The organism is Acinetobacter sp. YH12095 (assembly GCF_013419245.1).
GTDB classification, from domain to species: Bacteria; Pseudomonadota; Gammaproteobacteria; order Pseudomonadales; family Moraxellaceae; genus Acinetobacter; species Acinetobacter towneri.
This window is the reverse complement of sequence record NZ_VPAL01000002.1, coordinates 1-115,343: the sequence shown is the minus strand read 5'-3', so window position 1 is coordinate 115,343 and position 115,343 is coordinate 1. Positions and strand designations below refer to the sequence as shown.

The 115,343-nt window shown below is 41.5% G+C and carries 98 protein-coding genes, 8 tRNA genes, 1 other RNA gene and 5 pseudogenes (1 of these 112 running past the window's edge); 44 read left to right on the top strand and 68 right to left on the bottom strand.

Translation table 11 applies throughout. The features are described from left to right. Both FTU35_RS02240 and FTU35_RS02235 read left to right on the top strand, forming a co-directional pair. Nucleotides 1–2,265, top strand: partial view of a sulfite reductase flavoprotein subunit alpha gene (locus FTU35_RS02240; protein ID WP_180064486.1) — the 3' portion only. Its footprint begins 354 nt before the window's first position; the window shows 2,265 of its 2,619 coding nt (coding positions 355–2,619); the start codon falls outside the window, past its left edge; the stop codon is at nt 2,263–2,265. A gap of 167 nt (nt 2,266–2,432) precedes the next feature. Beyond that, on the top strand, nt 2,433–3,251 hold the full coding sequence (locus FTU35_RS02235) for a YdcF family protein (RefSeq protein ID WP_180064461.1): 819 nt from the start codon (nt 2,433–2,435) through the stop codon (nt 3,249–3,251). A gap of 25 nt (nt 3,252–3,276) precedes the next feature. Here FTU35_RS02235 and FTU35_RS02230 read toward each other — a convergent pair whose 3' ends face one another. The 11 genes from FTU35_RS02230 to FTU35_RS02180 all read right to left on the bottom strand — a co-directional run bounded on the left by FTU35_RS02230 (nt 3,277) and on the right by FTU35_RS02180 (nt 6,010). Then, entirely contained in the window at nt 3,277–3,738 is a 462-nt protein-coding gene (locus FTU35_RS02230; RefSeq protein ID WP_004977378.1) for a DUF2750 domain-containing protein, read from the bottom strand. Between the two features lie 94 nt (nt 3,739–3,832). After that, nucleotides 3,833–3,908: transfer RNA gene (locus FTU35_RS02225), tRNA-Val, on the bottom strand. A gap of 101 nt (nt 3,909–4,009) precedes the next feature. Further along, nucleotides 4,010–4,086 (bottom strand) — tRNA-Asp (locus FTU35_RS02220). 64 nt (nt 4,087–4,150) lie between these two features. Then, nucleotides 4,151–4,226, bottom strand: a tRNA-Val gene (locus FTU35_RS02215). A gap of 101 nt (nt 4,227–4,327) precedes the next feature. After that, a tRNA-Asp gene (locus tag FTU35_RS02210) sits at nt 4,328–4,404 on the bottom strand. A gap of 14 nt (nt 4,405–4,418) precedes the next feature. Continuing rightward, nucleotides 4,419–4,494, bottom strand: a tRNA-Val gene (locus tag FTU35_RS02205). Between the two features lie 21 nt (nt 4,495–4,515). Continuing rightward, nucleotides 4,516–4,592: transfer RNA gene (locus FTU35_RS02200), tRNA-Asp, on the bottom strand. 51 nt (nt 4,593–4,643) lie between these two features. Further along, nucleotides 4,644–4,720, bottom strand: a tRNA-Asp gene (locus FTU35_RS02195). Nucleotides 4,721–4,746: 26 nt separating this feature from the next. Next, nucleotides 4,747–4,822, bottom strand: a tRNA-Val gene (locus FTU35_RS02190). Between the two features lie 273 nt (nt 4,823–5,095). Further along, nucleotides 5,096–5,620 (bottom strand): cell wall-recycling L,D-carboxypeptidase ElsL, encoded by a 525-nt coding sequence (gene elsL / locus FTU35_RS02185; RefSeq protein ID WP_131261501.1) that lies wholly within the window; start codon nt 5,618–5,620, stop codon nt 5,096–5,098. 9 nt (nt 5,621–5,629) lie between these two features. Beyond that, the gene (locus FTU35_RS02180) at nt 5,630–6,010 is read right to left on the bottom strand and encodes a YbaN family protein (protein WP_004968265.1); all 381 of its coding nucleotides are present in this window, start codon (nt 6,008–6,010) and stop codon (nt 5,630–5,632) included. A gap of 87 nt (nt 6,011–6,097) precedes the next feature. Between FTU35_RS02180 and FTU35_RS02175 the strand changes: the two genes are divergently transcribed. From FTU35_RS02175 to dapE, 3 genes are all read left to right on the top strand, one after another. Next, nucleotides 6,098–6,982, top strand: coding sequence for a DUF1853 family protein (locus FTU35_RS02175; protein WP_180005966.1), 885 nt, complete (start codon nt 6,098–6,100; stop codon nt 6,980–6,982). Between the two features lie 120 nt (nt 6,983–7,102). After that, nucleotides 7,103–7,249 (top strand): entericidin A/B family lipoprotein, encoded by a 147-nt coding sequence (locus FTU35_RS02170; RefSeq protein WP_096901466.1) that lies wholly within the window; start codon nt 7,103–7,105, stop codon nt 7,247–7,249. Between the two features lie 142 nt (nt 7,250–7,391). Beyond that, complete coding sequence (dapE, locus tag FTU35_RS02165) at nt 7,392–8,525, top strand: succinyl-diaminopimelate desuccinylase (protein ID WP_004968259.1); 1,134 nt, start codon at nt 7,392–7,394, stop codon at nt 8,523–8,525. Between the two features lie 81 nt (nt 8,526–8,606). On the opposite strand, the gene FTU35_RS02160 is transcribed toward dapE, so the two are convergent. The 6 genes from FTU35_RS02160 to pilG form a co-directional block, all read right to left on the bottom strand. Beyond that, complete coding sequence (locus tag FTU35_RS02160; protein WP_004975530.1) at nt 8,607–9,065, bottom strand: hypothetical protein; 459 nt, start codon at nt 9,063–9,065, stop codon at nt 8,607–8,609. Between the two features lie 3 nt (nt 9,066–9,068). Next, on the bottom strand, nt 9,069–13,643 hold the full coding sequence (locus FTU35_RS02155) for an Hpt domain-containing protein (RefSeq protein ID WP_179996981.1): 4,575 nt from the start codon (nt 13,641–13,643) through the stop codon (nt 9,069–9,071). Between the two features lie 169 nt (nt 13,644–13,812). Then, nucleotides 13,813–15,888, bottom strand: a complete 2,076-nt coding sequence (locus tag FTU35_RS02150) for a methyl-accepting chemotaxis protein (RefSeq protein ID WP_004975528.1) — start codon at nt 15,886–15,888, stop codon at nt 13,813–13,815. 46 nt (nt 15,889–15,934) lie between these two features. Continuing rightward, nucleotides 15,935–16,471 (bottom strand): chemotaxis protein CheW, encoded by a 537-nt coding sequence (locus FTU35_RS02145; protein WP_004975527.1) that lies wholly within the window; start codon nt 16,469–16,471, stop codon nt 15,935–15,937. Between the two features lie 3 nt (nt 16,472–16,474). Then, a complete protein-coding gene (locus FTU35_RS02140; RefSeq protein ID WP_004975526.1) occupies nt 16,475–16,843 on the bottom strand; it encodes a PleD family two-component system response regulator in 369 nt (122 codons plus the stop codon). A 32-nt stretch (nt 16,844–16,875) separates the two neighbouring features. After that, the gene (gene pilG, locus FTU35_RS02135) at nt 16,876–17,259 is read right to left on the bottom strand and encodes a twitching motility response regulator PilG (protein ID WP_004975524.1); all 384 of its coding nucleotides are present in this window, start codon (nt 17,257–17,259) and stop codon (nt 16,876–16,878) included. A 275-nt stretch (nt 17,260–17,534) separates the two neighbouring features. Between pilG and FTU35_RS02130 the strand changes: the two genes are divergently transcribed. The 4 genes from FTU35_RS02130 to FTU35_RS02115 all read left to right on the top strand — a co-directional run bounded on the left by FTU35_RS02130 (nt 17,535) and on the right by FTU35_RS02115 (nt 24,369). Continuing rightward, the gene (locus FTU35_RS02130) at nt 17,535–18,179 is read left to right on the top strand and encodes a hypothetical protein (protein WP_180064460.1); all 645 of its coding nucleotides are present in this window, start codon (nt 17,535–17,537) and stop codon (nt 18,177–18,179) included. 49 nt (nt 18,180–18,228) lie between these two features. Then, complete coding sequence (locus FTU35_RS02125; RefSeq protein WP_004975519.1) at nt 18,229–19,362, top strand: efflux RND transporter periplasmic adaptor subunit; 1,134 nt, start codon at nt 18,229–18,231, stop codon at nt 19,360–19,362. A 63-nt stretch (nt 19,363–19,425) separates the two neighbouring features. Beyond that, a complete protein-coding gene (locus FTU35_RS02120; protein ID WP_180008765.1) occupies nt 19,426–22,530 on the top strand; it encodes an efflux RND transporter permease subunit in 3,105 nt (1,034 codons plus the stop codon). 123 nt (nt 22,531–22,653) lie between these two features. Then, nucleotides 22,654–24,369, top strand: coding sequence for a proline--tRNA ligase (locus FTU35_RS02115; protein ID WP_180064459.1), 1,716 nt, complete (start codon nt 22,654–22,656; stop codon nt 24,367–24,369). A gap of 58 nt (nt 24,370–24,427) precedes the next feature. On the opposite strand, the gene FTU35_RS02110 is transcribed toward FTU35_RS02115, so the two are convergent. The 6 genes from FTU35_RS02110 to apbC form a co-directional block, all read right to left on the bottom strand. Next, nucleotides 24,428–25,834 carry a hypothetical protein gene (locus FTU35_RS02110; RefSeq protein WP_167846168.1) on the bottom strand — a complete coding sequence of 469 codons (1,407 nt, stop codon included), beginning with the start codon at nt 25,832–25,834 and terminating at the stop codon, nt 24,428–24,430. Nucleotides 25,835–25,848: 14 nt separating this feature from the next. Next, a complete protein-coding gene (locus FTU35_RS02105) occupies nt 25,849–28,095 on the bottom strand; it encodes a DUF6160 family protein (RefSeq protein ID WP_180064458.1) in 2,247 nt (748 codons plus the stop codon). Nucleotides 28,096–28,128: 33 nt separating this feature from the next. Beyond that, nucleotides 28,129–28,848, bottom strand: coding sequence for a hypothetical protein (locus FTU35_RS02100; RefSeq protein ID WP_179989682.1), 720 nt, complete (start codon nt 28,846–28,848; stop codon nt 28,129–28,131). A 13-nt stretch (nt 28,849–28,861) separates the two neighbouring features. After that, nucleotides 28,862–30,955: a hypothetical protein gene (locus tag FTU35_RS02095; protein ID WP_180064457.1), complete on the bottom strand. Its 2,094-nt coding sequence runs from the start codon at nt 30,953–30,955 to the stop codon at nt 28,862–28,864. Between the two features lie 242 nt (nt 30,956–31,197). Then, a complete protein-coding gene (gene dcd / locus FTU35_RS02090) occupies nt 31,198–31,767 on the bottom strand; it encodes a dCTP deaminase (protein ID WP_004975507.1) in 570 nt (189 codons plus the stop codon). Nucleotides 31,768–31,967: 200 nt separating this feature from the next. After that, complete coding sequence (gene apbC, locus FTU35_RS02085) at nt 31,968–33,221, bottom strand: iron-sulfur cluster carrier protein ApbC (RefSeq protein ID WP_167846171.1); 1,254 nt, start codon at nt 33,219–33,221, stop codon at nt 31,968–31,970. A 278-nt stretch (nt 33,222–33,499) separates the two neighbouring features. Between apbC and metG the strand changes: the two genes are divergently transcribed. Continuing rightward, nucleotides 33,500–35,557: a methionine--tRNA ligase gene (gene metG / locus FTU35_RS02080; RefSeq protein ID WP_178867169.1), complete on the top strand. Its 2,058-nt coding sequence runs from the start codon at nt 33,500–33,502 to the stop codon at nt 35,555–35,557. A 127-nt stretch (nt 35,558–35,684) separates the two neighbouring features. After that, nucleotides 35,685–36,041 (top strand): hypothetical protein, encoded by a 357-nt coding sequence (locus tag FTU35_RS02075; protein WP_136144675.1) that lies wholly within the window; start codon nt 35,685–35,687, stop codon nt 36,039–36,041. Between the two features lie 49 nt (nt 36,042–36,090). Here FTU35_RS02075 and FTU35_RS02070 read toward each other — a convergent pair whose 3' ends face one another. Continuing rightward, entirely contained in the window at nt 36,091–36,714 is a 624-nt protein-coding gene (locus tag FTU35_RS02070; protein WP_180064456.1) for a LysE family translocator, read from the bottom strand. A 354-nt stretch (nt 36,715–37,068) separates the two neighbouring features. Here FTU35_RS02070 and FTU35_RS02065 point away from each other — a divergent pair, with 354 nt between their 5' ends. The 5 genes and pseudogenes from FTU35_RS02065 (at nt 37,069) to FTU35_RS02045 (ending at nt 41,590) form a co-directional block, all read left to right on the top strand. Next, complete coding sequence (locus FTU35_RS02065; RefSeq protein ID WP_180064455.1) at nt 37,069–38,691, top strand: oleate hydratase; 1,623 nt, start codon at nt 37,069–37,071, stop codon at nt 38,689–38,691. 134 nt (nt 38,692–38,825) lie between these two features. Continuing rightward, nucleotides 38,826–39,203 (top strand): annotated as a pseudogene (locus FTU35_RS02060) (IS4 family transposase); the annotation flags it as partial. A gap of 6 nt (nt 39,204–39,209) precedes the next feature. After that, nucleotides 39,210–39,400, top strand: a pseudogene (locus FTU35_RS02055) (HlyD family secretion protein); the annotation flags it as partial. Between the two features lie 67 nt (nt 39,401–39,467). Then, nucleotides 39,468–40,340: a 1-aminocyclopropane-1-carboxylate deaminase/D-cysteine desulfhydrase gene (locus tag FTU35_RS02050; protein WP_167846176.1), complete on the top strand. Its 873-nt coding sequence runs from the start codon at nt 39,468–39,470 to the stop codon at nt 40,338–40,340. Nucleotides 40,341–40,393: 53 nt separating this feature from the next. Continuing rightward, the gene (locus tag FTU35_RS02045; RefSeq protein ID WP_180064454.1) at nt 40,394–41,590 is read left to right on the top strand and encodes an NAD(P)/FAD-dependent oxidoreductase; all 1,197 of its coding nucleotides are present in this window, start codon (nt 40,394–40,396) and stop codon (nt 41,588–41,590) included. A 183-nt stretch (nt 41,591–41,773) separates the two neighbouring features. Here FTU35_RS02045 and FTU35_RS02040 read toward each other — a convergent pair whose 3' ends face one another. The 4 genes from FTU35_RS02040 to FTU35_RS02025 all read right to left on the bottom strand — a co-directional run bounded on the left by FTU35_RS02040 (nt 41,774) and on the right by FTU35_RS02025 (nt 44,631). Then, nucleotides 41,774–41,941 (bottom strand): hypothetical protein, encoded by a 168-nt coding sequence (locus tag FTU35_RS02040; protein ID WP_004975492.1) that lies wholly within the window; start codon nt 41,939–41,941, stop codon nt 41,774–41,776. A 169-nt stretch (nt 41,942–42,110) separates the two neighbouring features. Continuing rightward, on the bottom strand, nt 42,111–42,281 hold the full coding sequence (locus FTU35_RS02035; protein WP_171501094.1) for a hypothetical protein: 171 nt from the start codon (nt 42,279–42,281) through the stop codon (nt 42,111–42,113). 95 nt (nt 42,282–42,376) lie between these two features. Then, nucleotides 42,377–44,098, bottom strand: a complete 1,722-nt coding sequence (locus FTU35_RS02030) for a mechanosensitive ion channel (protein WP_004975489.1) — start codon at nt 44,096–44,098, stop codon at nt 42,377–42,379. Nucleotides 44,099–44,352: 254 nt separating this feature from the next. Beyond that, complete coding sequence (locus FTU35_RS02025; RefSeq protein ID WP_004975487.1) at nt 44,353–44,631, bottom strand: hypothetical protein; 279 nt, start codon at nt 44,629–44,631, stop codon at nt 44,353–44,355. A 201-nt stretch (nt 44,632–44,832) separates the two neighbouring features. Between FTU35_RS02025 and FTU35_RS02020 the strand changes: the two genes are divergently transcribed. Further along, nucleotides 44,833–45,255, top strand: a complete 423-nt coding sequence (locus tag FTU35_RS02020; RefSeq protein ID WP_004975486.1) for a hypothetical protein — start codon at nt 44,833–44,835, stop codon at nt 45,253–45,255. Between the two features lie 138 nt (nt 45,256–45,393). On the opposite strand, the gene FTU35_RS02015 is transcribed toward FTU35_RS02020, so the two are convergent. Next, nucleotides 45,394–46,068 (bottom strand): hypothetical protein, encoded by a 675-nt coding sequence (locus FTU35_RS02015; RefSeq protein ID WP_180064453.1) that lies wholly within the window; start codon nt 46,066–46,068, stop codon nt 45,394–45,396. Between the two features lie 4 nt (nt 46,069–46,072). Continuing rightward, the gene (locus FTU35_RS02010; protein WP_179994130.1) at nt 46,073–46,834 is read right to left on the bottom strand and encodes a ferredoxin--NADP reductase; all 762 of its coding nucleotides are present in this window, start codon (nt 46,832–46,834) and stop codon (nt 46,073–46,075) included. A gap of 85 nt (nt 46,835–46,919) precedes the next feature. Here FTU35_RS02010 and gigC point away from each other — a divergent pair, with 85 nt between their 5' ends. After that, complete coding sequence (gene gigC, locus FTU35_RS02005; RefSeq protein ID WP_180064452.1) at nt 46,920–47,801, top strand: LysR family transcriptional regulator GigC; 882 nt, start codon at nt 46,920–46,922, stop codon at nt 47,799–47,801. Between the two features lie 34 nt (nt 47,802–47,835). Here gigC and FTU35_RS02000 read toward each other — a convergent pair whose 3' ends face one another. From FTU35_RS02000 to ndhC, 16 genes are all read right to left on the bottom strand, one after another. After that, nucleotides 47,836–48,417, bottom strand: coding sequence for a cold shock domain-containing protein (locus FTU35_RS02000; protein WP_179994129.1), 582 nt, complete (start codon nt 48,415–48,417; stop codon nt 47,836–47,838). A gap of 86 nt (nt 48,418–48,503) precedes the next feature. Then, complete coding sequence (locus FTU35_RS01995) at nt 48,504–48,797, bottom strand: cold-shock protein (RefSeq protein WP_004975478.1); 294 nt, start codon at nt 48,795–48,797, stop codon at nt 48,504–48,506. Between the two features lie 81 nt (nt 48,798–48,878). Continuing rightward, nucleotides 48,879–49,514 (bottom strand): uracil phosphoribosyltransferase, encoded by a 636-nt coding sequence (gene upp / locus FTU35_RS01990; protein ID WP_004975475.1) that lies wholly within the window; start codon nt 49,512–49,514, stop codon nt 48,879–48,881. Between the two features lie 126 nt (nt 49,515–49,640). Further along, on the bottom strand, nt 49,641–51,134 hold the full coding sequence (nuoN, locus tag FTU35_RS01985) for an NADH-quinone oxidoreductase subunit NuoN (protein WP_179989664.1): 1,494 nt from the start codon (nt 51,132–51,134) through the stop codon (nt 49,641–49,643). 3 nt (nt 51,135–51,137) lie between these two features. Further along, nucleotides 51,138–52,751, bottom strand: a complete 1,614-nt coding sequence (nuoM, locus tag FTU35_RS01980; RefSeq protein WP_004975471.1) for an NADH-quinone oxidoreductase subunit M — start codon at nt 52,749–52,751, stop codon at nt 51,138–51,140. Between the two features lies 1 nt (nt 52,752). Beyond that, nucleotides 52,753–54,648, bottom strand: a complete 1,896-nt coding sequence (gene nuoL, locus FTU35_RS01975) for an NADH-quinone oxidoreductase subunit L (protein WP_180064451.1) — start codon at nt 54,646–54,648, stop codon at nt 52,753–52,755. Beyond that, nucleotides 54,645–54,953 (bottom strand): NADH-quinone oxidoreductase subunit NuoK, encoded by a 309-nt coding sequence (gene nuoK / locus FTU35_RS01970; RefSeq protein ID WP_004975463.1) that lies wholly within the window; start codon nt 54,951–54,953, stop codon nt 54,645–54,647. The genes nuoL and nuoK overlap by 4 nt, the downstream gene beginning before the upstream one ends. After that, nucleotides 54,953–55,471 (bottom strand): NADH-quinone oxidoreductase subunit J, encoded by a 519-nt coding sequence (gene nuoJ, locus FTU35_RS01965; protein ID WP_171062597.1) that lies wholly within the window; start codon nt 55,469–55,471, stop codon nt 54,953–54,955. The genes nuoK and nuoJ overlap by 1 nt, the downstream gene beginning before the upstream one ends. Then, nucleotides 55,471–56,013, bottom strand: coding sequence for an NADH-quinone oxidoreductase subunit NuoI (gene nuoI, locus FTU35_RS01960; RefSeq protein WP_004975460.1), 543 nt, complete (start codon nt 56,011–56,013; stop codon nt 55,471–55,473). The genes nuoJ and nuoI overlap by 1 nt, the downstream gene beginning before the upstream one ends. 18 nt (nt 56,014–56,031) lie before the next feature. Beyond that, on the bottom strand, nt 56,032–57,051 hold the full coding sequence (gene nuoH, locus FTU35_RS01955) for an NADH-quinone oxidoreductase subunit NuoH (RefSeq protein ID WP_004975457.1): 1,020 nt from the start codon (nt 57,049–57,051) through the stop codon (nt 56,032–56,034). A 3-nt stretch (nt 57,052–57,054) separates the two neighbouring features. Continuing rightward, a complete protein-coding gene (gene nuoG / locus FTU35_RS01950) occupies nt 57,055–59,739 on the bottom strand; it encodes an NADH-quinone oxidoreductase subunit NuoG (RefSeq protein WP_131261530.1) in 2,685 nt (894 codons plus the stop codon). Between the two features lie 11 nt (nt 59,740–59,750). Beyond that, a complete protein-coding gene (gene nuoF, locus FTU35_RS01945) occupies nt 59,751–61,088 on the bottom strand; it encodes an NADH-quinone oxidoreductase subunit NuoF (RefSeq protein ID WP_180064450.1) in 1,338 nt (445 codons plus the stop codon). Then, on the bottom strand, nt 61,085–61,594 hold the full coding sequence (gene nuoE, locus FTU35_RS01940) for an NADH-quinone oxidoreductase subunit NuoE (RefSeq protein ID WP_004975451.1): 510 nt from the start codon (nt 61,592–61,594) through the stop codon (nt 61,085–61,087). Before nuoE ends, nuoF begins: the two co-directional genes overlap by 4 nt. 14 nt (nt 61,595–61,608) lie before the next feature. Then, nucleotides 61,609–63,396 (bottom strand): NADH-quinone oxidoreductase subunit C/D, encoded by a 1,788-nt coding sequence (gene nuoC, locus FTU35_RS01935; RefSeq protein WP_070155070.1) that lies wholly within the window; start codon nt 63,394–63,396, stop codon nt 61,609–61,611. An 85-nt stretch (nt 63,397–63,481) separates the two neighbouring features. Then, nucleotides 63,482–64,159, bottom strand: coding sequence for an NADH-quinone oxidoreductase subunit B family protein (locus tag FTU35_RS01930; protein ID WP_004975447.1), 678 nt, complete (start codon nt 64,157–64,159; stop codon nt 63,482–63,484). A 6-nt stretch (nt 64,160–64,165) separates the two neighbouring features. Beyond that, the gene (gene ndhC / locus FTU35_RS01925) at nt 64,166–64,711 is read right to left on the bottom strand and encodes an NADH-quinone oxidoreductase subunit A (RefSeq protein ID WP_004975445.1); all 546 of its coding nucleotides are present in this window, start codon (nt 64,709–64,711) and stop codon (nt 64,166–64,168) included. Nucleotides 64,712–65,151: 440 nt separating this feature from the next. Here ndhC and FTU35_RS01920 point away from each other — a divergent pair, with 440 nt between their 5' ends. Next, the gene (locus FTU35_RS01920; protein WP_180064449.1) at nt 65,152–65,508 is read left to right on the top strand and encodes a hypothetical protein; all 357 of its coding nucleotides are present in this window, start codon (nt 65,152–65,154) and stop codon (nt 65,506–65,508) included. Nucleotides 65,509–65,632: 124 nt separating this feature from the next. Here the strand turns inward: FTU35_RS01920 and FTU35_RS01915 are convergent, their stop codons facing one another. Continuing rightward, a complete protein-coding gene (locus tag FTU35_RS01915) occupies nt 65,633–66,568 on the bottom strand; it encodes a polyprenyl synthetase family protein (protein WP_178866902.1) in 936 nt (311 codons plus the stop codon). 194 nt (nt 66,569–66,762) lie between these two features. After that, nucleotides 66,763–67,953 (bottom strand): 2-methylaconitate cis-trans isomerase PrpF, encoded by a 1,191-nt coding sequence (prpF, locus tag FTU35_RS01910; RefSeq protein ID WP_180064448.1) that lies wholly within the window; start codon nt 67,951–67,953, stop codon nt 66,763–66,765. 321 nt (nt 67,954–68,274) lie between these two features. Between prpF and FTU35_RS01905 the strand changes: the two genes are divergently transcribed. From FTU35_RS01905 to FTU35_RS01880, 6 genes are all read left to right on the top strand, one after another. Then, nucleotides 68,275–69,630 (top strand): amino acid permease, encoded by a 1,356-nt coding sequence (locus tag FTU35_RS01905; RefSeq protein WP_178867000.1) that lies wholly within the window; start codon nt 68,275–68,277, stop codon nt 69,628–69,630. Between the two features lie 268 nt (nt 69,631–69,898). Further along, nucleotides 69,899–71,017, top strand: a complete 1,119-nt coding sequence (locus FTU35_RS01900; protein ID WP_180064447.1) for an ABC transporter ATP-binding protein — start codon at nt 69,899–69,901, stop codon at nt 71,015–71,017. 21 nt (nt 71,018–71,038) lie between these two features. After that, nucleotides 71,039–72,055, top strand: coding sequence for an extracellular solute-binding protein (locus FTU35_RS01895; RefSeq protein WP_179996040.1), 1,017 nt, complete (start codon nt 71,039–71,041; stop codon nt 72,053–72,055). Nucleotides 72,056–72,142: 87 nt separating this feature from the next. Next, the gene (locus tag FTU35_RS01890) at nt 72,143–73,765 is read left to right on the top strand and encodes an iron ABC transporter permease (RefSeq protein ID WP_180064446.1); all 1,623 of its coding nucleotides are present in this window, start codon (nt 72,143–72,145) and stop codon (nt 73,763–73,765) included. Between the two features lie 356 nt (nt 73,766–74,121). After that, nucleotides 74,122–75,705, top strand: coding sequence for an outer membrane protein transport protein (locus tag FTU35_RS01885; protein WP_180064445.1), 1,584 nt, complete (start codon nt 74,122–74,124; stop codon nt 75,703–75,705). Between the two features lie 309 nt (nt 75,706–76,014). Next, on the top strand, nt 76,015–77,142 hold the full coding sequence (locus FTU35_RS01880; protein WP_179989365.1) for an OmpP1/FadL family transporter: 1,128 nt from the start codon (nt 76,015–76,017) through the stop codon (nt 77,140–77,142). 65 nt (nt 77,143–77,207) lie between these two features. On the opposite strand, the gene thrH is transcribed toward FTU35_RS01880, so the two are convergent. Then, nucleotides 77,208–77,825 carry a bifunctional phosphoserine phosphatase/homoserine phosphotransferase ThrH gene (gene thrH / locus FTU35_RS01875; RefSeq protein ID WP_180064444.1) on the bottom strand — a complete coding sequence of 206 codons (618 nt, stop codon included), beginning with the start codon at nt 77,823–77,825 and terminating at the stop codon, nt 77,208–77,210. Nucleotides 77,826–78,015: 190 nt separating this feature from the next. Between thrH and FTU35_RS01870 the strand changes: the two genes are divergently transcribed. After that, the gene (locus tag FTU35_RS01870) at nt 78,016–78,747 is read left to right on the top strand and encodes a phosphoadenylyl-sulfate reductase (protein ID WP_180051680.1); all 732 of its coding nucleotides are present in this window, start codon (nt 78,016–78,018) and stop codon (nt 78,745–78,747) included. A 178-nt stretch (nt 78,748–78,925) separates the two neighbouring features. After that, on the top strand, nt 78,926–80,305 hold the full coding sequence (locus tag FTU35_RS01865) for a wax ester/triacylglycerol synthase family O-acyltransferase (protein WP_096901778.1): 1,380 nt from the start codon (nt 78,926–78,928) through the stop codon (nt 80,303–80,305). A gap of 59 nt (nt 80,306–80,364) precedes the next feature. Here FTU35_RS01865 and FTU35_RS01860 read toward each other — a convergent pair whose 3' ends face one another. The 6 genes from FTU35_RS01860 to FTU35_RS01835 all read right to left on the bottom strand — a co-directional run bounded on the left by FTU35_RS01860 (nt 80,365) and on the right by FTU35_RS01835 (nt 85,126). Further along, on the bottom strand, nt 80,365–80,535 hold the full coding sequence (locus FTU35_RS01860) for a PA1571 family protein (protein WP_004975418.1): 171 nt from the start codon (nt 80,533–80,535) through the stop codon (nt 80,365–80,367). A 129-nt stretch (nt 80,536–80,664) separates the two neighbouring features. Continuing rightward, nucleotides 80,665–82,119: a ribonuclease G gene (gene rng / locus FTU35_RS01855; RefSeq protein WP_104852376.1), complete on the bottom strand. Its 1,455-nt coding sequence runs from the start codon at nt 82,117–82,119 to the stop codon at nt 80,665–80,667. A 39-nt stretch (nt 82,120–82,158) separates the two neighbouring features. Beyond that, complete coding sequence (locus tag FTU35_RS01850) at nt 82,159–82,725, bottom strand: Maf-like protein (RefSeq protein WP_004975413.1); 567 nt, start codon at nt 82,723–82,725, stop codon at nt 82,159–82,161. Then, on the bottom strand, nt 82,713–83,219 hold the full coding sequence (mreD, locus tag FTU35_RS01845; RefSeq protein ID WP_154320436.1) for a rod shape-determining protein MreD: 507 nt from the start codon (nt 83,217–83,219) through the stop codon (nt 82,713–82,715). Before mreD ends, FTU35_RS01850 begins: the two co-directional genes overlap by 13 nt. Beyond that, a complete protein-coding gene (gene mreC / locus FTU35_RS01840) occupies nt 83,206–84,063 on the bottom strand; it encodes a rod shape-determining protein MreC (protein ID WP_167846190.1) in 858 nt (285 codons plus the stop codon). The genes mreD and mreC overlap by 14 nt, the downstream gene beginning before the upstream one ends. Before the next feature lie 16 nt (nt 84,064–84,079). Then, the gene (locus FTU35_RS01835) at nt 84,080–85,126 is read right to left on the bottom strand and encodes a rod shape-determining protein (RefSeq protein WP_004975408.1); all 1,047 of its coding nucleotides are present in this window, start codon (nt 85,124–85,126) and stop codon (nt 84,080–84,082) included. Nucleotides 85,127–85,263: 137 nt separating this feature from the next. Here FTU35_RS01835 and gatC point away from each other — a divergent pair, with 137 nt between their 5' ends. From gatC to FTU35_RS01810, 5 genes are all read left to right on the top strand, one after another. Further along, nucleotides 85,264–85,578, top strand: coding sequence for an Asp-tRNA(Asn)/Glu-tRNA(Gln) amidotransferase subunit GatC (gene gatC / locus FTU35_RS01830; RefSeq protein ID WP_168419202.1), 315 nt, complete (start codon nt 85,264–85,266; stop codon nt 85,576–85,578). Nucleotides 85,579–85,630: 52 nt separating this feature from the next. Continuing rightward, on the top strand, nt 85,631–87,109 hold the full coding sequence (gatA, locus tag FTU35_RS01825) for an Asp-tRNA(Asn)/Glu-tRNA(Gln) amidotransferase subunit GatA (protein ID WP_180064443.1): 1,479 nt from the start codon (nt 85,631–85,633) through the stop codon (nt 87,107–87,109). Beyond that, nucleotides 87,109–88,584: an Asp-tRNA(Asn)/Glu-tRNA(Gln) amidotransferase subunit GatB gene (gatB, locus tag FTU35_RS01820; RefSeq protein ID WP_179988605.1), complete on the top strand. Its 1,476-nt coding sequence runs from the start codon at nt 87,109–87,111 to the stop codon at nt 88,582–88,584. Before gatA ends, gatB begins: the two co-directional genes overlap by 1 nt. A gap of 72 nt (nt 88,585–88,656) precedes the next feature. Further along, nucleotides 88,657–89,439 carry a hypothetical protein gene (locus FTU35_RS01815; RefSeq protein ID WP_019838362.1) on the top strand — a complete coding sequence of 261 codons (783 nt, stop codon included), beginning with the start codon at nt 88,657–88,659 and terminating at the stop codon, nt 89,437–89,439. A 129-nt stretch (nt 89,440–89,568) separates the two neighbouring features. Continuing rightward, on the top strand, nt 89,569–90,369 hold the full coding sequence (locus FTU35_RS01810) for an NYN domain-containing protein (protein WP_019838361.1): 801 nt from the start codon (nt 89,569–89,571) through the stop codon (nt 90,367–90,369). Nucleotides 90,370–90,403: 34 nt separating this feature from the next. Here FTU35_RS01810 and FTU35_RS01805 read toward each other — a convergent pair whose 3' ends face one another. Together FTU35_RS01805 and sbmA are read right to left on the bottom strand one after the other, a co-directional pair. After that, complete coding sequence (locus FTU35_RS01805) at nt 90,404–91,369, bottom strand: hypothetical protein (protein WP_154320431.1); 966 nt, start codon at nt 91,367–91,369, stop codon at nt 90,404–90,406. 279 nt (nt 91,370–91,648) lie between these two features. Continuing rightward, nucleotides 91,649–92,845, bottom strand: coding sequence for a peptide antibiotic transporter SbmA (gene sbmA / locus FTU35_RS01800; RefSeq protein ID WP_179996029.1), 1,197 nt, complete (start codon nt 92,843–92,845; stop codon nt 91,649–91,651). 395 nt (nt 92,846–93,240) lie between these two features. On the opposite strand from sbmA, the gene FTU35_RS01795 reads away from it, so the two are divergent. Together FTU35_RS01795 and FTU35_RS01790 are read left to right on the top strand one after the other, a co-directional pair. Beyond that, the gene (locus FTU35_RS01795; protein ID WP_004975391.1) at nt 93,241–93,447 is read left to right on the top strand and encodes a hypothetical protein; all 207 of its coding nucleotides are present in this window, start codon (nt 93,241–93,243) and stop codon (nt 93,445–93,447) included. A gap of 664 nt (nt 93,448–94,111) precedes the next feature. Next, complete coding sequence (locus FTU35_RS01790) at nt 94,112–95,470, top strand: NAD(P)-binding domain-containing protein (RefSeq protein WP_104852384.1); 1,359 nt, start codon at nt 94,112–94,114, stop codon at nt 95,468–95,470. Nucleotides 95,471–95,589: 119 nt separating this feature from the next. Here FTU35_RS01790 and glpK read toward each other — a convergent pair. After that, a pseudogene (gene glpK, locus FTU35_RS01785) lies at nt 95,590–97,073 on the bottom strand (glycerol kinase GlpK). Between the two features lie 130 nt (nt 97,074–97,203). Here glpK and ssrA point away from each other — a divergent pair. From ssrA to FTU35_RS01750, 7 genes and pseudogenes are all read left to right on the top strand, one after another. After that, nucleotides 97,204–97,563, top strand: a transfer-messenger RNA (tmRNA) gene (ssrA, locus tag FTU35_RS01780). Between the two features lie 179 nt (nt 97,564–97,742). Then, a pseudogene (locus tag FTU35_RS01775) lies at nt 97,743–98,054 on the top strand (Arm DNA-binding domain-containing protein); the annotation flags it as partial. Between the two features lie 212 nt (nt 98,055–98,266). After that, the gene (locus FTU35_RS01770) at nt 98,267–99,418 is read left to right on the top strand and encodes an efflux RND transporter periplasmic adaptor subunit (protein ID WP_004975381.1); all 1,152 of its coding nucleotides are present in this window, start codon (nt 98,267–98,269) and stop codon (nt 99,416–99,418) included. After that, complete coding sequence (locus tag FTU35_RS01765; protein WP_136144179.1) at nt 99,415–100,623, top strand: ABC transporter permease; 1,209 nt, start codon at nt 99,415–99,417, stop codon at nt 100,621–100,623. Before FTU35_RS01770 ends, FTU35_RS01765 begins: the two co-directional genes overlap by 4 nt. Nucleotide 100,624: 1 nt before the next feature. Next, nucleotides 100,625–101,332, top strand: coding sequence for an ABC transporter ATP-binding protein (locus tag FTU35_RS01760; protein WP_096902281.1), 708 nt, complete (start codon nt 100,625–100,627; stop codon nt 101,330–101,332). 274 nt (nt 101,333–101,606) lie between these two features. After that, complete coding sequence (locus FTU35_RS01755; RefSeq protein WP_004975373.1) at nt 101,607–101,864, top strand: hypothetical protein; 258 nt, start codon at nt 101,607–101,609, stop codon at nt 101,862–101,864. Between the two features lie 30 nt (nt 101,865–101,894). Next, nucleotides 101,895–102,650 (top strand): annotated as a pseudogene (locus tag FTU35_RS01750) (hypothetical protein). 94 nt (nt 102,651–102,744) lie between these two features. On the opposite strand, the gene FTU35_RS01745 reads toward FTU35_RS01750, so the two are convergent. The 3 genes from FTU35_RS01745 to FTU35_RS01735 all read right to left on the bottom strand — a co-directional run bounded on the left by FTU35_RS01745 (nt 102,745) and on the right by FTU35_RS01735 (nt 104,713). Then, nucleotides 102,745–103,062, bottom strand: a complete 318-nt coding sequence (locus FTU35_RS01745) for a hypothetical protein (RefSeq protein WP_004975369.1) — start codon at nt 103,060–103,062, stop codon at nt 102,745–102,747. A gap of 140 nt (nt 103,063–103,202) precedes the next feature. Next, on the bottom strand, nt 103,203–103,985 hold the full coding sequence (locus FTU35_RS01740; protein ID WP_104852390.1) for a sulfite exporter TauE/SafE family protein: 783 nt from the start codon (nt 103,983–103,985) through the stop codon (nt 103,203–103,205). Between the two features lie 44 nt (nt 103,986–104,029). After that, nucleotides 104,030–104,713 carry an MBL fold metallo-hydrolase gene (locus FTU35_RS01735; protein ID WP_004975362.1) on the bottom strand — a complete coding sequence of 228 codons (684 nt, stop codon included), beginning with the start codon at nt 104,711–104,713 and terminating at the stop codon, nt 104,030–104,032. Between the two features lie 193 nt (nt 104,714–104,906). On the opposite strand from FTU35_RS01735, the gene FTU35_RS01730 reads away from it, so the two are divergent. Continuing rightward, nucleotides 104,907–106,244, top strand: coding sequence for a sigma-54-dependent Fis family transcriptional regulator (locus FTU35_RS01730; RefSeq protein WP_096902278.1), 1,338 nt, complete (start codon nt 104,907–104,909; stop codon nt 106,242–106,244). Here FTU35_RS01730 and FTU35_RS01725 read toward each other — a convergent pair. The 5 genes from FTU35_RS01725 to FTU35_RS01705 all read right to left on the bottom strand — a co-directional run bounded on the left by FTU35_RS01725 (nt 106,239) and on the right by FTU35_RS01705 (nt 111,153). Then, the gene (locus FTU35_RS01725) at nt 106,239–107,072 is read right to left on the bottom strand and encodes an SDR family oxidoreductase (protein WP_180064442.1); all 834 of its coding nucleotides are present in this window, start codon (nt 107,070–107,072) and stop codon (nt 106,239–106,241) included. The two genes, FTU35_RS01730 and FTU35_RS01725, sit on opposite strands and share 6 nt — an antisense overlap. Nucleotides 107,073–107,112: 40 nt before the next feature. After that, a complete protein-coding gene (locus tag FTU35_RS01720) occupies nt 107,113–107,967 on the bottom strand; it encodes a TauD/TfdA family dioxygenase (RefSeq protein ID WP_180061206.1) in 855 nt (284 codons plus the stop codon). Nucleotides 107,968–108,157: 190 nt separating this feature from the next. Beyond that, entirely contained in the window at nt 108,158–109,612 is a 1,455-nt protein-coding gene (locus tag FTU35_RS01715) for an AMP-binding protein (protein WP_257224281.1), read from the bottom strand. Continuing rightward, a complete protein-coding gene (locus tag FTU35_RS01710; protein ID WP_180064441.1) occupies nt 109,605–110,435 on the bottom strand; it encodes a thermostable hemolysin in 831 nt (276 codons plus the stop codon). Before FTU35_RS01710 ends, FTU35_RS01715 begins: the two co-directional genes overlap by 8 nt. 220 nt (nt 110,436–110,655) lie before the next feature. Beyond that, nucleotides 110,656–111,153 carry a thioesterase family protein gene (locus FTU35_RS01705; RefSeq protein ID WP_096902274.1) on the bottom strand — a complete coding sequence of 166 codons (498 nt, stop codon included), beginning with the start codon at nt 111,151–111,153 and terminating at the stop codon, nt 110,656–110,658. Between the two features lie 120 nt (nt 111,154–111,273). Here FTU35_RS01705 and hemB point away from each other — a divergent pair, with 120 nt between their 5' ends. Together hemB and thiO are read left to right on the top strand one after the other, a co-directional pair. After that, nucleotides 111,274–112,287 carry a porphobilinogen synthase gene (gene hemB, locus FTU35_RS01700; RefSeq protein ID WP_004975342.1) on the top strand — a complete coding sequence of 338 codons (1,014 nt, stop codon included), beginning with the start codon at nt 111,274–111,276 and terminating at the stop codon, nt 112,285–112,287. Between the two features lie 13 nt (nt 112,288–112,300). Further along, a complete protein-coding gene (gene thiO / locus FTU35_RS01695; protein WP_004975341.1) occupies nt 112,301–113,419 on the top strand; it encodes a glycine oxidase ThiO in 1,119 nt (372 codons plus the stop codon). 20 nt (nt 113,420–113,439) lie between these two features. Here the strand turns inward: thiO and FTU35_RS01690 are convergent, their stop codons facing one another. Further along, nucleotides 113,440–114,357: a TIGR01777 family oxidoreductase gene (locus FTU35_RS01690; protein ID WP_179996021.1), complete on the bottom strand. Its 918-nt coding sequence runs from the start codon at nt 114,355–114,357 to the stop codon at nt 113,440–113,442. 136 nt (nt 114,358–114,493) lie between these two features. Continuing rightward, nucleotides 114,494–114,940 carry an ABZJ_00895 family protein gene (locus tag FTU35_RS01685; protein ID WP_004975337.1) on the bottom strand — a complete coding sequence of 149 codons (447 nt, stop codon included), beginning with the start codon at nt 114,938–114,940 and terminating at the stop codon, nt 114,494–114,496. Between the last annotated feature and the right edge of the window lie 403 nt (nt 114,941–115,343).

The window sequence follows — 115,343 nt, the reverse complement described above, 5'->3', positions numbered from 1 at the left end:
GAATTTTTCCAGTTTATTCAGCAATTACACCGCAACTTAACCGTAGGGCCTATTGGTAAACAAATTACAGCCGCATGTACCCTCATGTTGTTGTTCTTTGTGTTAAGTGGCATTTACCTACGCTGGCCGAAACGCCATTCATTTAAACAATGGTTTGCGCTCAAACCTCAATTAAAAGGACGTAATTTTATTTGGGACTTACATGCCGTAGTGGGCACGTGGGTCGTGATTTTCTATCTAGTTTTGGCATGCACAGGACTGTATTGGTCGTATGAGTGGTGGCGCAATGGCATGTTTAAAGTCATGGGTGTGGAAAGACCACAAGCGCAATTGCAAGCAGATGGACGCAACAAACCTGTAAATTCAAATGCTCAAGCACTTCATCAGGCTGCGCAAACACAAACTGCAGGACGCCGCGCAAACACTACAAAACCAGCCAAGCAGAATACGCTGGATCAGGCACAAATCAATCTGGCATTGACGAAGGCATGGCAACATTTCCCGCAGCAATTGGGGCAGGATTATTCCAGTATCACTTTTAATGTGCCTAAACACGCCAATAGTGAAATTGAAATTAACTTTGTCGATGTCATTCCACAACATGAACGTGCCCGCAATAACGCAACTTTTGATTATCAACAAGCACGTATTACTCAACTTGAATTATATGTAGACAAACGGCTTAATGAAAAAATCATGAGCAGTATGCTGCCTGTGCATCGCGGTAGTTTCTTTGGGCCTGTTTATCAATTTTTAGCCATGCTTTCTGCATTGATGATGCCGCTGTTTTTCGTCACAGGTTGGATGCTGTATTTAAAACGTCGTAAACAAAAGCGTTTGACTCTTGCTGCACGTCAAAACCAGACTCAATTTCAGATCGACCCAAATGCTGCACACTGGCTCATTGTCTATGCCAGCCAAACAGGTACTGCCGAACAATTGGCATGGCGCACCGCTACTAGTCTGCAAGAAGCACATCAATCTGTCATAGTCAAAGCTCTGCAACATCTCAGCCTTGAAGACCTTAAAAACACCACCCAACTGTTATGTATTGCTAGCACTTATGGCACAGGTGATGCACCCGATTTGACCTCAAGTTTTGTGAAAAAAATCCTACCGCAAACCTGTGACCTGAGTCATTTGCGTTATGCAGTACTGGCTTTAGGTTCACGTGAATATGCAGATCATTACTGCCGTTTTGGACATACGATTGCTGCATGGCTGCAACGTAATCAAGCACATGCCTTGTTCAATACCATTGAAGTAAATAATGCCAATCCTGCAGACATACAGCGTTGGAATCAGGCTTTGGTACAGGTCACACAACTTGACTTACCAAGTATGCATATCGAAAAAACTTTTGATACATGGACCTTACAGCAACGTGACTTGCTAAATCCCAACAGTTTAGGCGCACCCGCCTTCAATATTGAACTGTTAGCACAACATGATGTGCATTGGTCTGCAGGTGATATTGCAGAAATTCAGCCTGAAAACAGCACTGCACGGATTCACGCCTTTTTAAAACAGCATCAACTCGATGCCAATACAATTCTTGCTGATGGTCAGCAAACCTTAGTACAGGCTTTGGCAGATAAAGACCTCACCGCGCCAATTCAGACATTTAAAACTGCGGATGAATTATTGGCACAACTTTCACCCTTGCCTAGTCGTGAATATTCAATTGCCAGTATTCCTTCACAACAGGTTTTAAGACTTGTGGTGCGTCAAAAATTCGATGCTCAAGGCGAGCTTGGCTTAGGTTCAGGTTGGTTAACTGCACATGCTGCACTTGGGCAAAATATCGCATTACGCATTCGCAATAATCCATCTTTCCATTTAATTGATGATGACCGCCCAATTATTTGTATTGGCAACGGTACAGGGCTTGCAGGATTAATGAGCTTATTGCATGCACGTACCCGCCTGAATTACACCCAAAACTGGTTGTTTTTTGGTGAACGTCAGCAAGCGCACGATTACTTTTATCAGCACACCATCGAGGCTTGGCAAAGCACAGGTATGCTACAACGCCTTGATTTGGCCTTTTCCCGTGATCAAGCCGAAAAAGTCTATGTACACCATAAGTTACGCGAACAGGCTGAAGAATTAAAACGCTGGATTGAACAAAATGCCGTGATTTATGTCTGCGGTAGCATTCAAGGCATGGCCAGTGATGTCGACCAAGCCTTAAAAGATATTTTGGGTGAGACTCAACTGGAACAATTACGTCAGCAAGGACGTTATCGCCGAGATGTGTATTAGGATTTGTTGACACTTTTTAAATGGCTTGCGCTGTAGCTCTATAGCTAAAACTTGGCAATTCACCCAAGTTTTATCCATAGCCTCAGCCGAAACATAATTCAGTTGAGGCAAAATTTTTCAGCAGCTTCGGCTATACTGTTTGTACAGCATCACAGTGCAATAAAATTATGCAAGGCATGCAAGCAAGTCACGTACAAACACAATTTAGTCTATTTAAAAGAATATTGAGTAGCCTAATTGGATTAATTTTAGTATTGGATGGTGCCTATCTCATCAGCTTAAAGAAAATTCATTTCGGCACCGTTTTACCTGTTTTAATAGGCATGATGCTGCTGTGTTATGCCATTTTCTATACTTGGATTCAAAGCCACTTAAAACAACATACTCGCTTAGATGGGCTGTGGAAATTCGGTTGGGGCATATTTTGGCTGTGGTGCATCAGCCTGCTGATCTTTTTTACTTATATTCATTTCAGTACACAGCAGCAAAATACTGTAGACAACAATGCTAAAGTGGTGATTGTACTCGGCAGTGGCATTGAAAATGGACAACCATCGCCCACGCTTGCCAAACGACTGGATACCGCAGCCGCTTATGCCTTGGAGCATCCTCAAAGTTATTTCATTGTTAGTGGTGGCCCTGCATTTGCGGAACAACTCACCGAAGCACAGGTGATGTCTAATTATTTGCAACAACGTTATGCAATTGCAGCATCACACATTATCTTGGAAACCCAAAGCACCAGTACGGCACTTAATTTGAAAAACAGTCAGCCCTTGCTGCATACATTAGGCACAGATAAAACCCAACCGATTATAATTGTCACCAGCGACTTTCACACACCACGTGCAGCAGCCATTGCCAAACGACAAGGATACACACAGTTCAGCATGCTCAGTGCAACGACACCACTCTATACCCGCTATAACGCATGGTTACGCGAGTATTTTGCTTATATCAGTGGTTGGCTGCTGAATGAGTATTAAAAATAAAATCTAGCAAGCAGATCGCTTAATTCAAACGTATCGAGCGTGGTAAAGGAATTTGCATATCTTTAAAAAATTCAGGTTTTTGCATATACACCTGATACAAATAATTTTTTAGATCAAGCAATAACTTTTCAGGGGCAACCAATACATTCTGCCCTTCTGGGCTTAGATTCATCGAAATATTGGTGGCTTCCTGACGTAAAAATGGAATCACTTTTTCAATAAAATCTTTCAGTGAAATTTCTTCGACTTGATAATTGGCCCAATTGTCTTTAATTAACAGTTTTGCCAGACTTTTATTTTGCCACATTGCAAAAGCACGTTGCCCTGTAGGCGTGGCACAGAGCGCCCAGCCATCTTCATACAATGCAAAAACATGCCCCTGAGACACAATGGTCTCAATAAATTGCTTGTAAATATCTTGTGCATTATAAGTTTGCGTTGCTTGCTTAGATGCAGCTTTACGTTGATAAGGATTTCGCATAAGTCACGGATATTAGTATTATTATTAAATAAAAATTTTAGGCGAATTTATTGCAATACGCAAGTAATATAAGATAAATGAGGATGAAAGGATATGGTGGGCGCTGACGGGATCGAACCGCCGACATTCTGCTTGTAAGGCAGACGCTCTACCAACTGAGCTAAGCGCCCTGAAGATTAAAAAATAACATCGTTATTTTTTATGATGCAAGACAAGCAAAGAACGTCGTCTTGAACTTTGAAATACATTTTTCACATCAGGGAATGAAAAATGGCGCAGCGGACGGGGCTCGAACCCGCGACCCCCGGCGTGACAGGCCGGTATTCTAACCAACTGAACTACCGCTGCAACGGTAATTGCGTAAGCAATTAAGGTCTTTTTTGTATGTATGCCAAGCATAAATACTAAAATATGGTGGGCGCTGACGGGATCGAACCGCCGACATTCTGCTTGTAAGGCAGACGCTCTACCAACTGAGCTAAGCGCCCTGATAAGATCAAAACAATATTTTGTTCTGATTTTGCAAAACTGTCAAACTTTGCATCATTTCAGTTTAAGTCTATCAGGCAAACTAAACTTTTCTTTTGAATGGCGCAGCGGACGGGGCTCGAACCCGCGACCCCCGGCGTGACAGGCCGGTATTCTAACCAACTGAACTACCGCTGCATCGCAAAAGAATCTGGTGGGCGCTGACGGGATCGAACCGCCGACATTCTGCTTGTAAGGCAGACGCTCTACCAACTGAGCTAAGCGCCCTCAAAAGCAATTTTATGTAAATGGCGCAGCGGACGGGGCTCGAACCCGCGACCCCCGGCGTGACAGGCCGGTATTCTAACCAACTGAACTACCGCTGCACTTACACAAAGTCACTATTGTGGTACAAACAATGGTTAAAGAATCTTAAGTGGCGCAGCGGACGGGGCTCGAACCCGCGACCCCCGGCGTGACAGGCCGGTATTCTAACCAACTGAACTACCGCTGCACGTAAGAATCTATAACGTAAAGGCTTGGTGGGCGCTGACGGGATCGAACCGCCGACATTCTGCTTGTAAGGCAGACGCTCTACCAACTGAGCTAAGCGCCCTTAACGTCTTTATCGTTTGTGAGGTGCATTATAGAGAATCTTTACCGCCTGTCAAACGCTTTTCGGCTTGTTTTCAGTTTTTTGTGACTGAGTGATTAAAAAATAGGTGATCCGCTATAAAAACAAACAAATTCTGCAAGTTATTTTAGTTTTCAAGCAAAATTAATGTGCTTTTCAACTTGTTAGCGTTGCACTCTACCTGCTCAATGTATTGGTTTTTTATGTTGCGATGAATACAACTTTATTCAATTGACTCGCACCATCAACGCACCATCAACCAAGCAACCCTAAGCTATTTAAATCTAGCTTGTGTTCAGAAATATAAACCAAGGCTTTTTCTGGAATCAGTTCAAACAATTCTAAAATATCGTGGTTACGCATCCGAATACAGCCATGCGATGCAGGAATGCCCATCGGTTCTGTGTCTGGTGTGCCATGTATATAGATATAGCGCTGAAAAGTATCGCAGCCAATGCCTTGATTAAAACCTTCTTGCAAACCACTGAGCCATAAAATGCGGCTTAAAATCCAGTCCCGTTCAGGAAATTGTTCAGCTAAATCTAAATTGTAAATTTCACCTGTCGGTTGACGCGCAATAAATACTGCATTTTCAGGTTCATTTTCACCAAATTTTAAAGCGACTTCATGCCAGCCACGTGGTGTTTTACCACTATTTTCAGTTTCACCAATGCCATTCACACCACTCGAGATGACGTAGAGTTTCTGATGCTTCGGCAAATATAAAGTTTGCTCGGCTAAATCAATCAAAATATCTGCTTGTGTGTATAAAAAAGACATTGCGCTACCCTATTCTTCTTCTTTCGTGGGCGGCTGTGGTTCAGGACGTAACCACAACCAAATACACACCACCAACATGGTGGTATTGGTAAAAATTTTGACCGCAACGGGCGCAGTTGTGAACAGCATGATCACGGCACTAATACTCATCATGATCGTTGCAAACCATTTGGCTTTACGCGGTACAGTACCATTGGCGCGCCAATCTCTGAGTGTACTGCCATATTTAGGATGATTCAGTAACCAGTTGTCCATTTGCGGCCAACCGCGTGACGATGCCCAAGCTGCTAAAATCAAAAAAACTGTAGTAGGCATACCCGGCAACAATGCACCAATAAAGCCAAGGATGACAAAGATCACCACTAAACTTCGCCATAACAAGCTTTGCATACCACTGTCCTAAACTACGAATTGCGGTAGTATAAAGCGTTTTTTAATTTTCCGTTGTAATTCTGCATTTTTCAGCATGGATTCATAATGATTGAGTTGCATCAACCCGAGCTTCTGCCCGAAGTATGGCTGACCTACAAAACCCCGCTTATCCGTCAGTTGGCTTTTAGTGTGGCAAGTCCGAATATTTTATGTGCTGTGCCTGAGCAATTGCCCATTCAACATACTTTTGAATTCCATTCAGATACTTTTTGGCAACACCATTATCACGCTTATCAATCACGTTTAGCCTATTTAGATTCACATCCCGAAGCGGTTTACGATTTTTTAAATCAACTGAAAAGTACCCGTTTAGGCTTACGCTTTGAAATGTTGATGTGGTTTTGGCTGCGTGATCGTGACTATCATCCCTTCGAATTATTGGGGCACAGTATTCAAATTATTGATGGTGCTAAAACTGTGGGTGAACTGGATTTTTTACTGCACAACCATGACACGCAGCAGGTTGAACACTGGGAAGTCGCATTAAAATACTACTTAGCCGAAGCGGATTGCTCTTTGGCACACTGGTATGGTTTAAACCGCTCCGATACTTTAGCGCGTAAACTGAATCATTTTAGTCAAAAGCAATTTCAATTTAAGCAAGCCTTGGATGTGCCGATTCAACGCCGTTTTGCTGTACTCAAAGGACAATTGTATTTCGCCATACATCACTTGGCACAATCATCTACAACACTTGTGCCATACTGGGTTAATCGCGCTCGTCGTTTAGGTCTTTGGGGGAGTGATATTCCTGCACAAACAGAACAGTTTTATCGCCTGCAACGTCATGAATGGATTTGTCAAAATGCTCAAGCCAGTAGCCATCCTAATCAATGGTGGGGAGATGGCTTGTATTATCGGGCGGCACATTCACAATTTTATATGTATCGTGCTGCACCGCTGATTAGCTATCCACCATTAACACGCTGAATAACTGTTTCAACATTTTATTACGTAAGCACCATAAAAGTTGCCTATTTATTATTCTGTTTATTTCCTAAGCTAAAAAACACATCAAAATAATCTATCTAGAACATATTGGAGATGATCATGAAAAAAATTCTAGCGACTTCACTACTATTAGCCTTTGTTTTAACGGGTTGTAATACAATTAAAGGCGTGGGCGAAGACGTATCTTCTGCAGGTCATGCGGTGAGTAATACTGCTGAAAAAACCCAACAAGAAATTCGCAAATAATTCTGAGTATTTCAGGAATATCTTCACAAAAACCACAAAAAACCTTGTTCTCGGACAAGGTTTTTTTCACGCTAAAATTTCACTTTTGTTGCATTATTCCCCTATTATTAGCACTTACTCTTGATAAACGTCTGAAACTCTCATGACCTCTTCTGCTACTCTGGATTTAAGCCTTCAGCTTTTACGCCAACCGTCTGTCACTCCTGTCGATCACAACTGTCAAAACCTCATGGCAGAACGCTTAGAAAAAATTGGATTTAAGATTGAATCTATGCGTTTTGACGATGTAGATAACCTCTGGGCGCGTAAAGGTACAGAAGCACCTGTCTTTTGCTTTGCAGGTCATACAGATGTTGTACCGACAGGCAATTTAGACGCATGGAATACCGATCCATTCGTACCTGAAATTCGTGATGGCAAACTTTATGGTCGTGGCAGTGCCGACATGAAAACCGCATTGGCAGCCATGGTGGTTGCCTCTGAACGCTTTGTCGCCAAACATCCTGATCACAAAGGCTCAATTGCCTTTTTGATCACTTCTGATGAAGAAGGCCCCTCTATTAACGGCACCGTCAAAGTCGTTGAAACTTTAGAAGCACGTCAGGAAAAAATGACTTGGTGTTTGGTAGGTGAACCTTCAAGTACCCATAAATTAGGCGATATTATTAAAAATGGGCGTCGCGGTTCGCTCAATGGTGTCTTGACTGTAAAAGGCAAACAAGGTCATGTGGCTTATCCACACTTGGCAATTAACCCGATTCATACCGCGTCTAAAGCGATTTCGGAACTGTGTGAAACGGTGTGGGATCATGGCAATGAATACTTCCCTGCCACCTCATTTCAAATTTCAAATATTCAAGCAGGAACAGGTGCGACCAATGTTGTCCCAGGTAACATGACGGTGACCTTTAACTTCCGTTATTCGACTGAAGTGACTGCAGATGAGCTAAAAGCACGTGTCTTGGAAATTTTAGATCGCCATCAAGTGGATTATGAAATCGAGTGGACGCTTTCAGGTTTGCCATTTTTAACCCCTGTGGGCGAATTGGTTAATGCTGCACGTCAAGCCATTCGCAATGTCACAGGTGTTGAAACAGAATTATCGACCAGTGGCGGTACATCTGATGGTCGCTTTATTGCGCCGACAGGTGCACAAGTGTTGGAGTTAGGCGTACTCAATGCCACCATTCACCAAATTAACGAGCATGTTGATGTGGCTGATTTAGAGCCATTGGCAGAAATTTATGAACAGATTTTGGAAGGATTACTAACTTAAATCCAATAAGATTAGTTGCATGAAGCAGAAAAGGAACTCTATTTGAGTTCCTTTTCTATTTTACAACGGAGAAAATTGCGTTTAGATCGTCAAATTTTCTTGAATGTATTGCAAATTAGGCACATGAAAGACCTGCTCACCCATACGGACATATTGGAATACCGCAGGATCAGTCGTGGTTTGCTGGTCATCATCTACCACTTCAGAAATACGCAAGCGCAGGGTTTTAGGCATTTCATTGCACATCAAAGCAAAACGCTGCTCCATTTCATCGCCTTCAATAACCAGTGCCACGCCCATTTTTTTCTCTGGGTCATTGACCGCATAAACAGGCAATTGCGATTCGTGCCATTCCACAGTTTTAACTTGAGTGGCGTTATCCAGCGCTGACAACACAATATTTTGAGGTATCAGCATTGGTTGTTTACCATGACATTCAACAATATAAGCATCAATAAAACCGGTAGATACGGTAATTAAATGTTGCAGCTCTTGCTGACTGATTTGCCCGAGTAAATTTGGACTATTCGTCTGACTCATCGTTTACCCCTGACTAACTGCTAATAATTGTTCAATATTGGCAAGCAATTCTGCCTCTTGGAACGGTTTACCCATGTAGTGCGTCACACCCAAGCTAAACGCTCGTTCGCGGTGTTTTTCACCTGTACGTGACGTAATCATGATGATCGGCAGATTGCTATGCATGTCGTGGTGGCGTACAAGGTTAGTCACCTCAAAACCATCCATACGTGGCATTTCAATATCCAGTAACATCAAGTCAGGTTTGACGTTTTCAAGCTGCTCCATGGCATCGACACCATCTTTGGCAGTCACGATGTCATAACCTTGACGCTCAAGCATACGTGAAGTTACTTTACGTACGGTGACTGAGTCATCCACAATCATAATTAAGCGGCGTGTATCACGACGTTGGCTATCACGTTGATCGCTGGCTTGTTTAGTACGTTGCGTTGCAAGAATTTGACGGGCAATGTTCTGACCATCCAAAATCAAACAAACTTGACCATCACCCAAAATAGTTGCGCCTGCAATTGCACCAATGCTTGAGAACTGTTGTCCAATTGGTTTCACAACAATTTGACCACGCGAACCAATCAACTGATCGACTAGTAAAGCAATGGTTTGACCTGTGCTGCCTTTAATTAACAGAACAGGTAGTGAATGACCCACATGGCTTAAACGCGGTAATGGCTGATTGCCAACGAACTCAGATAAGTAACGTAACTTGTAGTTCTGGTTGTCAATTTGGAAGAAATCTTCATTGCTGTTGAAGTAAGATTCCAAAGTGGTTGGTGCAATACGTACAATACGGTCAATTTGCGCCAACGGTACAGCAAATTGTTGATCACCAACTTTAACCATTAAGGCATCGGATACCGCAACCGTCGTTGGTACACGAATACTAAAGGTTGTGCCTTGACCTAATGTTGAATCTACAGAAACGTGACCGCCGAGCGCCTTAATCTCACTTTGCACCACGTCTAAACCAACGCCACGACCTGAAATTTGTGTAACCGATTGTGCTGTTGTAAAGCCTGGGTGGAAAATGTATTGCAGAATTTCATTTTTATCTAAATTCTGATCGGCTTTGATTAAACCTAAGCTCAATGCTTTTTCTTTAATCTTAGCATCATCAATACCCTTACCATCATCCACAAAAGTCACCATAACATCTGTGCCTTGGCGAGTAATGTTCAGTTCAATTTTACCAACTTCAGGTTTATTGGCTGCAGCACGTTGTGCAGGGTCTTCAATACCATGGTCAACCGCGTTGCGCAGCATGTGTTCAAACGGTGTCACCAAACGCTCTAGAATGGTACGGTCTAATTCACCTTCAGTGTTATAAACCACCAATTCTGTTGGACGGTTTAAGGTCGATGAAGTCTGACGCACAATACGTTGTAAACGTGGCAATAAACGTGAGAATGGTACAAGGCGTGTGCGCATCAAGCTTTCTTGAATTTCGGCCTGAATACGTGATTGTTGTAATAACAAACCTTCAGCATCACGAATTTTTTCAGCCAAGGTGCTCTTAAAGTCCACCAAGTCCGATGCAGATTCCGCCAGAGATTTAGACAACTGATTCAACGATGAATATTGATCCATCTCTAATGGGTCAAAGTCTGCATAACGTGAGTTTTCAGAACCGTGCTTGGCAATAATTTGCGATTCCAGCTCGCCTTCCATTCGACGTAACTGATCGGCAAGACGTTTAATCGCCAATTCCATCTCATTCAACGTACCGCCCAGTTGCCCAAGCTCCATTTCAATACGTGAACGGTTAATCGAGTTCTCGCCTGACAAGTCAATCATCTTCTCGACTAAATCGGCCGAGATACGAATCATCTCATTGCTATTATCCAGCTGTGTGGTTTCGCCCCACTCACCCGACATTGCAGGCGGCTCTGTACCATCACCCTGAACAAACTCATAACTACGGCTTGGCGATAACAAGTCGGTATGCGTTAAACGCTCGGGCAATTGCGCAGATACATCTACAAACTGCATCGCCGACAAGCTAGATTTTAAGCTGTCATAATTGCTGTAATCTGCTTTGAAGATTGCATCACGCAACCACGCCAACGTGGTTTGCAATAAAGCATCATAAACATTTGAGTTAAATTGATGCACAGCAAACTGTTCAAAGGCACTTTCAAGTTGATAGGCGATTTGCGCAACAGACTCAATTTCAGCCATACGTGCACCGCCTTTTAAGCTGTGCGCCGCACGTTGTAATTGAAGCAAGATACTTCGGTCACTACGCTGTTCAAACCATTGTTTCAAGCGCTGATCTGCAGCATCCAAAATTTCTTCCGCTTCTTCTCTGAAAGTCTCAACCACAATTGAATGTAATTGCTCATCTTCAGATTCAGCACTTGCTTCAAGACTTACAGTTTCTGTGATCGGCTCAAATGCCGCAGCAGCAGCGTCTTCAAAATGTGCATCATCAGCAATAACTGCGTCATCTTCAGCTAAATCTGCAGTTGTATCTTGCAACGCTTCTACCGCCAACTCAGGCTGTGCATCAACCTCTTCTACTGCCTCAATAGTCTGTTCAGGCTGCGCTGCGGTTGTCGCACTTGCAACTGACACATCTGCATCGCCTTGTGCCAAGCTAACAATGTTGCCTAAAATTGCAATCGACTCTGGCGCAGCATAGTCCACACGCTCATCACGAATGGTCTGAATACGGTCTGCAATATCATCTTGCACCAAACGAATAATTTGAATTAACGCAGGTGAAACAACAATTTGGTTGTTAATGATACGCTCGTAAATCGACTCAAGGTTGTGTGCAATTAAACCAATATGCGTCGCAGAAATCATATTTGCACCACCTTTTAAAGTGTGCAAATAACGCATTAAGTTGTTTAAAGCCGAAGTATCGCTGGCGTCTTTTGACCAAGTATTGACATCTTCATCCATACCCACCAAAAGCTCTTCTGCTTCTTCCAAGAAGATATCCAGCAAGTCAGGATCGAAGTCTTTGTTGGCATCATCGGCATGCATGTTTTGTTGATCTGATGCAATACGTTGTGACAATTGCGCCAAATTCACTGTGCCCGAATTTTCGCTAGCAACTGCAGCAGGCACCGCTTCAGGTTCTGCAACAACTGTTGTTTCTACAGCATTGTCGCTCACTGATGTTTCAGCATCTTCAAGTGCAATTGCATCAATGTCTTGCTGCACAAATGCAGTTAAGTCATTTAAGGTTTTCTGAATGTCTTCTGTAACCGTAACACGCTGTCCCGCAGCCAAGGTATCGAATAAATGAATAAACTCTTGGTGTGCCTGTGCAAATAACTCATAACCATATTCAGAGTTAAGCAGAATTGGTTTGGCTAAAACACTGTCGTAAGCAGCTTTAAGTTCTTCAGTAAATTGATGAATACCCACAGACGCACGGTTATCGGTATGCTCTACCAACAATTGCGCTTGTGCGCTGAGTTCTTCTAAATAGCTTGGGAATTGCGCTTGCGCCAATTTATCAAATTCAAATTCGGCATCAAGTAAACGATCAATATTCAGTTCGATTAGCTTCGATACTAAACCTTGAGGATTAGAGTCTTCTGTATCGCTGGTGCTAAAGCCGTAGCTATCCCATGCTTTATTAAAAGTTGCATAGATTACATCTAAACCATCACAGTGACCTTGACGAAGTACATGCAGATAATCCCGGACAAATTCTGCATATTGCACCAACAGCGCAGTTTCTTTTGATGTAGATTCAATTTCATCTTGTACAAACGCTTTAAACAAGTTTTCAACTTTAGAACTGGCTTGAAAAACTTGATCAATTTGCGCCATAGACGAACTGCCGCGCAGTGTATGTAATGCACGGATTAAGCCATTATAGTCTTGTGAGTAAATCTGATCTTGTGCCAAGAACTGATCAATGGTCGCTAAATGCTCTTCAGCTTCTTCTACAAAAATAGCCAGAGTTTCAGCCAATAGACTCGCATCAGCAGCCTCTTCTTGTGCAACTTCTGTCTGCGGCATTTCTTCAGCAGTCATTACATCTTCAGATGATTCAACTGCTGCGACAGCTGCTGTTTCAACTGCAGCATCCGTCAATTCTAGTCCTGTCGGCATATCAGTGGCAGTCAGTTGATCTGCTAAAACCAGCAACTCTTCCAATGCAGGTTCAGGACTTTGGTTTTGCTGTAATTGTTGTCCTAAAAGCACCAATGGGCGTAAATCAAGATCAATTAAACCGACTTGCTTAAAAATTGGATAAAGCTTGTATTGATAAATATTTAAAACAGTTTTTGCGTATTTTTGAATATCAGTATTGAGTGTTACCGCACCCGAAAGCACACGGTTTAAAGTATCTTCAACCGTCCATGCCAATTCGCCCGCAGACTTCGCACCCACCATGCGACCCGAGCCTTTTAAAGTGTGAAAGTGACGACGAATAGTCACTAAAGTTTCTTGATCTGTTGGGTTCGCAAACCAAGTAGTAAATAATGGATTTAATTCTTCGAAGATTTCTTCAATTTCTTCGACAAAAATTTCAAGAATTTCCGCATCTTGCTCAAGATAACTATCTTCAGGAAGCGTCATTGTTTCGACTAAATTTTTTAATATTTCTTTCATAGCTAAGGCTTCTTACGTTTTCAGCACCAAAAGGCACTTCAACTTAATTGTAACCATCCTGAATGCCCCTAACCCAAAAGTTAAGTTCATCTTTGCGATGCTTTATCTCTGAATGATGGTGTACCCATAACTGTGTATAGGTACACCTTTCCCCAAGCTGGAATCCCGCTTATTCAGGTAGTTTAAAGTCAGTTACAGATTCACGTAATGATTCTGCCATGTTGGCCAACTCAGATACCGAACGTGCAGTATCGAAAGTTGCACTGGTCGTTTGCGAGGTAATTTCCTGTACAACGTTCATCGTGGTTGCAATGTGACCTGCAGAAGCAGACTGAAGTTTTGCAGCGTCCGAAATGTTAGAAATCAATTTCGCAAGGTTGGTTGATACCGTTTGAATTTCATCCAGTGCAACACCCGCATCCTTAGATAAGTTCGCACCACGTACAACTTCCGATGTGGTTTGTTCCATCGAAATTACGGCTTCGTTGGTATCAGTCTGAATGGTTTTAACCAGTGTTTCAATCTGTTTAGTTGCAGATGCTGAACGTTCCGCTAGACGCTGTACCTCGTCGGCTACGACTGCGAAACCACGACCTGCTTCACCCGCCATAGACGCCTGAATTGCTGCGTTTAATGCCAAAATGTTAGTTTGGTCGGCAATATCGTTAATCAAGGCAACGATGTTACCAATCTCTTGTGAAGATTCACCCAAACGCTTAATACGCTTAGAGGTTTCTTGAATCTGCTCACGAATGATATCCATACCTTCAATTGAACGGTTTACAACGTCTGCACCATTCGATGCAATATGTACTGAACGTTCTGCTACCGCTGCTGATTCTTCAGCGTTGGCAGATACTTGGTCAATTGACATTGCCATTTCGTTAATTGCGGCAGATGCACCTGCAATTTCTTGCGCCTGATGCTCAGATGCTTCAGCAAGCTGGTTGGTAATGTTCTGTGTGGTTGCCGTATATTGTGCAACTTCGTGCGATGTTTCGTGAATACGCGATACAAGGTCACGTAATTGGTCAATTGCGAAGTTAATCGAGTCGGCAATGGCACCCGTGAAGTCTTCCGATACTGTTGCGTATGAACGTAAGTCACCATCCGCAAGGTCGGCAATCTCATCAAGTAAACGTAAAATCGCGTTCTGGTTACGGTCATATTCATCTTGTAGACGAACCACGCGAGTTTTATCGGCTTCACCACGTAAGTTCAAGAGTTTGAATACACAGAATAAGAACGCAAGTAATGCTGCAATTAAGCCAATTGCAGGAATTGCAATAGACCAACCTGAACCGCTAGACAATTTATTTAAATTGGTTAAAAGCTTATCTGACTGATCAAAAATAGAAGATGATGCCTGACGTACTTTTACAATTTGTGTTGAGTTATTTAAAACTGTTGCAGCAGCAGATTTCAATACATCTTCATATTCTGCTTGAATACCTTCTAATGAACTACGTAAATCTTCTTGAGTAATACGTTGTACACCAAGTTCCACACTACCATTTAACTGTGCTGCCAAGTAAGCACCAAACGTTTCGGTATCGGCACTAAAGTCATCTGCAGATTCACGTGAACTGTCTGTACCTGTTAATACAGAACTGATTGAACGTAAAATACGTTCTGCAATGAATACTTGGTTCTTTGCAATAACCACCTGGCTACTTGGCATGTCTTGACGTGCCATTTGGTCAACCATCAAGTTATATTCAGCCTGAATACCCGGAATGGTTTCACCAATTGCAATGTTGGTGTCATAGAGTTGGTTAATGATTTTTTGTTGCGAAGCAATCAAATCAATATTTTCAGAAACCGATTTCCACTGTGTTTCCACTTCACGCAGTGTATCTGTGCTGGCATGAATATCCTTCACTGTTTCTAAGTGAGCAGCAAAGGCTTTTTGTGAATCTGTTAAGTTTTTAATAGATTCAGGCGTACCTGATGCAGTCGCTTCGGTTGCTTGACGTGAAATGGTTTGTGACAACAGACGTAAATCACCCAAACTACGGGTAAAATCGTTATTACGCGGCACGCTATAAAAAAGGTATAACAACAGGAAAAGCGATAAGATGATACAAAAAGCTGCGCCTAAAATAAGTGGCTTAGATTTTTCTGTTTCGCCAAATACACTCGCAAACTCTTCTGTTCGCGCCTGTAATTTTGCAAAAAAACCTGGACCACTTGCTTTACGGACGGTTTCTTCGCCTGAATTTTTCTTTTTAAGTTTAAAGCCCATGCAGCTTCTCCCCGATTGACGCCTTCATTTTTTAGGTGCGCGACAGTTAATTTATAAATTTTATAGATGCGTTCATGTATTTTGGGTTTTGCAATAAACGACTAAATAAGAAAACATGCCATTGTTGGTTATGTTGGTGAAAATACCCCTGACAATATTCTTGTAAATTACTATCTAAATCATTGTGTTTAGAAAAGAAACTTTTCTTATTAAAGTGCTGTATACCCAAAACTTGATCTACAACTAAACCGACATAATGGTCATTATGACTAATACACATTACTTTTTGAGTAGGTGAATATTGGCTACTTTGCCCAGAAACATAATGTGCCAAATCTGAAACTGAAAGTAATCTTCCGCGAATATTCGCTAAACCTACTACCCAAGGTTGGGTATTTGGCACTGGCGTATATTTCGGTGGATAAATAACCTCAGAAACTTCTCCTAATGGAGCAACGAAATATTGCCCCATCATCTCAAAAGCAATGCCTGACCAGCGGTTTACCTCATTTTCGGTACTAACGTAGTTTTTGTTTCCACGTTTAGATAACCGAAGCAATTCAATAAAACCATTTGCAGCCATAGCTTATCCTGCATTAAGATGTTGATTAATCACATCAATTAATTGTTTTTCGTCAACAGGCTTAGTTAAGTAATCGCTTGCACCTTGGCGTTTTCCCCAAACACGATCAGTTGCCTGATCTTTGGTACTCACAATTACAATTGGAATGTGTTTGGTGGTGTCACCACGCGAAATTTGACGTGTTGCCTGAAAGCCATTCACGCCTGGCATAACCACATCCATTAATACTAAATCTGGTAATTCAGCTTGCGCCATGGTCACGCCATCTGCACCATTCGCTGCTTCAATGACTTCAAAACCATGCTTGGTCAAGATTTCTCTAAAGCGGAATGTTTCTGTAGGTGAATCATCTACAATAAGAATACGAGCCATTATTTTCCCCAATAAATCTAACTAACTAATAATTATGCGGTCACGTGGTTACGAATGGCGTTTAATAATTCATCTTTACTAAATGGTTTAGTCAGATACTCATCAGAACCCACGACACGTCCTTTAGCTTGGTCAAATAAACCATCTTTACTTGATAGCATAATGACAGGAATGTTTTGGTAGTTTTGCGAGTTTTTAATTAAGGCACACGTTTGGTAACCATCTAGGCGTGGCATCATAATATCTACGAATACGATATCTGGATTTGATTCTGCAATTTTGGATAAAGCTTCAAATCCATCAACTGCGGTAACCACTTCACAACCTTCACGCTGCAGAAGTGTTTCAGCTGTACGGCGAATGGTTTTTGAATCATCAATCACCATGACTTTTAGATTTTGGAATTTATCGTCCATTCAATGACCCTTCCCATTTTTGTTTGTACAAGCAACTGAGTAGAAAAATCTTACACATTGATCGTATTTTTAACATATCTTTACTTGTAGTTTCAATGAACATATTTAGTGTAAATCTACACTTTTACACCATTATCACCAAACCGCTCACACTTTCTTGTGACCATTGATATTTTTTATCGGTTGTATTTTTTTAATTCCTAATTTTGATCTAATATAACACTATTATTACGTGTAATTTAAGTAATTTAGTCAACTTTATTGTGGGGGACAACGTGAGCACTTTTTTTGCAAAATCACTCGCTGTCAAATTAAAACAAAATAAGCAGTCACTTAAATTGGGCATGCTTGCTTTACTGCTCTTGTCCTCTGCCCCACTCATGGCTGACAGCCAGAACAAAGCGGTGTGGTATCGCTATTATGATCAACATGGCGTTGCAAATATTAGTAGTAATGTGACACCTAATCATATTCGTCATGGTTATGAAGCATTAGACCGTAACATGCAAGTAATTCAGCGCGCACGTCCATACAACACCGAAACGGATATTAAAAAAGCCCCACAACGTGCTGCTCAAGCGTATCAAATGGAATCTGATCAGCGTTTGAAAAACGCCTATACCAATAGTCAAACTGCAATCACCAAACGTAATAACGCTTTAGCGCATATTAAAAAGCAAATTATTTTCCAACAAGAACAACTCAAACAGTTGCAAAACGACCGTATTACTTTTAAACGTCAAGAAATGGAATATTTACGCAAGGTCAAACCTGTGCCTGCACAACTAAAAACCAATTTGGACAATAACTTAAAAAACATCGAGCTTAAAAAAGATATGATTCAATCTTTACAAACAAGCTATCGAAATACACAAGCAGAATACGACAGAATTATTACTCGCTTAAAAGCACTTGAATAGTTGATTTGAATTACCTTGTCATTTTGGCAATCAATAAGGACAAATATGCATGCACATTGCACAGCGTATCGCAGTTAGGTTTAATCGGCAGCATTTACCCATTTTTCGTATCGGTGCAATCGGTTTATGTATTTTGCTGAGTGCCTGCCAAAAAACAGAAACTGAAAATAAAACAACAGTATCAGAAAAAATTGAACTCATTCAGCAAGATTTAGTGACACCACAACAAGGCAGCGCAATCAGTAAAACTGCCTTTACAGGCACAGTGCGTGCTGTGAATCAAAGCAGTATTCAAGCACAGGTGACTGCCACAGCAACCTCAGTCTATGTCAAAGTGGGAGATAGCGTACAACGTGGTCAAACCTTGCTACGCTTAAATAATCAGGATAATGCTGCGCGTTTAGCACAAGCTCGCGCCAATTTAGCTGCAACGCAAGCGCAAGCCAACCAAGCCCGCAACATGATGCAACGAAAAAAACGTTTGCTCGATCAGGGTTTTATTTCACAAGTGGAATATGAGCAAAGTCAGTTAGATTATCGTGCGCAAATGGAAAATGTACGCGCCCAACAAGCCAATGTCGATATTGCACTAAAAGCCGATCAAGATGGCACGATTACCAGTCCAATTCATGGTGTCATTACCCAACGTCAAGTTGAGCCTGGGCAAACTGTGGCTGCAGGACAAACCTTATTTGAAGTCGTCGATCCGAACCAATTAGAAATTCAAGCGAAATTACCAAGCGACTTACAAGCCGCACTCAAAATTGGTCAAAAAATTGAATATCAACTCCAAGGACAAGCAAACACATTTAATGCACAAATTAGCCGTGTTTCTCCTGTTGCGGATTTAGCCAGTCGTCAAATTGAATTTTTTGCGACCCCGCTTGAGCGTCTTCCCTCTTTAAGTATTGGGGCATTTGTGGATGGTTATATTTTAGCGAACACGACAATTTCAGGGCAAATCATCCCACTCAATACCATTCACGATATCCAAAACAAACCTTATGTTTGGGTGATTCGAGATCAAAAAATTGCCCGCGTGGATATCACAGTTTTAGAACAGCGCTATAGTGACAATACTGCTGTGATTCAAGGCTTACAGAGCAGTGATCTAGTCAGTCGAGTGGTGTTCAACCCCGATCAAATTCAGCAGCAGGTGATCATTCAAAATAACCCTCAATAAATTGAATTTCATCTCAATGCAGTAGTGCAGATGTCCAATAAATAAAAAATCAGGATCGTTGTTATGTGGTTTACCCGAGTTAGCGTCAAGTATCCCGTTTTTACCATCATGATGATGTTTTGTCTAATGGTGCTTGGCTTGGCTTCATGGCAACGTATGGGCGTGGAAGAATTTCCTGACGTCGATTTTCCGTTTGTAGTGGTTTATACCAGTTATCCGGGTGCATCACCTGAAACAGTTGAATCTGAAATCACCAAGAAAATGGAAGATCAGATCAACACCATTTCTGGACTCAAACAACTGGTTTCACAATCCAGTGAAGGGTTATCTACTATTATTGCCGAGTTTAATTTAGATGTTCCTTCGGCAGTGGCGGCACAAGATGTACGCGATAAAATTTCGTCTGTCAGTGCAGGCTTTCGAGATGAAATTCAAGACCCTGTGGTGGAGCGCTACGACCCAACTGCCAATGCAGTCATGTCGATTGTGTTTGAATCCTCACAAATGTCTTTGCGTGATTTAAGTTCCTATTTAGATCAACAAGTTGTACCGCAACTGCGCACTGTGTCTGGTGTCGGAACTGTTAATTTATTGGGTGATGCACAGCGACAAATTCGTATTGAGGTAGATCCACAAAAGTTAATGAGTTTTGGACTGGGTGTGGATCAGGTCATCAACACGCTCAAAGCTGAAAATATTGAAGTACCTGGCGGCACACTCAAACAAGCCAATAGTGAATTGGTGGTCGAAATCCAATCCAAAGTCATTCATCCTCTGGCTTTTGGCGATTTAATTATTGCCAATAAAAATGGTGCGCCAATCTTTTTAAAACAAGTTGCCACAATTCAAGACAGTCAGGCAGAGCTGGAAACCAGTGCATTTTTAAATGGGCAAACTGCGGTTGCTGTCGATATCTTGCGTAGTTCAGACTCTAATGTCATTGAAGTGGTAGATAACACTTATAAAACCTTAGAACGTATTCAAACCCAACTGCCTGCTGGCATGACTGCAAAAGTCGTGGTGGATTCTTCTAAAGGGATTCGTGGCAGTATCCGTGATGTAGCACGTACCATTATTGAAGGTGCGATTCTGGCAGTCCTGATTGTACTGTTGTTTCTTGGTTCATTCCGTTCTACCGCCATTACAGGATTGACCCTGCCAATCGCCCTACTCGGCACACTCACCTTTATTTGGGCATTTGGCTTTACCATCAACATGATGACCTTACTGGCGCTCTCGCTCAGTATTGGCTTATTGATTGATGATGCAATTGTGGTACGTGAAAATATCGTGCGTCATGCAGATATGGGCAAAGACCATGTCACGGCTGCTTTGGATGGTACTAAAGAAATTGGCTTAGCAGTTTTAGCAACCACCTTAACCATTGTGGCGGTATTTTTACCTGTGGCATTTATGGGCGGCATTATCGGACGCTTTTTTTATCAATTTGGTGTCACCGTCAGTACTGCCGTACTGATTTCCATGTTTGTCAGTTTTACGCTGGATCCAATGCTTTCTGCACACTGGGCAGAAAAAGCAAATCCGAATAAAAAACCTGGACGGGTAAAACGCTTCTTAAACTGGATTTCTAACAAACTCGACAATTTAAGCCATCATTATGAAAAACTTTTAAAATTGGCACTACGATTTCGCGTTATCACCTTATTGATTGCCGTGGGTTCATTATTTGCTGCACTCGGATTATCCAAACTGATTGGCACAGAGTTTGTACCTGTACCTGACAAAGGTGAAATTCGGATTAAATTTGAAACACCTGTGGATGCATCGCTTGAATATTCACAAGCAAAATTAAAACAAGTAGATCAAATCATTCGTCAACACCCAGAAGTACGCGCGACTTACGGGGCCATTAACAGCGTGACAGATCGCGGGAAAAATCATGTTAATTTACGTGTAACTGTCAGCCCGCGTAATGAACGTCAACAAACGCTAACCGAACTCAATAACGAATTTCGCCAGCGTCTACAAAGTGTTGCGGGCATCACCATCACCTCTGTCGCCTCTGCCGATGAAACGGTTTCTGGTGGGCAAAAACCTGTGATGGTGTCTATTAAAGGCCCTGATTTAGCAGAATTACAAAAAATCTCTGACCGCTTTATGACCGAAATTGCTCAGGTGAATGGTATTGTCGATTTAGAAAGCTCGCTAAAAGCTCCTAAACCTACATTAGGTGTTCATATTAACCGTGTCCTTGCCAGCGATTTAGGGCTATCGGTAAATCAAATTGCCAATATTATCCGCCCACTGATTGCGGGGGATGATGTCACCACTTGGCAAGATGAACGTGGCGAAACCTACGATGTCAATGTTCGCCTTACAGAAAACCATCGTAGCTTGCCGAGCGATGTGCAAAATATGTATTTAACTTCACAAAAAACCGATGCCAATGGACAAAATATTTTAGTGCCTCTAGCAAGTGTGGCGAAGTTTGAAGAAAGTTTAGGTGCAGCGCAAATCAACCGCCGTGATTTGGCCCGTGAAGTTTTGGTCGAAGCTAACACTGCTGGACGTCCTGCAGGGGACATTGGTGCCGACATTCAAAAAATTCAGGATAACTTTAAATTACCCGCAGGTTATAGCTTCGACACTCAAGGCGCCAATGCTGACATGGCTGAATCTGCAGGTTATGCACTGACTGCAATTACCCTGTCTATTGTGTTTATTTATATTGTTTTAGGTTCGCAATTCAACAGTTTCATTCACCCCGCAGCAATTATGGCTTCCCTACCTTTATCGTTGATTGGAGTATTCTTGGCACTGTTTATTTTTAACTCGACCATGAACCTGTTTTCTATTATCGGTATTATTATGCTGATGGGATTGGTCACCAAAAATGCGATTTTACTAATTGATTTTATTAAAAAAGCCATGGATCAGGGCGATTCACGTTATGATGCAATTATAGCTGCAGGGAAAACCCGTTTACGCCCTATTTTAATGACCACCAGTGCAATGGTGATGGGGATGGTGCCACTCGCACTTGGCTTGGGTGAAGGCGGCGAACAAAGTGCGCCTATGGCACACGCAGTCATTGGCGGTGTAATTACATCCACCCTACTCACCTTGGTGGTCGTACCTGTCATTTTCACTTACTTAGATGATTTTAAGAATTTTATGTTACGCCAAACGCGTAAACTGATTTCTTAAAATCTCACGCAAAGTCACACAATCGTTCGGGCTAAATTTTAACGCAAGTTTAGCCCGATTTTTATTGTATAATCTGGCTTTGAAAAAACTCCATTTAACGCTTCACTTTTTAGGACAGTTTCCATGCGCGCGAGTCGCTTTTTATTTGCTACGTTAAGAGAAACCCCAAACGATGCCGAGGTGATTTCTCACCAGCTGATGTTACGTGCGGGTATGATTCGTAAATTGGCTTCAGGTTTATATACTTGGCTGCCAATGGGTGTACGTGTGCTAAATAAAGTTGAAGCCATTGTTCGTGAAGAAATGAATCGCGCAGGTGCTTTAGAAACATTTATGCCTGTCACTCAGCCTGCCTCACTTTGGGAAGAATCAGGTCGTTATGTGCAATACGGTCCTGAATTACTGCGCTTTAAAGACCGCCACGACAATCCTTTTGTACTTGGCCCAACACATGAAGAAGTCATTACCGATTTGGCGCGTAATGAATTAAAAAGCTATAAGCAATTACCAATCAACTTCTATCAAACTCAAACCAAATTCCGTGACGAAATTCGCCCACGTTTTGGGGTAATGCGTTCACGCGAATTTATTATGAAAGATGCTTATTCTTTCCATACCGATCAAGCTTCTTTACAAGAAACCTATGATGTAATGTACGACACCTACTGCCGTATTTTCTCGCGCTTAGGTTTAGACTTCCGCCCAGTACAAGCAGATACAGGTTCTATTGGTGGTTCTGGTTCACATGAATTCCACGTTCTGGCTTCAAGCGGTGAAGATGATATCGCCTTCTCTACCGAATCTGATTATGCAGCCAATATTGAAATGGCTGAAGCTATTTTGGTGGGTGAACGTGCTGCGGCAACGCAAGAACTCAAAATTGTGGATACACCAAACCAAAAAACCATTGCGGAAGTTTCTGCATTTTTAGGCACAAATAGTAACCAATCAGTCAAAGCGCTCTTGGTTCAAGGTGTTGCAGATGAAACAGGTCAAGTGCCTGTGATTGCATTATTCCTGCGCGGTGACCATGAACTCAACGAAATTAAAGCAGAAAAGCATCCACAGATTGCAGCACCACTTACTTTTGCAACCGATGCACAAATTGCAGCGTTAGGTTTAACTGCTGGCTTTGTTGGTCCACAAGGTTTGGTTGAAAAAGGCATAACTGTGATTGTAGACCGTGCTGCATCAGTACTGTCTGACTTCGTTGCAGGTGCAAACCAAGTTGATCAACACGCAACAGGTGTGAACTGGGAACGCGATGCACAATATACTGAAGTTTACGATTTACGTAACGTCGTTGAGGGCGATCCATCTCCAGATGGCAAAGGAACTCTACAAATTAAACGCGGTATTGAAGTCGGTCATATCTTCCAACTCGGTACTAAATACTCTGAAGCGCTGGGCTGCAAAGTATTAGGTGAAGATGGCAAACCGTTTACTGTTACCATGGGATGCTATGGGATTGGAGTCACACGTGTCGTTGCCTCTGCCATTGAACAAAATTTTGATGATAAAGGGATTATTTGGCCTGCAGCCATCGCACCATTTGAAATTGCGATTGTACCAATGAACGCACATAAATCACCTCGCACATTAGAAGCAGCAGAAGCACTTTATGCTGAACTTCAAGCTGCGGGTTATGATGTATTACTGGATGATCGTAATGAACGTCCTGGGGTGAAATTCTCTGACCTTGAGCTTACAGGTATTCCGCACCGTATTGTGATTGGTGAGAAAGGTTTAGATGCAGGTACTTTTGAATATAAAGGTCGTCGTGATGCTGAATCTAGCAACCTAACGAAAGAAGAATTACTCATCAAAATTGCCAAATAAGATTGAAGACTGAGTATAAAAAATCCCGCACAAGTTGCGGGATTTTTTTCATTTGGGATTAGCAGAATTTCATACCACCATAACAGTTAGGGGTAACATTTTGGTTTTGTAAAACCTGATTATTAAGTGTTAATCTGGCTGGTTGACCCGTGTAATATCCTGTGTAACTACCAACATCGATATTCATTTTACGCTCGATTGGTGTACCAGCCAATGAACCTAATGCTTCTAACAAACTTACATCTACATTATGCTTATCTTGCATTAACTCAGAAGTTAATGCTTTTGCGACCTGTGGTAGTACTGCAGAAACATCTACCAAATCCGCAGTTGCCAAATAACCTAATTGCACTGGTTCCTTAAACGACATCCACCAACCTTGTTGTGCAATATCTTTTTCATCTGCACCCATCCACTGCACTGGCTTGCTTTGTAAAGATAAATATCCACCTGTTCCTGTCAGAGGAATATTGTGAATCATATTTAGGGCTTGGACAAAAGTAATATCCATATTCAAATTTTCTAATGTAGAACCCTTACTCATTTTAAAGAATGAGTGATCACCAACAGAACCAAACAATAAAGGAGGAAATGTGACATATAACTGGTCTTTTGAAAAGTCAGGTGTTCCATTTACATCACCAGTATATGTCCCAGACTCTGTTGCCGCTAGCGGAATAGAAGCTAATGTTGAACGGATACCCGTAACTATAGCGGACTCCATACGCTGACCAGTCACTACTGTTTCAGGCATCGTAAAATCAGCTCGCATCGATGGAACGGTAATCCCAGTATGTCCTTCTGCGCCAGGTTTACTTGTATAGACACGATCCTGCCCCAACGCAGTCAGTATCCCACTAATTTTTTGGTCAGAGGCATTACCAAATTTAGCTTCTTTAGTAAATGAATGCCCTTGCGTTTGTGCCATTTTCATATAACCACTGAAACTTTTAATCCCGTCATTTGGGTTTTGCACGTTATCTGTACCCAAAGTCAGTAGACCTAAAATTTCTTCTGCACCTAAGCGAAAACCAACCACTTCACGTGTTGACGCACTATTTCCACTAATCGCAAATTCAATAAATGGATTGGTAATTTGTGCACTGGTACCCGCACGTTCACCATTAAACTTTGGGTTACCTGTTGAATCATAGGATTCATTCAAACCACTTAACGAAATATTAGAAATATCAATATCACATCCCGCTTTACCACCAATCGCGTTATTTACACCGCCACAACCTAATTGTAGCGTTTTAATGTTGGCATTAAGCTCCATGAGTGCATCAACACTTAGTTTATAAAAATTTAACCCTTGCGATTGATCTGTCGCAGTCATCAGGTTCAAAAGTGCCTGACCTTGTACATGAGATAACTGATCATCATTTAAAGCCTGCATCGCTTGAGCAGAATTGAATGAAAAAGCTGTACTTAAAATAGATGCAACTAAAATTGTTTTTTTCATTTTATTTCTATCCTTTAGCGTGGCGTAATGCCCAATGTGCTGCGCATGGTTCCACCTGTAAGTGCGACAGATGCGATTTTCTGCATATTGCCATTGGTAGACATTGCAAAGTTTGTTTTAAAGGGTTGAGCAATATCATTTTTATAATTAAATTTCACTTGATTGTCTAAAGTGACCGTATCTGCACTGACGACGACTTTTCCTTTGACACCTAAATGACCTTCCATACGATTCAAGTTAATAGAAGACGTTTGAACAGTTTCATTATTCACTTGATCTTCATTAATCAAACTAAAATAACTACCTAAATTCTTCGGATCAGCCTGTTCTGTGCTATCTAGACTTCTAAACTTAAAGTTCGCATCAAAAGACAAAAAGTTTGAGTTCGGATTAGTATCGGTTGGATCCATTCCAGGAATTACCAACAATTCACCATTGCCATCTAATTTAAAAGCAATTGTGGTCAACACATCATCTTTCTTAGAGAAATTATCGTAAGGTACAAAACCACCGCATTTAGTTGATCCTGTGACGCAGTTGTATTTCGAACCTGGTAATTGTCCAATCGCTAACTCTGCTTTTGCTGCAACTAATAAATGATCTGCACGAATATAAATCCCTTCATCTTCATAACCAATCACACCGTCGGACTGAATTAATGCATCAATATTTCTTAAACCAGCATAATAGTTGACAGCTTCACCAGCATGCAGGCTGTCTTGCCCGTCAATTAAGATAATAGAAGTGGTACTTGGTAAGCCTGTTTTTGAATCAATGCCATAACCTTCGGTAGAAACAATAGCGTTATAACCAATTCCAGTTTTGTTCGTTCCATCATAAGGTGACAGATATTGTTTACCCGACAAGGCCACATTGGCATTTACATTATAAATTGGAATCCCAATACCCCAAGAACCACCATCTCCTGTCAATTCATTTAAAGAGTTGTCAGAAATAATTCTAGCTTTGGCTGCAATAGACTGAAAGTCCATACCACGAACAGCGATCAGTGAGAACTGGTCACCTTCAAGCTTACTCGATAGCAACTGGTTTAAAATAGGACTGGTTGCACCAATAGTATTTTTAATATTTTCATTGACTAAAAAATTGAGGTTTTTCGCTTGTACGGTATTAATATAAATATCGCCAAAATCGATATAGGCATTTTTATTGTGTAAATTACCTTGTGCATCACGTGTGGTTAGCGGTCTTAAATTCGAAAATTCAACCGCATAACTGCCTTTTCCTGTGTGCCCAATTTCTAAAGTTGTTGGTAATTGCCCTGTGGCCAAACCTGTCGTATTTTGATTGGTAAAATCGGCAGATAAGCCCAAATGCAAACCACCTTGCCCCACCACAGTATCGTAGCCTGTAACTGCGGTATTTTTAGTTTCAATTACACCATTGACCTTATTCGAAACGTCAAAATTGGCAACATTTTTTTGATGCCCATTAAAAAACAATTTCGCATTGCTTACCGCACCTGATGCACCAAAGCGAATTAAATTTTTATCATCATAACGCAAGTCAATATTGACCCCAGGGTTAGTTGCATTTTGTCGGCTACTAGCAACATCACTCAGGTCTTTCACTCGTCCAAGATTCACAAAATGGTCGGTGGTGCCATTTTTAGTGGTAAAGACCAATCCCTCATCGGCATCAATGTACATATAGCCGTCAGTCGCAAAATTAAAGTTAAAATCATGCATAGATAATTCATGCTTACCTAAACCATGACTAATTTTGGCATTCTGTAACTGGAAGTTTAAATGTGCCGTTTCATTTTGATTGAATAAACCTGCTTTGGTTTCTAATAAAACTTTTAAAGGTGATTTAGTTTCTAAGCCGAACTGACCCAAGCTTTGTGTTTCTTTAGTACAACTATTTCCGACACAGTTTTTTTTGACCAAGTTTAAATCTGCAGTCGATTGAAAAGCATCAATGCTCGCATCGATACGCACACCTGCACCAACATCAGTTTTACCCACATCTAAAGCAAGCTTACTGATAATAGGCTGGTTATTCTGTCCTTTAATTTCTACATTATGTAAGCCTAGACCCAGTTGAGTTCCAGCCACTAAATCAGGATCATACCAATTGACTTGATTAATCGTGGCTTTAGACATTTCATGGGTGATTACAATACCATCTTGCCCACTTACATCAGACAAATGCTGGTCTGCAATCAGCTCTAAAGCATACACTTGTTGCGCACAAAGTACGCTCAATGTTAATAAATTTAACTGCATTATTTTTTTCATTTTTATTTCCCTATACTGTACTTAATCCTATATTCAACAACGGCTTGCTGCTGAACCTGTACAGTTGTAGCTAAATATTTTCACATTGCCAGACATGTGCATATTGCCGTGAATATTTAAGCCCATAAATCCTTTTTCAGCGCCCTGATCAAACAAAGGGACATCTTCTTGCTCAACTGGGCTATAACTACCATTTTGCTGATAATTTCTTCCTTGAAATTTGGTATATACCTCTGAATTTGCATAACCTTCATTTGCTCCCTGCCCTGTACCTGTTTCGATCGCCATGGTTGCAAAACCCAAATTTCTTATTTTTAATGGCTTATCATCATAAAACTTAAGCTGCATTGCCGTTTGTGGGTCATTTTTATGATTAATAATAGTCGTGCCATCTAAAGAAAATTTATCTATTTGTATGGTGCCCTGAATTTGTTTAAATACCAGCCATTTTTTATTGCCGTTATTATCTTCATGGTTATTGGGTGCAATCGCTAAACGACAAAGCACATTATTGTCAGCACAATTTTTACTATAGCGATAATAAACTTCTGTAGGTTTAGTCCCACCATTAAATTTAGAAATATTGCTGAGTTCTAAATTTTCGGCATATTCATGGTTTAACGATAACGTCCAACTGAGGTCTGCTCCACCTTGACCAGTAGCCTGCGTTAATTCATGATTTTCCAGTGCAATTAAATTGGCATGGGTCAAAGGACTACACATCAATGCAATACAAGACAGTTTTTTCAACATGATGATTCCCCTCTTATAGACCTGTCGTTTTAAATTTAAGGTGCTGAATCAGCACGCCATCAATTGCAACCGAACCTAGATTCTTAGTAGAACCATCTACACCTTTAAATACAACACCTGTGGCATCCGTATGATCTTTGGCACGTAACATATTATTTGGCAAGCGTTCTACAGTACCAATTGCAATACTACTATGCGTCGCATTACGTCCTTGATACATCGCAGCACTGTCATTGACATTGGCTTTTAGCGGTGTGCCACAACTCACCACATTACAGGTAGAACCTGTAAATGCTGTAGAACCTAAATACCCACCCTTTCCATCTTCATAATTTTGATAAATTTTATTGTAAATTTCAGGAACATTCGGAATACGTGTTACTTCTAGCACAATATTATTGCCCTCAGAACCAACCACAAAAGGCTGATACATATTCCCTAAAACTAAATTGATATTCGGACTGTATAAATACAAACCCTCTGTATCATGAAAAACTGGTGCCAATGAACCATCTATTGCTGGTGTGACCGCCGTTCCATCCAAAGTATCTGATTTTGCTGCTGTACTAATGCGGATTCCTTTACTATCTAAGTTTGAATCTGTGAAACTTAGATTCGCAGGATTATCATTGGTATTTAAACGCAATAAACTTGCCATACCCAATGTTTGATGATGATTTGGATTATCAGAGTCTAAAGTCTGAAATAGTCGCATTTGAGAACCATTTAGGCTTAAACCATTGGCAACAAACTGAGTACGTAAACGGTGCTCTTTATCTAAACCAGATTTTGGCGCCCCAGTGCTTGGATCCACCTCTGCACTTGAGTTCAACTGACGTGAAAAAATATCAGTCCAAAAGCCCAGTTTAATATTATTATCACTTTCAGTTGGCGTAGTAGTTGCGAGTGGTGCCTCTAGTGCTAAATAACCAACATCTTTTTCTACATTTTTAAATTGTTTAACTTTTTCTGTGCCTGCACGGAATAACCACGGGTTATCTGCTGAACCCCAGTTAAAGCCTTGATTGCTATAACGACTGCTTAATGAGTTATCACTTTTAGATAAGGCTAAACCATAAATAAAGACATCTGCTTTGGTTCTTAATGATTGCACAGGAGAACCCGATGCAGCAATTGCCGCTGCCTGTTCAGCCGATTGTATAATTTGAGCATAAATTTCTGCCACAGCAGACTTGGCTGTATCTTCTGCAAGTTGACTCGCATTATATTTAGCCCGAATATCAGCCGATGCTGTTTCTTTGGTTATTTCAGCCTGTATTAATGTGGCTACTTGTGAACCAACTTGGTCTGCTCGAGTGAAGTTGCTAAGCCCTTTATAAAAATCAGAATTCAATAAATCATTATTAGCTTCTGCCGACCGACTCCCATATAAAAGATCAAGCATTTCATAAGTGTTTGTAATAGCATATTTTTTTGCTTTTTTCTGATCTGTGCCAATATTACTCAAAGAGTACGCTGTAGTCCCATCTTTTGCTAGACCTTCACCATCAGTATATAACCATCCATCCTTCCATCCCCAAGTACCATTACTATAGTCTGCAAGACGCTGATTGTAATAATTCTTGAGCGTCTCATTATTAAAAAAACCTTCACGAACATCAAATGTAAATGTTTCTTTTTTCGCGTCAACATCAGCTTCAATATTTTTAGTATATTCTTGATACAAAGTTGAATATTGATTTGTATAGGTTTGTTCATAAGTTGAACGGTAAGTTTCGTTATATTTATGCTCAGCCTTACCTTTTAAAACACTTTGATTATAAGTATTGTTATAAACCGTATGGTATGCACTTTCTGCCAACTGCACATAATTCTCCCCCGTCGGGATAATACGAATAAAGCCCGTATCATATTGACTAGGGTTTTCTAAGCCACGTGTATAGCTCGACCCTGTAGATAGATCATTCGGTTGCTGAAACACCATTTTGAAGTCATCAAGGACTAAAGCAACCCCTTCGCCTGTGGTATTTGACAAAGAGTCATCGGAGAGTGCTTGTAAAGCATAACTCGGATTCGCCAAAAGTAAGCCTATCGCAGTGGCTAAGCAATGCTTACGAAAAGGGTAAGTAATTGCGTGTTCAGTCATCTCGACCTTCCTTTTATCTGATGCTCCGCATCTTTCTTTTATTTATCTATAGCTTGGCTATTTATTTGAGTGTTTTTATCCTTAAAAACGTGATTATGCCAAACCATTCTCATATTTAATTATGCTGAATATTTATGCAAATGCAAAACAAACTGGCTAAACAGCACAGCTTTCCGATGAATGAAAAAAAGCGAGCACATTGGCTCGCTTGTTCAACAGAAAAATTGTGATGGGTTAATCACTTATGCTTTAGGCAAGGTCACGCCTGTCTGCCCTTGATATTTACCACCACGGTCTTTGTACGAGGTTTCACAAACTTCATCTGATTCAAAGAACAGCATTTGTGCCACACCTTCACCCGCATAAATACGTGCAGGTAAGTTCGTGGTATTGGAAAACTCTAAAGTTACATGACCTTCCCACTCGGGTTCGAGTGGCGTGACATTCACAATAATACCGCAACGCGCATAGGTCGATTTACCTAAGCATACTGTCAATACATTGCGTGGAATACGGAAATATTCAACGGTACGCGCCAAGGCAAACGAGTTTGGCGGAATGATGCACACATCTGATTCAATATCGATAAAACTTTTTTCATCAAAGTTTTTTGGATCGACAATTGCTGAGTGAACATTGGTAAAGACTTTAAATTCACGTGCACAACGTACGTCATAACCATAGCTAGAAACACCATAAGAAATGAGTTTTTCGCCATTTTCATCAAAGCGAACTTGGTTTTCTGCATACGGTTCAATCATGCCGTGTTTTTCGCTCATTTCGCGAATCCAACGATCAGACTTAATTGCCATTTATTTTCTATCCAAAATATGAATGTTTAACTGTGCTGTACTTTAACTGAAAACCAGATTAATGAAAACTAGCTACTTTTAAAGCGCCAAGATAATTTAAATTTCCGCCATTTCCCATTTACAGGCACACTAATCCTAAGTAGCTTCTAGCTATTGAAATACTTATAAGGCAACAATAACTGTTATTTTTCAATTCGCACTTAAAAAATACGATTATGATCTTTTTCAGCTTTAGGCAGTTTTTTTGCTATCTGTTGGGCAATCGCAATATAACTGTCTGCAGCATCATCGCCAGCAATTACAGACGGTGTGCCTGCATCGACATTTTCACGAATACTGACATTCAATGGTAAACGCCCAAGTAACGGAATGTCATATTGTTCTGCCAGTTTATCGCCACCACCTTGACCAAAAATTTGTTCTTCGTAGCCGCAGTTTGAGCAGATATGCGTCGACATATTCTCAATTACGCCCATGACAGGGATTTGCACACGATTAAATAGTTCGATGCCTTTGACAGCATCCATTAAGGCAACATTTTGTGGTGTAGTCACAATCACCGCTCCCGTTACAGGAATACGCTGTGCAAGTGTCAATTGAATATCCCCCGTTCCTGGTGGCATATCAATCATCAACACATCTAAATCTGGCCATAAAGTTTGATTAAAGAGCTGCATTAATGCACCTGTGGCTTTTGGTCCACGCCACGCTACAGGTGTATTGTGGTCACCTGTTAAATGTCCGATGGATAACACAGGCATCCCAAAAGCATCCAATGGTACAAATTGCTCAGCTTCAATCATTGGAGTTTTGCCAGCATTGCCGAGCATGGTCGGAATACTTGGACCATAAATATCAGCATCTAATACGCCAACTTTTAAGCCTAGCTTTTGTAATGCCAAAGCCAAATTTACAGTAGTGGTAGATTTTCCAACCCCGCCTTTGCCCGAAGATACCAAAATTACGTTTTGAATACGCGGATGTTTCGGCACATCGCGCTGTTGTGGCGCAGCTTTTTGAATCGGTGGATTATTCGGATCGGCTTCTTGCATTGAACTTTGACCTGCAGCATCGACTACTGGCGGTAAATGAGATGCTACGGTCTGTGTGGTCGATGTTGAGCAGCTTTCACCTTCAGCATGTTGATGCCCACAACTTTCTTTTTTCTGTCCAGATTTCTGCTGAATCACATGCATATTCAGTTCTTTAATGCCGCATTTTTCTAAAGCATCTGCCAGTTCATCATGAATTTGTTGTAAATGTTGTTTTTCTTCAGGATAAGTATTGATGGTGATTTGCAGAATATCACCTTGCACATTCACTTGAGAAATACGATCTTTTAAAGCATGTTCAGATTCAGGCAATATATAACTTTGTAGCACGTGCTGAATAGCTTCCTCATTCACCGTATGCGAAGGTGAAAAAACTGATTTAAGTGAAGAAAGCCAAGACATAGATTTACTCCAAAGTTTGGAAATACCGCGATTTTGATAGTGTAACGATAATTCAGTATAAGGTTAAGTCGTGCTATCACTGAAATACTTAATTCTGAGTATATTGCTTGGTTTTTGACATGATTTATCTTCAAATGCAGACCAAGAGCTTGTTTCGATATTGTATTTAGCCTTCTAAGCGGATTTGAAAAGAATTCCTGGAATCCCTTGTGCATCTATGTGCTATCTAAGGTAAAATTGCCCGAATTGCATCGTCCCTATTTGAGAGAGTTATATCCGTGCGTCAAATTTTAGTCACTAACGCCCTACCATACGCCAATGGTCCGATCCATATGGGTCACTTACTCGGTTATATCCAGGCAGATATCTGGGTTCGCGCCATGCGTGCAATGGGACATGACGTGACTTATGTCTGTGCGGATGATGCGCATGGTACAGCAATCATGCTGCGTGCCGAAGCCAACGGGATTAGCCCTGAACAGCAAATTGCCAATGTGCAACAAGAACACATTCGCGATTTTGACGGTTTTGGTGTGCATTTTGATCATTATGATTCAACGCATAGCGACACCAACCGCGCACGTGCCAGCGAAATTTATGTCAAAAACCGTGATGCAGGCAATATTGCTGTTCGTCCCGTCACGCAATTATTTGACCCTGAAAAAGGCATGTTCTTATCGGATCGTTTTATTAAAGGCACTTGCCCAAAATGTAAAGCGGAAGATCAATACGGCGATTCTTGCGAAGTTTGCGGTACAACCTATAACGCGACTGAGCTGATTAATCCAAAATCGACTTTGAGCGGTGCGACGCCTGTAGAAAAATCATCAGATCATTACTTCTTTAAATTGCCTAATTTTGGTGAATACTTACAAAAATGGACACGCGATGAAGGTCGTTTGCCAGTTTCGATCGCCAACAAATTAGATGAATGGTTTGAAAATGGCTTGAATGACTGGGATATTTCACGTGATGCACCATATTTTGGTTTTGAAATTCCAGACGCACCAAATAAATATTTTTATGTATGGGTTGATGCACCAATTGGTTATATGTCGAGTTTTGAAAACTACGTAAAAACCAAACGCCCTGACCTAAATTTTGACGATTACTGGAAAAAAGATTCAGACAAAGAAGTCTATCACTTCATTGGTAAAGACATCGTATATTTCCACGCTTTATTCTGGCCTGCAATGTTAGATGGTGCGGGTTATCGCACGCCTACAGGTTTATTTGTAAATGGTTTCTTGACTGTAAATGGTCAAAAAATGTCGAAATCTCGCGGCACATTTATTAAAGCAGAAACGTATTTACAGCATTTAAATCCTGAATATTTACGCTATTACTTTGCATCAAAACTGTCTGATAAAGTTGAAGACTCTGACTTAAATCTGGATGATTTTGTGCAGAAAGTAAACTCTGATCTTGTAGGTAAAGTGGTGAATATTGCCAGTCGTTGTGCCAAATTCATCAACACTAAATTTGATAACAAATTAAGTGCAAACTGCGCTGAACCTGAGTTAGTACAAAGCTTTATTGCTGCAGGTGACTCGATTGCCAAAGCATACGAAGAGCGTGAATTCTCTGCGGCAATTCGTGAAATTATGGCGCTTGCTGACCGCGCCAACCAATATATTGATGAGAAAAAGCCTTGGGCTTTAGCCAAAATTGAAGGCGAAGAACAGCAAGTTCATGACGTATGTTCTGTAGGGATTAACCTATTCCGTCAATTGGCGATTTATCTTGCGCCTGTACTGCCAACCTTGGCTGAACAAGTTCAAGCCTTCTTACAGTTAGATAGCTTTAACTTTGAATCACGTAAAACTGTTTTAGTCGGTCATGAAATTGCGTTGTTCCAACCACTCATGCAACGTGTTGATCCGAAAGCGGTAGCTGCAATGGTAGATGCATCTAAAGATTCTTTAGCCGCACCTGCTGAAGCACCAAAAACGGAAAAGAAAAAAGAAAAAGCCAAAGAGAAAAAAGCAGAACCAAAAGTCGGTGAAGCGGAAATTATCACGATTGATGACTTTGTCAAAATTGATTTACGTGTTGCAGAAGTTTTAGAGGCTGCAACCGTTGAAGGTTCAGACAAACTGCTTCAATTAACTTTAAATGTAGGTGAAGCTGAGCCACGTAATGTGTTTAGTGGTATTCGTGAATTTTATCAACCAGAAGATTTAAAAGGCAAATTGGTGGTGATGGTGGCTAACCTTGCACCTCGTAAAATGCGTTTTGGTATTTCTAACGGTATGGTACTTGCAGCGGGTAATGGTGACGGCGTTTGGGTGGTTTCACCTGAAAGTGGTGCGAAACCGGGTGATAAAGTCAGCTAAGCTGTGAATTGAAAAATGCGCCGAAATGGCGCATTTTTCTTAAAAATATAATTATTTTATTGATTTCTAAATAATTCTAATTAAAATATCGCTGCTTTTATTTATTAAAATTATTTTAGGGGTATTTATGAAAAAAGTATTAGCAATCGCATTATCTTTATCGACACTTGCTTTCACTGGTTGTTCAGTACGTATGGCGGATATGACTGTCGCATCTACGAAAAACTATAACTTAAACTCAAATCAATTTGTAAAAGGTGAACGAGTTACAGGTGAAGATAAAGTACCTGTTGTATTATTTCCTTTAGGTATTCCAAACTTCAAAACAGCTGTAGATCGTGCAATTGAAAAAGATCGCTGTGCAGTTGCTTTATCTGATGTTGTTATTACTCAATTAAACCAAGCATTCATTGTAGGTCAAATTGGTTATCGCGTTGAAGGCACTCAAGTTATTGATCGCTCTCAACCAGAATGTAAAAAATAATATGTACTAAGTATAAATCCTCTCACCCTAGAGGGGATTTATACAAAAATCACTTCATCCCAAAAATTAATTTTAAGCCCAATACTGTCATGACCGCCCCTGCTGCACGGTCAAAAATAGCCTTAAACTTAATATAAGCCTGACGTGGTTTTTCTGCAGACAAAGCTACAGCAACCAATGAACACCAACCTGCATCAATAAAAAAACACAGAATTGGCAGCACCACATAAAAATAGTTCGGAATTTCTTTAGGCAACAAAGCTGTAAAAATACTCGCCAAGACAATTGCAATTTTAGGGTTAGATAACTGTGTAATTAAACCTGTGGTAAACGCACGGCGCAGTGACATTTGCTGTCCATCTGCAAGATTAGTTTGAATAGGCTCTTTGGCATGCTTCACAATTTTATAAGCCAAAAATAACAGATATAAACCACCGCAAATTTTAAGCAGCAAATATGCCGAAGGCACTGCCAATAAAATAGCCTGCAACCCCATCACCGCCAATAAACCAAAAATTGCGGCACCCGTACCCGTGCCTAAAGCCGTAAATAAACCATGCTTACGTGAAATGGCTATCGAATTTTTTGCCACATAAATAAAGGTAGGCCCAGGACTAATTGCCCCCAACATTAATGCCAAAGCAATAGAGCCTAAAATCAATAATGATTCCAAGATAGACCTCAAGATTAGAATAATTTTCAATTATTTATTTTACTTAAAAAACCATAATAGAATATATAATTTTTTTGATTTATGTTTATAAATTTAAGGATTTTTCAAGCAATTTGATATTTAGTAAAAACAAAAATAGAGTAAAAACTCAATTTAATTTCAATATCAAACAGTTAAAACATAGCATATGAACAGTAAAATTTTATTGTGCATCCATTTTTTCTATTAAAGTTTTTTTCTGATAATAATTTATCATCGATTTTTAGCAGAACTTTCATATATTTTTAAAACACATAATCCCATAATAAAATTATGGCTTTAATTTTCTTTAGAACAACAACCGAGGCACATCAGATGCAAAATAAAAGACTGAAAACATTAGACCACTCTAAATCACATCTTTGGATTGTAGGTGGAGGCATAGCTGGTATGGCTGCTGCTGCTTTTGCGATTCGTGATGCTAAAGTGCCAGCTGAACATATCCATATTTTAGAAGAATTGAATGTTTCTGGTGGTTCGATGGATGGTGGACATAATCCGCTTAATCCGAACCAAGCATGGGTCACACGTGGTGGACGTATGCTAACTGATGAAACTTATTTGTGTACTTGGGATTTATTTTCAAGCATCCCATCTTTAGAAAATCCAGACATTTCAGTTCGTGAAGAATGTCGTGAATTTAACGAACAAGTTAAAACCAATGCTCAAGCACGTTTGATCGACTCAAATCATATTATTGCAGAAGCTCAAAAATTGGGATTATCAACGCTCAACCGTGCTCAAATGTTACGTCTACTGGCATTAAAAGAAGATCGTATCGGTAGTCGCCGTATTGATGAATTTTTTGATGATGCATTTTTCCAAAGTAATTTTTGGCGGATGTGGCGAACCACGTTTGCCTTTCAAAAATGGCATAGCGCAGCGGAATTACGCCGTTATTTTCTACGTTTCATTCAAGAATTACCACGCATCCATACCTTAGCAGGTGTGAAACGAACTAAATACAATCAATATGATTCAATGATTCATCCTCTACAACGCTGGTTGGTGGAACAAGGCGTTGATGTTCGTTTCGGTAGTTATGTCACAGATGCAGACTTTGTCGAAGATGCCCAAACGAAGGAACGTAAGGCAACCCAACTTTATGTCAACATTCCAGAAGGCACTGAACAAATTCAACTGGGTGAGCATGATCTTGCGCTCTTTACTTTAGGTTCGATTACGGCTGATTCACGTTATGGCGATAAATTCGATGTTCCTGAGCTGATTCGTGATCGACAAGATCATGGCTGGCGTTTGTGGGAAACATTGGCTCAAAAAGCTCCTGATTTTGGTCGTCCAATGACCTTCTATGGCAACATTGATGAGCATAAATGGAAATCCTTTACGCTCACCATGCATGATGATGTGCTGCTAAAACGGATTATTGATTACACAGGAAATGAACAGGGTACAGGTGCACTCATGACTTGGTTTGAATCTGGTTGGCATCTATCTGTGGTCGTTCCAGCTCAACCGCATTTTGCTGACTTACCAGAAGGTAAATTCACCTTATGGGGTTATGGTTTTGAAATTGACCATATCGGCGATTACATTAAAAAACCGATGAGTGAAGCGACGGGTCAAGAAATTTTAATTGAGTTGATTCATCAACTTGGTTTCGATGACATTTTGGATCATGTGTTGGCACATACTGACATTACCACAGTAATGATGCCTTATGCCTCTGCCCTATTTGCATGTCGTAAAGCAGGTGATCGCCCATTGGTCATTCCAGAAAATGCAGTCAACTTTGCTTTCTTAGGTCAATTCGTAGAGCTTGAAGATGATGTGGTTTTCACTGTGGAATATTCCGTACGTTGTGCCATGATTGCCATTTATCAGCTCTTAGGTGTCGAACGTGAAATTCCAGAGATTTACAATGGTTTACTCGATCCTAAAGTTGGCTTAAATGCTTTGGAAGCAGTTTTTCATTAAATTTTAAAAAGCCATAGGGTAAATTGCTGCCCTATGGTTATTCAACTTATTTTGATAAAACGATCTTTGTACACGACAAAAAAGATAACTCATTGAAATAATGGCATAATACTTGTTTTCTGACGACGAATATGATCACACATTTCAATGAGTTACATCTCATATTAAACAAATATCTAAAGTGGAACAAGTCACATGTAAAATGTTTTACACTGATTATGCCTGCATTAATTGTAAAACAGACATGTAATCTTTCTTTTGTATCTAAAGCCTTACCCATCAAGTGCTTACCACAATCATTTTATCGACGTATACAACGCTTCTTTGCAGATCAGTATTTCGATTATCGTCAAATTTCTCAGTTAATTTTCAATATATTTTTATTCGATAAAGTCCAATTAACTTTGGATAGAACCAACTGGAAATGGGGAAAACGAGATATCAATATCTTGATGTTAGCTATCGTCTATCGTGGAATAGCGATACCTATTGTTTGGACATTGCTCAATAAACCAGACCATGTGGAGCAGATTTCCACTGCTGCGGGCTCATAGTTCAGTGTACTCAAACCTGATAATGCCACAGGCAACTCTTTACCAAAGTGGTGCAACGTATTGCGGTACGCATCGCCATTGATCCAGAACAAAAAGGCATGGAAAACCTACGTCCTGGTATGTCGGTAATCACGTCGGTGGATACCGACTCATAAACCAACACTGACATTCTCAATCAAATACATTTACAATGTGGTCAAATTCATTTCTCGTTCGCAAAAAATGTTTGATCACATTGCTTTTCCTACCCCTTATCAAACATTAGAACTTCCCCAGCCTGTTCAACTGACCATCAAACGCCTTGATCAGATTCATCCCCAGATTTCGGGCAACAAGTTTTTTAAACTCAAATACAACCTCTTGGCAGCACAACAGCAAGGTTTTTCTCAAGTCCTCACTTTTGGCGGTGCATTTTCCAATCATATTGCAGCAACAGCTTTTGCAGCACAGCATTTTGGTTTTCAAAGTATCGGCATCATTCGTGGTCAGGAACTTGCGACCCAAGACTTAAATCCTACCCTACAAACAGCGCAAGATTTTGGCATGCAACTGCATTTTGTCAGCCGAGCCGAATATCGTCTGCGCCATGAAGTAGAATATTTACAACAACTTCAACAGCAATATCCTCAAGCCTTTATTATTCCAGAGGGTGGAAGCAATTCCCTTGCCATTCAAGGGACACAGGAAATCCTCTCCCCTGATGATTTAGAAAATTATGACGTAATTTGTTGTGCCGTGGGTACAGGTGGAACTCTTGCAGGCATCATTGAAAGCAGTTCAGATCACCAGCACATTTTAGGCTTTTCAGCCTTGAAAGGTGATTTTCTCAAACAGGACATTCAACAATGGACTGATAAAAGCAATTGGTCTTTAACCGATGCTTATTGTGGTGGCGGCTATGCCAAAACTACAGCTGAATTATTGAAATTTATTCAAAATTTTGAGCAAAAATATCAAATTCCACTCGAACACATTTATACAGGTAAAATGATGATGGGAATTCTTGATTTAATCCAGCACAATCATTTCCCTGCCCACACTCGAATCCTGGCCATTCATACAGGTGGGTTGCAAGGAAAGCTTAAAGCATATTAAAACCCCCACAAATCTTTTATAATTGCTCGCTTTTCGTCTACCGAGTAATACTCATGGTTCATCAGGTTGATGTTGTTGTTTTAGGTGCGGGTGCATCAGGCTTGATGTTGGCTGCAGAGGCTGGTAAACGTGGGCGTTCGGTTGTGGTACTGGAAAAAGCCAATAAAGTGGGAAAAAAAATTCTGATGTCTGGTGGTGGTAAATGTAATTTCACCAATTTAGAAGTCGAGCCAAACCATTATATTTCACATAATCCACATTTTGTCATTTCTGCTCTCACCCGTTATACCAACTGGGATTTTATTGGTTTGGTCTGCGAATACGGCATTGAATATGAAGAACGTAAACACGGACAATTATTCACCTTAAACGGCGCTAAAGAAATTTTAGCCATGCTCTTGGCCGAATGTGAAAAAACCAATCTGGTCAATATTCAAACTAATTGTGAAGTCAAAGCTGTGAATGCCCTAGATGATCAAGGTTTCCAAATTGCAACGACTTTAGGGTATTTCCAAGCAAGCGCTGTGGTTGTAGCCACAGGTGGTTTATCTATTCCAACTTTAGGTGGCTCTGGAATTGGCTATGAAATTGCTAAACAGTTTGGTCATCGTGTTTACCCGACCCGTGCAGGTTTAGTGCCTTTTACCTTCTCAGACAGCTTTAAAGAAGTCACTACACGTTTAAGCGGTAATGCGGTGGATGCGACTTTATCAAATTCATTAAATAGTTTTACCGAAGCATTGCTATTTACCCATCGTGGTTTGAGTGGGCCGAGTGCCTTACAGCTTTCTAATTATTGGGATGTCGGACAAAGTTTTAAAATTAACTTTTTACCTTACTTAGAACTCTATGACTTTTTTAAAAATAAAAAGCAAAGCAGTCCTAAAGTTTTACTGCGCACCTTACTCAGCGAGCATCTGCCAAAAAGTGTAGTGGCTGAATTACAGCAACTGATTTGGCCTGCACTCTCTGAAACGGCAATTGGCAATATCAGTGATGAAAAGCTAGAACAGATTGCAGCACGTTTAAATGCCTTTGAAGTCAAACCATCAGGCACAGAAGGTTATCGTACTGCCGAAGTCACTTTAGGCGGAGTCGATACCCAAGAAGTTTCCTCTAAAACTATGGAAAGTAAAAAACAAAAAGGCTTGTATTTTGTTGGGGAAGTTTTAGATGTAACGGGACATTTGGGCGGCTATAATTTCCAATGGGCGTGGTCATCTGCACATGCAGCATCGGAGTATGTTTAAGTTTGCTTTTAGATGAAACATGCAAACAAATGAATGTGATAAAAATGATTCTAGTCTAAACAGAATAATATTGATCTTGCCGATCAAATTGCAAAATGACAAAAGCCAGTTTTTTCTAAACTGGCTTTTTCTTTAACACCGTCACGTACTATAAAGACTTAGCAATACGTGAATCCTGTTATTTTATTCTAAATAATCGGTACGAAATAATACCAATTTTGGCGTATTTGCCAAACGTGATTCAGTTTGCTGCATTTTAAGCACAGCATTTTGTTGATGCATAGGTAACGAATTTGCCACTTGAACTTTTAAACTGATACGTAATTTGTTTAGCATATTGATTTCTCTCATTATTGTCATCCTTGCGCGAATTTTAAGACTCAAATATTTCAGCTTGGTTAAAACCCAAGTTTTTTATTTTTCCCTTAAACCCTCATCAAGCTTTCCAAGTTATTGATCTGATTTATCCAAATCAGTCTTTGGCTCATTCCTGCCAAAGTTGATTAATTTTTAACATAATTTAAGAGCTTAGTCTATCCTCCTTTGGGTGATTTTTATCAACATTTTCAGTTGATTTTGCCGTTGCTTCTGGTTTAGCAAAGACAAACTTATAAGCGGCAACAAAAAAACCGATGGTGATGCCAGCAATCACTATTGGGGCAAAAAACTTATTGGGTACTGATTTGGACATTAGTCTTTCCTCTTTTTTAATAAATACCGAAAAGAAATCGACCAATACGGTGATTGGCCGATTATCTTAGCGATTCAAATCAAAATTTGAATAGGTTATTTCGGGTCATTTTTTGGATGTTCATCGACATCAGGTTCAGCCTCACCTGTCGAACCAAATGGGTTGTTGACTGGTGGATGTTCAGGATCAACCTTTAAGGTATCTGGCACTGCATGATCAGTTGCCGCTTCAGGTGTTGTAGTCACATCACTTACAGACGCTTGCGGCTGCTCAGATACAATAGGTGTCATCACACTTGATGCTGACGTTGCCGTTTCTGTCTTGTGCAAAGGATTCGGTTGATTTGCCTCACGTTTAGCTTTATCAATCAAATCAGTTAACACACGCTCTGCAGGTTGACGACCACCTAAACCAAAGGCAAGTGCGAAAGCCACTGCAACAGAACCGAGAGTTAAACCAAAGGCCAAGTTCACAATCGAGTCGGCAATACCCATCGCGCGTAAGCCCATGGCTACCACCAAACCCATAATTAAAATACGGACTAAGTTTGCCAACCAACGTGAGCTGTTATATTCACCGCGCTGTACCACTTTGGCGACCAAATTCGCGAGCCAGAAACCCACCACCAAAATGACAGCACCCAACAGGATATCTGCACCAAACTGGATAAACATGGCAATCAAGCCGCTGACTTGATCAAAGCCCAAACGGTTCGCCGCTTCAGATACCGCAAATAGCATGGTAAAGAATACAATCAGATAACCGACTACACATGAAATTTTAGTCGTACCTAAAAAGCGCTGTAAGTCGAGTTTGGCAGGAATATCATCGACTCCTGTACCTGCAACCACTTCCACCACAATATTGGCTACAAAACGCGACACCACATAAGCCAAAATAAGAATCAGACCTGCCGCAATAATATGCGGGATCGCATTCATAATTTCATACAGCATGGCTGTCGCAGGCTGCGAAATGGCTTCAATTCCAAGTGCCTCAAAACCAATAATCAAGGCGGTGATGATCACCAAGGCGAAAACAAACGAACCGAGTAATTTAGGTAAATTTGAATTTTTAAAAATGCCAACTTTTTCAGCATGCTGTTGAATATTCAGGCTGCCTAATAAACCTTCGACAATGCCACGAACAATTTTTGCCAGAATGTATCCGACAAAAACAATCACGCCTGCAATGAAGATGTTCGGTAAATACAGCACAACTTCATTCACCATGTTTTGCACAGGGAACAACAGACCGTTTAAGCCTAAAATTGACAGCACAATTGGCAAGAACAGCAATAAAATCAGCCAATAAACAATTTCACTGATATTTTGACTTAAGCCACTCACACCCACATCGGCACTGAGTTTTTCATCCAACTGGGTACGTGCCAACAGTTTTTGCATCCCCACTTTGACCAGATTTGCCAAAATCCACCCAATAAAAGCAACGGCTACAGCAGCCAGTAAAGAAGGAATAAACAGTAAGAACTGCTGAATCATATTACTGAATGGCCCACTGACACTGGTCAGATTCAACACATTCAGCGCACCAATGACCGCAATAATTAAAATCACCCAAAACACGACCCGCGACACAATCACTTCAATATTTGAACGATGCCCCGTTGCATTTGATAATTTTTGATCGGTACCTAATTTTTGTAGAACCTTTTTAATTCCACCCGCAACCAATAATGCAATCACCCACCCGACAAGTAAAATTGCGACTGCAGCTAAAATGGGTTGAAATTGCTCCCAATAATACATGGCATCAAAACCTCTGCCATGTAGGTTCCCATTAAAATAATCATTCATCTTGTTTAATCCTCATGGTGATTAGCTTCATTTTTAGGTTTGCACCACGGCGCAAAACTGCTTTTTATCGATTCAAATTATTGAGTAAAGCTCTATTCACCATAGAATTTGCATATTTTTTATTCAACCTTAGGATGCAGAATCGCAACAATTCTACAAAGGAGGGACAATAAACCTTGCGAAAATCCACAAAAAAGCCCTGCATCTAGGCAAGGCTGAATTTGTAAATATGAATTTTTGACGCTTAGGCTAAGCTACCGATCTGTTGCTGTTGCAGTATTACTGTCCTCTGCACGTGCTTCATCTCCAGCTGTGCCCGTTGTCGTGCTATTTGGCGTTGCTTGTTGTACGGTTGGATTAGGATGTCCAGGAGGTGCTTCGCTCGGACTCGGATTGCGATCCGCCATCATGTAAATCAGCAATGCCAATAAAAAGATTCCCACCAGTAGAAGCATATAGACTGGAATACGTTTTTTTCGCTTAATGTCTTCAGCTGAGTTTACATGAGGTGGTTTATTGAAATCATGTGGCATGTTCCCCTCACTTATGTATTTATCTGATGAATTTTTATACTAACAAGCTCCTCACGCTTATTGTGTGACAATACATAGCAAGATGGTGAAAAGATGTAATATACCTCAAGTACCACCTATGTTGCCCAATATCGACAAAGCTGCCTCTCACGGGGAAATGCGCTATAATCACGTACCGTTTTTTTGTGTACTTTGAACTTTATGGCGTATCGTCAACAAAGTGTATCGCTTGATCTTGACACTGACGTCACTCATCAATGTGCCTTGCACTATACCCGTGATGGGCATCTCATTGGTATTATTGAATTTAGCAAGCCCAGCTATCTGCTCAAATGGGGCGATTTGGAATATTTCCGTCGTCGTACCGAAGAATTTTCGGTCATGCCATTTCCAGATTGTGTGAATGCCATGATCATTGATATTCGCAACATTGCTGCATTTCTGGATAATGAAGTGCCAATTTTACCGTGGCGCTTACTTGAAGAAGAATGTCCTGTGCGTTTGGTGGTTCCTCAAGAGCGCTTAGAGCATTATGCAGGTTTTTTTGAACCGACTTGGCTAAGTAGCGATGTCGATAGCGCGATTCAGGAAATCCGCGAATATATGGATATGTTTGTGCACTAATTTCTTTGAAGAGTCACTTTCAAGCATTGCGTTCAAAAGTTGCTTTCAAAATTGAATCGCACCAAGCAAAAACCTCATCTGCAGCGTTGTAGATGAGGTTTTTATATGAATGGTGAAGATCACCTCAACAACCAATTTTTAGCGAATTGTGAAAATACATTTATTTTCAAAACTCGATTTAGGCAGCCACAAAACCTGCTTAAAACGCACCTGATCTATGCCAAAACTTCGCATTTTCTTAGATGTATAGCGCCAACCGACACAGTCTTGATATTTTTCATATTCAGGAGTCTGCCCTGCAATGGTTGAGCTTTGCTGAACTTTAATTTTCTGAAAAAAAGCGGTTTCCTTTGCACGGATTGGGCCAATATATTCATTATACATTTGTTCCATTTCGGCACTTTCAAATTGCATTTTTTGCAAACTGCCACCATGCCAACCCAACTGACTACGCAAGTTTAAATATTTTACTTTGCCCGCAGGAAACACATAATTGGCACAAGAAGAAAAGCAATACTGCGCAACTTCTACATTAAGTTGATGGTCAAAGACCAAATTGCCCAAATCAATACCTAAGCCGATCTCGCCACCCCGACTGTTGATTTTTAAGGTATCAATTTTATCTGACTGTTTAAGTAATTCCGCTGCACGTGCGTTGGCTTCAGGGCTAAGTGGCCCATCATAAATGAGTACGTGATCTTGCACAGCAACCTGAGTTTCCACCGTTTCAGCCTGTACGGTTTGTGCGACTATAAACATCAGCCCTGCGCTGGCTATATATTTGAACAGTTGATATTTGAATAGTTGTATCACATCCTCACCAATAATTTTCAACTGCAATATTACCTTCCCCGCGGCGATTCATGGTTAAACCACGTGCTTTTAAGGCTTCTTTGGTATCATCAACCATGGCAGGGTTACCGCATAACATCACATGGCTAGTTTCAGGGTTGAGTACACTGCCTGCAGCCTGTTCCAGTTCGCCATTCGCAATTAATACAGGCAAACGATCATGCAAAGCAGCTTGAGGGTCGCGAGTGATAATTGGGATAAACTCAAAGCCTGTATGCCCTTCGCCAAAAGTTTCGGCAATTTCGTGAATTTTATCGACATAAGCTAATTCGGCTTCGGTGCGCACACTATAAACCAAATAGATATATTGATATTTTGTCCACGTTTCAAAATCTTGCAGCATGGATAAAAACGGTGCAAGACCTGTACCTGTGGCCAACAACCATAAATCGTGTGGCGCAGGCAACTGATAACGCGCCAAGGTCAAAAAACCATAAGGGATTTTTTCCAAGTACAGCTCATCCCCCACTTGAAGGTGCTGCAAGTTAGAAGTAAATGCACCATCTGGCACGACAATCGAGAAAAACTCTAAAGTTTCATCAAAGGGTGATGACACCACCGAATAAGCACGTACTACCAATTCATCGCCCACTTTTAACCCGATACGTGCAAACTGCCCTGCGGTAAATTTAAAATGCGCAGGTCGGGTCATGGTGAAGCTAAACAAGGTGTTGGTCCAACGATGAACCGAAAGCACTTTTTCTAAAGTAAATTTTTCAATTGACATGATTTGAGCGTGGCATGAAAGACTGTGCTCATGTTAGCATGTCGGGGTAATTTATGAATATTTTTTAAATGTTAAGGCTTGATTCATGCGCATGACTTTACGCCAGTTGGCGGTTTTTGTAGCAGTTGCCCAAGAAGGGACAGTAACCAAAGCCAGTGATGCCGTTAAACTCACCCAAAGTGCTGCAAGCATGGCCTTAGCAGATTTGGAAGATGGCTTAGGCGCTCCACTGTTTGACCGTTTGGGTAAGCGCCTACAGCTGAACGATTTAGGTCGTTTTTTATTGCCACAAGCCTTAGAAATTTTGGGTCGTTGTGAAGCATTTGAGCAAGCCGCTAAAGGCGAGCTACAAAGTATTGATTTGCGTTTAGGTGCAACTCTTACCATTAGTGACTATTTGATGCCTGATTTAATGGCAGACTTTTTGCAAATTCAGCCGCAGGCGCATTTACAGTTACAAGTGGGCAATACCCGCCAAATGATTGAAGCTGTAAACCAATTTCAGCTAGATTTAGCACTGATTGAAGGTTCTTGTCACTTACCCCAACTCCAATGTATTCATTGGCGTGATGATGAACTTGCAGTGTGCTGTGCGCCAAGTCATCCTCTAGCGCAGTTAAACCGTGCTTTAAGCATTGCAGATTTTGAAGATGCCGAGTGGATTTTACGTGAAGAAGGTTCAGGTACCCGTGAAGTGTTTGACAATGCAATTTTAAAAGACCTGCCTGATGCCAATATTCGTTTAACTTTGGGTCATAACGAAGCGATTTTAAAAATTGTCGCAGGTGGGATTGGTATGTCGTGTATTTCACGATTGGCGATTGAACCTTTACTAGAAAAAGGTCAATTGGTGATTTTAGATACACCTTTCTGGCAACTGACGCGCCCGTTATTCATGTTGGTGCATCGTCAGAAATACCAAGGGCCTGGCTTAATGGCATTTATGAAGTTTTGCGACGCGAAATAGTTTATAAAAGAGTACCGATGATGGTACTCTTTTTTTAGCGATTAAACTGACTCTCACACGGTATGCCGTCACCATCACCGTCCATTTTAGTATTTGGACAATTTCGTATAAAGAATAATGCTTCTTCGTAAGACGTCATTTGACTACAGTGCTCACGCCCATCACAAGTAAAGTTCTGTTCAACAACAGGAACTTCTACTACTTTTTGTACTGATAAAGCTTCAGGCTGACTATTTTGCCAAGCTTGGTACTTATTAAATACTGCATAAGCCAAGCCGAATATAATCAATATACCCATATAAGTCACAAAATTGGATGAGTTATTTTCAGACTTCTGCTGTCTTTTATGATTCTGCTTTGTCGTATGAATTGCCCTTGATTGAGGTGTATGCCTTTCGACTGCAACCTTAATATCTAGACGGACAATATTATCTGCTTTGAACTTGCCATTTTCTTCTACTTTACGAAATTTTAGATTTTCTCCCACTTTTAGTGGAATATTTTTATTGGGAAAATCTTTAATATGAAAAAATAAATCTTTAGGCTCTCCTTCTATTTGAATAAAACCAAAGCCTCGTTCTTCGTTATAAGTTTTTATTTTCCCTTCTAAAAACATAAATTACTCTTTTCACGTTAATTTTTGATTATTGTACAAAAAAAGAGGCGAAAATGCCTCTTTTCTGTGCATGAAAACATTTAAAACTAACGCTTTAAGTTTGATAACAATGCAGACGTAATCGACGTATTCGCAGCAACCGCTTTGGCTTTTTTTGCTTTTTTGGATTTATCTTCTACAGGTTCAATATTAATGGCTTTATAACGATCACCATTTTGAACCACATTAAATTTAACGCGATCATTGCGCTTTGGCTCGCCTTCAGCCGCAGGAAAATCCGAGATATGGAAAAACACTTCACCTTCAGGTGCGGCAATAAATCCATAGCCTTTTTCGGCATTATATTGTTTGATTTTCCCTTGATATTGTTCAGATTTCATGGCTTAACCTTTTACGAGCTGCACTTTATATGAGTATATAAAAAAGAGGCAGTTAATGCCTCTTTTTCACCGACATTCGGCTTAATCTTTTTGCACTGAACCAAAAATTTTATCGCCTGCATCACCCAAGCCAGGCACAATATAACCATCTTGGTTTAAACCTTCATCTACCGATGCAGTAAAGATCACCACATCTGGATGCGCGGCTTCTACACGTTGAATGCCTTCTGGCGCTGCAACCAAAACCATCACACGAATGTCTTTACAACCACTGGCTTTGAGCAAATCAATCGCTGCCACTAAAGATGAACCTGTGGCAAGCATAGGGTCAATAATCATCGCAATACGGTTTTGTACATCTGGTACTAATTTTTTGTAGTACGTACGCGCTTCTAAAGTTTCTTCATCACGTTCCAAGCCAAGTACAGACACTTTGGCACTTGGAATCAAGTTTAAGAAACCATCTAACATGCCAATACCTGCACGTAAAATAGGCACAACCGTAATTTTTTTACCCGCAATACGGTCTACAGTGACTGCACCATTCCAACCCGCAATTTCGTGCTCGACCATAGGCAAATCTTTGGTCGCTTCATAAGTCAGCAACATGGTGACTTCTTGTGCCAATTCACGGAAGTTTTTGGTGCTGATATCAGCACGACGTAATAGCCCTAATTTATGACGAATAAGCGGATGTCGGATTTCATGAATAGCCACGGGAGAACACCTAAAAGGAAAGAAAAGCAAATATCATTTTATTATATGCTGTTTTTATTGTGTATATAAACCAAAAAGCCCTCAATTTATGAAGGCTTTTTGACTGAAAGTTAAACTTCTTTCAAATTATTGCTGTGACAGCATGAAATGGATTGGTGACAAAATTTCAGCTTCAAGTGCAATTTTGATAATTGGGTCTGGATAAACACCAATCACCAATACCGCTAAAGCTGCAGCCAATACCATAATACCGCCCACTTTTTGACCCCAATGATCAACAGCGTCCATTTTTGGTTCATCTGGCGGTGTCATATACATCACCACCATAACGCGCAAGTAGTAGTACAAACCAATACCTGAACCTACGATGATCATCGCAGCTAAGAACCAGTGCTGAGTCGTGACCGCAGCCATCACTACCAAGAACTTACCAATGAAGCCTGCAGTGAGTGGAATACCCGCAAGAGAAAGCATCATCACGGTTAATACAGCAGTCAATACTGGACGACGCCAGAACAAACCACGGTAGTCAGCCAAACTTTCAGCTTCTGCTACGTTGTTGTATGGGCTAGACATTAATGCCACTGCACCAAACGCGCCAATAGTCGTCAAGACATAGGTAATCACATAAACGCTGACATTACCCAAGCTTGCATAAGTCATGCTGATCAAACCAATCAACAAATAACCAAAGTGTGCAATTGATGAGTAAGCCAAAATACGTTTCAAGTTCACTTGACGTACAGCAAGGAAGTTACCCACCAAAATTGAAAGCACGGCAATAATGGTCATGATAGTTACAATCGAGTCGATCAGGATTGCCCCTGAACCCAAAATGTAACGCACGAACAAACCAATGGTTGCTACTTTCGCTGCAGTCGCAAGGAAGGTTGCGATTGGTGCAGGCGCACCGTCATAAACGTCTGGTGTCCATTTGTGGAATGGCGCCAAAGACAGTTTAAATGCCACAGCAAAGACAATTAAGCCTAAACCTAAAATTACCAAAGGTTGCTGGATGTTTTGCATTAATGCTTGAACAGAGTCATAGAACGACAATGAACCTGTGTACGCATAAATGTACGCCATACCCATAAGCAACATTGCTGATGCAGTTGCAGACAATACTAAGTACTTCACACCCGCTTCTAAAGATTTAGAACGCTGGTGGGTATATGCCAATAAGCCATAAACAGGAATTGACATTAACTCAAGGCTAATGAAGAACGATGCATAGTGCGAACTTGACACCATCAACATAGCGCCCGCCACTGAACACAACATTAAGATATAGAGTTCTTCGCGGTTGTCTTTATACGTTTCAATATACGCATGTGACAAAGTAGAACATGCCAATGCAGCGATCAGAATCACCAGTTGATATAACAAGGTGAACGGATCAATCATAAACATGCCCATCACGCTGGCAGGAGCAAAATTCCCGCCAAACATCATGAGTAAAAGGTAAGCAGCAGCGAGGTTCAAGCCCACCACTGATGCTGTAGCAATTAAGTTATGGTTACGCTTAATTGCAGTAAGGATCATCACGATAATCGCAGTTAAAGCCACGATCATCACAGGAGCTAAAGGCATAAGCTCAGAAAATGACATTGTGAAGTTCATGGCTTATTGGATCTCCACATTTTCGAGTTGAGCTGTTACTTCTTGCGTAACTTCAACTACTTCTTGAACTGGGATGTAGCTATTTGCTAACCACGCCATACTTGAATTTGAAATATCAAGGAAGGTTTGTGGATACAGACCAAGCCATACTAGACCCAGCGCACAAATTGAAAGAATCACAACTTCACGTGCATTTAAATCTTTTAACGGATTTGCATAGTGCTGTTTTTGCTCTTCATTTGGTACACCAAACAAAGCTTTGTGAATCAGGATTAAACCGTAAACACCTGCAAAAACTAAGCTGATTGCCGCAATAATTGTGAAGGCTGGGAACTGTTCAAATGAACCCATCAAAATCAGGAATTCACCAATAAAGTTACCTAAACCAGGAATACCGACTAACGCAGCCACAAAGAACATCAGGAAGAATGAAAGGTATTGGAATTGACCACGAATACCGCCCATTAAACGCATGTCACGTGTATGTACGCGCTCGTAAATTTGACCACACATAATGAACAATGCAGCAGATGACAAGCCATGTGCCAACATCATGATCATTAAGCCTTGGTAAGTCAGGATATTACCTGCATAAATTGCAAGTAATACGAAGCCCATGTGCGAAATTGAGGTATAGGCAAGTAAACGCTTCATATCGGTTTGCTGGAAAGCACACCACGCGCCGTAGAACACACCAATTAAACCCAAAATAATGGCGATGTCTGCAAACTGAGCAGAAGCCGCTGGGAAGAATGGAATCACGAAACGTAATAAACCGTATGCCGCAGTTTTAATCAAAATACCTGCAAGGTCGACAGAACCCGCTGTAGGCGCTTGTGCGTGTGCATCTGGTAACCAACCGTGTAATGGGAAAACTGGAAGTTTTACCGCAAAACCGATGAATAAACAGATCATGAAGGCATAAGCGACTGCTGGTAATTGTGCGTCAAGTGTATTCGCTACAGCCAATAAATAGTTGTAGTTGAATGAAATAGTACCTGACATCATGTATCCATAGATCACTAGACCTAAGATACCAATCAACATGATTAAACCAGCAACTTGCGTGTAGATAAAGAATTTGGTTGCAGCGTAAACACGTGAACGACCATTTGAACCTTTATGACCCCATAACGCAATCAGGAAGTAGATTGGTACAAGCATCATCTCCCAGAAGAAGAAGAACAGGAACAAGTCAATCGCAAGGAATACGCCAATTACCCCACCCAAAGACCATAAAAGGTTAAGGTGGAAGAAACCGACGTTCTTTTGAATCTCACCAAATGAACAGCCTACCGCTAAAATACCCAGTAATGCAGTTAAACCCACCATGAGTAAAGATAAGCCATCCACCGCTAAGTGAATGTTGATGCCTAGGGTTTGAATCCAAGGCAGCATAAATTCAGCCGACCAAGTCGGAACTTGAGCGCCTAATTCATAGTTATAGCTAGCACCTTGCCACAATGCGACAGTTAAGCCCAAAGTAACAAGCATGCCCACTAAAGCAATGTAACGCGGTAATTTATCGTCGAGTTTATCGACCAACCAGCAAATAAAACCTGCAATGAACGGAACAAGGATCAGCGCGGGTAGAATTAAATTGTTTGGAGTATCCATCTTATTTCCCCACGACCTGAATCACGATCAAGATCATTAGTAAGACCACTACACCAAGTGCCATACTTGATGCGTACTCACGCAATGAACCTGTTTGACGTGAACTTGTGAAGCTATGACCACCTTTCACCAGTGCAGGCAGTACCAACCACATACCATCAACTGGATCACGACCTAATAGTTTGGCAATCAGCAAGAATGGTTTTACAAATACGATGTCATACAACGCATCGAAACCAAGTGCATTACGGCAAATGTTGGCAAGACCCGCACCCAATGAAGTTTGCGCGAAACCTTTTACAGCGTTGTAAGCAAAGGCAAATAACACCACGCCTACAGCTAAACCAGCCAAAGCCACACCAATTGCAACATACTCTGCACCATGTGCATCTGCTTCTAATGCTTCAGGAATCACAAATGCTGGGATTTTTGCAGCATCAAGAATGCTCATCACTGGTGCTTTTAATACAATCGCTAAACCAGTTGAAAGTACTGCAAGCACTGCCAATGGGAACCAGTAAGTTGCGCCTTTGATCTCGTGATACGGTGTGTTTTCTTTACCAAAGAATACAACCCAAATTAAGCGGAATGTATAAATTGACGTTAAGAATGCACCTGCTACACCCACCCAATATAAGGTGTTATATAGCGGAATACCTGCGATATGACTTTGCGTCCAAACTGCTGCCAAAATAGCGTCTTTTGAGAAGAAACCAATGGTCAAGAATGGAATCGCTGCCAATGCACCGCCACCAATTGCGAAACATGCAAATAGGAATTTGTTCTTGTAGAACAAGCCGCCCATTTTGAAAATGTTTTGTTCGTGATGGTAAGCCAAAATCACAGCACCAGAAGACAAGAATAATAATGCCTTGAAGAATGCGTGAGTTAGCATGTGGAATAGACCTGCCTGATACGCTTCAGCACCTACCGCCATAAACATATAACCGAGCTGACTCATAGTTGAGTAAGCCAAAATACGTTTGATGTCGGTTTGAACCAATGCAGCAAAACCAGCAACTAGTAAGGTCACCGCACCTGTAATAGAAATGAACAACATCACTTCTGGTGCTAGTTCAAATACGCTGAACATACGACAGCATAAGTAAACACCTGCAGTTACCATGGTTGCAGCGTGGATCAATGCAGATACAGGTGTTGGACCTGCCATCGCGTCAGCTAACCAAGTTTGCAATGGAATTTGTGCAGATTTACCCGCAGCACCTAAGAACAACATTAACGCTGTCCAAATGGTGATAGATGAGCTTTGAGTCATCACATTGGCTGCATTTTCTACGATGTATTGTGTATTCAAGGTACCGAATTGTTGATACAACAAGAACAATGCTATCAATAAGAAAACGTCACCCACACGTGTTACGGTAAATGCTTTGATTGCTGCAAAACCATTTGCAGGGTTTTGGTAGTAATAACCAATCAGCAAGTAAGAGCACAGACCTACACCTTCCCAACCTAAGAACAATAACGCTAAGTTATCGCCTAAAACCAACAGCAACATGCTCGCAACGAACAAGTTGAAGTAAGAGAAGAAACGTGCAAAGTCTTCTTCACCACGCATATACCATGATGCAAAGATGTGAATTAAGAAACCCACGCCTGTAATCATGCCCAGCATGAGCAAAGATAAACCGTCTAAGTGCAAGCTAAACGCAGGTGCAAAACCACCCACATTGAACCAAGTCCATAAATGTTGAGTCGTTGCAACCGAACCGTTGTTCACAAAGTCCATGCCTGCAATTAGCGCAAATAATGCAGACAGACCCACTGAACCTACGCCAATAATCGCAGCAACTTTTTCAGGTAAGTTGTTACGCCCTGCCGCTAAAAGGATAAAACCAATGAGCGGAAACAATACTGTTAGATATAAATAACTCATCCGCGCATCTCACTAGCAGCATCCACATCCAAATGATGGAAGCGATGATAGAACTGAAGGACGATCGCAAGACCGATACACGCCTCTGCCGCAGCAAGTGTCAAGATCAAGATAAACATGATCTGACCATCTGGTTGTACCCATGCACTACCAGCCAAGACAAACGCCAATGCCGCAGCGTTCATCATGATTTCAAGGCCCATTAAAATAAATAGTAGGTTGCGTCGCACCATCACACCGTAAAAACCGAGTGCAAAAAGAATGGTCGCGACAATCAAACCATGTTCTAAAGGGATGTTGCCCATTATTCTTTTTCCTCTTCTGCACTTGGTTCACGTTTACCGATGTGGAAGCCTGCAACCAAAGCTGCAAGTAATAACATTGCGGCAACTTCAACCAACAATAAGTACTGAGTAAAGAGTGCTTGACCCACTGCTTTTGGACCCACCATTTCGGTGCCCATAAGCGCGCTTGGTGCAGTGTAGTCTGAGCTTAATGACCACACTAAAACCAAACCAATTAGGAAGCTCATCAAAGCTGGGTATGCCCAAGTTGATGAAGTCAACCATTTACGCTCTTGCTCAACAGTTTGCTGACCAAGGTTGAGCATCATCACCACGAATACGAACAAGACCATGATCGCACCCGCATAAACAATGATTTCCAAGGCACCAGCAAATGGTGCACCCACGATCATGAACATGCCTGCAACCGCAAGTAATGACACGATCAAGCTTAATAAAGCATGTACTGGGTTCGCGTTAGTCACTACACGAACCGTAGAAACAATGGCCACGAGTGCCATCAAGTAAAACGGCCACATCATGGTAATAGACTCCGTACATCAATAGGTGCGCTTTCACGTTGCGCTTGACCTTTGTCTTTACCTGTAACAGCCATACCCGTTACACGGTAGAAGTTGTAGTCAGGATATTTACCAGGACCTGAAATGAGTAAGTGTTCTTTCTCATACACCAAGTCTTGACGCACATATTCACCTAACTCGAAGTCAGGTGTTAACTGAATTGCAGTCGTTGGGCATGCTTCTTCACACATACCGCAGAAAATACAGCGTGAGAAGTTGATACGGAAAAACTCTGGGTACCAACGACCATCTTCCTGTTCTGCTTTTTGCAGTGAAATACAACCAACTGGACAAGCAACTGCACAGAGGTTACATGCTACACAACGCTCTTCGCCATCTGGATCGCGTGTTAACACAATACGACCACGGAAGCGTGGAGGTACAATTTCTTCGGCTGGTACTTCCGGATACAAAATGGTGTCACGTTTACGTGTCACGTGCGAGAAAACCATCCACAGTGAACGTACAATTGACCCAAACCCAGCTAGAAACTTAAACATATTGTTCTCCCTGCTGTCTTAGGCCGAATGATTCATAAGAATCACAGCACCAGTTACCAAAAGGTTAACAAGCGCCAATGGCAAGCAAATTTTCCAACCAAAGTTCATCACTTGGTCATAACGCGGACGCATTAAAGAACCACGAGCCAAGACAAACATCATCACAAAGAATGCTGTTTTGATAATGAACCAGAAAGCTGCTGGAATGAATGGAATTTCAAGGTTAAACGGCGCTAGCCATCCACCGAAGAATAGAGTCACGATAAGCGCAGAGATCAGTACCACGTTGACATATTCTGCAACGAAGAACATCCCCCACTTCATACCGCCATATTCGACGTGATAACCTTCAGCCAATTCTTGTTCTGCTTCTGGTTGGTCAAATGGGTGACGGTGAGTTACCGCAACGCCTGCAACCACGAAAATCAAGAAACCTAAGAATTGTGGAATCACAAACCAAACATCACGTTGCGCTTCAACAATTTCACGCATGTTGAATGAGCCTGCAATAGCAACCACACCCATGAGTGAAATACCCAAGAACACTTCATAAGAAATGGTTTGAGCGGCTGAACGTAAACCACCAAGCAATGCGTATTTGTTATTTGATGACCAACCACCAAATAACACCGCATACACTGCGATACCTGCCATTGCCATAAAGAACAACAGGCCAATGCTCATGTCTGCCACACCTAAATAAGGTGATACAGGAATAACCATGAACGACAGTACCGCAGTTGCCATTGCAACTGCTGGTGCCATACGGAACGTAAGTTTGTCGGCAAATTTTGGTGTCCAGTCTTCTTTGAACATGATTTTCAGCATGTCGGCAACAATCTGGAACATACCGCCTGGACCTACACGGTTCGGACCATAACGGTCTTGCCATAAGCCCAGTAAACGACGCTCAATAAAAGACATGAGTGCAGCAATCAATACCACAACCAGTAAGATGACAATCGCTTGAATGACTGAATAGGCAATTGGCCAGTTCTCAGCCCACAGCGGCGTCTGACGGATTAATTCTTGTTGCATGAATTACACTCCTACCGCGACTGAAACAGGCTCTGCAAGAGATACCGTTGGTGCAAGACCAATTGGGTAGCCAATATAACCTGTAGGTAAATATTCAATCACTTGTACTGGCAACACGATAGATGTTTCGCCTGCTTGTACAGTAATTGTTTGACCATCTTGTAGATTCAAACGCTGCGCATCCTGCGTACCTACAGCAAATACTGCTTCAGGAATACGTGATTCCATTGCAGGAGTTTTCACCGTAAATTCCCCCGATGCAAAAATGTGATGCATTGGAATTAAACGGAAGCTGTCTGGATTTGCAAGTACTGGTGCAGGTGCAACATAGCTACGTGCAGGACGTTTCGCCAAACGGTCGAATAAACGAATACCTGCGTCACCACCTTTTAAGTGACCACCCACGTTGTCTTGGAATTTGTTCCAAGCTTGTGGCGAGTTCCAACCTGCAGACCAAGCAAATGGTACAAGTGCCGCTGGCGTTTGATTACCCACATAACCTTCCATAGAGAATGTTAATGCTGAATCTACATCGACAGGTTGTTTTGGTTCGTGAATGGATAACGGTGCACGCATAGCGGTACGACCTGAGTAACGACGTGGTTCACGCGCAACTTTTAAGCCATGTACACGGAAACCTGCATCTGGTGCAACATCTTGAATTGCTTCAAGTGCTGGAACATTCTTCACTACAGATTCAATCACGTCATCTAAAACAGTCCAAGCAATTGCTTTGCCTTTTAAGCCTGTTTCAAGTGCGTGTAACCAGCGCCAAGATTCTTTAATCGCCAATTCAGGTTTGTAGTAGCTTGGGTCATAAACTTGGAAGAAGCGTTGTGCACGACCTTCCTGACTCACCACCGTACCATCACCTTCCGCGAAGCTTGCTGCAGAAAGTACGATATTGGCTTTTTGCACAGTTGCGGTTTCAGCATGATCTAGCACGATGACATCTTGTGCTTTCGCTAAAGCTGCATCGACTTGTACTGCAGGTAAACGACGATATAAGTCATTTTCAACCACAATCACAGCATCGTAATCTTGCGCAAATGCTTGCTCTAAGCTTTGACCACCAAAAATAGCCAAGCCCATTGAGTTCACTTCTGGCACAGTTAAGCTTAAACCTGCGTTTTCACCCAAGTTTTGTGCCACTTGTGCAGCCGCTTCCATAATGGCAGCGTCTAGTAAGCTTGTACCTGAAATCACCAATGGTTTTTTCGCAGCTTTTAACGTGTCAGCAATGGTTTGTGCAAATGCTTTCGCATCGTCATCTAAACCTGTGATCACGTCACCTGCAACCGCAGCAGCAATGGCAAAACCTAAACGTGCGATATCATTTGGAGAAGCAACCACTTCACCTGTTGCGACATCAGCTAAACGAGTTTGCGTTGCAGCCAAAATGTAAATTGGTGATTTTGCATCTTGCGCAATACGTTGCACAGGTTCAGCCAACCAATCTGGCGTACGACGCTCTGCCGCCATTTCTTTGGCTTTGTTTTTCGCCGCTTGACGAACAGACAACGCCATACGTGGTGCAGTTTGGGTTAAATCTTCACCCAAAATTAACACAGCATCGTAGTCTTCAATTTCACGCATACCCGGGTTGTAAATCCCTTCGGTTTGCATGATTGAAGCTGCAAGTTCAACCAAGTTTTGCTCTTTTTGCGATAAACCTGTTGAGTAGTTGTCTTGGCCAACCAACTCACGCAAAGCAAAGTTTGATTCAAGCGATGCACGCGGTGAACCAATACCCAAAACTTTTTTGCCTTGAACTTTGGCAATAATCGTATCAAGTGCAGCATCTACAGAAACGGTTTCTACGCTCGCACCGTTACGGAACTGAGGCTGACGTGGACGATCTTCACGGTTCACATAACCTGTACCGAATCGACCTTTATCGCATAGGAAGTATTGGTTGACTTCACCGTTAAAGCGGTTTTCTACACGACGCAATTCGCCATAACGCTCACCCGGAGAGATGTTACAACCTGAAGAACAGCCTTGGCATACGCTAGGCGCATACTGCATGTCCCACTTACGGTTATAACGCGCAGAGTGAGTTTTGTCGGTGAATACACCTGTTGGACAGACTTCAGTCAAGTTACCTGAGAATTCAGATTCCAAAGTACCCGATTCAGGACGACCAAAGTAAACACGTGATGCGTTGGCATAGACACCAAAGTCTGTACCGCCTGCATAGTCTTTGTAGTAACGCACGCAACGATAACACGCGATACAACGGTTCATTTCATGCGCGATGAACGAACCAAGCTCTTGGTTATAGTGAGTACGTTTAGTAAAGCGGTAACGACGACGATCGTGCTGTGTCATTACAGTCATATCTTGTAAATGACAGTGACCACCTTCTTCACAGACTGGACAGTCGTGTGGGTGGTTGGTCATCAAGAACTCTACAATTGAAGCACGGAACTCAGTTGCTTCCTTGTCTTCAATCGAGATATAGGTATTGTCAGCAGCAGGTGTCATACATGACATCACCAAGCGACCACGAGTATCTTCAGGGTTCGCATATTGGGTCACGGCACATTGACGGCAAGAACCGACAGAACCTAAGGATGGATGCCAACAAAAGTACGGAATGTCGATCCCAAGGCTCAAACATGCTTGCAGCAAGTTTTCCGAGCCATTGACTTCGTACGATTTTCCATCGACATGAATTGTAGCCATAGTCGAATTCCTTAAGCTTGTTCTACGTTGCTAGCTTGAGCAGCAGGACGGCTATTTGCCACTTTTGCTTCAAACTCGCCACGGAAATATTTGAGTGCGCCCATTAATGGCTCCATCGCACCTGGTGCGTGAGCACAGAAGGTCTTACCAATCCACAATTTTTTGGTGAGTTCTTGAAGATGTTGAATGTCTTCTTCTTTCCCTTCGCCATTTTCAATTGCTTTGAGTGCTTTTACAGCCCACGGTAAACCATCACGACATGGGGTACAGAAACCACATGATTCGCGCGCAAAGAATTCTTCTAAGTTACGGGTTGCAGAAACCATACACTGGGTTTCATCGACCACCATAAGCAAACACGTGCCTAAACGTGAACCTGCCTTCATGATGCTTTCTGCATCCATAGGCAAGTCAATGTGTTCTGCTGCCAAGAAGTCGGTAGATGCACCACCCGGTAACCATGCTTTTAGCTTCAAGCCATCACGCATGCCACCCGCATAGTCTTCAATTACTTCACGTGCAGTCGTACCAAATGGAAGCTCCCATAGACCTGGGAATTTCACCTTACCAGAAGCACCGTAAATTTTTGTGCCAGGGTCTTTCGATTTACCTGCAGATAAACCGATATACCACTCTGCACCACGTAACATGATTGCAGGTAAGTTGTTATAGGTTTCTACGTTGTTGACAATCGTTGGACGACCCCATGCCCCTGCAACTTGCGGGAATGGTGGTTTAGTACGAGGGTTTGCACGACGACCTTCAAGCGAGTTAATCAATGCAGTTTCTTCACCACATATATAACGACCTGCGCCTGTGTGCACGTATAACTCAAAGCCCCAACCTGTACCTAAAATGTTTTCGCCCAAATAACCTTTGGCACGAATTTGCTCAATTGCTTCATTTAAGTACTGTGCAGCTTCGATGTATTCGCCACGAATAAAGATATAACCGTGTGTAGCTTCAAGCGTATAAGCTGCAATCAACATACCTTCAATCAGTTGGTGAGGAAGTTTTTCCATCAACAAACGGTCTTTGAAAGTACCCGGCTCCATCTCATCGGCATTACAAATCAGGTAACGTGGACCTGAATTGTCGTTTGGCGCCATCAGTGACCATTTGATCCCTGCTGGGAAGCCTGCACCACCACGACCTTTTACTGTCGCAGCTTTAATGACTTCAAGCACATCTTTAGGCGGCATAGAAATCGCTTTCTTAAAGCCCGCATAACCTTCTAGCGCTTCGTAATCATCTGCATTACGCACGTGCTCTTGCTTGCTTAAACGCCAAGTTAATGGATGCGTTTCTGGGTTACCGTCACCATAAATTGGTCTTGGTTCGGTATTCATACATACTTCTCCAATAACTGTTGCACCGATGTCACCTCAACTAAACCGTGAGTATCTTCATCAATCATCAAGGTTGGTCCCTTGTCGCAATTTCCTAAACAGCAAATTGGCAATAACGTGAAACGACCATCTGCAGTCGTTTGACCAAACTGAATGCCTAATTCACGCTGGAATGCTTCTGCCAGTGTTTCTGCACCCATCAAGAAGCATGCAATTGAGTCACACAATAAAATCACGTGACGACCTACAGGCTGGCGATAAATACGGTTATAGAATGTTGCAACACCTTCTAAATCAGCAACGCTGATGGTGAGAAGTTGTGCAATTGCATTTAACTGCGCGTCATCTACCCAGCCATTACGGCGCTGTACACACTTCAAGGCATCTAAAGATGCTGCACGTGGGTACGGATAATGACCAATGTGATGTTCAATTTCATGGATTTCTTCCGCAGTTAAAATCCCTTCAACATTCACACGTGGCTTTTTATCAGTCAAAATCATCATAATGCGTTTACCCCTTAGCGATCCACGTCTGCCATTACGACGTCAATGGTCGCTAAATAAATGATTAAGTCAGATACCAGACTGCCGTTAATCACAGAAGGCATTTGCTGTAAATGCGTGAAAGTTGGTGTACGAATACGGGTACGGTAACTCATCGTTGACTTATCTGAAGTCAAGTAGTAGTTAGATGCACCTTTCACCACTTCTGCCATTACAGATGCTTCACCAGCAGGCATTACAGGACCCCAAGACACGCTTAAGAAGTGCGTAATCAAGGTTTCAATATCTTGTAATGTCTTGTCTTTTGGTGGTGGAACAGCCAATGGATGATCCGCTTTATATGGACCAGAAGGCATGTTATCTAGACATTGTTTGATGATTTTCAATGACTCTTCAATTTCACGGAAGTGAACCAATACACGTGCGTAAGCATCGCCTTCGTACTCTACTGGCACGTCAAAGTCATAGTTTTCATAACCACTGTATGGACGGTATTTACGCACGTCAAAGTCGATACCTGTTGCACGTAAACCAGTACCTGTCACACCCCAAGCCAAGGCAGATTTCGCATCATACTGCGCTACGCCTTGCGTACGACCCATGAATACCGAGTTGCGTAATGCCGCAGTGTAGTATTCGTTCATACGTTTTGGCATCCACTCTAAGATTTCACGAATCAGGTGTTGCCAATTGTTTGGTAAGTCGTGTGCGGTACCACCGATACGGAACCATGCTGGGTGCATACGGTAACCGGTAATAGCTTCAATCGCATCGTAGATTTTTTGACGGTCTGCGAACATATAGAATACAGGGGTCATACCGCCCGCATCCTGAATTGCAGTACCAATGAACAATAAGTGGTTATTGATACGGAACAATTCCGACATCATGACACGGATACATTGTGCGCGGTCTGGCACAGTAATGCCTGCCAGTTGTTCCACACCCATGACATACGGCATGTTTTGCGCACAACCACCCAAGTAGTCCACACGGTCTGTATAAGGAATGAATGAATGCCAAGTTTGACGCTCAGCCATCTTTTCCACACCACGGTGGTGATAGCCGATATCTGGCACACAGTCTTTCACTTCTTCACCATCCAACTGCAAAATTACACGGAACGCACCGTGCGCAGATGGGTGGTTAGGACCCAAGTTCAGGAACATGAAGTCTTCGTCTTTATTACCGCGCTTTAAGCCCCAATCTTCAGGCACAAAGCGAAGGTGTTCTTGCTCGAAGTCTTGTTTGGCTTGGTTCTGCATATACGGTGTATATTCCGTTGCACGTGCAGAATACTCTTTGCGTAACGGATGACCTTCCCAATATGTTGGCAACAAGATACGACGAAGCATTGGATGCCCTTCGAAGTTGATACCAAACATATCGTAAGCTTCACGCTCGTACCAGTTGGCATTTGGCCAAATGTTGGTTGCTGTTGGAATGTTGAGATCACTCTCATTCAACGCAACTTTAATACGAATGTCCGTGTTACGCTCAAGCGATAACAAGTGATAGAACACAGTAAAGTCAGACGCAGGTAGACCATCGCGGTGAGTACGCAAACGCTCATCTACCGCAGACAAGTCGAACAACATCACGTATGGACGTGACACTGTACGCAAGAACATTAAAACTTCTTGTACACGTGCGCGCTCAACCCAGACTGTTGGAAAATCTTCAAAAGTCGTTTGCACGTAGAAGTTCTCACCAAATTTGGTTTTGAGCTCTTCTACAATTGCAAATGCTGGGCGTGAATCAACTGCAGTTGATTCTGGCATAGCAATGTCAGTTTCAGCCATTGGCTTGGCTTCCTATTTAATACAAATTCAGTCAACCTAAACGACAACTACACCCGTCGGGTGCATCAATATTTGTACGTTTAAATTATTTAATTTCATCCATAGAGCGTAAGTTTTTCACCGCAATACGCTGCGCATTCTTACGGTCACGTTCTGGCATCATCTTCGGCTTATATACTGGCTTAAGATCATCACCAATCACCGCAGACAACGGACGACGCTCTAATTGAATTTGGTCTTGTAATAACATCAATGCTTGGATTAATGCTTCAGGACGTGGTGGGCAACCCGGAATGTACACATCCACAGGAATGATTTTATCCACACCTTGCACAACTGAATAAATGTCGTACATACCACCTGAGTTTGCACATGCGCCCATTGAGATTACCCACTTAGGCTCAAGCATTTGCTCGTACAAACGTTGAATTACAGGTGCCATTTTCACAAAACACGTACCTGCAACAATCATCAAGTCTGCCTGACGCGGTGAAGCACGAATAACTTCTGCACCAAAACGTGACAAGTCATGCACACCTGTTAAGGTAGTTGCATACTCTACGTAGCAGCACGATGTACCAAAGTTAAACGGCCAAACTGAGTTCTTACGTCCCCAGTTTACTGCTGTATGTGCCAAGTCCTCTAAACGAGTCATGAACACATTTTTATTCACTTCTTCTTCAAGCGGATCGGTTACGATCTGACGCTCTTGAAGTGGATATTGATCAGCATCGGGATTCGCACGGGTTAAGGTATATTTCATCCCGAGTTACTCCTTGTCAGATGAGGTAGTCGCAGATTTTTTTACACGACCAGAGGATTGAGCTGGAATTTGACCGGTAGGGTCCGTTACCAATTCTTCAATTGAGTTAAAGCGTGTGATTTCTGCAAGATCCATATTTGGCGAACCAATTTTAGGTTTAATCCCTGCTGCTTTACGCTTATCAGATGGAGCCCAGTTCAGCGCACCAGTTGATAATTCATAAATTAAGCCAACGAGTAAAACTAAAATAAATACAGCAGCCGTTGCAAAGCCCACCCAACCTACTTCACGAACAGAAGCTGCCCATGCGTATAGATAAAGTGCTTCTAAGTCGAAAACAACGAAGAAAATTGCAACCAAATAGAACTTTGCAGATAAGCGGATACGTGCTCCACCAGCACCTACAACACCCGACTCAAACTGCTCTTGCTTCGCACGCCCCCATGATTTACCCCCAAGGAGTAAAGGAACGGTCAGCATAAAGACGCATAAAAATGTAACGCCGATCACGAAGGCAATAATTGCCCATTCGTATGGAGTAATGGCACTCATGCGGGGATAACTCCTGGCAGGCCTATTTATTAACAAAGAATGTATGTATTGGCCTTCAAATACACCAAACACAAAATTAATCACGCCAATTGTACCTGATTTATGATTTCACTTGCTAGTTCATAAGTCTTAGTCTTTCGGATGATTTTTTATTCAAATACTTGATATTTTAGAATTCCACTACTCCGTAGGGCTCTTAATCGCTTTAACAAATAGATAAGTCAGTTGTGATTATTTTTTCCAAAACACCAATTGAGCGGTTCGTTGCAAAGTTTTTAAATTTATAGAGAGATCATCGCAACTTCAGGTTTCAGCTTAGTTTAAGCCGCACAAAATTTTGTGTAGTTTTTGCAACTTAGACCCTGAGTTTCTTTAATTTTTCACCCAGAGTGTGCTATTCCTAGTAAGCATTAAAAATTTGAATAATAAGGAGTAAACACATGAGCTTAGACTATACCCACAAACCAAATTACTTTATGTTTGCGCAATTATTTATTCGTCATTTGCAAAATTATTTTGAAAAACATCCTGACGCACAAAATGCAATTTTTGACCTGCGTGATATTTACGAGTTATTTCGCCAAGACAAAGCATCTGCCACCATTAATTTAGACGGCATTATGAATATTACAGATGAATACCGCCTTGAAACCTTACAAGGCGATCAAAAATTAATTAGCCGTTATGCGATTGATCCACAAAATAATTCTTTGTTGGTAGATTTTAACCGCGAGGCTTTAGACAGCTTAAAACAAGGCAAAGCAATTTTACCACCTGATGCAACGCTACAAGAATAAAGCCGTATAGAATCTGCATTAAAGTGTGTTGCTTAAAACAGCCAACACTTTCATAAAGCACAAAAAAGCGAGCATCTGCTCGCTTTTGAGTATTGAGAGCCACAAGCCCTCCATCTAGAATAATTTAGCTTTTACGTGACAATAAAAACTCTGAAATCTGCTGTAACTCTAAGACGGTATCAGTTTTAAAATATGCCAATGCAGCAAAGGCTTGATCGTGCAATTCTTGTGCATAAGCCTGTGCTTTTTCCAAGCCCATGAGTGCAGGATAGGTCGACTTTTCAACTTGTTCATCTTTCCCCGCAGTTTTACCTAACACTTCAGTATCCGAAATAATATCTAAAATATCGTCTTGTACCTGAAAGGCTAAACCAATCGCCTGCGCATATTCACGCAATTGTGGAATCGCTTTATCTCGCCCATCAAACACGGTCACAGCTGCCATCATCACCGCTGCAGAAATTAAAGCCCCTGTTTTATTGCGGTGGATATTCTCCAAAGTCGCCTGATCAACCTGTTTACCTTCAGACTGCAAATCTAAAACCTGTCCACAGACCATTTTTGAAGAAGCAGTGGCTAAAATTTGCATCTGTTTGAGCACAATGCCTTGATCTACTGCAACAGCCTGATCAAACAAACGACTGCCTAAAATTTCAAATGCCATCGACTGTAAAATGTCGCCTGCCAACAATGCTGTATCTTCACCATACGCTGCATGGCACGTCGGTTGCCCACGACGCAACAAGTCATTGTCCATACACGGCAAGTCATCATGTGCCAATGAATAGCAATGAATCAGCTCAATCGCAACTGCAGCACGGCGTACCGCAGCAGAGTTTTGATTCGGTCTTAATGCTGCGGTGGCATAACACAAGGCAGGGCGAACACGTTTTCCACCCAACATGACGGCATGATGCACGGCAGACTTTAACGGTTCTGGCAATGCAAAAGCCTCTAAAGCGGTAAGCAAGTCTTGCTGAATACGTTGTTGGGCTGCGGTTAATGCATGCGCCTGTAAATCGTGAAGTGATGACACATTCGCCTCGAGTGGTTGGTTCATGTCTAATAAGCAGTAAGCTGCCTGTGTTGCAGCATTGTACCTGTAATTCAAAGTTTTTTAAGCCTTAACTGAACTGATATAACATTTCAGCCATAAGAAAGCCCCTATCGAAATAGAGGCTGTATTTAGTTAACTAGAGTCTATGACACTTCGTCTATCCTATCCTTCACTGCGCCTTGCACTGCAAACAAAACTTATTCTAATGTTTCCGCAGGTACACGCACCCAACCTTCCATTAATACACGTGCACTACGGCTCATCACAGCTTTTTTGACTTGCCATTGTCCATTTTCCTGCACGGCTTGCGCACCCACACGAAGCGTACCTGATGGATGTCCAAAACGTACAGCTTCACGCGCACCCCCACCTGCAGCCAAGTTGACCAATGTTCCCGGAATAGCTGCGGCTGTACCAATCGCGACTGCTGCTGTGCCCATCATGGCATGGTGTAATTTACCCATCGACAATGCACGTACCAATAAATCGGTATCTTCAGCCTGAATTTGTTTACCACTTGAAGATACATAACTTTTTGGCGCAGAAACAAAGGCAATTTTTGGCGTATGTTGGCGTTTTTCAGCTTCAGCAATTTCCTGAATCAAACCCATTTGTTTAGCACCATAAGCGCGAATGGTTTCAAAACGTGCCAAAGCTTGTGCATCGCCATTGATTGCATCTTGCAGTTCTGTGCCTGTATAACCAATTTCTTTTGCATTTAGGAAAATTGTTGGAATACCCGCATTAATAAAGGTCGCTTGAAATGTTCCTATATCTGGCACATGCAAAGTATCCACCACATTTCCAGTGGGGAACATTGCCCCACCTTCTTCGCCATCATCGGCAGGGTCTAAGAATTCAATTTGTACTTCTGCGGCAGGAAAAGTCACGCCATCCAACTCAAAATCACCCGTTTCTTGCACCTGACCATTTATCATTGGCACATGCGCGATTATGGTTTTTTCAATATTTTTTTGCCAAATGTGTACGGTACAAATGCCGTTTTGTGGAATTTTACTGGCATCAACCAAGCCATTGCTGATCGCAAATGCACCGACTGCAGCTGTTAAGTTACCGCAGTTGCCACTCCAATCGACAAATGGCTGATCAATCGAAACTTGCCCAAACAAATAATCGACATCGTGATCGGGTTGAGTGCTTTTGGCTAAAATTACGGTTTTACTGGTACTTGAGCTTGCACCGCCCATTCCATCAATTTGCTTGGCATAAGGGTCTGGACTGCCAATCACACGCAATAAAATTTGATCTCGAATTTTGCCTGGCAGCTGGGCTGCTGCAGGTAAATCATCAAGTTTAAAAAATACACCTTTACTGGTACCGCCACGCATATATGTTGCTGGAATTTTAACTTGTGGTGCAAAACGCATGAATTTTATTCCCTTGTTTTTTGATTGTTATGGCCATATAAAAAGACCCTTTTGCATCATAACGGTTTTTATTCAAAAGGTATCGCGGTCTTGACTTAAGTATAAAAAAACAACATTTGGTAAATTTCACCCTAACCAGTCATCTTGATTTATAAGGCAAAAATAAAATTAATATATTGATTCACTTATCTTTTATACAAATAAAAACCATAAAATATTTTAATATTTATCATAAATTTATTTCATTATTGCCTAGCTACTAGGCTAATGAAATTTGATCTATTACAATCTTGTCACTTTTTCCTTGTCGGGCTGAATACTTTGAACAACGAGTCTTCACAACTTCAGCGTGGCTTAAAGAACCGCCATATTCAATTGATTGCCATGGGTGGCGCAATTGGTACAGGCTTATTCTTAGGTTCCGCGCAGGTCATCCAATCTGCTGGCCCTTCTATTATTTTGGGTTACGCCATTGGTGGTCTTATTGCATTTTTAATTATGCGCCAATTGGGGGAAATGATTGTTCATGAGCCCGTTGCAGGATCATTCAGTCACTTTGCCTATAAATATGCAGGTAAATTCCCCGGCTTTTTAGCAGGTTGGAACTATTGGATTTTGTATATTTTGGTGGCAATGGCAGAACTCACCGCAGTTGCCAAATACATTAACTATTGGTGGCCGCATATTCCTGCTTGGACATCGGCACTGTTCTTTTTCATTGTGATTACCATTATTAACTTGGGCAATGTAAAGTTCTACGGTGAATCAGAGTTCTGGCTAGCAATCATTAAAGTCGCTGCTGTGGTTTCGATGATTGTGTTTGGTTTATATCTCTTACTTTCTGCAGATGCCAATTCAACCGCATCATTCAGCAACCTTTGGGCGCATGGGGGGTTCTTCCCGAATGGCTTTGAAGGTCTGTTCTTCATGCTTGCATTCCTCATGTTTGCCTTTGGCGGCATTGAGTTGATTGGTATGGCTGCCGCAGAAGCGCAAGATCCTGAAAAAACCATTCCTAAAGCCATTAACCAAGTGGTGTTCCGTATTCTAATTTTCTATATCGGTTCACTCACCATTCTATTGTCTTTAGTGCCTTGGAATCAGTTAGATTTAGGTGGTTTAGATAAAAGTCCATTCGTAATGATTTTTAGTCAAATGGGCATTGAATGGGCAGCGCACTTACTGAATTTCGTGATTTTGACTGCGGCACTTTCTGTGTATAACAGTGGGATGTATGCCAACAGCCGTATGCTGTTTGGTTTGGCCAAACAAGGTAACGCACCAAAAATTTTCCTAAAAGTGAATAAACAAGGTGTGCCAATTCCAGCAGTATTATTCTCTGCGGTATTAATTTTCGGCTGTGTATTGTTGAACTACTTTGTACCCGAAGAAGCTTTAAGCCACCTCATGTATATTGTTGTGGGTGCATTGGTTTTAAACTGGGCGATGATCAGTTTGACTCACCTTAAATTTACCAGCACACTGAAAAAATTAGCGATTCCAACTAAGTTCCCTGCGCTATGGTCACCATTTAGCAACTATTTGGTTTTAGCGTTTATTGCAGTGGTACTTTATATTATGTGGACACAAGGCTTTAAAGAATCAGTCATTATGATTCCTCTATGGGTGGTCTTGATGTACATTTTATTTAGAGTGCTTAATGCGAAAAAACCTTAATTTGCATAGTACGCATAGTACAGATTTCTAAAAATTAAAAAGTTATTGCTTCGGCAGTAACTTTTTGCTTTTAAGCCCCCCTTTTAATAGCCCATAAATAAAGTGCTGCACTTAAAATAATTTAAATTCCAACCCATTCTTTTCAGTTGATATTTCAACTTTTTTGTAGCAAAAGCTACATCATTTACATTCTAAATGATAAAAAGACTCTACATGAGAAGAGTTCTTAGTTATCATTTGAGCACAAAATTTGTCGTGTGAATAAACTATGAATGCGTACGCTGCTCAACCTGCCAATGTCTTGACGATCCAACAGCTCAGTAAAAAGTTTGGTTCGCGTTTTGCAGTGCAACAAGCAACATGGTCAGCGATGAGTGGACAAATTGTGTGTTTATTAGGTCATTCAGGCTGCGGCAAAACCACAATGCTACGTCTGATTGCAGGCTTGGAAACACCAAGCAGCGGCACAATCCAACTGGAACAAAATACCTTGTGGAGTGAGCAAGCACAGATTCCTACGGAAGCACGCAATATTGGTTTAGTGTTTCAGGATTATGCACTTTTCCCACATTTAAGTGTGTTAGACAATGTTATGTTTGGCTTAAAGAAATTTCCCAAAGCGCAGCGGGAAACCATTGCCAAACAAGCTTTAGCGCATGTTTCCATGTTGCATCATCAAGACAGCTATCCATATACACTTTCGGGCGGCGAACAACAACGCGTTGCCTTAGCACGTGCCTTAGCACCAGAACCGCAAGTTTTGTTGATGGATGAACCTTTTTCAAATTTGGATCATCGTCTGCGTGATCAAATTCGTCAAAATACCATTCAACTCCTCAAACAAACTGCAACGACTACGGTTATCGTGACACATGACCCAGAAGAAGCATTGCAAATTGCCGATCAAATTATTTTGATGCATCAAGGGCAAATTATTCAAATTGGTTCACCGAAACAACTTTATTTACAGCCGAAAACGTTGTTTGCTGCACGATATTTTTCTTCGTTGAATGAAATTCCAACGCGCATCAAGCAGCAAGAAATTCACACTGTATTTGGCAAGATTGATTTACCAGAACATGTAAACGCTCAAGATTCACTGGTCTGCTGCTTCCGCCCGCATCAATTGCGTGTCAGCCAAACACCAAGTGAAAATGCGTTGCCCGCAAGCGTTGTGTCATCAAGTTTTATGGGACATGCGCAACAACTGCGTCTAAAACTACGCGATCACGATCTCACTCTTTTGGCGCAAGTCAGTCATCTTCAAGATATTCAGCCCGCTGAACAAGTCTATGTTTCTGTCAATTTAAACAGCTGTTATTTCTTGGCGTCTGATGAACAATCACCCACTGCTTCATCTTCTACTCAAGCTGCTGTTCAGGTTTAAATTTTTAATTAGGAATACTGCATGAAACCACTGTCTAATTTATCATTGCTTGTTACAGGTTTACTTGCATTTGGTGCAAGTGTCGCACAAGCAGCGGAAGTCAATTTATACACCACGCGCGAACCTGTGCTGATTCAAACCTTATTAACCGAATTTACCCAAAAAACTGAGGTAAAAGTCAATACGGTTTTTATTAAAGATGGTTTATTGGAACGTGTAAAAGCAGAAGGTCGTCGTTCTCCTGCCGATGTGATGCTGACTGTAGATTTTGGCAATTTGGTTGATTTAGTAGAAAGTGGTTTAACCCAGCGCGTAAGTTCTAAAACCTTAAATAGCGCAATTCCTGCCAATTTACGAGCTGCCAATGGTCATTGGTATGCTTTGTCGATGCGTGCACGTGCAGTCTACGCCTCTAAAGACCGTACACCGCTTAATGCGATTACTTATGAAGATTTAGCCAATCCAAAATGGAAAAATAAAATCTGTATTCGCTCAGGCAACCATCCATATAACACTGCTTTAATTGCGGCTTATATTGCCCATCATGGTGAAAAACAAGCCGAAACTTGGTTGCGTGGTGTGAAAGCCAATTTAGCTCGCCCAGCCAGCGGTGGTGACCGTGATGTGGCACGTGATATTTTAGGTAAAATTTGTGATATTGGCGTTGCCAACACCTATTATGTCGGCACGATGCGTACAGGTGATGCGGAACAAAAGCGCTGGGGCAATGGGATTAATGTTGTGTTACCACGTTTTAAAAATGGTGGAACGCATGTAAACGTATCGGGTGCAGTGGTTTCTAAACATGCACCAAACCGTAAAGAAGCTGTACAACTGCTCGAGTTTTTAGCTTCTGATCACGCACAAGCCATCTACGCACAAAACGGCTTTGAATACCCTGTCAAACCTGGGGTAAAAATTGACCCGATTATCGCTAGTTTTGGCAAACTGAATATTGATTCAATTCGTTTAAGCGATATTGCACGTCACCGTAAAGCCGCCAACTTATTGGTCGATAAAGTCCAGTTTAACCGCTAAAATTTCCTGCTTTTGTCTTACAGTGCAGCGCTTTGCACTGTAAGATGCTCTGCTGCTCCCTCCCCCTTATTTAGTACCTCTATCGCAATGCTTAAAAATAAATTTAATTTTTTATTTTCGCTCAGTGGGTTATTGACACTACTCGCCTGTTTACCTGTGCTCGCTTTAATTTGGACAGCATTACAAGGCGATAGTGAAATTTGGGGACATCTGCTGCGTTATGTAATTCCACACACGTTGGCAGAAACAGGGATTTTATTGTTGGGTGTGGGGATTCTCACCATCCTGATTGGTACAGGCAGCGCATGGATTGTAACAGCGTATCAATTCCGAGGTCGTGCATTTTTAGATTGGGCCTTACTGCTGCCTTTAGCCGTACCAACTTATATTATTGCATATAGTTATATCGACATTTTGCACCCCATTGGCCCTGTGCAAAGTATCCTGCGGGATGGGTTTAATTTAGAATTACAACAGTTTTGGTTTCCTAATATTCGTACAGTTTGGGGCGGCATCTTCTTGCTTAGCTTTGTGCTGTATCCCTATGTGTATTTAAGCACCCGTGCGATGTTTCTAATGCAATCTGCGAGTTTAATTGAGGTTGCACGTACATTAGGATTAAAACCCGATCAAGTGTTTTTACGTGTTGCAATTCCACTGGCACGTCCTGCAATTGCTGTGGGTACTAGTCTGGTTTTAATGGAAACCATTAATGATATTGGTGCAACAGAATTTTTAGGCATTAAAACCTTAACTTTGTCGATTTATTCAACCTGGACCAATCAGTCCGATTTAGCCAGTGCCGCACAAATTGCCATTTTCATGTTGATGATTATTACCTTATTGGTGTTAGTAGAGCGTTTAGGACGACGTAAACAGCGCTATATGAACTCGGCTCAACGCAGCCGTTTAATGCCTGCACAATCGGTCAAAGGGCTTAAAGCACTTGTGTTACTAGGCTTGGGCTTAATTCCTGTTTGTATTGGCTTTTTAATTCCCACCAGTCACTTACTTGTAGAATCTTACAAACGCATTCAATATGCAGGCTTTTCAGATTTCCTAATCCAAGCCTCAATCAACACACTAATCCTTGCCAGCCTTGCCACCATCGTCACCATTTTGATTGGTTTCTTTATTGTCAGTGCGGCACGTTTTAGCAAACACAACTGGTTTAGCCGCATTTCGAGCTTAGGCTATGCCATTCCAGGAACTGTTTTAGCCATTGGTCTCATGTTGGCTTTGGGCAAAATTGATCATGCCATTGCCGACTTTTTAGAATTTAAACTAGGCATTCATACAGGTTTATTATTTCTCGGTACTAGTTTTACCCTCATTTATGCTTACGCTGTGCGTTTTTTAGCTATTTCGGTGGGCGGCATTGAGTCTGGTTATAACCGTATTCATGGTGTTTTTGATGATGCTGCACGTAATTTAGGGCAAAACAGCTTTGCGATTTTATGGCGTGTGCATTTGCCATTATTGCGTCCTGCCATTATTTCTGCAGCTTTATTAATTTTTGTAGATTGTATGAAAGAGCTACCCGCAACTTTATTGCTCCGCCCTTTAAATATGGAAACACTCGCCACCCAATTGTATGCAGAAGCTTCTAGAGGAACCTATGAAGATGGTGCTGTGGCTGCCCTGCTAATTGTATTGGTCGGCCTTATTCCTGTTATTTTATTGGCAAAGCTTGGAAAAACCACACGTTAATATGTGCCATTGTTACTCAATGCGCAGAGTAACAATGGGTTTTAGAATAAAAAATAGTATTTTTTTTAACCAATCAAAAACACTCTATCAATAGCGAATTTATTAATTTTATTTCTTATTTATCAAGCACTAATAGATATAAATCACCTATTTATTAGAACAAATACTCTATTTGGTTTAATTTTTATACTGAATAGTTTTTTCTAGAGCATTTACTCTTATTTTAATTGTGATATTTTTGTCACATGGAGTAACAAATGGTCTCGGTGGATACAAGCCGAAATCATCCTAGATGAAAGCTTAAAGCATCAACAAAAACTGTCATAAAAGACTTTATAGCCCAAGGGAAATGTATAATGAAATTAAAAGCACTTAGCACAGCAATGATTTTAGCAACTGTACCAATGACAGGTGCTTTTGCTGCAGCAATGGATCGTTCTGGTCAATCTATGGCTGCATTCTTACAACCGGGTAACTATTTTGAAGCAGGGATTTCTGTATTAGACCCAAGTGTTTCGGGTAAAGAGGCAGGTGAAACACCAACACGCCGAGATATTGGGGATATGGCAGGCGATTATTATTTTCCTAGCGCAGCCCTAAAACTTCAACCAACCAAAAACTTCTCATTTGGTATTTTATATGACCAACCATTTGGTGCTGAAGCCGAATATACTGGCAATAATGCATTTGTTTCACAAGCATCAAATACAATATTACCTCAACCTGTACTTGATGGATTAATTCAATCTAAAGTTGAAACAGCCATTGCTCAAGGCAGTAAACAAATTAGTGATGCACTAACAGGTCAGGATACACCTCTACAAAATTTCAGTGATTTAACAGATACACAAATCATTACTGCAGGTGTTGCAAGCCAACTAATTAAAGCTGGTATTACACCAAGCGACCCTACATTTGGACCAACTTTACAAGCACAAGTAGAAGGTCTAATTACACAATCTGGCGGTACTGAAACTGCTAAAGGTATTATTCTTGATGGAGCAATACAAGAAGGTAAGCAACAAGTTGATGCTGTATCAGCTACAGCACCACTTGGTACAGGTAACACTAAAGTTGATGTTGATACACAAAGCCTATCTTTTGTATTTGGCTTCCAACCAAATGAAAATTGGAACTTTTACGCTGGTCCAGTATATCAAACAGTAAAAGGAAATTTAAGTTTGCGTGGTCAAGCTTATAGTATTTTTAATGGTTATGATGCAACGATTAAAGAAACAGGTGATATTGGTTGGTTAGCTGGTTTTGCTTACCAAATTCCTGAAATTGCATTAAAAGCATCCTTAACTTATCGTTCAGAAATCGATCACGATGTCCAAGTTAAAGAAAATCTATCTGCTGCCAATGCATTAACTTTAATTGATGTTAACCCAGCAGATATCACAGAAGCTACTGGTAATACACGTATTACCACGCCTCAATCTGTAAACTTAGACTTCCAAACTGGAATCATGGCAAATACTGTTGCCTTCGCAAATGTACGTTGGGTAGAATGGTCAAAATTTGCAATCCGCCCTTATCAATTTGGCTTAGCCTCAGAGGCAGTTGGTAAATTGGATGCCGTAAATCGCCCAACGGGATTCGATTTAGTCTCTTATGATGAAGATCAAATTTCTGCAACTGTTGGTGTTGGTCGCAAACTAAATGACCAATGGGCAGGTAATGTCTCTGTAGGTTGGGACTCAGGTGCAGGCAACCCTGTAACAACTCTTGGTCCAACTGAAGGTTATTGGAACGTAGGCCTTGGCGTTCAGTACTCACCTGCACCAAACTACTTCATTGCAGGTGGTGTAAAATACTTCATGCTCGGTGATGCTAAATCTCAAACAGCTGCACAGGTAGGCGAAAGTAATCGTATAGTTGGTGAGTTTGAAGACAACGATGCATGGGCATACGGTTTAAAAATCGGTTACCGCTTCTAATCTCTTGTTTTTCAAAGGAGCCACCCTTCAGGGTGGCTTTTTTTGCACTTAAAACCTCCAGTTTTTATACAAGTGTTAACCAAATGTTCAAATTTAAAACAATCAAACTTATACTTACTCGAACATCCGTCCAAAAAATTATTCAATAAAATTCAATGAATTAAAATTAATTAATAGTACATTTACTCTAATCAAGTACAATTTATAACTTATTCAGTTCATTTATTCTGCAAAGTTGAGCATTTACTCTTTTTTTAAATATGTTACTTTTCCTGCACTTTTTGTTACATAAAGCATCAGGGAACGACCATGAAGCTCAATAAAATCTATTCGGCTATTTTACTTAGCACTCTCCCACTTACATCTGCGCTTGCTGCTGGTTTAGACCGTTCTGGTCAATCTATTGCTGCATTTTTACAACCGGGTAATTATGCAGAAGCAGGTATTTCGGTTCTTGATCCGACTGTTAAAGGTAAAGATATCAGCGGTAATAAAGTTGAAGATATGGGAGATGACTACTATTTCCCTTCTGCAGCCATTAAAGTTCAAGCAACGGATAAAATTTCCCTAGGTCTGTTATATGACCAACCTTATGGTGCTGATGCAACCTATCAAGTTGATGGTTCAGATTTCTCTGACGGTACTGAAGGAACAAAAGTTGAAGTCCGTACGCATAATTTAACTGCATTAATTGGTTATCAACCTACTGAAAACTGGAATATTTATGCAGGCCCAGTATGGCAAACTGTAGAAGCTGAAATTAAACTATATGGTGCAGCTTATAAAGCATTAAGTGGATATAATATTAAAATTGAACAGGAAGAAGCTTTTGGCTGGCTGGCAGGATTTGCTTATCAAATTCCTGAAATTGCTTTAAAAGCTTCGATTACATATCGATCAGAAATCAAACATAATGCATCTTCTACTGAAACCTCTAAACTTCCATTTGGTAAAATTGTTAATAGTCCAGTAGAAGCAATTACCCCTCAATCAGTTAACCTTGATTTACAAACTGGTATTGCAAAAAATACATTAGCATTCGCGAACTTACGTTGGGTGCATTGGGATAATTTTGTAGTTAGCCCAGAATTATTATCACATCCATTAATTAGTCAAAACCTAATTGACTATTCTGATGATCAATATTCAGCAACTGTGGGTTTAGGTCACAAATTCAGTAGCAAATGGTCAGGTTCTGCATCTGTAGGTTGGGATTCTGGTGCAGGTAACCCTGTAACTACTTTAGGCCCTGTTGAAGGCTTCTGGAGCGTAGGTTTAGGTGGTCAATACAGCCCTGCTGAAAACTATTTTATTCAAGCTGGCGTAAAATATTTCTGGTTAGGTGATGCCAAAGCAAAACGTGGTACAGATATCGTGGGCGATTTTGAAGATAACCATGCACTCGGTTATGGCATGAAAATAGGTTACCGTTTCTAATTTTTTGATAGATTCCATAAAAGAAAGGGCACTTATTAAAGTGCCCTTTCTTTTAGCTTAAAAACTTAAGCGGGAATATCACGCACTGAAGCATTACGAATAGCTTCTTTTAACGCATCATAACCACGAATTGGCGGGAATTGTGGGAATTCTGCAATCACATTTTCAGGTGCATCAAATAAGAAACCATGATCCGCTTCACCTAGCATCGTGGTGTCGTTATATGAATCACCTGCAGCAATTACACGGAAATTTAAACCGTGTAAGGCTTTAACAGCCTGACGTTTTTGATCAGGTTGACGCAATTTATAAGCGGTAATCATGCCATTTTCATCTGTTTCTAATTTGTGACAGAAAATTGTTGGCCAGCCCAATTGCTGCATCAACGGATGTGCAAACTCATAGAACGTGTCTGAAAGAATAATCAATTGGAAGTGTGTGCTCACCCACTCTACAAACTCTTTCGCGCCCGGGAATGGCCCCATGTCTGCAATCACGGCCTGAATATCATTTAAGCCCAAGCCATGCTGCTTTAAAATATTTAAACGCTGAGTCATCAACACATCGTAGTCTGGAATATCACGTGTAGTTGCTTCTAGTTCTTTAATTCCAGTTTTTTTAGCAAAGTTGATCCAAATTTCTGGAACTAACACACCTTCAAGATCAAGACATACGATTTCCATGGGTTCTCCCAAAATACCTGTAAAAGTTTTTCCCTATCATAGCCGAAGATTTGCTATTTGCCTTGTTCTTTTTTAAATCTATTTCATTCATAAGCATTTATTTTTTAGTGATAAGACCTTTTTAGGAATTCCATTAAAATAATTCGCTCAAGAACAAAGATTAGCCCTCAAGCCGACTGCAGGAAGACTTATGCACACCATTCCCACCATAGATATTGTTGATGCACTCGCGACTGAATATGCCGATAAATCACCGAGCGACATTTTAAAACTTGCCTTAAGTCAGCAAGGCGAAGTCGCGATTTCATTTTCAGGTGCAGAGGATGTGGTGCTGATTGATATGGCATCCAATTTAGGTTTGCCATTTCGTGTATTTAGTTTAGATACAGGACGTTTGCATCCTGAAACCTATCAATTTTTAGAAACTGTACGCAAATATTATAATATTGAGATCGAAATTTGCTTTCCTGAAACCGAAGCAGTGCAACAGTTGGTACAAGAAAAAGGCTTATTTAGCTTTTTTGAAGATGGTCATCAGGAATGTTGTGGGATTCGTAAAGTTCAGCCTTTACGTAAAAAACTGGCAACACTAGACGGCTGGATTACAGGACAACGTAAAGACCAAAGTCCGGGTACACGCCAAGATATTCCTGTCGTACAAGCAGATGCAGGATTTTCAGGCCCTAACAAGCAATTAATCAAATACAATCCACTGGCAAACTGGTCAAGCAGTGACGTATGGAATTACATTCGCATGATGGAAATTCCATACAATCGTTTGCATGAAGAAGGTTTTATTTCAATTGGCTGTGAACCTTGCACCCGCCCTGTGTTGCCAAATCAACATGAACGCGAAGGTCGTTGGTGGTGGGAAGAAGCAACGCACAAAGAATGCGGTCTACATGCTGGAAATTTAAAATAACAAATCTGTTACTACAATAAAAATCACAGTTTTACTGTGATTTTTATTGACTTGCGATGGCGCAAAAATCACTATATTTGTTTGATAAAAAAGATATACTGAATTAAATCTTATATAACTCTAAAAACCTTGTTCAGATAAGAACAAGCGTAGAAATTGCAGTGAGGCAATCCACAATATGCGTCCATTACACCCTATTGATTTTATTTTCCTATCACTCGAAAAACGTCAACAGCCCATGCATGTGGGCGGATTATTCTTATTCCAAATTCCAGAACATGCACCAGCCACTTTTATTCAAGACTTGGTTGCCGATATTCGCAATTCAAAGTCGATGCCTATTGCACCATTTAACAATAAGCTCAATGGTCTGTTTTGGGATGAAGATGAAGAGTTCGATCTCGATCATCACTTCCGTCATATTGCCTTGCCAAAACCAGGCCGTATTCGTGAATTATTAACTTATATTTCACAAGAACACAGTTCACTGATTGATCGTGCCAAACCTTTATGGACTTGCCATATTATTGAAGGCATTGAAGATAATCGTTTTGCAATGTTCTTTAAAATTCATCATGCCATGGTAGATGGCATTGCAGGCATGCGTTTGGTGGAAAAATCCCTTTCGCATGACGAAAATGCAAAAAGAATTGTACCCCCTTGGTGTGTAGAAGGCCCACGTGCTAAACGTCTGAAAGAACCGAAAGTCAGCCGTTTAAAGAAAATTTTTGGTGGGGTCAAAGGTCAGTTTGAAGCAACCCCTCGCGCAGTTTATGAAGTATCACAAACTGTTGCCAAAGATATGGGACGTAACCCTGATTATGTCTCCAGCTTCCAAGCACCAAGCACCATCTTAAACCAACGTGTGAGCGCCTCACGTCGTTTTGCCGCTCAATCTTTTGAGTTTGCACGTTTGCACCGTATTGCCAAAGCTTTAGGCGTAACCATTAATGATGTGGTGCTGGCAATTTGCTCAGGCGCATTGCGTGAGTACTTACTCAGCCAATATGCATTACCTAAAAAACCTCTTATTGCAATGGTGCCTGCCTCTATTCGTGATGACGATTCTGAAGTATCCAATCGAATCACCATGATTTTAGCCAACTTGGGTACGCACAAAGAAGATCCGCTTGAGCGTTTAAAAATTGTGCGCCGCAGTGTACAAAATGCCAAGCAGCGTTTTAAGCGCATGAATGCCAATCAAATTATGAACTATAGTGCTTTTGTTTACGGCGCTGCTGGTTTAAATATTTTGTCAGGCATTATGCCAAAGCGTCAGGCCTTTAACTTGGTTATTTCCAATGTACCTGGCCCACGTGAACCTTTGTATTGGAATGGTGCAAAGCTAGATGCACTATACCCTGCTTCAATCGTGTTAGATGGACAAGCTTTAAACATTACCATGACCAGCTATTTAGACAAATTAGAAGTTGGTTTAACTGCTTGTCGTCATGCCTTACCGAAAATGCAAAACTTATTGCAACACTTAGAAGATGAAATTCAGCGCTTTGAACAGATTATTGATGCACCTGAAGGGGTCAATAAAATCGTGGATTGATACGTCAATCCATCAGAAAAATAATTCAATAGAATCAATTAAGGGGCAATTGCTGCCCCTTATTTTTGAATAGTACGACACTGTTTTAATAATTGCTGACAAACTGCGCTAACCATTGCAGTGGTAATTTGAGTTTCTTTACCTTGCTCATCCACAATATAACCGTTATGTGTCACTTTACGATCTAATACTTTTAAACTCTTTTGAATCACAACTTTACTCATACCCATGGCATACCTCATTTGCTAAACCGAGGGAGATGTTCGGCTTTGGCTACTCTGTATGCTTAGTATTGAGAATTCGCTCAAAAAAGTAAAATTTCAGATGTAACAACTGTTTAGCGATATCCTGTTACAATTTCAGCTCAGAATGATATCGTATTGCTCTTGCGTATATAAATTTTCCACCTGGAATTTAATCACACGGCTGACAAAGTGCTCTAAATCCGCCACTGCTGGCGCTTCGGCAGTTAACAATCGGTCAATCACCGATGGGTGTGCAACGACAGTAAAGCCACGTTGTGATTCAAATGCGCGTGCATATCTTAAAATTTCTCGAAAAATTTCGTAACACACTGACTCTGCTGTTTTGACATATCCCCGCCCCTGACAAGTTGGACAGGCTTCACAAAGTAAATGTTCTAATGATTCACGGGTGCGTTTACGGGTCATCTCGACCAAGCCCAGTTCAGACACTTGGGTAATTTTGGTCTTGGCATGATCTCGTTCAAGCATACGCTCAAACTGACTCAAGACTTCATCACGATGCTGTACTTCTTGCATATCAATGAAGTCGATAATGATGATGCCACCCAAATTACGCAAACGTAACTGGCGGGCAATGACCTGTGTCGCTTCCATATTGGTTTTAAAAACAGTGTCTTCTAAAGTCCGACCACCGACATAAGAACCCGTATTCACATCAATGGTGGTCATGGCTTCGGTCTGATCAATCATCAGATAACCGCCTGACTTTAATGCCACACGGGTTTGCAACGCTTTTTGAATATCTTCTTCGACATTGTATAAATCGAACAGTGGGCGCTCGCCTGGGTAATGAATCAGGCGATTGTGCATATTGGGCACAAACTCATCCACAAATTCTTTTAATTTGGCGTGAATTTCACGAGAATCGACATAAATTTTGGCGGTGTTATCATTCGCCAAATCACGAATTACGCGTTGCGGTAACGGCAACTCTTCAAAAATCAAAGAAGGCACAGCAATGCTTTTTTGTTTACGCTGAATGTATTCCCACAATTTTGCCAAGTAACACATATCTTGCACTAAGGCCGCTTCATCGACGCCTTCGGCTGCTGTGCGTACAATCACTGAGCCTGGCAGTTTATGCTCAGCCTGAATGGTTTCAATGATCCCGCGTAGACGCTCACGTTCTTCACTCGATTCAATACGTTGTGATACGCCAATATGACTACCGTACGGCATTAACACTAAATAACGCGAAGGAATGGAAAGATCAGTACTCAGTCGTGCACCTTTAGTACCGAGCATATCTTTCATAACTTGCACGGTCAGAATTTGCCCAGGCTGCAATAATTCAAAGACATTCGGTGTAGGTTGGCTGCGCGGCCAAATCATGTCATTGATATGTAAAAAAGCAGTACGCGATAAGCCAATATCGACAAAAGCGGCTTGCATGCCTGGCAGCACGCGCACCACTTTGCCTTTATAAATATTGCCCACCAAACCACGCTTGGCTGTACGCTCAACGAATAGTTCATTGACCGTGCCGTTTTGAATTAACGCCACCCGACACTCCATCGGTGTGACGTTAATCAACAACTCGTCAGACATAATAAAACTCAAAACATTATAAAAATTTTTGTGCAGCAGTTAATTTAGTGCCTTAACTGTCTGTAATAACTGTACGGTTTCATAGAGTGGCAGGCCGACAACATTGCTATAACTGCCCTCAATACGCGGAATATAACGTGCTGCGATGCCCTGAATCGCATAAGCACCCGCTTTTCCAATCGGCTCACCTGTTGCCCAGTAGCTTTCCATATCATCTAGGCTAAGCGATTGAAATTCAACCTGTGTACGTACCACTATACTGGATTTTTTCTGTTTTGTACGCACACAAACCCCTGAAAAAACATCATGTTTTCGACCAGAAAGTTGTGACCAAATGGCAAAGGCATGTGCTTTGGATTCTGGCTTGCCCAAAATCTGCCCATCTACGCCTAGACTGGTATCGGCAGCAATCACAATAGCATCAGGAAATAGCCGTAAAACCGCATCGGCTTTGGCACATGCCAACCGCTCAACATACGCGGCAACATCTTCGCCCGCTAAAATAGATTCATCGATGTCTGGACTGTAAATTTCAAATTCCAGCCCAAGCTGTTGCAGGAGTTCCCGACGGCGCGGTGAACTTGAGGCAAGAATTAAATGCGCCATTTTCGCAAGAAATAATACAGCACAGGCCAGAGCAAAATACTACTCAGCAAAGGTTGCCAATGACGAGCAAATGGGAACTGAATCCCACCCATGACTTGCATCACCCAAATCAGGGCGAGGTGAGCCAAAATTGCGATTACACTAATGACCCATAAATTCGCAAACGTCATAATACGGCGCTCACGAGTCAGGAAACGCGCCACAAAAGTAATCACCACAAAACTCAAGGCATTCATGCCCAAAGGTGCATCGAGGAGCAAGTCTGCAAACAAGCCTGTACCAAAGGCAAACCAAATACCACACCAAGTTGGTTGCCCAAGCACCCAAAACAAGGTCACCATCAACATAAACAATGGTCGCCAACCCGAGCCTGTATAAGACAGCGGATACACCATGAGTACAGATGCAGCAATTACAGAAAAAATAATCGGAAATAGTGGATCTTTATTCTTGTTTTGTCCGAGTCGGGTTTGTCCAATTTTAGCGATTGGCATTTGGCTGCTCCTTCGCTAAAGATTCTGAGAACAGCACCACCACATGATGACCACCCGCCAATTGTGCTGCAGGCATCACATCAATTTGTGCAAACTCACCAGAATTATGTCGGCTGATTTTGGCAATGCTTCCAACCAAATATCCTGCAGGGAAATGCTCGCCCAAGCCTGAGCTATAGACTTTCTCTCCAACCTGAATATTGGCACTGGTCGGTACATATTCCATTTTCAAACGCCCTAAATCGCCCGTACCCGACACAATGGCTCGCATGCCTGTATGTTCCAAACGCACTGAAAGTGAGTGTTCTTTGTCAGAAAGCAACATGACACGGCTACTGTGTGGATACACAGCAATGATCTGCCCCATAATGCCTTTATCATCCAAAACGGTTTGCCCGACTTTGAGCTGATTTTGTGAACCACGGTTAATCACAATAATGTGGCGCAAAGGATCGGCATCGGTACCAATTACTTCAGCAATTTCCATGCGTCCATCAATGATTAGAGGCGTATCGAGTAGACCACGCAGGCGGGTATTTTCTGCAGAGAGTTCAGACAATTTTTGCAAACGGACTTGAGCCTGTAATAGCTCTGCCTGCATCGCGGTATTTTCACGACGCAATTGAGCCTCAGACTTACTTTGTTGACTTAGCCATTCTCGCGACAATACAGGATAGCTTGCAAGGGCATAAATTGGATTATATGCCGCATACAAAACATCACGTGCAGGTTGAATTACATGCGGGACACGCCAGTTAAAGAACAGGATGACCAAGCAAGTAATGACCGCAATTATAAAAGAGCGAAAAGATGGCGGTTGTCTGGAAAACAGATTTGTTTGCACCGCCGAATCCTATGTATTAGCCAACAAATAACATATCGTGGTTTGGATTATCAAAGAATTCCAAAACCTTGCCGCCACCGCGGGTAACGCAAGTTAATGGTTCTTCTGCGACTACCACAGGCAAGCCTGTTTCTTGTGCCAAAAGCTTGTCTAGGTTACGCAATAACGCACCTCCACCGGTGAGCACAATTCCACGCTCTGCAATATCGGAAGAAAGTTCTGGTGGAGTTTGTTCCAGTGCAGATTTTACTGCCGATACAATGCTTTGTAACGGATCAGAAATGGCTTGGGTAATTTCATCAGAAGTTACAGTAATGGCACGTGGCACACCTTCTGCCAAGTTACGACCACGTACTTCAATTTCCAGTGGTTTAGCACCTTCATCTGGCAATGCCATGCCAACTTCTTTCTTAATAGTTTCTGCTGTGGTTTCACCAATCACACAACCATGTGCCTTGCGCACGTAGTTAATGATTTGCTCATCAAACACATCGCCACCAATACGCAATGAATCTGAATAAACACAACCTTGTAATGAAATAATCGCGATTTCTGTCGTGCCACCACCAACATCTACCACCATTGAGCCACAAGCTTGCTCGACAGGCATACCTGCACCAATTGCCGCAGCCATGGGTTCTTCAATTAAACGTACATCTCGCGCACCCGCATTAAACACGGCTTCACGAATGGCACGGCGTTCTACCAAGGTAGATTTACATGGCACACACACCACTACACGTGGTGCAGGTGGGAATAAGCGCTTTTCATGCACTTTACCAATAAATTGGTTAAGCATGGTTTCAGTCACTTCAAAATCAGCGATGACACCATCTTTCATAGGGCGAATTGCAGAAATATTTGCAGGGGTACGACCCAACATTTGTTTGGCATCAAGACCGACTGCGGCAACAATTTTCTGTGAACCGCTGTGACGAATTGCCACAACCGTCGGTTCATTTAATATAATGCCTCGTCCTGGCGCATAAATAAGTGTATTTGCTGTACCTAAATCAATGGCTAGGTCTGGCGAAAACAAGCCAATTAGTCGTTTTAGAATCACGGAGTCGTTCTCGATTAAACTTTATGTGGACGCAAGTTGGCAACTTTAACTAAATGTGGTGCGTTGAACAAGTCAATCGCTTATTATAACGCACGATATTTTGAAATTTTTTATTAATACTGATTTTAGGTGATGTTATGTCTACCTCGGATGCTCAGCATTCTGCAGATTTAAATGCACAAACAGTTTCAGCAATTGCCAATCTTGCCCGTCTTAAACTCAATGATACGCAATCTGCTGAATATGCTCAAAGTCTAAATAAAATTTTAGGCATGATGGAAAGCTTAAAAGGCATTAATACTGATGACGTAGAGCCTTTAAAAAGCCCATTTGACCACCCTCAACCATTACGTGAAGACGTCGTAACCGAACAGAATCATCGTGAGCAATATCAAGCTGTTGCCCCTGCAGTTCAGGATGGCTTGTACCTTGTTCCACGTGTGATTGAATAATTTATTCGGCTGTTACATTTTGACTTCATAAAAAGGTAAAAGAATTTTTCTCATGACAGATTTACATCGCTTATCGATTCGTGAAATCTCTGAGGGTTTAGCGGCAGCCAAATTCTCCTCTCGCGAACTAACAGAACATTATTTAAAACGTATTGCCAAAATTGATCCGCAAGTGCGCTCTTATGTCACCGTGACCAATGACGTAGCATTGGCACAGGCAGATTCAGCCGATGCGTTGCGTCAGGCAGGTCAAGCGACAGCACTGACAGGTATTCCTGTTGCACATAAAGATATTTTTTGTACCCAAGGCATTAAAACCTCTGCGGGTTCAAAAATGCTGGACAATTTTATCTCGCCTTATGACGCAACTGTGGTGGCACAAGGTAAAAATGCAGGTTTGGTCACTTTGGGTAAAGTGAACATGGACGAATTCGCAATGGGTTCAACCTCTGAAAGTTCGTTCTATGGCGCGACCAAAAACCCATGGGCACTTGACCATGTACCGGGTGGTTCGTCAGGTGGTTCTGCTGCTGTCGTGGCGGCTGACCTTGCACCATTTGCTACAGGTACAGATACAGGTGGTTCAATCCGTCAGCCTGCGTCTTTCTGTGGTTTGACTGGTCTCAAACCAACTTACGGACGTGTTTCACGTTACGGCATCATCGCTTATGCATCATCTTTAGATCAGGCAGGCCCAATGGCACGCTCTGCAGAAGACTGCGCATATTTAATGAATGTAATGGCTGGTCATGACGCCAAAGACTCAACCTCTATGGATAAAGCGGTTGAAGATTATGTGGCGAACCTGAATGCAACAACGCTCAAAGGCTTACGCATTGGTATTCCGAAACAATACTTCAATGTGGCTGGTTTAGATGCTGCGGTGAAAGCACGTGTTGAAGAATCACTAAAAAAATTAGAAGAATTGGGCGCAGTATTGGTTGAGATTGATCTCAACATGACTGAAAGCTACGTGCCAACTTACTATCTGATTGCCCCTGCAGAAGCATCATCTAACCTTTCTCGTTACGATGGTGTGCGTTATGGCTACCGTGCAGAAAATCCTCAAGATATTTTAGATCTTTACAAACGCTCACGTTCTGAAGGTTTTGGCGCAGAAGTGCAACGTCGTATCTTGATTGGTACTTATGCTCTTTCTGCGGGTTATTACGATGCTTACTACGTGAAAGCACAAAAAGTCCGTCGTTTAATTCAGCAAGACTTCTTAAAAGCCTTTGAACAGGTCGATGTGATTGCAGCACCAACTGCACCAACAACTGCCTACAAAATTGGCGCGTCTTTAGACCCTGTTGAAATGTATTTGGGTGATATTTACACCATCGCAGTGAACTTAGCGGGCTTACCAGCAATTAGTGCGCCTGTTGGTTTTGACCAAGATCACTTGCCTGTGGGTTTACAATTGATTGGCAATTACTGGTCTGAATCACAACTGTTATCTGTGGTACATCAGTATCAACAAGCGACCGATTGGCATACTCAACGCGCTGCAATTGCTGAGGAGAACGCATAATGGCGAAGAATACTGCTAAACCAAAATCAAACCTGATTGATGGTTGGGAAGTCGTGATTGGTATTGAGATTCATACTCAGCTTGCAACCAATTCTAAAATTTTCTCAGGTTCATCAACCGAATTTGGTCAAGACCCAAATACGCAAGCCAGCCTTGTTGATTTAGCTATGCCGGGCGTCTTGCCTGTGCTGAATAAAGAAGTGGTGGATTTGGCAATCCGTTTTGGTTTGGGTATTGATGCCTACATCGACCAAGCGTCTGTGTTTGCGCGTAAAAACTACTTCTACCCTGACTCGCCTAAAGGCTACCAAATTAGCCAGATGGACAACCCCATTGTCGGTTTGGGTCATATCGACATCCAACTTGAAGATGGCACGACCAAACGCATTGGCGTAACCCGTGCACACCTTGAAGAAGATGCGGGTAAGTCGATTCATGATCAATTTGAAGGCATGTCAGGTATTGACCTCAACCGTGCAGGTACGCCTTTGCTTGAAATTGTATCTGAACCCGATATGCGTTCGGTTGAAGAAGCCGTAGCTTATATTAAAGCGATTCATACACTGGTACGTTGGTTAGGTATTTCTGACGGTAACATGGCTGAAGGTTCATTCCGTGCCGACTGTAACGTGTCATTACGCCGTCCGGGACAACCTTTCGGTACACGTTGTGAATTGAAAAACCTGAACTCATTCCGTTTCATTGAACAGGCAATCAATGTTGAAATTGAACGTCAAATGGAAATCTTGGAATGGGATGGCACCATTGATCAGGAAACACGTTTGTTTGACCCTGTGAAGATGGAAACGCGTTCAATGCGTTCGAAGGAAGAAGCGAACGATTACCGCTACTTCCCTGATCCAGATTTGTTGCCTGTGGTTATTCCAGATGCGCAAATTGAAGCAATTAAAGCCACTATGCCTGAATTGCCTGCGGCACGTCGTGCACGTTTTGTAGCAGACTTTGCTGTGACTGAATACGATGCTCACGTTTTAACGCTTACTCGTGAAATGTCTGAATTTTACGAAGCTGTGGTTGCTGCAGCAGGTGGTGCGGCACACGGTAAAATTGCAGCAAACTGGGTAATGGGTGAATTCTCAGGTGCTTTGAACAAAGCAGGCTTAGATTTGGCTGATTCTCCTGTATCTGCGGAAAAACTTGGCGGTATGATCGCGCGTATTGTGGACAACACAATTAACGGTAAGATCGCGAAGCAAGTATTCGGCTTTATGTGGGAAGAAGGCAAATCTGCGGACGAAATCATTGCTGAAAAAGGCTTAAAGCAGGAAACAGATACAGGCGCAATTGAAGCAATTATTAAAGACGTACTTGCTGCGAACGAGAAGATGGTTGAAGAGTATAAATCTGGTAAAGAGAAAGCCTTTAACGGTCTTGTTGGTCAGGTAATGAAAGCTGCGAAAGGCAAAGCCAACCCTGCACAAGTAAATGAGTTGATGAAGAAATTGATTGGTTGATTAATTGACTAATTCGTTGTTTTTATGAGATAAAAACCCTACATTATGTAGGGTTTTTTTACGGTTAATAAAATGAAAATAGAAAAATTCAGTCCAGAAGTCTGTGAAAATCTTAAATGGTATGTTTATCGATTAGTCGATCCAAGAGATGGTTCGACCTTTTACATCGGTCGTGGACTTAACAATCGTATATTTGATCATGTAAATGGGCTACTAACTGATAAAGATGCAGAAGAAGATCTTCTTAGTTTAAAAATGAAACAGATCAGAGATATTCAATTATCGGGTTTAGATGTTATCCATATTATTCATCGCCATGCTTTAGAAAGCAAAAATATGGCTGAAGTTGTTGAGGCTTCATTAATTGATGCTTATTCAGGTCTAACAAATATTATGAATGGCAAAGGTAGTAATGAATATGGAGTAGCTAATATTCATGAAATTGTTACAGCATATCAAACTGAAACCGTAGAAATTACAGATGATGCTCTATTGATTTCAATTAATAGAACTGCTTTAGAACGTGGCGTATATGATGCAGTTAGATTTGCATGGAAACTTACTCCTTCAGAAGCCAATAAAGCAAAAATAATTTTAGCCACGGTACAAGGTGTGATCAAAGGCGTATTTGTGGCTGAACAATGGTTAGAAGCCACACAAGAAAACTTCCCGAACTTTATGCTGTTGGGTGAGGATGTCTATAATCACGAAACACGCTCAAAAAGATATGGGTTCACTGGGAAAAATGCACCTCCAGAATTTCAGACCAAGTATTTAGGCAAAAGAATTCCTGAAAAGTTCAGAAAAAAAGGGGCTAGTAACCCTATAAAGTACTCATGGAAAGCCAAAGATTAAGTTTGTCGGATTCCCCTACACAGGTGAATAAATTGATGAAGAATATGATTGGTTGATTAATTGACTAATTCTTTGTTTTTATGAGATAAAGACCCTACCTTGTGTAGGGTTTTATTTTTAGAGAAAATAATGGTTTTAAAAACGATCTTTAATGTTTCAGAAGAAAAAACAGCAAAATTAGCAGTATTAATTGATGCAGATAATGCTTCTGCAAAAGATATTGAAAATATTTTAAATGAGATCACTCAATACGGTGAGGCAACGGTAAAACGTATTTATGGTAACTTTGTCAGTCAAAATGGTAGTTGGAAGCAAGCTATTAATAATTTAGCGATTAAACCTATGCAGCAATTTGCTTATACAACAGGTAAAAATGCAACCGATGGTTTTATGATTATTGATGCAATGGATTTACTTTATACAGACCGTTTTGATGGCTTCTGCCTTGTATCAAGTGACAGTGACTTTACAGCCTTAGCAATACGCATTAAAGAGCAAGGGGCCACCGTTTATGGATTTGGCAAGAAACAAACGCCCGAAGCCTTCCGAAATGCTTGTTCTCACTTCACCTATGTCGAGAACCTAAGTGGATATGAAGAACCTCAAATTAAAGAACTCCCTTTGATTGAAACGAAGAAAGAACAGCATCCTCAACCCTCTAGTAAAACTGAAGTCTTAAACAACACCACTTCAGCGCAGAAACTACCACTACATATTATTAAACAAATTTTTGACAATCATGATACTGAATGGATTCCCGCTTCTTCATTCACATCGCAATGGAAACTTTTACAAAATGACTTTGATCCCAGAAACTATGGCTTTAAAAAAGTTGTTGATTTGATTAAAAGTCATACAAATATTTTTGACTATGACGAACGTATTTTTGATAGTGGACATAAACAAATTTACATAAAATTAAAAATTTAAAATTAAAAGTTGGCTTTGCAAGTGAGAGTTACCCTCACTTCATGCCTCTTAACATATTCTTAGCCCCTGCATGATTATAATTATTGGCTAAATTCTGCAAAATACGTTTTGCCTGTGCATCTGAATTTGGAAAACGACTCCGATAACTCGAAACACCCGTTAAACAACGTGCCACCAACATACCAGATTCTGTATAAATACGTGTACCCTCTGCGCCCTGTAACTTGCCATAGTTATAAGCACGTTGTGCATTATTACAGGCATTAATCTGATTACGCCCACTATTTAAATCACGACGCGCAGCGACATATAAACGTGTCTGTTGCTGTTGTGGTGTTTCAACCACACGTGGTGGAGCTGTTTTTAATGATGCAACTACAGGCTCTTTTTTCTCTTCAGGTTTTTCTTTCACTTCAGCAACTTTAGTTGCATTTGTTGTTTTTGGATTACTTGGAGCTGCTTTAGGTGCAGTCTTTGCAGATGTAGAAACCGCTCGGTAAAAACGTCGCGCTTCATCTTCAGACATTATTTTAGTGACCAAACTCACCACTCGCGCTTCACCACGCTGTTCCGACTGGCGCTCTGCCACAGGCTCAATTGAGACAATCCAACTATCACCCTGACTACCTACACAGCGGTATGCCCCAATCCCCTGTTTTACATCTCGATAAGTATTGAGTAGTTTTTTAGACCATGCATTTTTGACTAAACTCATTGAGCTTTTATAGGCCAGCGTTAAGCGTCCATTTTGTGACTGACAATAGCTGCCCATATATTTACGTGGAATCATAGATTCAGCAGGCTGATCTTTGCGCTGTGGCCCCCAATAATAGACATATTCTTTAGCAGCACCACTGGGCTGATTTAAGTTTTTTTGAACAATCAGTTCTTGTGCAGATGCAAAATGCTTCACCGAATTTGGGCTAAATTGATCAACTGTTGCACAACCAAATAATAGGCTGCCAATTCCCCCAATCAAGAGTAATTTTTTGCAGGTCACGTCTCAATTCTCAATTGTTTTTATATCAATGAAAATATATGAATTGGGGCAAAATAACAAATACAACACCTTGATTTTATAGTTAATTAATCATAATTTTATTTGAATCAAGTTTGATATTTTTATAAAACAATCCAATTCATCACAGTTTTTTATGATTTTGAACACTAGCACCAGTATTATTTTTATACAACTGTTCAGATCAATTTATATTTGGCAGTCACCACTCTAAACATTCGAACGCGACATCCACAACACTTATGAATGTCGCCATCAAAACTATTGATCCAAGGTCGATTCAAATGCTTTTAAACGCTTATGAATAGACAAGAGCTCAATAATGGTTGGCCAAGATGCAATCAGATACTGAAAAGATTCACGGACTTTGCCAAATACGTTGGCAATTTGCATCATCAAACCCAATGTAATAGCCCCTGCGGCAATACTTGGGAACAACACAAATAAACCATAAATATTGTCCAATTGCATGTACCAAATGCGTACCAAGTTAAAATAGGCATAGTGGAAATATAAACGGAAATAGTTCAAACGCACTTTGCTAAACAGTTCTTTTAAACTCAGCGGATCAGCACGTTCAGCGTGATCTTCACCATAAACCAATTCTTTACGATAAGCCGCCTCAACTTTTTGGTTATTAAATTCCAGACCTGGTAACTTCGCACCCACCACAATTAACACCACTGTACCAAATACTGCCCAACCCACTGCAGCCCAAACTAAGGCATACGAAATTTCCCCCACTATAGGCAGGGCTTTGACATGCACAGACAAACTAAACAGCACAGGTAAAAATGCCAACAAAGTCATTAGGGCTTCGACTAAATTTACCCCTAAAGTTTCCATGGTTCTGGCAAAGCGCATGGTATCTTCTTGAATACGCTGTGAAGCCCCTTCAATATGTCTGAGTTTTTCCCAATGTGCGGTGTAATAATTATTCATTGCCGTACGCCAACGAAAAACATAGTGACTAACAAAAAATAAATTCAAAACCATTAAGGTCACTGCCACCATGGCGATGTATAAAAAGGTCAGCACACCTGCATAGAGTTCATTGACATCTCCACCGCCACTACTGAGCATTTTTTGAATCAGGTCATAAAATGGGTTGTACCAAGCATTCACCACAACATTGACTTGTACCCCAAACCAAATATTAAACAGGATGAATGCCGATCCCCATACCGACCAGCGCTGCCATGGGTGATTTGCTTTAAGTTTCCAGAAAATGGCAAACAGCGTCGTTGCCACAAAAAACCACAGATAAAACCATAAAAATGCAGGTGACCAAAAACGGCTGACATCGATGGGTAATGTTGCTTCGGCATAGCCTTGCGGGAAGCCAATCCAACTACCCCATGCGCTACCGCCCGAGTACCATAAAGCCAGATTAATGGCGAACCAAACAAGCAATGAAATAAAAAACCACTTTGGATTTGGAAAAAATGACTTAAACATGCAGACAAAAAGCCTTTATTTTTTAAATTGGAATGTAAAACCCAGTGCCTTCACCACTTAAAAAAGCGTGAATGGATACTTTAACTTTTATACTTTATACGCTGTTTTTTCAGCAATAATTTTATTTTTATACTGAAAACTGTAAATTTCATCAATCGGCTATATTTTACTGCGCTGTTCATTTGCCATTCATCTAAGAAATTACATCAAATTTCAATTTCTTATATTTTTAAAATGTCAAATTATGAAGTATTGGGCAAATTTATTGCGATTTTTTGACCAACAATTCAAGTACAAAATATTTAAACCCGACACAAATTTACGATTTTGTGTAGATTATTCATCAATTTACTATATAATACAGTTGATTAAAAATAACTCATTTAGGGTGCGGTATGGAATCTCCAACAGAAAACATTGCTATTGAGCTACTTGAACCTATTGTTCTACGTAAAGAAAACTGCGCACCAATTGAATTCGAGCAAGGTACAATTTTAAAAGTTTTATTGGTTAATCCTAACTCCTACTTGGTTACCGTAGACGACGAATTTAACTTTACTGTCTCTTTAGAAGATGAAAATAAGGTGTGGCGTAAACTTTAATTACTGAGTCGCCACAAACTTTAATGATTGAATGTACGCAAAGCACATTCAATCATTAGATAAAGCTTGATAAATACGCTACTGCTTTCATGGCTTATAAAAACTAAACTTTCATTACACCTATCAATCACAGCATCCTTTTAATTTTTCAGAAGTCCACTTCGGGTATGGCTCTCTGAAAATGTTGCCTAAGATTCAGTTTTCAATCCTCTGTATATCATTGTAGATTTTGCAACAATCTCATCAAAATCACCTTTATATTGGGCAAAATGAGATAAAAATTAGCTTTAAATTTTCATCTTATTTCCTCTATAAAAATCAATAAAATATACCAATTGATCAAACCAAAACAACAACAGCAATGACTTTAAATTCACTTTTACAACTAAGCAAAACCAAAATTAATCAAAAATTATGATAAGATCATGCTTCTTGTAAAACACATTTTTTTATAAAGATGAGTTGCTTAAGCAATTTTTACTGTCTTTAGTGTGTTTTATTTTTTCTATTTTTTTAATTCACATCCTATTTTGACAAGATCTACTTGATCTCTAAATTTAGGATTGTATTTGCTTATTTTTATAATGCGGATATTTAAAATCCTGAATTGTGTCACTCAAAATTGGAGAAGTAATTAAGAACTCAAAAACTAATGGAGATAGCAATGGATCGAATTGCAATTATTGGCGCTGGCCCAAGCGGCATGGCCCAATTAAGAGCGTTTCAGTCAGCAAAGGCCAAAGGTCTACAAGTTCCTGAAATTGTATGTTTCGAAAAACAAAATGATTGGGGTGGACTCTGGAACTATACTTGGCGCACAGGTATAGATGAACATGGCGAACCTGTCCACGGCAGTATGTACCGTTATTTATGGTCAAATGGCCCTAAAGAAGCGCTAGAATTTGCCGATTATACTTTTGATGAACACTTCAAAAAACCAATCGCGTCTTATCCGCCACGCGCAGTGTTGTGGGATTATATTCAAGGTCGTGCAGAAAAAGCACAGGTGAAAGACTTAGTCCGCTTTAATACCGCCGTTCAGCATATTCATTATGATGATGCGACGCAAAAATTTACGGTTGATGTCGAAGATTACGCACAGCAACGTCATTATTCAGAACAGTTTGATTATGTTGTGGTGGCCTCTGGGCACTTTTCTACCCCGCGTGTCCCTGTTTATGAAGGCTTTGATCAATTCCATGGTCGTATTTTACACGCGCATGATTTCCGTGATGCACTGGAATTTAAAGGTAAATCAGTGCTGTTGGTGGGCAGCAGCTACTCTGCCGAAGACATTGGTTCGCAATGTTATAAATACGGCGCCAAACAAATTTACAGTTGCTATCGCAGTAAAGCCATGGGCTTTAAGTGGCCCAAAAACTGGTCTGAAAAACCACAATTACTGCGTGTAGATGAAAATACTGCTTATTTTGGTGATGGAACATCGGCCAAAATTGATGCCATTATTTTATGTACGGGCTATTTACACCACTTCCCGTTTATTGAAGATGGCTTGCGCCTCAGAACGCATAACTGCCTTTATCCACTAGGTTTATATCAAGGTGTGGTTTGGGAAAAGAATCCTCGTTTGTTCTATTTAGGCATGCAAGATCAATGGTACACCTTCAATATGTTCGATGCGCAGGCATGGTTTGTCCGTGATGTGATTTTGGGCAAAATTGCGTTGCCAAGCATAGACGAAATGCAAAGCCATACCCAAACCTTGCATGAAAAAGAACAACGCTTAATGAGCGATGAACAATCTGCACGTTTTCAAGGGGATTACATCAAACGCCTGATTGCGCAGACCGACTATCCATCTTTCAATATTGATGCAGTACACGATATTTTCATGCAATGGAAAAAGCATAAAAAAGAAAATATTATGGGCTTTAGAGATAAAGTTTATCGCTCAGTGATGACAGGAAAAATGGCTAAACCGCATCACACACCATGGCTTTATGCACTAGATGATTCTTTGGAAAGTTATCTAGAAGATGAAGCTCAACGTGAGGCAATGTAAGGCGTAATCTAAAAGATCAAAGTAACGAAAAAACAGCTACAAGCCTCAAAAGTTTTGCTGATGAAGCTTGTGGTTTAAAGATTTATTTCAACTTAGCGTTATTTTAGAAATAGCGCTGATTATAAGTCTGACTTAGCACGTTTTAAGGCTTGTTGCCAACGTGCTAAATGTTCTGCACGCTCTGCTTCATTCATTTGGGGTTCAAATACCCGATCTAACTGCCAAGATGCTGAAATTTCAGATAAGTCAGAAAATACACCCGCCTTTAAACCTGCCATAGCTGCTGCTCCCCAAGCGGTTGATTCCAACATTTTAGGACGTAACACAGGCACATTTAAAATATCGGCTTGGAATTGCATCAACATATCATTTTGACTAGCACCACCATCGACTCGAAGCTCTTTCAGTGGATGATCTAAATCGGATTGCATCGCAGTGAGTACATCCGACACCTGAAATGCAATGGATTCCAAGGCAGCACGGGCAATATGTGCCTTGTTGGTGCCACGTGACATTCCACATAAAAGCGCTCGCGCTTCACTGTCCCAATGTGGCGCACCAAGCCCTGTAAATGCAGGAACTAGCACTACACCATCGCTAGAAGTTACACTATTGGCAAGTTGTTCCACATCGCTGCTTTTTTGGATAATACCCAAACCATCGCGCAGCCATTGCACTACAGCACCTGCCATAAAAACACTGCCTTCAAGGGCAAAATGGGTTTGATTTTGACATTGCCACGCCAAAGTAGTGAGTAACTTATTTTGGCTAAATTGCACCTGATTGCCTGTATTAAACAACATAAAACAGCCTGTGCCGTAGGTATTTTTGCTGTACCAACTTCAAAGCACGATTGCCCAAACAACGCCGCCTGCTGATCGCCTAAAATACCTGTAATTGGGATATTCGCCCCCAATAAACCCGTTGCGGTATCTGCAATATAGCTGTCGGATGCAATAATTTTGGGTAAGACCGATGCGGGAATTTGAAATAATTCCAGCAATTCTTCATCCCAAGTTTGGTGATGTAAATTCATCAACATCGTTCTTGAAGCATTACTCGCTTCAATGACATGCTCTGCGCCTTGGGTCAAATTCCAGATTAACCAACTGTCGATGGTGCCAAAAGCCACATGCCCCTGCTGTGCCAATGCTTTTAATCCATCGACATGCTCAAGCAGCCACACCAGTTTGCCTGCACTAAAATACGGATCTATACGCAGACCTGTTTTTTCCTGAATCAATTGCATCTGATTATTTTGAATCAAGTGATGACACCAATCAGCCGCACGACGATCTTGCCAAATTATTGCAGGCGCTAATGGTTTGCCTGTGCGTTTATCCCACACCACTGTGGTTTCACGTTGATTGGTCACACCAATTGCGCGAATGTCTTTAGCCAAAATACCTGCAGTCGCTAGAGCCTGTTGCACCACAGCAATTTGATTTGACCAGATTTCTTGAGCATCTTGCTCCACCCAACCTGAATGTGGGGTCTGAATATGGGTTTCTCGTTGTGCCGTTGCCTGAACTTGTCCGTGTTCATTGAAGATGATAGCGCGACTAGAGGTTGTGCCTTGATCGAGTGCTAGTAAATAACTCATATTTTTTATTGTGTTTGACTTGAAAAATAAAATATTAGCGCAATTATGTAACTAAGCGCATCGAAATGTGTAATTGTGCAGAAAATACATCGTAATTTTTGCCAGCTATGCTATGATTGCGCTGTGATATGGGGATGTTATTGGCTTCGACGCTGATGATGAAGCTCATAGATGCATGCCGAGAGCGCATTTTCTCTCGTAAATCAAATTTGCATTAAAATAGTCGCAAACGACGAATCTTACGCTCTAGCTGCCTAAGGGCCGCTTGTCCGCTTCACTGAATACTTGTGGTCAGTGAACCCGACTGAAGCGCACGCACACAAGTCCGTATAGAGTTGAGCCTCGGGACTTTATACCAAACTTAGAGGATCGCACTTTAAACCCTGTTCGTCGGGTCTTAGAGTGTTAAAACAATAGACGATATCTAAGCATGTAGTATTCTCGAGTGTAGTGTTGGCGGACGCGGGTTCAACTCCCGCCATCTCCACCAAATACCTAACAAAATATGGCAAAACATGCCAAGTTTTAAAAGATAAAGGCTTGATTCTAAAGGGATTGAGCCTTTTTTCTTGCCTAAACATAACTAAATATAACTAGCTACAGTGTACATACGCCGTGTACACCACCATGTACATTGCAAGATTTATTGAATCCGTTGGTGTACAAGCCATGAAAAGAACAGACATAAAACGCAGACCACTAGCAGACACCGTACTTGCAACCCTTGAGCCTGAATCAAAAGAATATCGGGAGCTAGACGGCAACGGCTTATATTTTCGTGTCAAGCCTGATGGTAAAAAAGCATGGCTATTCAGATATAAAAAAGCTGATGGCAAATGGTCATGGTTGGGCATTGGTACATATCCTGATTTATCGGGTGCAGGTGCAAGAAAAAAAGCGAGAGAAATTATCAAGGATATTTCACACGGCGATAATCCAATCATTACCAAACAAGAACGCAAGCGACAGAATTTTGAACGCCCTCTTTTCTACCCATTAATTCAATTAAAAATGGGGGTATTACCAAGCGATCTAGGTTCAAATTCACTTTTAGTGGTTTGAGCCTTTTTATTGGGTGGTTTATTCATCTCCAAACATTTTTCGCTTTCACTCCCCAAACCGAATAACTCCCCCGCACAACAACAAAATAGATTATATTATCCTTAATTGATAAAAAATTATGCGGAGTACACATGCAGGTATTTCCCTTAGGAAAGCGAACTATTTCCGTGATTGTGGTCATTGTAGCTCTGGTTTTATTGTTAATTTACGTGGTCTTACGCACGGGCCCATTTGCCCCTGTCAACGTCACCCTCACGCAAGTCAAATATCAATCCATTCAACCTAGCCTGTTTGGCGTAGCAACCGTTGAAGCGCGTTATAATTATAAAATTGGCCCAACTGCAGCAGGTCGCTTAAAAAACTTAAAAGTAGATATTGGCGATAACGTACAAGCAGAACAACTGTTAGGCGAAATGGATCCTGTCGATCTAGAAGATCGTTTATTGGCTCAACGTGCGATAATCCAAAAAATTACCGCTCAGCAACAAGACACTCAAATCCGTCAAAATTTTGCGCAGCAACAAGTCAATCGTTATCAACAACTAGCTAAAATCAATGCCACCAGCCAAGAATCTTTAGCCATTAAACAACAAGAGCTCGATTTGGCAACGGCGGCACTCAGCGCGATGCAACAAGAACTCAATAAAGCACGTGCAGACCTGAATACCTTACAAGCACAGCGTGATAATTTAAATTTAGTGGCCACAGCCGCAGGTGTCGTCACTGCACGTTATGCAGAACCGGGTTCAACAGTCGTGGCAGGTCAAACAGTACTAGAAATTGTCGATCCTAACTCCATTTGGATGAATGCCCGTTTCGATCAATCCAGTGCGATTGGTTTAGCTGCTGACTTACCAGCTCAAATTCATTTACGTTCACGGCAAAATAATGCTTTGGCAGGTCATGTGTTATGGGTAGAACCTCGTGCCGATGCCATTACCGAAGAAATTTTAGCTAAAGTGGTTTTTAATCAACCTCCAACGCCTCTTCCGCCTTTGGGTGAGTTAGCAGAAGTCACCATCAGCCTCGCACCATTGGCACGCAGCTTAACCATTCCCAATGCGGCAGTTCACCGTATCAATAACCAAGTAGGCGTGTGGAAAGTTGTGGCCGAAAAGCCGCAATTTGTTGAAGTTCAATTAGGACGTTCAAATTTAGCGGGCGATGTGCAAGTGCTCGCAGGCTTATCCGAAAATGATCAAGTGGTGCTGTATAGTGAAAAACCCCTACATGCCAAAAACCGTTTACGGGTTGTCAAGCAACTTGCAGGAGCTGCTAAATGATTAGTCTGGCAGGTCGTGATATTTTCCATTCATGGGGTAAATTTGTATTTACTGGCTTTGGACTCGGCTTGCTGATTGGTGTGACCTTAATTATGGCTGGCGTGTATCGCGGCATGGTAGATGATGCCAAAGCCCTGCTGAATAACAGTGGTGCTGACCTATGGGTAGTACAGCAAGATACACTTGGCCCTTATGCAGAACCTTCAAGTGTGCGTGATGATTTATATCGCAGCGTGATGAATATGCCCGGGGTGGCGCATGCTTCAAATATTACTTATTTAACCATGCAAGTGCATCATCAAGATAAAGATATTCGCTCGATGGTGGTCGGGATTCAAACAGGTGAACATGCGTGGAATAACTTGGGGTGGCCGCCACATTTATTGGCAGGACGTCAATTGACCCGCGGGCACTATGAAGCCGTAGCCGACATGAGTACGGGATTAAAGTTGGGTGATCGTATTAAAATCCGTCGTAACACCTTTACCGTGGTGGGTTTAACCCGACGCATGGTGTCTTCGGGTGGTGACCCGATGATTTTTATTCCGCTGAAAGATGCACAACAGGCGCAATTCCAAAAGGACAATGCTGCCATTTTACAAGACCGTAGACGAATTGCAGTAAACCCAATTTATAACCGCCCTGCTTATCCTGACTTGCTTGAAAGCGTACTCAATGCACAAAGTAGCAACCGTTATGTGAATGCTATTTTAGTCCGTTTAAATGCAGGTGCTTCAGCTGAAGAAACAGCAGCACATATTCAGCGTTGGCAACAATTAACAGTCTATACCCGCCCGCAGATGGAACACATTTTAATCAGCAAAATGATTGCCACATCCGCCAAACAAATTGCCATGTTTTTGGTGATTTTGGCCTTGGTCAGCGCCGCGATTGTGGCATTTATTATTTATACCCTGACTATGGACAAAATTCGTGAAATTGCGGTCTTAAAATTAATTGGCACACGCAATCGCACAATCGCTTGGATGATCTTGCAACAAGCACTCGCGCTTGGATTAATTGGGTTTGCTGTTGGTAAAATCAGTTCAACCTTTGCCGCACCATATTTCCCGAAATATGTCTTATTGGTTCCGCAAGATTCTATTTTTGGATTTATTGCGGTGATGCTGATTTGCATGTTAGCCAGTTTGGTTGCAATTCGGATGGCACTGCGCATTGACCCTGCCGAAGCAATTGGGGGATAACATGACACACGGCATTTTAATTGAAGGTTTAAAAAAGCGTTTTGGACAAGGTGACAATGCCTTTTATGCCTTAAAAGATGTCAAAATGCAGGTTGCACCCGGTGAAGTGGTTGGGCTGATTGGCCCCTCAGGTTCGGGTAAAAGCACCTTGCTCAAATGTTTAGGTGCCGTGATTGATCCTACCGAAGGACGCATGACTTTGGGCGATGAGGTGATTTTTGATCAACGTTGGTTAGTCAAAGACTTAAGTGCCTTACGCCGCGATAAAATTGGTTTTATGTTCCAAACCCCGTACTTAATTCCTTTTTTAAATGTTTTGGATAATGTAGCGCTGCTGCCGATGTTAGCAGGCGTAGCCAATGACATTGCCCGCGCCCGCGCATTGGAAATTTTAACGGCGCTCGATGTGCAGCATCGGGTACATGCCATGCCTGGGCAATTGTCTGGTGGTGAACAACAGCGTGTCGCCATTGCACGTGGTTTGATTAATCAACCGCCTGTGATTTTAGCCGATGAACCCACTGCACCATTGGATAGTGTACGCGCGATGACCGTGATTCGCTTATTACACGAAATGGCAGAAAAATTTCAAACTGCAATTATTGTAGTCACACATGACGATAAAATCATCCCTACCTTTAAACGCTTGTACCACATTCGAGATGGTGTGACTTATGAAGAACAAGGCGAAGGACGTCCTTTTAAGTAGGCTCTAAAGTTTTCAGCGCTGGAAACTGATGTTTTAGCTCAATATCAAAAGCAATAAAATATCTGCATTTCAAGTTACATGCGACACAATGCTAAAAAACGGTTGATGTGGTATTCTGATAGCATCAGAAATGCAAAAATATAATACTTACTAGCTTCATACTGTTCTTGGAATTTAATCAAAATACGCATATATTGATTAAATAGAGCAATTTATTCTTAATCCAAGAATTGACGCGCTAACCATGAAACTTAATCACCTAGAGGTTTTAGATATGTCAACTAGAAACCGAACCAATGAAAGTGAAATCGCTACAGCTGCAGCTGACGTTTTGCGTGAACGCTTCATTGCAGTAGCTCACAGTGATCGAGTACTTTATGTGGAAAATGATGCCTTAGTCAGCAAAACCCCGAATGGCAAACCAGTTTTAATCAAACAGTTATCTGGTCGGAACCCTGATCTAGCCCGCCAGTTTAATGGTCGCAGAACCTTTAAAATTAGAAAACGTAACATAGAGGCTACTGCAGAATAATTTATGTTGCCAAAAACACCTCGAATCAGAATGTTTGCGGGTCCAAATGGATCGGGCAAAAGTACGATGATTAATGGTTTAGATAGCCGTTTATCTAAATTGTTTTTGAATGCTGACAACCTTGAGCGCGATCTTAAAGCCACACCCATTCTTGATCTAAGTCAATTTGATATACGCATTAATGCAAACATATTGGTTGATTATCTTACTCAAGCAAGTCGACCACTAAAAAATGCAGATGGTACTCTAAGCAAAAGTCCTCTCCTCTCAGTAGATCCTGTGATTGATGGAAGCTTAATCGACTTAAGCGGGAACACGATTGATTCCTACCTCGCAGCCCGAATTCTTGATGTCATCCGTAAAGAGTTACTTACGCTTAAGGTTGGATTTACATTTTAAACCGTAATGTCTCATGAGAGTAAAATCGAGTTTTTGCGAGATGCTAAAACGCAAGGCTATCGTACCTATTTATACTTTGTGACGACTGAGGACCCTGATATTAATGTGGACCGAGTTAAACAACGTGTGAAAAATGGTGGTCATCCAGTCGAAGAAATTAAAATCCGTGAACGCTATTTCCGCACTATGCACATGTTGATTGATGCGATTGAAGTATCTGACCGAGCGTATTTATTTGATAACTCAAGTAATGCGACCAAGAATATGGCTTCTTATATCTGTGAAGTGACTAACGGAGATACATTGATCATTAATCCAGATTTTAAAGGAGAGTTTCCGATCTGGTTTGAAAAATATGTACTTGTTCATTTGGTTGATGAAGAATAAAAAAACCGCGCTTGAATCATTCAAACGCGGTTTTTTAAATATTCACAGGTCAGTAAACTGAACCCATCGGCATCTTACTCAGCCAACATTTTACTCAGTATTCATAGCCATTGTTGATTGACCATTGCTGCAATTTGCCATAATAGATTTCATCGTTGAACAGTAGGTCTGCTTTAGAGGCAGCATTACTTTCTTCAGTTGGGCAGAAACCATCATCACAATCGGCATCGACAACCCAGCAACCACGAACGAACAATACTTTATTGCCTTCTTGCTCCAGTTGTTTCTGAACGCGATCAATCGCTTCATGTAAGTCATCTGCGCCTAAATATGCGGTCAAATACGCATAAGAGCCTGTTTCATCGGATGCTTTGCGGAACTCGACACCCACACAAAATAAATGTTTTTTCATTCTTGGCTCCTTGTCATCTTATACAACTAAGCTAATCTTTAATTTGGTCTAGGTCTAGTGCTTTTTCTTACACTTAACAATACGTTACCTATTCACAATACTGCAGTTCAAAGTAAAAACCTAGTATCCAAATATTAGACTTAAGCCATAATCGCTGTATAAATGAGGTAGAACGCAACACCAATAACTGTCGTAGCAAATACCTTTTGTACAGTATTGCTATTCATGCGATGTACCAAAGTACGTCCAAGTAACATCCCGACAATACATGCCAGAACAAAGGTGATGGTGACTGCCATTGGGTACTGAAAGCCATCTAAAACGTGTGCTGAAATACTCACGCCACCAATCAGGAAAATAATCATCAAAGAGGTTGCGACGATACTGCGCATATCCAAATCGGTAAATTTACGCAATAACGGCACAATAATAAAACCACCGCCCACACCCAACAAACCCGTCAATAAGCCTGCAATTACACCCACACCACCAAGCAAAGACGCCGTTTTAACATTCCAAATTAAGCGTCCTGTGTTTTGGTTTACCTTACACGGTGGATTAGTTTGGTCGTTGACCTTATTAAAGAAAATACGATACGCCACAATAAACATGACCAGACTGAACGCCAGTGTTAACCACATGGGCGGCACAATACCTGCCAAATGCACCCCATAACGCGCAGATGGAATACTGATTAGGGCAATCCACAATGCAGCACGATAACGTACAATACGTTTGAACAAGCCTTCAACTGTGCCAACCAAAGCCGCCAAAGTGACTGCCAATAAACCGACAGGTGCAGCCTGCGCCACAGTCCAGCCCTGACTTGCCATAAGTGCAGGAACGGCAAGAATACCGCCCCCTGCCCCTGTCAAACCCAGCAAAGTACCAATCGCCAAGCCTTCTAGGATTAACATCCACATGCGTATTTCCCCCTATTCCATCACTATGTTGTGCTGTGCAAACATCACTTGCCACAAACTTTGTTGGCAGGCAAAGCCACATCAATATGTTTTGGATAAGGCAGGTTTAAATTCTGCATGAGGGTAATAAATTCCGCTTTGGTACGTCCTTGTCCTAAACGCGAGTTATTGCGTTTTTCCTGCCCAACGGTAGAAGATAAACGCCCTTTATAGTCATGCCCTGGATACACCAAAGTGTCATCAGGTAAGCTAAAAATTTGTAGATGAATGCTGTCATATAAAGTCGCTGGGTTGCCTTCCTGAAAGTCAGTACGACCACAACCATCAATTAACAACGCATCGCCAGTGAATACCATGCCATTGACCACATAGCTGGTACAGGCGTTGGTATGACCCGGGGTATAACGTGCTTCAATCAATAATTCACCCACACGAATGGCGCTGCCATCGGTAATGAAAATATCGCCACACACCACACCTGAATTACGATGTAATACAGTTTTACAACCAAAACGTGTTCTGAGTTCGTTGGCAGCAGTAATATGGTCAGCGTGTACGTGCGTATCTAAGCTATACACCAATTGCAAATCATGCTGTTCTAGAAAAGCAGCATATTGCTCAACCTCTGAAATTACAGGGTCAATCAGCACCGCTTCACGGGTTTGTTCAGATGCCAATAAGTAAGTATAGGTCGAGCTGTCAGCTTCAAAAAATTGATGAAAGATCATGAGATATACACCAAGTTTTATATTTTGTTATTCTTAATTTTGCAAATATAATGCCAACTTAATCTCTTTTAAATATATTAATAAAATACAATATATTAAGAAATATTATTTAATTTAGGTCATATTCCATGTTTCACATCTGTTGCATTTTGTGTTTCAATTGAATCAATAATGAAACAAAAGATGAAACATCATGAATGCGATACATGACTTTGAACAACAAGCCAGTCTTGAAAGCTTTTTGTTTCATTTACAACAACTTTGTCCAGACAGTTTGCTCTATGTTTATGACGACATTGCTCAAACATGGATTTATGAATATGCACAAGATGCTTCTGTTTCTGCAGCTACGGGTAAAACATTAAAAAACCAATTATTGAAATTAAAACTACAATCACAATCAGCATCACAACCACAGACAGGTCTGCTGCAACTCCCGAATAGTGCTAAGGCATGGCACTACCACAGCTTAAATATTCGTGTCCATACAGCCGATTTCACAGGATGTTTATTCTTTCTGCAGCCTAGCGTTGCAACAGTGTCATCACAAACACTCACCCCATCTGCCCAAGCACAAAATAGTTTGGCGGAGTTTTTCCATAGTGATTCGCCACAAATGCAGCATATGTATTCCATTATTGAACGGGTAGCGATTACTGAGTTTCCTGTTTTGGTGCGTGGTGAATCTGGTAGTGGTAAAGAGTTGGTGGCGCAAGCAGTACATGCACGCAGCCAACGGCATGCACAAGTCTTTATTGCGATTAACTGCGCGGCTTTAAATGCCAATATTTTAGAAAGTGAATTGTTTGGGCATGTGAAAGGTGCATTTACAGGGGCAATTCGTGAGCATAAAGGTGTGTTTGAACGTGCTGCAGGTGGTACTTTATTTTTAGATGAAATTGCAGAAATTCCACTGGAACTGCAAGCCAAATTATTACGAGTATTAGAAACGGGCGAATTCACCCCTTTGGGCGGTGAAAAAGCGATTAAATCGAATGTCAGAATTATTACCGCAACCCATCGCGCTTTACGTGAAGAAGCGCGTTTAGGCAGATTTCGCCAAGATTTACTTTATCGTTTACGGGTGATTCCAATTTTTGTGCCACCACTACGTGAACGTAAACAAGATATCCCTAAAATTGCAGCATTTATTTTGCAACAACAAGCCCAGTTTCAGGTCACGCCACATTTGACCGAGCAAGCACTGAAGGTATTAATCAATTACGACTGGCCAGGCAACGTGCGTGAATTAAAGAATACCTTGCTGTATGCATTGACCATGTCAGCAGGTAAAACGGAAATTGATCAACACGATTTACCCGATGAAATTGTGCATGCTAGTTTGAAACTCGCCACAGCTACCCCAACGCCACAACCTATTGAGCTGCCCATCAAAACCAACAATAAAGTAGATAAAGACACACTGCAGGATTTACTGGAAAAATATCAGGGGCAAACTGAATTGGTGGCACAAGCCTTGGGCATTAGCCGAACCACCTTATGGCGTTATCGAAAAAAATATCATTTATGAGGCGGAAGTTTGCTGAATAAAGGACGCTTTGCTTTGATCTGCATATTCATAAATGGTGTCTAAATCTTTTTGAATGGCAGCTGCGACTCGGCTAGGCATCAACTGATTCAGTTTGACAAAGACTTTTTCAGGATAACCGACCTGATAGGATTGACGGTCTGTTTGTAAAAATTGATACAGTTCTTGTGCCACAAATTCAGGTGAATCCACTTTTGTACCCATTTTGATATTCATTTCAATCACATCGGGATTGTTCATACTGGTATTGGTCGCGCGTGGGGAGAAATATCTAAAACGAATGGCAGTCTGACAATACTCTCGCGCCAACGCTTCAGTTGCACCACGCAAGGCAAACTTACTGGCGCAATAACTCACATAGCCAGGATAGCCGATGCTGCCAAAAGTCGAGCCAATATTGATGATCTGACTCGGCTGACTGTCCGACATATATGGAATCACATCCTGAATCAGTTGCAGCGGATAAGCCACATTGACCAACATCATTTGCTCAATGGTATCCTGTGATTGCTGCGCAAACAGACGAAAATCATTCATGCCTGCATTGTTAATATAGTAATGAATCGGATGTTTTAATGCGGCAAGTGCCTGAATAAAATCATGACGACTGCTGGCATCAATTAAATCACAACGCAGACTGTGTAATTGCAACTGAGGATACTGCTGCGCCAGACTTTGCTCTAGTTGTTGCAAGGTGTCTTGCTTACGCCCAACCAAAATTAAGTTTAAGCCTTTTTCAGCAAAATGATGCGCAATCGCATGACCAATCCCGCCTGTTGCCCCGAAAATCACCGCAGTTAAATTTGACATAAAAGATACTCTCAATTTTAAGATATTCGATACAACTCAATTATAAAAATGCAGGATTCAGTCCCAAGCCCATACAAATATAGAGTTTACGATCTTCTAATGGCACCAATATTTCACGTCTGCCATGCATAAAGCGCTTGTTATCAATGAGCACCACATCACCATCTTGCCAGTCAATTTCTGAGGTTTCACGCTCGCATCGCTCTGCCAATTCTTCCAATAATTCTGCTTGGATTTCGCTGCCATCGGCAAAGTAAAAACGCTGCTTTTCGTAATTATAAGAAGGCCCCAACAAGGTGTTGGCAAAGGCAGGCACAGCTTTTAAATTGTCATGGCGAATCATCGGCATGCTTAAATCGTACTGTACGCCTTCATCATGCGCAGGGCGAATCCGTTGTCTAGGAATCATCTCAATAAAATGAGCGAGTTCCTGCTGCCCGACCTGTACGGCATCGGCAATATTGAGTGCTGTCGCCACATACTTTTGCCACATCGCTTTGGGTAAGTAACGGCTGATGGTCATCGGTTCAGCAAATTTCTGCTTCAGTGTGTCAGGCAGTTTTTGCCATACCTCATGTCCATCACATAAAGTAGTCTGCGAACCACGCGAAGCACTTTTTTCACTAAAAAAAGCAATAATATCAGGCGGCATTGGGGTTGAACCATTTTCTATATGCAGTCCCATTGCCTGCGTACCTGCATCTACTTTTTGCGATTGTCGGGTCACATTTTCACGTGCAGGGTCATAGGTCAGCTTTTGGCAAATATTGCTCATCAGCCCACTAAACGCATTCACATCATAATGTTCATTTCTAAGTAAAACCCAACCGTGCTCCACCAAACGATCTTTAATTTGTTGTGGGGAATGTTTGAATTGCTGTTGTGCAATATTCATGTGATTTCTCTCTATCTCTATTGATGACTGACAGGTTGATGTCTATCTGTGAAACATCTCCAAGATCAGCCATTAAATACGTTGTAGGATGTGCCAAAGCTGTCTGATACTGTTGCTGAATGACTGCTCTACGCAATTTTCCGTTATCGGTTAACATCTGATTATTTAAAGAAAAAGGTTGTTCAGCACGTCACCAGTGTTTAATTTGGGCATAATCAGGCATACGGGTATTGGCACGATAAATCGCGGCTGCCAATTGCGCATCTGAACGATGTTCCTCGGCATAAATCACTGCAGATAATGACGGCTGCGCTTCACCAAACACGGCAATCTGTTGAATTTCAGGCTCACTCAAACTGTTCGATTCAACCCATTCTGGTGAAATATTGCGCCCAAAACTGCTGACAATAATTTGCTTGATACGCCCCGTGATATATAAATAGCCATCTTCATCAAAATAACCTGCATCGCCTGTGTGAATATCGGCTGATACCGCATCCTGCTCACGCCCAAGTTCATGCATATATCCCAACATGGCATTGCCCTTGACCACCACTTCTTGATTGGCAGCAATTTCGACTTGAACATGCGGTAATACGCGGCCAACACTGCCAATTCTGCGAGCTTCAGGCAGGTTTAAACTCACGACCGATGCACATTCAGACAGACCATAACCTTCATAAACAGGTAAATTGAATTGCTGACACTGCTTGAGTAAATCTGCAGACACCTTGCCACCACCCACGGCAATAAACTTCAAAGTGCGCAAGCCCAAATCGCCGTGTTGATGGATATATTCCACAATCGCTTTGAGCATTTGTGGCAATAAAATCACGCTTTCAATATGATATTGCTGCACGGCATCGACAAAGCGTGAAACATCAAACTCATGGTTGGACAGCAAACCAAACTGACTGACTTCAGCCACCACCACTGCACGCCCCATGTGAAAAGGCACATACACGCCTGCGATATTTTCAAGCAATGTTGCAAATGGAATTAGACACAAATGCCGCCCAAGCTGGCTGCTTTGCAATGCCTGACTTAAAGAGTACGTAATTGAATTAATGGTGGCTTCTGCCAAACACACACCTTTGGGAGTACCCGTACTGCCCGAGGTATAAGTAATTTTTGTAGGCTGCTCAGCAGAATTTGGGGATAAATGCGGTTGTGCTGTTTCAACGCTTAGACGAAACAACTGCCCTTGATATAAATCTGATGGTGGCAAAACCTGTGCCTGAACTGCATCAATCATCTCCAACAAAGCTTCTGGAATAGCAGTATTTCCAATAGCCGAGTTAACATTGGACGGAGTATCGCTTTGTGCAGTATCCGTCAAAATACACAGCAACTCGGCTTGGCTGTCTTGCAGTAAATGTTGCACTTGTGCAGCAGTAAAAAATAAAGGCACAGGAATGACTGTCATTGCAGCTTTACGTGCGGCTAAATCGACCACAATCCAATCGGCCTGGTTCACACCCCACAACGCCAAACGCTGTACTTGATAAGTTGCCAATTCTGCACTGAGCAACTCAACCCGTTGCTGTAATGTGGCATAACTCAGTGTGGTTTGTGCCGTCACAATTGCTTCACGCTCAGGGTCTGTTTGGGCATAGTGATTCAGGTTTTCAAACAACTCATTCATCTTTCAATTTCCGCCTTTCTGCATAACCTTTGGCATAAAAACAATATTGCTGTTGCGTGACCGCCAACGCTGCTGCAACGTCAATCGCCAGTACATAAGGCTTCTGTTGGTAATAACTGCCCCATTGATGCTGTGCATCGCCCAAGGCTTCGGGGTTGGCTTTTTCTAGCACCTGAAAATGCAGTCCCATTTGCTGTAACACATAGCGCACTGCTGCTGTTCCTGTGCAAACTGCCCACGACACATTGTTCTGCGATAAATGAAACACCAAAAAAGCCACCATCAATTTGGCTTTGCTCATGTCTTGCGCTGCTAAGTTGCCAATTTCAACAATCTGCGCGCGCGTTACAGGCACTTGGCTCAATTGGGTTAAAATGGTTTCAATGGGTGCATCTAAATACTGTTCCAAAAAGGCTTGGTTCGCGCCCAATGGTTGCATGCCAATCACCACTTGCATGTCGTGGTTTACATAGCCTGCAAACAAGGTATCTGAAAAAGTATTTATGGATGCCTGATGGACTTTTTGGTATTTATCTCGAATAAAATGCTCTAATGCCAAGCGTTGTTCGCTAGCATCTCGGGTCACAGTTGTCACATTTAAATGTTGTGCTGTTGTGTGTGCTTGAATCACCGAGGCATAGCTGTGTAATACATCTAAATGTGGCTGTTCTAGGTTCAACTGTTTTGGGTTCGTTTGTGGTTTATACGGCTGCGCTACAGATGCATACCCGTTGAATTGTTTTTTATTTTTTTGCTGATGAAAATTCGCATCCAGAAAATGCGTTTGACTGGATGATTGAGCATCAAAATTAAATTTGATCATGTGCATCACATTGGATAGAAAATAACTCAATGCTCAAGATAGAAATCTAAACTTAAAGAAAACTTAAGTCGCTACAAACTGTCACAATTCATAAAGTTGTTTATGCACACAAAAAAGGAGCTGATCACTCAACTCCTTATATGTCTAAAACAATAAACTAATCAAAATAAACAGTCATCCAATTAGGCAAAACACAATTGTTCGCGCCCTACCTTAGATTTTAATAGGCATAAGACGCAATTGCCGTTGCAATTGGTTTATCTTCATCATTGACCATCGTCATGCGCATGGTGCAGCCTTTACGCCCTAAACGTAAAGTTTCCGCACGGGCAATAAAATACTTACCGCGTCCCGGTGCTAAGTAATCCACCCGCATATCTACCGTAGCCAAACGGGTGACTTTTTTTATGGTATCGGGCAAGTCGTCAGGTTCAGTTCTTTTATATAACTCACCCATCGCCACAATACCGCCCACACTGTCCAAAATGGTTGCAGCAACACCACCATGTAAAATTTGGAAAGCCACGTTGCCCACCATATACGGTTGCATCTCAATATAGGCTTCAATTTGACCATCGACCACACGCATGCTCATGCCATTGTGTTGAAAAAATGGCGATCCATTAAATGCATTGACCAATTGTCTTAGCACGACATCAATATCGACTTTCGCGCCTAAATGTATATTCCCAGTCCAATTTTTCTCTGCATTACTCATAACGTGCCCAAAAGTCCAAACAACTCAATTTACCAACAATAAAAACAGCCAATGTATGCCCAAATGAAATTTAAGGGGCTACAATAGTCGTCTAGTTTAATACTGATCAGTGAGATTTTTATGACCTATACGTTCAATCGTCCTGCATTTCCTGCCACTCGTATGCGTCGTATCCGTAAAAATGATCAATTACGCGCCATGGTTCGCGAAACTCACTTAACCACAGATCACTTGATTTATCCTGTATTTGTTTTACCGGGACAAAATCAAACCCAAGATATTCCAAGCATGCCCAATATTCAGCGTTTATCGGCAGACTTATTACTCAAAAAAGCCGAGCGTTTAATGCAGCTGGGTGTGTCTAAACTGGCATTGTTTCCAGTCACGCCACAAGAAGATAAAAGCCTGACCGCAGAAGCAGCATGGCGTGAAGATGGCTTGGTGCAAAACACGCTACGCCTGCTGAAAAAAGAATTACCAGAGATGGTACTTATTACCGATGGCGCACTCGACCCGTACACTACTCATGGTCAAGATGGCATTATTGATGACACAGGCTATGTACTGAATGATGAAACCGTTGAATGTCTAATTAAACAGGCTTTAAGCCATGCCGAAGCGGGTGCAGATGTGGTTGCGCCAAGTGACATGATGGATGGCCGTATTGGTGCGATTCGTCAGGCGTTGGAAAGCAACGGGCACATCTATACCTCTATCATGGCTTATTCAGCCAAATACGCCTCTAGCTTTTACGGCCCATTCCGTGATGCAGTCGGTTCTGCCAGCAACCTCAAAGGCGGCAACAAATACAATTATCAAATGGATATTGGCAACCGCGCCGAAGCCTTGCATGAAATTGCACTGGATATTCAAGAAGGTGCAGACATGGTGATTGTAAAACCAGGTATGCCTTATTTAGACATCGTACGTGAAGTGAAAGATAACTTTGGTGTGCCAACCTTTGTCTATCAAGTGAGTGGTGAATACGCCATGCTTGCTGCCGCGATTCAAAATGGCTGGTTGTCGGACAGTGTGATTATTGAATCGCTAATGAGTTGCCGCCGTGCAGGTGCAGATGGTATTTGGACATATTTTGCCGAAGAAGCAGCACTCAAACTTAAAGATATGGCATAAACAGGCGACTTTCATGCACATCGCAATCATTGGTGCAGGCATCAGCGGTTTGTTGTCTGCACTCGAACTGGTAGAGCAGGGCTGCTCTATCAGTATTTTTGATCAACAACAAGCAGCACAAGCGGCATCATGGGCAGGTGGTGGAATTCTTTCTCCCATGTATCCGTGGCGTTATCCTCAAGCGGTCAATGACTTAGCCCAATTTGCCAAACCGCAGTACCAAGCATGGAATGAAAAACTCAAACCTATTACAGGCATTGATTTTGAAATCCATGAAACAGGCATGTTGATTTTTGATGAAGATGATTTTGAGATTGGTATAAATTATGCCGAACGTCATCATGAACCGATGCAGCAAGCTGAATGTCTGAATCGGGAACAGCTCGAACAAATTAACCCGCATATCCACCCCAAATTTAAACAAGCCCTGTATTTCTCACAACTTGCCAATGTGCGCAATCCGCGTTTATTACAATCGCTCACGCAATATTTGAAACAACATCCGCGCGTGCGATTTTTTGAACACTGCCCAATTCAGCAATTTCAGATCACTGAAGATCGTATTCAAGCCATTCAATCTGCCGATGGTCGCTTGCATCGTGCAGATCATATCGTGCTTGCGACAGGTGCATGGTCACAGCACTGGGCGGCACAACTGGGTTTAGAGATTCCTGTACAGCCTGTACAAGGGCAAATTGTGTTATTTAAAACCCCTGCACAATGGTTGCCAAGCATGTGCATGAACAAGGTGATGTACTTGATTCCACGTCAAGATGGGCATGTGCTATGCGGTTCCAGTATGCGTCACGTTGGTTTTGACACCACACCAAACCCGCAAACCCAACAAGATATTTTAACGGCTTGTTTTGAAATGGTGCCTGAATTGGCACAGTTCCCCATTGTGAAGCAATGGGCTGGTTTACGTCCAGGCTCGCCTACAGGTGTGCCGTATATCGGCAAAGTGCCAAGCCTAAATAATGTATGGATGAATTTCGGACACTTCCGTAATGGCTTATGTATGGGCACTGCTTCAGCGCAGTTATTAAGACAGCTCATGCTTGGGCAAGAAACGATTGTTGATCCTGCCGCTTATGATCCAAAGCAGTTACAGCCCACCTCAATCTGTGCATAACACTCAGCATCATCCTCTGTTTAAGTAGAGGATGATGCACCCAGACAAGCCGCTAGCGCCTGTTCAAGTTTTGGATATTGAAAGCAATAGCCTGCTTGTTCTAACGCTTGTGGTTTAACATATTGCCCATTCAGCACCAATTGCGATTGCTCGCCCAATAACCAACGCAAGACAAAAGCAGGTAACACCAAAAATGGACGACGTTTTAAAAGCCGAGCTGCGGTTTCGGCAAAGTCTTGCTGACTGGTTTTTTCAGGTGCAACCACATTCAAAATTTTGGCGTCTACAGGTTGCATCATTAACCAGTGAATGGCCTGTAAAACATCTTGTATATGCACCCATGCAACAGGCTGCCGTCCATGCCCAATCCGCCCGACGGCATTTAAACGAATTGGTAATAACATTTGCGGTAAAATGCCGCCACCGCGTCCAAACACCACACCCAAACGCATAATTTTAGTATTTTGCTGGCTAAAGCTTAAAGCAGCTTGTTCCCATTGCTGACACAGTTGCGACATAAAAATATCTTGTGCTGTACTGTGCTCGGTACACAATGTAGACCATTGTTCCTGCGGGTCAATTCCGTAATACCCCACAGCCGAGCCTGAAATAATACACTTGGGGAAAATACGGCGCTTTTCAAGATATTGATATAAGTACAGTGTGGTCTGAACTCGACTATCGAGCAATTTTTGTTTGCGTTCTGCTGTCCATCTGCCCTGTCCAATACTTTCTCCCGCCAAATTAATCACATAATCAATTTGGTCGGTGTCGAGTTCATCTAACTGCTGAATCCAGCGTAATTGTGGATGTTTGGATACTCGATTGGGCTGTCGGGTTAGCCCCACCACCCGATAATCCTGTTGCAATAAAAATGGCAACAATTGTAAACCAATAAAACCACTTGCCCCTGTTACCAGTACCAAAGGTTTATGCATCTTCCAATCTCAGCATGATGAAAAATATAGTTTTAGCTATACGAGATTTAGACTGAATGTTCAAGTCTGAGCAAATCATCATCACATAACTGATCATGTATATTTGAAGAAAATCAGATATTAACAACTTCTTTTATCAGCCAAACATTTTAACTGCCATACGCTGTGCCTGTTTACCATAAAACCAATAGGTCAGCAGATACAATGGAATTGCGATCAACAAGAACATGATCACCACCACACTCATAAATTGTGGCTGTTGCAAATACTGTAAAAAATCTTGCCAAATGCTTGGGTTTTGGCGAGAAAATATCGCCAAACCTAATAATAAAAACGCCAAGTTATAGCCCCAAAAAATCAGGCTAAATCCTAAAGTAAATGTCTTGCGTTCCTTGTCATTCGGCGCACGGCGTTGTTGTTTTAAAAACTTATACAGCACTAAAATCATGGCAACCAAATAAGGCACCGCAGTTAAAATCCCGCCTACACCCGCAGGTAATAATGCAGCCAATACGCCACAAATACAGGTCATCACAAAGCAATACAAGAAAAACCAGATAAAATAACGGCTTAGCGATACCATAAAGATGACTCAGACAAAAGATTCAGCCTAGTATAAAAAAAATTGATTTTTTTTTCATGAAATTGTCAACCGAATACAAAAGCCTGACGTTATATAGGCTACAAGGTCACAACAACCGTTAATGTGTATGGCATCCACAATATTTTCGGTGACCTGACTAAAGCAATAAATCGCATACAGTCATGCTTTGAACAGCAGCCAAAGCTTTACTGTATCGCAAGTTTTTCTTTGACCGACGATTTCATCATCACTCGAATCGTCGGTCTTTATTTTTTAGGTGGTGTTTCAAAAAGTATGCTGAAACAAAGCAGGTTGAATTTTGATAAAATAGAGAAATGCGAATAACTCTAGAAATCAAATGTCCAACCTGCCTCAGTGACAGTATAAAGAAAAATGGCATCAA

Bases quoted from the DNA above. Each gene is read 5' to 3' on its own strand.
- FTU35_RS02235 (WP_180064461.1), top strand. From the start codon at position 2,433: ATGCAAGGCATGCAAGCAAGTCACGTACAAACACAATTTAGTCTATTT.
- FTU35_RS02230 (WP_004977378.1), bottom strand. From the start codon at position 3,738: ATGCGAAATCCTTATCAACGTAAAGCTGCATCTAAGCAAGCAACGCAA.
- elsL (WP_131261501.1), bottom strand. From the start codon at position 5,620: ATGTCTTTTTTATACACACAAGCAGATATTTTGATTGATTTAGCCGAG.
- FTU35_RS02180 (WP_004968265.1), bottom strand. From the start codon at position 6,010: ATGCAAAGCTTGTTATGGCGAAGTTTAGTGGTGATCTTTGTCATCCTT.
- FTU35_RS02175 (WP_180005966.1), top strand. From the start codon at position 6,098: ATGATTGAGTTGCATCAACCCGAGCTTCTGCCCGAAGTATGGCTGACC.
- FTU35_RS02170 (WP_096901466.1), top strand. From the start codon at position 7,103: ATGAAAAAAATTCTAGCGACTTCACTACTATTAGCCTTTGTTTTAACG.
- dapE (WP_004968259.1), top strand. From the start codon at position 7,392: ATGACCTCTTCTGCTACTCTGGATTTAAGCCTTCAGCTTTTACGCCAA.
- FTU35_RS02160 (WP_004975530.1), bottom strand. From the start codon at position 9,065: ATGAGTCAGACGAATAGTCCAAATTTACTCGGGCAAATCAGTCAGCAA.
- FTU35_RS02155 (WP_179996981.1), bottom strand. From the start codon at position 13,643: ATGAAAGAAATATTAAAAAATTTAGTCGAAACAATGACGCTTCCTGAA.
- FTU35_RS02150 (WP_004975528.1), bottom strand. From the start codon at position 15,888: ATGGGCTTTAAACTTAAAAAGAAAAATTCAGGCGAAGAAACCGTCCGT.
- FTU35_RS02145 (WP_004975527.1), bottom strand. From the start codon at position 16,471: ATGGCTGCAAATGGTTTTATTGAATTGCTTCGGTTATCTAAACGTGGA.
- FTU35_RS02140 (WP_004975526.1), bottom strand. From the start codon at position 16,843: ATGGCTCGTATTCTTATTGTAGATGATTCACCTACAGAAACATTCCGC.
- pilG (WP_004975524.1), bottom strand. From the start codon at position 17,259: ATGGACGATAAATTCCAAAATCTAAAAGTCATGGTGATTGATGATTCA.
- FTU35_RS02125 (WP_004975519.1), top strand. From the start codon at position 18,229: ATGCACATTGCACAGCGTATCGCAGTTAGGTTTAATCGGCAGCATTTA.
- FTU35_RS02120 (WP_180008765.1), top strand. From the start codon at position 19,426: ATGTGGTTTACCCGAGTTAGCGTCAAGTATCCCGTTTTTACCATCATG.
- FTU35_RS02115 (WP_180064459.1), top strand. From the start codon at position 22,654: ATGCGCGCGAGTCGCTTTTTATTTGCTACGTTAAGAGAAACCCCAAAC.
- FTU35_RS02110 (WP_167846168.1), bottom strand. From the start codon at position 25,834: ATGAAAAAAACAATTTTAGTTGCATCTATTTTAAGTACAGCTTTTTCA.
- FTU35_RS02105 (WP_180064458.1), bottom strand. From the start codon at position 28,095: ATGAAAAAAATAATGCAGTTAAATTTATTAACATTGAGCGTACTTTGT.
- FTU35_RS02100 (WP_179989682.1), bottom strand. From the start codon at position 28,848: ATGTTGAAAAAACTGTCTTGTATTGCATTGATGTGTAGTCCTTTGACC.
- FTU35_RS02095 (WP_180064457.1), bottom strand. From the start codon at position 30,955: ATGACTGAACACGCAATTACTTACCCTTTTCGTAAGCATTGCTTAGCC.
- dcd (WP_004975507.1), bottom strand. From the start codon at position 31,767: ATGGCAATTAAGTCTGATCGTTGGATTCGCGAAATGAGCGAAAAACAC.
- apbC (WP_167846171.1), bottom strand. From the start codon at position 33,221: ATGTCTTGGCTTTCTTCACTTAAATCAGTTTTTTCACCTTCGCATACG.
- FTU35_RS02075 (WP_136144675.1), top strand. From the start codon at position 35,685: ATGAAAAAAGTATTAGCAATCGCATTATCTTTATCGACACTTGCTTTC.
- FTU35_RS02065 (WP_180064455.1), top strand. From the start codon at position 37,069: ATGCAAAATAAAAGACTGAAAACATTAGACCACTCTAAATCACATCTT.
- FTU35_RS02050 (WP_167846176.1), top strand. From the start codon at position 39,468: ATGTTTGATCACATTGCTTTTCCTACCCCTTATCAAACATTAGAACTT.
- FTU35_RS02045 (WP_180064454.1), top strand. From the start codon at position 40,394: ATGGTTCATCAGGTTGATGTTGTTGTTTTAGGTGCGGGTGCATCAGGC.
- FTU35_RS02040 (WP_004975492.1), bottom strand. From the start codon at position 41,941: ATGAGAGAAATCAATATGCTAAACAAATTACGTATCAGTTTAAAAGTT.
- FTU35_RS02035 (WP_171501094.1), bottom strand. From the start codon at position 42,281: ATGTCCAAATCAGTACCCAATAAGTTTTTTGCCCCAATAGTGATTGCT.
- FTU35_RS02030 (WP_004975489.1), bottom strand. From the start codon at position 44,098: ATGAATGATTATTTTAATGGGAACCTACATGGCAGAGGTTTTGATGCC.
- FTU35_RS02025 (WP_004975487.1), bottom strand. From the start codon at position 44,631: ATGCCACATGATTTCAATAAACCACCTCATGTAAACTCAGCTGAAGAC.
- FTU35_RS02020 (WP_004975486.1), top strand. From the start codon at position 44,833: ATGGCGTATCGTCAACAAAGTGTATCGCTTGATCTTGACACTGACGTC.
- FTU35_RS02010 (WP_179994130.1), bottom strand. From the start codon at position 46,834: ATGTCAATTGAAAAATTTACTTTAGAAAAAGTGCTTTCGGTTCATCGT.
- gigC (WP_180064452.1), top strand. From the start codon at position 46,920: ATGCGCATGACTTTACGCCAGTTGGCGGTTTTTGTAGCAGTTGCCCAA.
- FTU35_RS02000 (WP_179994129.1), bottom strand. From the start codon at position 48,417: ATGTTTTTAGAAGGGAAAATAAAAACTTATAACGAAGAACGAGGCTTT.
- FTU35_RS01995 (WP_004975478.1), bottom strand. From the start codon at position 48,797: ATGAAATCTGAACAATATCAAGGGAAAATCAAACAATATAATGCCGAA.
- nuoN (WP_179989664.1), bottom strand. From the start codon at position 51,134: ATGAACTTCACAATGTCATTTTCTGAGCTTATGCCTTTAGCTCCTGTG.
- nuoM (WP_004975471.1), bottom strand. From the start codon at position 52,751: ATGGATACTCCAAACAATTTAATTCTACCCGCGCTGATCCTTGTTCCG.
- nuoL (WP_180064451.1), bottom strand. From the start codon at position 54,648: ATGAGTTATTTATATCTAACAGTATTGTTTCCGCTCATTGGTTTTATC.
- nuoK (WP_004975463.1), bottom strand. From the start codon at position 54,953: ATGGGCAACATCCCTTTAGAACATGGTTTGATTGTCGCGACCATTCTT.
- nuoJ (WP_171062597.1), bottom strand. From the start codon at position 55,471: ATGTGGCCGTTTTACTTGATGGCACTCGTGGCCATTGTTTCTACGGTT.
- nuoI (WP_004975460.1), bottom strand. From the start codon at position 56,013: ATGTTTAAGTTTCTAGCTGGGTTTGGGTCAATTGTACGTTCACTGTGG.
- nuoH (WP_004975457.1), bottom strand. From the start codon at position 57,051: ATGCAACAAGAATTAATCCGTCAGACGCCGCTGTGGGCTGAGAACTGG.
- nuoG (WP_131261530.1), bottom strand. From the start codon at position 59,739: ATGGCTACAATTCATGTCGATGGAAAATCGTACGAAGTCAATGGCTCG.
- nuoF (WP_180064450.1), bottom strand. From the start codon at position 61,088: ATGAATACCGAACCAAGACCAATTTATGGTGACGGTAACCCAGAAACG.
- nuoE (WP_004975451.1), bottom strand. From the start codon at position 61,594: ATGATGATTTTGACTGATAAAAAGCCACGTGTGAATGTTGAAGGGATT.
- nuoC (WP_070155070.1), bottom strand. From the start codon at position 63,396: ATGGCTGAAACTGACATTGCTATGCCAGAATCAACTGCAGTTGATTCA.
- FTU35_RS01930 (WP_004975447.1), bottom strand. From the start codon at position 64,159: ATGAAATATACCTTAACCCGTGCGAATCCCGATGCTGATCAATATCCA.
- ndhC (WP_004975445.1), bottom strand. From the start codon at position 64,711: ATGAGTGCCATTACTCCATACGAATGGGCAATTATTGCCTTCGTGATC.
- FTU35_RS01920 (WP_180064449.1), top strand. From the start codon at position 65,152: ATGAGCTTAGACTATACCCACAAACCAAATTACTTTATGTTTGCGCAA.
- FTU35_RS01915 (WP_178866902.1), bottom strand. From the start codon at position 66,568: ATGAACCAACCACTCGAGGCGAATGTGTCATCACTTCACGATTTACAG.
- prpF (WP_180064448.1), bottom strand. From the start codon at position 67,953: ATGCGTTTTGCACCACAAGTTAAAATTCCAGCAACATATATGCGTGGC.
- FTU35_RS01900 (WP_180064447.1), top strand. From the start codon at position 69,899: ATGAATGCGTACGCTGCTCAACCTGCCAATGTCTTGACGATCCAACAG.
- FTU35_RS01895 (WP_179996040.1), top strand. From the start codon at position 71,039: ATGAAACCACTGTCTAATTTATCATTGCTTGTTACAGGTTTACTTGCA.
- FTU35_RS01890 (WP_180064446.1), top strand. From the start codon at position 72,143: ATGCTTAAAAATAAATTTAATTTTTTATTTTCGCTCAGTGGGTTATTG.
- FTU35_RS01885 (WP_180064445.1), top strand. From the start codon at position 74,122: ATGAAATTAAAAGCACTTAGCACAGCAATGATTTTAGCAACTGTACCA.
- FTU35_RS01880 (WP_179989365.1), top strand. From the start codon at position 76,015: ATGAAGCTCAATAAAATCTATTCGGCTATTTTACTTAGCACTCTCCCA.
- thrH (WP_180064444.1), bottom strand. From the start codon at position 77,825: ATGGAAATCGTATGTCTTGATCTTGAAGGTGTGTTAGTTCCAGAAATT.
- FTU35_RS01870 (WP_180051680.1), top strand. From the start codon at position 78,016: ATGCACACCATTCCCACCATAGATATTGTTGATGCACTCGCGACTGAA.
- FTU35_RS01865 (WP_096901778.1), top strand. From the start codon at position 78,926: ATGCGTCCATTACACCCTATTGATTTTATTTTCCTATCACTCGAAAAA.
- FTU35_RS01860 (WP_004975418.1), bottom strand. From the start codon at position 80,535: ATGGGTATGAGTAAAGTTGTGATTCAAAAGAGTTTAAAAGTATTAGAT.
- rng (WP_104852376.1), bottom strand. From the start codon at position 82,119: ATGTCTGACGAGTTGTTGATTAACGTCACACCGATGGAGTGTCGGGTG.
- FTU35_RS01850 (WP_004975413.1), bottom strand. From the start codon at position 82,725: ATGGCGCATTTAATTCTTGCCTCAAGTTCACCGCGCCGTCGGGAACTC.
- mreD (WP_154320436.1), bottom strand. From the start codon at position 83,219: ATGCCAATCGCTAAAATTGGACAAACCCGACTCGGACAAAACAAGAAT.
- gatC (WP_168419202.1), top strand. From the start codon at position 85,264: ATGTCTACCTCGGATGCTCAGCATTCTGCAGATTTAAATGCACAAACA.
- gatA (WP_180064443.1), top strand. From the start codon at position 85,631: ATGACAGATTTACATCGCTTATCGATTCGTGAAATCTCTGAGGGTTTA.
- gatB (WP_179988605.1), top strand. From the start codon at position 87,109: ATGGCGAAGAATACTGCTAAACCAAAATCAAACCTGATTGATGGTTGG.
- FTU35_RS01815 (WP_019838362.1), top strand. From the start codon at position 88,657: ATGAAAATAGAAAAATTCAGTCCAGAAGTCTGTGAAAATCTTAAATGG.
- FTU35_RS01810 (WP_019838361.1), top strand. From the start codon at position 89,569: ATGGTTTTAAAAACGATCTTTAATGTTTCAGAAGAAAAAACAGCAAAA.
- sbmA (WP_179996029.1), bottom strand. From the start codon at position 92,845: ATGTTTAAGTCATTTTTTCCAAATCCAAAGTGGTTTTTTATTTCATTG.
- FTU35_RS01795 (WP_004975391.1), top strand. From the start codon at position 93,241: ATGGAATCTCCAACAGAAAACATTGCTATTGAGCTACTTGAACCTATT.
- FTU35_RS01790 (WP_104852384.1), top strand. From the start codon at position 94,112: ATGGATCGAATTGCAATTATTGGCGCTGGCCCAAGCGGCATGGCCCAA.
- FTU35_RS01770 (WP_004975381.1), top strand. From the start codon at position 98,267: ATGCAGGTATTTCCCTTAGGAAAGCGAACTATTTCCGTGATTGTGGTC.
- FTU35_RS01765 (WP_136144179.1), top strand. From the start codon at position 99,415: ATGATTAGTCTGGCAGGTCGTGATATTTTCCATTCATGGGGTAAATTT.
- FTU35_RS01760 (WP_096902281.1), top strand. From the start codon at position 100,625: ATGACACACGGCATTTTAATTGAAGGTTTAAAAAAGCGTTTTGGACAA.
- FTU35_RS01755 (WP_004975373.1), top strand. From the start codon at position 101,607: ATGTCAACTAGAAACCGAACCAATGAAAGTGAAATCGCTACAGCTGCA.
- FTU35_RS01745 (WP_004975369.1), bottom strand. From the start codon at position 103,062: ATGAAAAAACATTTATTTTGTGTGGGTGTCGAGTTCCGCAAAGCATCC.
- FTU35_RS01740 (WP_104852390.1), bottom strand. From the start codon at position 103,985: ATGTGGATGTTAATCCTAGAAGGCTTGGCGATTGGTACTTTGCTGGGT.
- FTU35_RS01735 (WP_004975362.1), bottom strand. From the start codon at position 104,713: ATGATCTTTCATCAATTTTTTGAAGCTGACAGCTCGACCTATACTTAC.
- FTU35_RS01730 (WP_096902278.1), top strand. From the start codon at position 104,907: ATGAATGCGATACATGACTTTGAACAACAAGCCAGTCTTGAAAGCTTT.
- FTU35_RS01725 (WP_180064442.1), bottom strand. From the start codon at position 107,072: ATGTCAAATTTAACTGCGGTGATTTTCGGGGCAACAGGCGGGATTGGT.
- FTU35_RS01720 (WP_180061206.1), bottom strand. From the start codon at position 107,967: ATGAATATTGCACAACAGCAATTCAAACATTCCCCACAACAAATTAAA.
- FTU35_RS01715 (WP_257224281.1), bottom strand. From the start codon at position 109,612: ATGAATGAGTTGTTTGAAAACCTGAATCACTATGCCCAAACAGACCCT.
- FTU35_RS01710 (WP_180064441.1), bottom strand. From the start codon at position 110,435: ATGATCAAATTTAATTTTGATGCTCAATCATCCAGTCAAACGCATTTT.
- FTU35_RS01705 (WP_096902274.1), bottom strand. From the start codon at position 111,153: ATGAGTAATGCAGAGAAAAATTGGACTGGGAATATACATTTAGGCGCG.
- hemB (WP_004975342.1), top strand. From the start codon at position 111,274: ATGACCTATACGTTCAATCGTCCTGCATTTCCTGCCACTCGTATGCGT.
- thiO (WP_004975341.1), top strand. From the start codon at position 112,301: ATGCACATCGCAATCATTGGTGCAGGCATCAGCGGTTTGTTGTCTGCA.
- FTU35_RS01690 (WP_179996021.1), bottom strand. From the start codon at position 114,357: ATGCATAAACCTTTGGTACTGGTAACAGGGGCAAGTGGTTTTATTGGT.
- FTU35_RS01685 (WP_004975337.1), bottom strand. From the start codon at position 114,940: ATGGTATCGCTAAGCCGTTATTTTATCTGGTTTTTCTTGTATTGCTTT.